We start from the raw sequence: 111,718 nt of genomic DNA, 5'->3' as shown, positions 1-111,718 counted from the left end.
CTGCTCGGCGGCACGCCCGCCTGGGGCCTGGTGGCCGCCGTCCTCGGCAACAAGACCAACCGCACGCGGTTCACCGAGCGCTTCTGGTGGGGCCGCCTGCCCGAGGACGAGACCGCGGCCCGCACCGCCGACGGGCTCCCGCCGCTGCGCGGCATGAACGCCGTCCTCGGCGACTGGGTCCCCCCGAGCACGCCCAGGCCCACCCGCAGCCCGCGCGACCGTCGCGCAACAACCCCCACGGGCAGGGCAGTTGCCGCCTCCGCCCCGAGCACCGCAGCCACGTCCGCCCCGAACACCGCAGCCACGTCCGCCGCCCCCGCCGGCCCCGCCCGGCCCGTCCCGTCCTGGACCGAGGCCGTCGCCGCCTTCACGTCCGCCCAGGCCGAGGTCGAACGCCTGCGCACCGAACGCGCCCGCCTCGCCGCCGCCCTCGCCGACACCCGGGCGGACCGGGCCCGTTCCCGCCTCGACGCCCTGCGTGCCGCCGTCACCCGGGCCGACAGCCGCACGGCCGCCGCCGAAGCCCGCGCCGACACCGCCACCAGGGCCTTCGACGCCGCCGCGAGCGTCACCCGCACCGCCGAAGCCGCCCACGAGGCGGCGAACCGGCGCGTCCCACAGGCCCGCGAAGCCCTCGCCGACGCCAGGGCGGAGCTGGCCGCCGCCCGCGAACGCGCCGACCGGCACCGCAGGCAGGTCGACGCCCTCACCGCCCTCCATGATGAACCGCCCGCCGGCCAGCCGGGGCTGCGCGCGGGGCTGCGCCGCATGCTCAGGAGCGGCGCCGAACGCCAGGCCGCCGAGCAGCACCGCGACCGCAGCCAGGCCGAACTCCTCGCCCTGCTCGTCCAGCAGCGCACCGCCCTGGAGGACGCCTACGACCACATCGCCCGCTGCTCGCGCGCCGAGGACCTCGCCTCCGCCGACCTGCACACCCGCGCCACCGGCGCCGTCACCGAGGCCGCCGAGGCCGCCGCCCGCGCCCGCACGCACGAACGGGCCGCGCTCACCGAGGAGTCCGCCGCCCACGAAGCCCTCCAACGGGCCCGGCAGGACGCCCGGGCCGCGCGCCAGGAACTGGAGGGCGCCACCGCCGGACTCGACGCCGCCCACCGCACCCTGCGCACCGCTGCCGCCACCCTCCCCTCCCTGCCCCTCGACTGGCTCCACCTCGACGACCAGGAACAGGAACTCGGCGCCCCCTGGGCCGACGAAGCCTGGAGCACCGCCCGCAGTGACCTGTTCCTGCGTGCCCTCGACCTGCACCGCGCCTTCGTCGCCAACACGGCCAAGCGGATCCGCAGCAACCTCCAGGTGCTCGTGGAACTCATGGCCGGGAACAGCGGCCCCGTCCCCGACGAGCAGGTCCTGCACGCCTGGCAGACCCTCTTCCTCCTCGTCCCCGTCGTCTCGACCACCTTCTCCTCCATCGGCAGCATGTTCGCCCGGCTCGGCCGCGGCTCCCTCGGCTGGGTCCTCGTCGACGAAGCCGGACAGGCCACCCCGCAGGCCGCCGTCGGCGCCCTGTGGCGGGCCCGCCGCGCCGTCCTCGTCGGCGACCCCCTCCAGCTCGAACCCGTCGTCACCATGCCGAGCGCCCTTCAGCGCCGGCTCCTGCTCGCCCACGGCGTCGACGAGGAGTGGCTCCCCTCCGCCACCTCCGCCCAGGCCGTCGCCGACCGGGTCAACCGCTACGGCACCTACCTGCCCGCCCCCACCGGCGCCGAGGAGGACACCGTCTGGGTCGGCTCACCGCTGCGCGTCCACCGCCGCTGCGAGGACCCCATGTTCACCGTCAGCAACGACGTCGCGTACGGCGGCCTCATGGTCCACGGCACCCACCCGCAGCCCTTCCCCGACCCCGAGCACGACGGCCTGCTCCCCAGCCGCTGGCTCGACACCCCCGACCCCGACCGCCCCGCCGACGCCCCCTGGGGCGAACGCGACCGCCGCGCCCTCACCTTCCTCCTGCGCCGGCTCGACCACCACGACGTCGACGTCGAACGCCTGCGCATCATCGCCCCCTTCCGCGCCCTCGTCCGGGAGGCCTGCGACACCTGCCGCACCCTTCCCGGCTGGACCGCCGAACTCCTGGAGGAACGCTGCGCCACCGTCCACAAGGCGCAGGGCAAGGAGGCCGACGTCGTCATCCTTCTCCTCGGCGCCGGCCGCCCCGGCGCCCGCACCTGGGCCGCCGGCACCCCCCACCTCCTCAACGTCGCCGCCAGCCGCGCCAAACGCCGGCTCTACGTCGTCGGCGACCGCGCCCTGTGGGCCCCGCTGCCCCACTTCGACGTCCTGGCCGCCGAACTCCCCACCTACGACCACCGCGAGGACCGCACCACCTGGCCCCTCGACACCCCCGAACCGCCACGACTCCCCGCGTAGTACTCCCGTCGTGGATCGTGGCCTGATGCTGCTCTTGCGCCCCGTCGCCCGCAGCGCGATCGAGATCAGTTGACCTGGCCGGCGGGCCGTACGACGAGGTGGTTGACGTCCACGCCTTCGGGTTGATTGACGGCGAACAGGATCGTCTCGGCGACCTGCTCGGCGGTCAGTGTCGGCGCCGCCGCGGGTGATCCGCCGCGTTCGTCCCAGAACGGGGTGTCCACAACCCCTGGGGCGACAAGAGTGACGCCGACGCGGTCCTTGGCCACCAGGAGTCGGACGTTCTCGGCCAGGGCGTGCGCGGCCCACTTGGTGACGGAGTACAGGTTGCCGGGCGTGTTCCTGGTGCCCGCGACCGAACCGACGATCACGATCCGGCCCTTGGACTTTCTCAGGTGTGGCAGTGTCTCGCGTACCAGCAGAGCCGGGCCGAGGATGTTGGTGAGAATCATGGCGCGCATGGCCGCAGGGTCGTGGTCCTCCAGCGTGCCGGGCAGCGAGAACCCGGCGTTCGCGATCACCGTGTCCAATCGGCCCCACGAGCGCGTGACTTGATGCACGGCAGCGGTGACATGGCTCTCGTCGCCGGCGTCACCGGTGATGGTCAGCAGCCGCTCGCCCGCTCCGGCGGAGGTGGCGAACGCGGCCAGGCGATCGGCATCGCGGCCGGTGATCGCCACGCGGTGGCCTTGCTTGAGCAGGACACGGGCAGTGGCCGCACCGATCCCGCTCGAACCGCCGGTGATCAACGTGACGGGTTCCATGGCACGGGCTCCTCGGTGATGGCGGTATCGGCGATGCGCCGGGCTCCAGGTGTCGATGAACACCGAGTCGGCGCACGCAGGCCGCCCGATGATCACGATGTTGTGACGCAACACGAAGATCGGGCGGCCTGCGCCGCAAGTGTAGATCCCGGGCGATGGAAACGGCATTCGCTGAGTTCGCCGCCAGCCAGGCGCCGGTCTTCCCCCCAGTGACCTGCGGCAGAACGAACTGCTGTACCTGCGTGGGCTGCTGATGCCGCAGGTCGAAGACAACCGCTGGCCGATCGCGGAGGCAGTGGGGCAGGTTCGGCCCAAGCCCTGGCGCCCGCACCACCTGTCGGAGCGCGCGGGGGTGTGTGTGGGACGAGGATGAGGCCACGGACGCCACACCCGGCACGAAGCGGCGGGGCCCGCCGGCGAGCTTGCGCGGCAACGCCCCGGCGACACCCCGGCCGACCGGGGCGGGCGGGCCGGTCGGCCCGGATGTCGCGCCCGGAGCGCGTGTGACGTTCGCGATTCGTAAGGCCCGGTGTCCTGGTTCCGGCGCGGTCCGTTCCTACAGTGGCCGGAAGGTTGTTCCCGAGAAGAGAGGTGGACCGCGATGACGGCCGACCAGAACGTCCTGCCGAGCGCCGAGGTGGGTGTGATCGGTGGCTCCGGCCTCTACGAGCTGCTGGACGACGTGACCGAGGTGCGGGTGGACACCCCGTACGGCGAGCCGAGCGACGCGCTGTTCGTGGGTGAGGTGGCCGGCCGCCGGGTCGCCTTCGTGCCGCGGCACGGGCGTGGCCACCGGCTCCCGCCGCACCGGATCAACTACCGCGCGAACCTGTGGGCGTTGCACTCCCTGGGCGTGCGGCAGGTGCTGGCACCCTGCGCGGTCGGCGGGCTGCGCCCGGAGTACGGGCCGGGCACCCTGCTGGTGCCCGACCAGTTCGTCGACCGGACCTCCGGACGCCCGCAGACCTTCTACGACGGCCTGCCGCTGCCGGACGGCACGGTGCCGGAGGTGGTGCACGTGTCGACGGCCGACCCGTACTGCCCGCAGGGGCGGCGCGTGGCGATGGAGGCCGCCCGGGAGGCGGCCTGGGAGCCGGTCGACGGCGGCACGCTGGTGGTGATCGAGGGCCCGCGCTTCTCCACTCGCGCCGAGTCCCGCTGGTTCACCGCCAACGGCTGGTCGGTGGTCGGCATGACCGGGCACCCGGAGGCCGTCCTGGCCCGTGAACTCGGGCTCTGCTACACCTCGATGGCCCTGGTCACCGACCTCGACGCGGGCGTCGAGAGCGGTGAGGGCGTCACCCACGGCGAGGTGCTGAAGGAGTTCGCCCGCAACGTCGACCGGCTGCGCACGGTGCTGTTCAAGGCGCTGGAGCGGCTGCCCCTCGTGCGCGGGTGCGCCTGCCTGCACGCCCTGGACGGCCTCACGACCGGTCTTCCCGGGGTGCCCGGCGCCTGACGGCACGACCCCGGCGCCTGACTGAACGATCCCGGCGCCGCCACCGCCCGACGAGCGCGACCAGCAGCGCGAGGACGGCGGTGGCGGTCAGCACCAGCAGCCAGTTGCGGAGGTAGGGCAGCGGCAGGACGGTCGGGTTGCCGTTGTCGTCGCCCGCGCGCAGGACGGCCGGCAGGCCGACGGCGGTGACGGCCGCCGCGACGACCAGCCAGCCGCGCAGCACCGGCCCGCGCACCAGGAACGCGCCCAGCAGGCACAGCAGCGGCGCCCACAGTCCGTCGTGGATCACGAGCCCTCCGACCGCCCAGACCAGGACGTCCAGCGGGTCGGTGATGTACGGGTCGCCGAGCAGCCCGGACAGGCCGTAGCCGATCAGGGCCGCGCCGGCCGCCAGCAGCAGACCGCGGATCACGACGGTCATGCGATCACCTCGATCCGGGTGACCCACTTGGTCTGCAGGACGCCGGGCCGGTTCGGCGCGATGATCCGCGCCGGGAACCCGTGATCCGCCGTCAGCACCTCACCGTTGACGCGCAGGGCGAGCAGACTGAGCGGATCGTCGACGTACTGCGCGGGCATCTCCATCACCCGGTAGGGGCCTTCGGTCTCCAGCGAGGTGATCCGGGCGGAGGAGCCGGCCGGGGCTCCGGCACGCAGCAGCAGGTCGGAGACCCGGACCCCGCCCCACCGGGCGGTGGCGCTCCAGCCCTCCACGCACGCGATGGGCAACTCCACCTCGTACTGGGTGAGTTCACCGAGCTCGGTGAGGGTGAGCTCGTACGGCCGCGGCCCGTCCACCCGCAGCCGCCAGTCGGCGGGCACCGTGATCGTGCCGGCCTGGGCGGCGGTGCGGTTCACCGGAAGGCCCTGGGGGCCGATGTCGGGACGGCGCGGGGCCAGCAGGTCCAGGGCCCGCAGCCAGGGCACGCTCTGTCCGGCCGTGACGAGGGTGACGGTGCCGACGGCGGCGGTGGTCGCCGCGAGGAACGCGCGGCGCTGCGCCAGGGCCGGAGCGGCCCGGCGCCACCAGTGCGCGGCGATGAGCGGCGCCTTGACGGACAGGTGGACCAGCAGTCCGCCGGTCGCCAGCCAGCCGAGCCAGAAGTGGGTCTGCCGGAACGGGAACGGCCACGGGTACCACTGCAGGGTGTTCAGCAGACCGGTGAACAGCTCCAGCAGGACGGCCGCGACGAGGACGGCGATGCCGATCCGCTCCAGGGCGTGCAGCACGCTGCGCGCCGGCGGCCACTCGAAGAGCTGCGGATAGACCGCCCAGAGTTTCGCGCCGACCAGGGGGATCGCGGCCAGACCGCTGATCACGTGCAGGCCCTGGGTGACCCGGTAGCCGTTCACCGGCCGTGCGGGCAGGTGCGGGGCGAGCCAGCCGGGCGGGTCCTGGAGCAGGTGGCTGGTGAGGCCGGTCAGGAAGCAGAGCAGGACGGCCAGGCCCAGCCAGCGGCCGACGACGACCACGGTCCGCGGCTCGTGCAACGGTGAGGTGAACGCACCCTCGCGCATCGGCCCGCGCCGCAGGAACGCCGGGGGAGCGGGCAGCGACGGGTCGTAGCGGCGGCGGCGACTGACGGGAGCGCCGGAGTCGGCGGGATCGGTTTCCACCCGTCCATCGAAGCGCCCCGGAGCGTTCCTGCGGTGCTCCGACGTGCTTACCGATTTCGAACGGCGGCCTCGCCGCCCCGGGTGCGGGGGCCGGCCGGTGGGAGGGTGGGCGACGTGATCTCCCGGACCGTCCTGCGCTGTCTCCTCGCCCTCGCCGCCCTGGTCGCCGCCCTGGCGCTGACCGTCGCCCACGGCGGCGTCCTCCCGCTCGCCTGCTGGTACTTCCTCGACACCGCCCTCTTCGCCGTCGCGGTGCTGTTGCTGCGCAGGGTGCCCCGGGGGCAGGTCGTGCCGCTGGTCCTGGCCGGTGGCGTCGCCGTGGCCGCCGTCGGTCTGCTGGCGCCGCCGCGGACCAGTGACGACGCCTACCGCTACGTCTGGGACGGCCGGGTCCAGGCGGCCGGGATCTCGCCCTACGCCCGGACCCCGGACGATCCGGCGCTGGCGGGGCTGCGCGATCCCGGGCTCTTCCCGGTGGGGGACGGGTGCGCCGGCTGGGACGAGCGGCGCACCCGGGCCGGGGACTGCACCCGCATCAACCGGCCGGCCGTGCACACCATCTATCCGCCGGTCGCGCAGGCCTGGTTCCTCGCCGTGCACCCGTTCGGCGGCAGGGTCCGCGCGGTGCAGGCCGGCGGTGCGGTGCTGGCGGTGGCGGTCACCGGACTCCTGCTGGTGACGGGACGGGAGGCGTGGCGCGCTGCGCTGTGGGGGTGGTTCCCCGGCGTGACGGTGTGGGCCGTCAACGACGCGCACGTCGACACGCTCGGCGCACTGCTGACGGTCGCCGCGCTGGGCTGCGCGGTACGGGGACGGTCCCAGCGGGAGCGGGCGGTACGGGCGCGGGAGGCGCGGGGGCGGGAGGCGCGGGGGTGGTCCGAGTGGGGGCGGGCGGTCCGTGCGGGCGTCCTGCTGGGCGGCGCGGTCGCGACCAAACTGCTGCCGGCCCTGGCCCTGCCCGGAGCCGTGTCGGGCCTGCTGTCCCGGCGTCCGACCCGCGCCGACGTGCTGCTGCTCGGCTCCGCCCTCGGCACCTTCGCCCTCTCCTACCTCCCGTACGTCGTGGCCTCGGGCACCTCGGTCCTGGGCTACCTGCCGGGCTACCTGCGGGAGGAGGGCTACGAGCAGGGGCACATCGACCGGTTCGGACTGCTGCGGCTGGTGCTGCCCGACCGCCTCCTGCCGTGGGCGGCGGCGCTGGTGCTCGCGGCGGTGGTGGTACGGGTGCTCCGTCGGGGCGACCGGGACCGGCCGTGGGCCGGGGCGCTCCTGGTGACGGGCACGGCACTGCTGCTGGTCGCGCCCGCCTACCCGTGGTACGGGCTGCTGGTGGTCGCGCTGGTCGCCCTCGACGGTCGCTGGGAGTGGCTGGTCGTCCCGGCCGCCGGGCAGGCGCTCTACCTGACGGGGGGTCAGGTGGCGCAGCAGCTGGCCTACGGCACGGCGCTGTGCGTCGTCCTCCTGGTCCCGCTGCTTCGGCAGCGTCGTGCGGGGCGGGTGGCCGTGGTGGCGTTCGGCGAGAAGTGACGGAAGTCTGACGTCCCGGTGTCGGCCCTGGTCGCGCCGGCCCCCGGCTGGTCGAATCGGCGGCGTGAGCGAACAGATCGGCGTGAGTGAACAGATCGAGGAGAGCCGGGGGACACCGGTCGGCCGTCGGGTGGTGCTGGGCCTGCTCGGGCTCGGCGCGGCGGGAGTCGTGGCCGGCCCGTACCTCCAGCGCGCCCAGGACACCGTGGCGGGCAAGGACCCGACGGGTCTCACCGGCCTGCTGCCGGGAGGAGGCGGCTTCCGGTACTACTCGGTGGCGTCCTCGGTGCCGGCCCGGGGCCCCGACACCTACACCCTGACGGTGGACGGGCTGGTGGAGCGTCCCGGCCACTACCGCCTGGCGGACCTGCAGGCGATGCCGCAGCGCCGGATCGTGCGGGACGTGCAGTGCGTGACGGGCTGGCGGGTGCCGTCCACCCCGTTCGAGGGCGTGCCGCTGGCCCACCTGCTCGATGCCGCCGGCGTCACCGCGGGCGCCCGGGCGCTGCGGTTCAGCTGCTTCGACGGCGAGTACACCGAGAGCCTCACGCTGGAGCAGGCCCGGCGGGACGACGTGGTGGTCGCGCTCAAGCTTCAGGACGCGCCGATCTCCCACGCCCACGGCGGTCCGGTCCGCCTGTACGTCGCGCCGATGTACTTCTACAAGTCGGCCAAGTGGCTGTCCGGGATCACCGTCACCGACACGGTGGAGCCGGGCTACTGGGAGCGGAACGGCTACGACATCGACGCCTGGGTCGGCCGGTCGAACGGACGTGACGATGCACCGACCGCCTGACCTCCTGCTCCGCTTCACCCGCGCCGAGCGCTGGGTGCACCGCGCCACCGCCGTGCTGGCGCTGGCGTGCCTGGCCACCGCCGCCTGCCTCTACCTGGCGCCGTTGGCCGAACTGGTCGGGCGGCGAAGGCTCGTCGTCACCGCGCACGTGTGGTGCGGACTGGCGTTGCCGGTACCGCTGCTGCTCGGGCTCGGCTTCCGGGCGGTACGCGCGGACGTGTCGAGGCTGAGCCGTTTCGGCCCTGCGGACCGGGCGTGGCTGTGGGCGGTACGGGCGCGCGCGTTCCGCCGCCCGGCGGGGAAGTTCAACGCCGGGCAGAAGCTGTACGCCCAGTGGACGCTCGGCACGATGCTGGTGTTGCTCGGTACGGGTCTGCTGATGTGGCTCACCCACCTGGCGCCGACGTCCTGGCGGACCGGTGCGACCTTCGTCCACGACTGGCTCGCCGCAGCCGTCGCCGTGGTGTCCGCCGGGCACATCCGGATGGCGCTCCGGGATCCCGAGGCCAGGCGGGGGATGCGGACGGGGTGGGTCGACCGGCGATGGGCCGAGCGCGAGCACCCGCACTGGGCGCCCGCACCGGCCGCGGACCCGGCACCGGCACCGGCCGCGGACCGGGGGCACACGGTCCGCGGCGGTCCCCCGCCCCGCCCGTGAGCCGCTGAGGACGTGCTGTCGGCCGTACCGCGCCGGTACGGCCGACAGCCTCAGCGGGCCGGCGCGGCGCACCTGCGCAGGGCGAGGAAGCGCCGGCCGTGGGAGGTCCAGCGTTCCGACTCGACGAGTCCGGCGCTGCGGGCGCGCGCCACGGCGGCCTCGGCACCGAGGCGCGCCCAGGCGAAGGGCGGCCCGAGCCGCCCGTCCGGGCCCTCGACCCGGACGGTGACCCGCTCGTCGACCTCCCGCGGCTCGACCTCCACCAGCAGCAGTCCGTCCGGCGCGATCAGTTCGGCGGCCCGCCGCAGCAGGGCCTCGGGGTTCCCGCCGATGCCGAGATTGCCGTCGGCCAGCAGGGCCGCACCCCAGCGGCCCTCGGCCGGAAGCCGGTCGAACACCGACCGGCACAACGCTGCGCCGCCGAGGCCCAGGGTGTGGGCGACGGCCGCCGGTGTGACGTCGACACCGAGTGCCGGGACACCCAGGGCGAGGAGCGCGGCGACCAGCCGGCCCGGCCCGCAGCCGAGGTCGACGACCGGTGCGGACAGGTGGAAGCAGCGCAGCAACAGGCTGTGGTCGCCGCCGGTGGCGGGCGCGCACCAGCGCTCGATGTCGAGCGGGATCCGGCGGCCGTCGTCGCCTCGCAGCCACAGCGGACCGCGTCCGGTGCGGACGGCTTCGGTGAACGGGTCGTCGATCCATGCCGTCGCGGTGCCGCTCAACCTGCCACCTCGGGGGCCGCCCGGAACGAGCGCAGGCGGGCGGCGAAGCGGCTCCGCGGCGCCTGGGAGGCGACCAGCAGGGCGTCCTCGACGGTGTCCACGTCGGTGGCTTCGGGCAGCCGGTGCACCGTGAGGCCGGCCGTCCCCAGCCGGTCGAGGAGCGTCGACCCGGTGTCCGGGGTCGACATCGGCACCCCCAGGAGGAGCCGGCGGGCGAGGTCCTCGGTCGGCCGGGCCAGACCGAGGGCCCAGAAGCCGCCGTCGGACGCGGGGCCGTACCAGGCGTCCGTGCCCGCCCGGCCCGTCGGCGAGAGCGGCTCGGCCAAGGTGGCCGCGCTCAGCTGCGGGGTGTCCATGCCGACGAGCAGCGCGGGCGCGTCCGGGGCCAGCCGGGCAGCGTGGCCGAAGGCCGCCACCAGCCGTGCGTCCAGCCCGCCGCCGCTCTGCGGGAGTACCTGCCACCCCGGCGGCAGCCAGCGGCCCGGTTCGCCGTCCAGGACGAGCAGGCGCCGCCCGGCGGGGACGGTGGCCAGTGTGTGCAGCGTGTCGGAGAGCGCGGCCTCGGCCAGCGCGGCCGCCTGCTCGGGCGTGCACGCCGGGGTGAGCCGGGTCTTCACCCGGCCCGGCACGGGGGACTTGGCGATGACCAGCAGGGTGGGCGGCGGGGCGGCGAGGACGGCCCGCATGTCCCGGATCGCCTGCCGGGTGCCGCGCAGCGTGCCGGTGACCTTCGACCGGCCGGCGCGCGGCAGGTAGTCGACGGACGTCTCGGTGATCCGCATCCCGGCGGCCGAGGCGGCGAGCACCATCTCCAGCGGGTACCCGGAGCGGCGGTCGCCCAGCCCCAGTGCGAGCAGGCGTTCCCGCCGGGCGGCCCGCATCGGTCCCAGGTCGTGCAGGGGGGCGCCGGTGCGTGCCCGCAGGCGGCCGGCCAGCACGGTGTTGGCGAGTCGGGCGTGGACGGGCCAGGCGCTCAGGGTCGCCGGCCGGCGGCGGCCGAGGACCAGGTCCGCCGTGTCGTCGGCCACCGGAGCGGTGACCCGGGGCAGTTGGGCGGGATCGAGGGAGCCGTCGCAGTCCAGGAAGCAGACCAGCTCGGCGGTGGCGGCGAGGAGCCCGGCGTGGCAGGCGGCGCCGAATCCGCGCCGGGACTCCTCGACCACGGTCGCCCCGAGTGATCGGGCGAGTTCGGCCGAGCCGTCCCGGGAGCCGTTGTCCACGACGATCGCCCGCCAGCCCGGCGGGATCCGTCCGAGCACCCAGGGCAGGGCCGCGGCCTCGTCGAGGCAGGGCAGGACGACGTCGACACCGGACGGTCGAGGGGGAGTGGAGGTCACGCCGGTCACGCTAAGGGCGGGCCCGCCCCGCGCGGGGGTGCCGCAGCCTTACGGAAGTCGAACGTCGCGCCGACGGCCCACCGGGGGACCGGCGGGGGCCCGCGCCGGAGCGCGCACCGGTCCCCGGATCTTACGGAGGTCGAACGGGGAGCCGCGACGGCGTCCGCACCGGTGCGGGGGCCCCTATCCTCGGCGGGGTGAACGAGCCCTCCGCCACCACCGGCCCGCCGGCCGGCGCCCGCATCCTGGTGATCGACGACGACCCGACCGTGGCCGAGGTCGTCGCCGGCTACCTCGCCCGAGCCGGCCACCACGTCGACCGTGCCGCGGACGGCCCGCAGGGGCTCGCCCTCGCCCGCGCCCACCGCCCCGACCTCGTGGTCCTGGACCTGATGCTCCCGGGCATCGACGGCCTGGAGGTGCTGCGGCGGTTGCGCGACCGGGACACCGGTGCGGAGCTGCCCGTCGTGATGCTCACTGCCAGGGGCGACGAGGCCGACCGCATCCTCGGTCTGGAGCTGGGCGCCGACGACTACGTCACCAAGCCGTTCAGCCCGCGCGAACTCGTCCTGCGGGTCCAGTCGGTGCTGCGGCGCTCGCGCGCGGCGGCACCGGCGCCCGGCACCTCGGCCGGGCCCGTCCGCTCCGGGGACATCACCCTCCACGGGCCGGCCCGCCGCGCTCACCGAGCCGGAAAAGAACTCTCGCTGACAGCAAGGGAGTTCGACCTGCTGGCCTTCCTGCTGCGGCATCCGGGGACGGTGTTCTCCCGGCAGGAGCTGATGGCACGCGTCTGGGGCTGGGACTTCGGCGACCTCTCCACCGTCACCGTCCACGTCCGGCGCCTGCGCGAGAAGATCGAGGACGACCCCGCCGCTCCCCGGATGATCTGCACGGTGTGGGGCGTCGGCTACCGCTACGACCCGGCGCAAGGCGTCGAGGAGGACCGCTCGTGAAGGACCTGCTGCTGATCGCGCTGTTCGCCGCCCTCGGCGCCGGCGGCGCGGGCCTGTTCGGCTGGCCCGCCGTCCGGCTCCTGCGCCGACGCTCGATGGCGCTCTCCCTGTTCTGCGTCGCCGTCGTCACCGTGCTCGCGGTCACCTCCGGGACGTTCGCCGTCGCGCAGGCCATGTTCCTCTCCGACCACGACCTCGGCGTCGTCATCACGGTGCTCGTCATGGCCGCGGTCGTGTCGCTGTGCACCGCCGCGCTGCTGGGGCGGCAGGTGGTCGCCGGCAGCCGGGCGCTGACCGCGGCCGCCCGGACCGTCGGCAGTGACACCGGCTTCACCGCGCCCGCCCACCCACTGGGCCGCGAACTGGCCCAGCTCAGCGAGGAACTCGCGGCCACCAGCGCCCGGCTCGCCGAGTCCCGGGCCCGCGAACAGGCCCTCGAACAGTCCCGACGGGAGCTGGTCGCCTGGATCTCCCACGACCTGCGCACCCCGCTGGCCGGGCTGCGGGCCATGGCCGAGGCGCTGGAGGACGGTGTCGCCGAGGAGCCCGAGCGCTACCTCCAGCGGATCCGCACCGAGGTCGAGCGGCTCACCGGCATGGTGGACGACCTGTTCGAACTCTCCCGCATCCAGGCCGGCACGCTCTCCCTCTCGCTCACCCGGGTTTCCGCCTACGACCTGGTCGACGACGCCCTGGCCGGCGCCCACGCGCTGGCCCGGCAGCGCGGCGTCCGGCTCGAAGGCCGACAGGTGGAGCCGGAACCGGTCGAGGTCGACAGCCGCGAGATCACCCGGGTGCTGGGCAACCTCCTGGTCAACGCGATCCGCTCGACCCCCCAGGACGGCGTGGTCGCCGTGTCCGCGCGGCGGGAGGCGGACGAAGTGGTGCTCTCGGTCACCGACGGCTGCGGCGGCATCTCCGCCCAGGACCTGCCCCGGGTCTTCGAGACCGGCTGGCGCGGAACCGCGGCCCGCACGCCCAGGCCGGCCGACCTGGGCGAGCCGGCCGGCCGGCCCGAGGCCGGCGGCAGCGGTGCCGGCCTGGGCCTGGCCATCGTCCGCGGCATCGTCGAGGCCCACGCCGGGCGCGCCCGCGTCCACAACGTCGCCGGCGGCTGCTGCTTCGAGATCGCCCTGCCGTCCGCCCGGAGCTGAGCTCAGACCCGCAGCGGTGCGGCGGCGAACTCCACCATGCCGCGGTCGAACGGCACGCACGGCAGCCAGCCCAGCTCGGCGCGCAGCCGGGTCGAGTCGGCGGTGACGTGTCGCACGTCGCCGAGCCGGTACTCGCCGGTCACCACCGGTGCCGGGCCGCCGTACGCCGTGGCCAGCGCGGCCGCCATCCCGCCGACGGTGCGTACCTCGCCGCTGCCCACGTTGTACGCCCGGGCGCTGCCCGGCGGCCGGTCGCCCACGGCCGCCAGGGCCGCGAGGTTGGCGGCGGCGACGTCCTCGACGTGGACGAAGTCCCGGCGCTGGCCACCGTCCTCGAAGACCCGGGGCGCCTCGCCCCGGGCGAGGGCCGACCGGAACAGCGATGCCACCCCCGCGTACGGGGTGTCGCGCGGCATGCCGGGGCCGTACACGTTGTGGTAGCGCAGCGTCAGTACGGTTCCGCCGCAGGCCCGTGCCCAGGCTGCGGCCAGGTGTTCCTGGGCGAGCTTGGTCACCGCGTAGACGTTGCGCGGGTCGACGGGTGCGCTCTCGGCGACCAGGCCCGGATGCAGGGGAGCACGGCAGACCGGGCAGGGCGGCTCGAACCGTCCGGCGTCGAGATCGGCGGGCCGCCTCGGGCCCGGTGCCACCTCGCCGTGCTGCGCGCACCGGTAGCGCCCTTCTCCGTAGACCACCATGGACCCGGCCAGGACCAGCCGTCGGACGCCGGTCCGCGCCATCGCGGCCAGCAGTACCGCGGTGCCGAGGTCGTTGCAGCCGACGTACTGCGGCGCGTCGTCCAGGTCCAGTCCCAGGCCGACCATCGCCGCCTGGTGGCAGACCGCGTCCACCCCGGCGAGCGCCTCCTCGACAGCCGCCGCGTCCCGGACGTCCCCGTGGAGGAAGTCGGCACCCGGGGGCAGCGCGGGTGCCTTCCCGGCCGGATGGACCGCGGGCAGCAGGGCGTCCAGGACCCGCACCTCGTGCCCGGCCGCGACCAGGGCACGTACCACGGACACGCCGATGAAACCGGCACCGCCGGTGACCAGGATTCTCATGCCGCCGACGCTAGCGGCCGATCGGAGCCGCGGGCCCTCGACACCGGGCGGTGTCACGGATCGGTAAGACGCGAGCGCCGCCCGGGGTCGTGACCGTGCCGTCCGCACGGGGCGGATTCCCCGGCTGTCGTCAGCCGATGGCGGTGAGCGTGGCGCGGGCGAGCGGGGCCTGGAGCGGGTTGAAGGCGGGGTCGGTGGTGAGGGCTTCGGTGAGGTGGGTGCGGGCGTCGTCGGTGTGGCCGAGGGCGCGTTCGATCTCGCCGAGGTGGTAGCGGAAGAGGGCGTTGTGCCAGCCGTGGGCCTGGGCCTGCCGGGCGAGGGCGAGGGCTTCGGAGTCCGCGCCGGTCCGGTGCAGGGCCCAGGCGAGGGCGTCGGCGACGAGGGCGTTCTGCCGGCGGGCCCATTCGGCGCGCAGCAGGCGGACGGCTTCGGCCGGGTTGCCGTGGTCGGCCTGGTACTGGCCGAGGGTGAGGTCGTCGACCACGCCGTTGGCGGCCGCGAGCTGCTGTTCGGCGGTCAGCAGCCGGTACTGGTCGCGGGCCTGCTCGGGGTGGCCGAGGGATTCGTGGAACTCGCCGAGTTCGAGCAGGTACTGGGGGAGCGGGACGCGGGCGATGGCGGTGGTGTAGTCGCGCACGGCGTCGTCGCTCCGGCCGAGGGCGGCTTCGGCGCGGGCCCGGCCGGCGAGGGCGGGGGTGTAGCCGGGGTCGGTGCGCAGGGCCTGCTGGTAGCCGGTGAGGGCGTCCTGGGTGCGGCCGGAGTTCCGGTCGAGTTCGGCGATCTGGTACTGGCAGAAGGCCTTGTCGGCGGGGTCGTAGGCGCCGTCGAGGGCCTGCCGGAGCGCGGCGCGGGCGTCGTCGGTGCGGCCGTGCTGTTCGAGGTCGTAGGCGGCACGGGTGAAGGAGGCGGTGCCGGGGCGGCGGTCCAGGAGTTGCTGGACGGCCTCGGTGGCGCCCGCGTCGTCGCCGAGCTGGGTGCGGGCGTCGGTGAGCACGGCGTAGGCGGGCCAGTGGGCCGGCGAGGCGGCGACGGCCTGTTCGGCGAAGTCGCGGGCCTGGTCGAAGAGGTGGCGGGCGTTGGCGAGGGCGCCGAGGCCGGTGAGGGCGTCGGCGTTCGCCCGCGGTGCCAGGGCGAGGGAGCGGTGCAGGGCCTCGTCCGCCTTGGGGTAGTACGACGGGTCGGCGGTGAGGCGGGCCTGTTCGACGTACTCGGCGCCCAGGCGTGCCCACAGCGCCGCGTCCTCGGGCACCTGCCGCAGCCGCTCCTGGTCTGCGGTGATCGTGCGCGTCAGCGAGCCGTCGGGGCCGGACCGGCTGCCCGGGGGCGGGGCGGTGTCCGCCGAGAGGCGGTGGACGCCGGGTCCGGTGCGGTCGAGTGCCCCGATCGCGGCCAGGCCGCCGCACAGCGCGATGGTGGTGAGCAGCAGGGGCAGGCGGCGCATGGGGGTCCTTCGGCGGTGCGGTGCGATGTGTGGGTGCGGTGCGGTGCGGTGCGGTGCGGTGGGTGCGGGCCGGGTGGGTGGCCGGCGGCGGTGCCGTCGGCCACCCACCCGGCGGGGAAGGTCAGTTGGGCTGGTTGACGGCCTTGTCGTACGGCAGCGCGAGGTAGGGGAAGGTGGTGCCGAACGGCTTGTCGGCGGTGTTGACCTTGTCGCCGGCGGCGAGCGCGGGGATGAGGTGGCCCGGGGTGGCGCCCTCCATCACCTGGAGGGCGATGTCGACGACGTCGTCGGTGAGGCGGCGGCCGTTGGGGAAGCCCTGGAGATCACCGTCGAGGACGCCGAGCCGGTCGGGGTTCGGGGTGACCGGGGTGGACATGTTGAGGCGGAGTTCCTCGGCGGGGACGAACTTCTTCGGGTCGATGTCCCGGTTCATCAGCTGCGAGTTCAGGTCCACCTGGAAGGGGCCGCCGGTGGCCTTGGCGATGCCGGTGAGGAAGATCTCCTGGAGGTCGGTGCGCGGGGTGGCCGGGGCCGGGAGGCCGTAGATCGCCTGGATCAGCTGCGGCAACTCGGGGTTCAGGACCTTGTCGACCACGGCGGGCTGGTTGTGGTCCTCGGACGGCGGGAGGGAGTTGAAGGCGTCCTTGAGGCCGGCGGGCAGGACGACCTCGTTGACGAGCGGGTTGCCGAGGCGGGAGACCTGGACGAACTTGCCGGCCGGCTCGGCCTTGCCGGGGCTGAGCTTCAGGGTCTGCTTCTCGGTGCTGGACCAGACACCGATGACGGGGTTGCGGGTCGCGTCGCCCTTGTAGGCGAGGCGGCTCTTGGGTACCTGGATGGACAGGGAGTTGACGTTGTACCCGGCGAGGGTGTTCTGGCCGACCTCGGAGAGGTTGCCGCCGTAGAGCAGGTCGAAGACCCGCAGGTCGAGGAAGAACGGGTCGGCGGCCTGGGTGGCCACGGTCTGTCCTCCACCCGGCAGTTGCACGGTGGCCTGCCGGCGCAGCCCGGCGTAGTCGGGCATGGAGGCGCGGCCGGTGTCGGACGGGGCGGCGGTGCCGTGCTCGACCAGGGTGACCGGGTCGCAGCCGGGGCGCAGTTCCTGGAGCGTGTAGTACTGGCGGAACAGCAGGGTGGGGTCGGTGAGGTTCTTCACGACGCCGTTGTTGTAGAGGAAGGTGTTGGTGCCGCGCCGGTCCTCGGTGTGGAAGGTCCAGCGGTAGGTGAGGTCGGGCTTGCCGGTGCCCTGGGAGTCGATGTTGATGTCGTAGTGCGCGCCGTCGGCCCAGGGGTAGAAGTTGGGGCCGCCGTTGGGCTCCTGGAACGGCAGCCAGTTGGCGACCAGGGTGACGGTGTCCTGGTTGTCGGGGCTGGTGAAGGCGTAGACGTCGGTGTTGTCGACCTGCGGGTCGGCCGCGATCAGCGGCGCCTCGCGGTGGCTGGAGGCGTTGCCGGTACCGGCGCCGGATCCGAGGATCGCGGTGCCGGCGAGCGCGAGGCTCATGCTGGTGAGGATCGCGGCGGTACGGGCGGTCGGGCTTCTGCGGGCAGGTCGGCGCGTGACGTTCATGCGGGTGGGGTTCTCGCTTCCGTGACGGGCGGGTGTTCCGCTCCGGGCCGGGGGCGGCGGAGCGGGGATCCGGCTGGGCAGCCGCACTCGGCACTGTGGACCGGATCCCGTCACGGCTTCGCGAGCGGTGCGGGCGTGGTTGGGTCGCCTCACTCCCATGGGCCAGCGACGTCACCCGCCCGGGTGCACACCACTCGTTTTTCGTCCGCGTCGACGTCCCTGACGCGGCCTCAGCCTTCGTTCGTAGCGGCCAGGGGCGCGGCGACCGGGGCCGGCACGCCCCATTTCTGCTCGATCCGGGCGAACCTCCACACCGCGAGCGCGATCACCCAGGTGGCGAAGAACAGGCCGACGATCACGAAGCCGACCGTGTTGAGGTCCAGCCCGGACACCCAGTCCCAGAAGGCACCGTGCAGGTCGAGCTTGTCGGCGAGCAGGCCCAGCAGTTCGACTGTGCCGATGATGAGCGCGACGGCGACCGACAGCCCAGTGATGGTCAGGTTGTAGTAGATCTTGCGGACCGGCTTGGAGAACGCCCAGCCGTAGGCGAAGTTCATGAACGACCCGTCGATGGTGTCCAACAGGCACATCCCGGCGGCGAACAGCACCGGCAGGCACAGGATCGCGTACCACGGCAGACCCGACGCGGCCCCGGAACCGGCCAGCACCAGCAGGGCGATCTCGGTCGCGGTGTCGAACCCGAGGCCGAAGAGCATGCCCAGCGGGTACATCTGCCACGGCTTGCCGACCGACCGGGTCACCCGGCCCAGCACCCGGTTCAGCAGGCCTCGTCTGTCCAGCTGCTCCTCCAGCGCGCTCTCGTCCAGGTGCCCGGAGCGCATCTGCCGGAACACCTTCCAGATGCCGACCAGGACGACGAGGTTGACGATCGCGATCAGGTACAGGAACGAGCCGGACACCGCCGTGCCGATCAGGCCGGTGACCCGGTGGAGGCCGGAACCGTCGTCCTGGAGGGGGCCGGCGAGCGACTTCACGCCGAAGGAGAGCAGGACGGCGAGGGCGAACACGATGGACGAGTGCCCGAGGGAGAACCAGAATCCGACGGAGAGCGGCCGCTTGTGCTGCTCCATGAGCTTGCGGGTGGTGTTGTCGATCGCGGCGATGTGGTCGGCGTCGAAGGCGTGCCGCATGCCGAGGGTGTAGGCGGTGACGCCGATTCCGACACCGAAGCTCTTCTCCCCGACGGTGTGGTGCTCGGGCGCGACGACGGCGACCAGCGTGACCCAGCCGATCACGTGCAGCGCGACGACGAAGGCCCCCATCCCGGCCAGACGCCGCCACTCCTGACGGGTGATCGACGCCACGGCGGCCGAGCGGAGGGATCTCGGCGGGTCCTGGGAGGGGGAGACGGATGAGGAGGCCATGAGTGTCCTTCCTGCATCTGCATCTGCATCTGCTGCACTGCAGTCGGTGCGCTGAGCTCGTAGGAGCACTATGGAGGCAACAAGGAGTCCTGTCACGGGGCGCGCCGGGGGTGCGAGGAGGTGCACACCGGCGCCTTGCCGCAGGTCCGCCGGGCTGCGGCCATCCGTTCGATGCGTGGGAACGGGTGTCCGGAGGTGATGCCCCGGCGGAGTGATGCCGTCGCCCGGGCCGGAGTGGTGCCAATCCCGAGCCACCCCCGGGCCCGGATGGTGTGCGTCGGGCAATCGCGCCCGCATCCCCTTCCTGCCGGGCCGGGCTTCGCCGCGGCGGCCGGCCCCGTCCCCGGAGGCCCAGCGTGGCGGTTCCCCGATTCCTCGCCCGGGCAGGTGTGGCCGTGTCGGGCACGCTGTTCCTGCTCGGCGTCGCCGTAGCCGCCGCCGACGCCCATCCACTGGGGAACTTCTCCCTCAACCACTACCTCGGCTTCATCGTCCACCCCGACAGCCTGGAGGTCCTCGCCGTCACCGACGCCGCCGAGATCCCGACCCTCCAGGAACAGCCGAGGATCGACCGCAACGGCGACGGCACCGTCGACGACGCCGAACGCACCGCCTGGGCCACCGAGCAGTGCGCCCGGACCGCACAAGGCCTCCAGGTGACGACCGACCGGGCGGCCGCGGCCCTGACCTGGCGAACGGACTCCGCGCGGTTCCGGTACGAGGACGGATCGGCGGGCCTGCGCACCAGCCGCCTGGAGTGCGTCCTCCGGGCCGACCTGCACCTCCCGGCCGACGGCACCACGGTGCGGGTCACCAGCGGGAGCGACCCGAGCCGGGTCGGATGGAACGAGATCACCGCCCGCGGCGACGGGACCACGCTCGATCGCACCGACGTTCCGGCCCAGTCGGTCTCCAAGGAACTGCGGGACTACCCCCGCGGCCTGCTCGACAGCCCCAGTGGCGTCACCCGCGCCCAGTTCCACGCCCGTCCCGGCGACGACGCGGCACCCGCCCGCGAGGCGAGCGTGACGGCGGACGGCTCCGGGCCCACGGCCTGGCTCGCCGGCCTCGACGCCCGCCTCACCGAACTCGGCGCCACCCGGCGGCTCACCGTCCCCCTCGGCCTGCTGGCCGTCCTCCTGTCGATCGTGTTGGGCGCCGGACACGCGCTGCTGCCCGGACACGGCAAGACCGTGATGGCGGCCTACCTCGCGGGCCGTCGCGGCAGCACCCGCGATGCCGTCACCGTCGGTGCCACCGTCACCGTCACCCACACCGCCGGCGTCCTCGTCGTCGGCCTGTGCCTGACGGCGTTCTCCTCGCTGGCCGGCGACGTCCTGCTCGGCTGGCTGGGCGTCCTCAGCGGCGCCCTGGTCGCCGTCGTCGGCGCCGGCCTGCTGCGGGACGCGGTCCGGCGCGCCCGAAGTGCCCGAGCGCACGAGCACCTCCCGCACTCCCACGGGGGCCCGGGCAGCGAACCCCTCAGGGAACTCGCGCACGTGTCCGCGGTACCCGCACCGAACGGTCACCACGACCATCCGCACTCCCACGACCATCCGCACTCCCACGACCACGCACACGACCACACCCACCCCGACCACCCGCACCCTCATCGGCACGAACACCACCACGGGCACCACGGTCACCGGCACGGCTTGTTCGGAGGCGGCCACCATCACCACCACGACTCCGCGGCCCCCGGCCGCCGCCGCCTCATCGGCCTCGGGATTGCCGGCGGCCTGGTCCCCAGCCCCTCGGCCCTGGTGGTCCTGCTGGGCGCCGTCGCCCTCGGCCGGACCCTCTTCGGCGCGGCCCTGGTGGTCGCCTACGGCCTGGGCATGGCGGCCACCCTCACCGCCGTCGGCCTGCTCCTGGTCCGCCTCGGCGACCGGCTCGCGGGCACGGCGGAAGGCCCCGTCGTCGGCCGACTACGTCGAATCGCCCCCTACAGCGCCCTGCTGACCGCCCTGCTGATCCTGATCGTGGGGCTGGGACTGGTCGTCCGAAGCCTCCCCTCGACCCTGTGAACACCAGCCCCACCGGAGGCCGATCACCATGACCACCCGCCGCGCGCACCTGCTGTGCCTGGTCCTCCTCACCGCTCCGCTGCTGGCGGCCTGCGGCGACGAGCCGGGCGGCAGCTTCGACGCCCAGCCCGGCACGCCGTCCCCGTCCTGCATCCTGCACCAGAGCCAGGAGCCGGGCACCGACTACACCGGCGGGGAGAAGTCCGATCCGCGAGCGGTGCTGGAGATGATGCGCTTCTACACGGCCAACGGGACCAAGAGGTACTGCGACGGCAAGCCGCCGAGCGACACCGACCGCCGCTGGACCGACCTGTACGCCGGCCTCGGCGGCGACCCGAGCCGCGTGGCGCAGCCGAAGTAGGAGACGACGCGCCCGTCCCTCAGCCCGCGGCCCCGAGTTCGGTCAACGCGGCGCGGGCGGCCGGGGCGTGCAACGGGTGGAACGCCGGGTTGATCGCCAGCGCGGTCTCCAGCTCGGCGCGCGCCCGGCCGAGCTGCCCGAGCCCCTGCAGGATCACGGCACGGTGGTAGTGGAAGAGGGCGTTGCGCATCCCCAGGGCCAGGGCCTCGTCGGACTGCGCCAGCGCCTCCTGGTCGCGGCCGCCGGCGTGCAGCGCCCAGGCGTAGGCGTCGTGCATCTCCAGGAACGGCCTTGTGGTCAGGCCGTGTTCGGCGATGGCGAGGGCTTCGGCGGGGTCGCCGTGGTCGGCCTCGAACAGCGCCGCGTCGGTGTCGAGGGCGACGCCGTTGTCGGTGAACAGCCGCTGCTCGGCGCGGAACACCTGGTACTGCTGCTGCGCCTCGGCCGTGCGGCCCAGGGACTGGAGCAGTTCGCCGAGTTCGAGCACGTACTCGGGCTGGGGGACCAGCGTGACGGCCCGCCGGAGGTCCGCGACGGCGGAGGCGGTGTCACCGAGGGCAGCTTCGGCCTTGGCCCTGGCCTCCAGGAGCGAGGCGGTGCCGGGCGCGGTGCGCAGGCCCGCGTCGGCGTGGGTGAGCGCGGTCTTCGGGTCGCCGTTGTCGAGGGCGAGCTGGCTGAGGTGGTAGCGGGCGAAGGCTCGGTCGGCAGGGGTGTTGGCGTCGTCGAGTGCCCGCGTCATGGCGGCGGTGGCCGCCGTCGGGTCGCCGCGCAGCTCCCACGTGTAGGAGGCACGGGCCAGCGACGGGGTGCCCGGCTTGAGGTCGACCATGCGCTGCACCGCGTCGAACGACTCCGGGTACCGGCCGAGCTGGGTGTAGGCGTCGGCGAGGGTCCCGTAGAGGGTGGAGCTGTCCGGGTTCACGGTGATCGCCCGCTGCGACCAGTCGAGGGCCGCGGTGAAGTCGTGCCGGGCGGCGTCGAGGGCGGCCATGCCGGCCATGGCGGTGAAGTTCTCGGCCGGGTCCGTCTCCAGCGACCGGGTGAGGACGGCTTCCGCCTTCGGGTAGTAGGACGGGTCAGCGGTGATCTTGGCCTGCTGGACGTAGGCCAGGCCGAGGGACGCCATGGCGAGGGCGTCCGAGGGGACCGTCCTCAGGTGCTCCTGCAGGCCCCGGATGTCCGCGTCCAGGCCGGTGCCGGTCGCGTCCCGGCCGGTGCCCGCCTGCTCGGAGGCGGCTCGGGTGCCGTCGCCCTGAGGGGCCGGCCCGAGGCCGCCGGCGAGGAACAGCCCCACGCCGAGGGCGGTGGCTACGGCGGCCGGCAGCAGACGGCGGCGTCGGTTCACGGCGGACTCCAGGTGGAAGCGGGTCGGTGCGGCTGTTCGGTCAGGCGGCCGGGGTGTCGGTGCGGGCCGGTGAGGCGAAGACCACCAGGTTGGAGAGGTACTCCCGGCTGGCCCGGTCGTAGGCGCCCCCGCAGGTGATGAGCCGCAGACTCGGGTCCGCAGTGGACCCGAACACCGTGTCGTCGGGGAACTCGTCCTTGGCGTAGCTGCGCAGGGCCTGGACGGTGAAGAGACCGGTGGTGCCGTCGGCCGCGTCCACGGCGACGGTGTCGCCCGGGCGTAGGGCGGACAGGTCGCTGAACACGGCCGGTCCGGTGAGGGAGTCGACATGGCCGACGATCACCGCGGTACCCGGGTCCCCGGGGGCGGGCCCCTGGCTCCACCAGCCGGCGACCGCAGGGTCGCCCGGTGTGCCGAGGTGTCCGTCGCCCTGGACCTGAAGGTCGGTGAGCGGGCTGTCCACCCCGATCCGGGGTATCCGTATCCGCACCGGCGGTATCTGACGGCTCGTGGGTGCCGGGCCCGCGATGCCGTGGCGCGTCGTGTCGGACGGCTGCCCGGGGATGTCGCCGATGTCCTGGACCGCAGCCGGTCCCGGGCTTCCCGATCCGGTGGCGAGGCTCACCGTGCCGGCGCCGGTCAGGGCGAGGCCGAGAGCCAGCGTGGCCACGGCGGTGCTCCGGCTGAGACGGCTGCGCGCGTGCCCGGGCCGTCGGCCCCTCGCGAGGAGGGGTCGACGGCCGCGGCTGAACGGAGGTGTCACCGCTGGGCGCTGTGCCGTCGGCGCAGCATGAAGACGGCGGCCGCGGTGAGCAGGACCCCGCCGCCCAGCGCACTGGCGCCGGCGATCGGGAAGCCGCCCAGGGACAGGCCGCCGAGGCCGGCGGCGACGCCGCCGCCGGGGTTGCCGGAGGTGGCCTGGTTGACGGCGGCGGTGTTCGGCAGCGCGACGTAGGGGAAAGCCGTGCCGAAGGCGTGGTCGTTGGCGTTCACGCCGTCACCGGCGGCCAGGGCGGGCACGATCGTTCCGGTCTGTGCCGCGCCCTCCAGGGCCTGGAGTTCGATGTCGACGACGTCGTCGGCGAGGCGGCGGCCGTTGGGGAAACCGGCCAGGTCCTTGGCGAGGACACCGAGGCGGTTGGGGGACGCCGCCGGCGGGACGGACATGTTGAGACGCAGTTCCTCGCTGGGCAGGAACGCGTCCTTGCTCACGTCGGCGTTGAGGAGCTGGGAGTTGAGGTCGGCCTGGATGGGACCGCCGGAGTTCTTCGAGATCCCGGTGAGGAAGATCTCCACCAGGTCGTTGCGCGGGGTGGCGGGCGCCGGGATGCCGTAGACGCTCTGGATGAGCTTCGGCACGATCGGGTCCTTGACCTTGTCGACCACCGGGGTGACGGTGGCGTCCTTCTCGGGGCTCAGCGCGTTGAAGGCGTCCTTGTACTTGATCGGGACCACGACCTCGTTGACCAGCGGGTTGCCGAGCCGGGAGACCTGCCGGAAGCCCTCGCCGCCCTTGTCGTCCTTCGTGCCCTCGCCGCCCTTGTCACCGCTGCCGACGACCGTCGCGCCCCTGCGGTCGGTGGTGGACCACACGCCGATCACGGGGTTGCGGGTCGGGTCGCCCTTCAGCGCGAGGTCCTTCTTGGGAACCTGGATGGCGATGGTGTTGACGTTGTAGCCGCTCAGGGTGTCGTGCCCGGACTCCTTGAGGTTCCCGCCGTAGAGCAGGTCGAAGACCCGCAGGTCGAGGAAGAACGGGTCATCAGCCTGCCCGGCGTAGGTCTGCCCGCCGCCGGGCAGGTCGAACGTCGCCTGCTTGCGCAGCGACGCGTAGTCGGGCATCGAGGCCTGGCCCGTGTTCGACGGTGCAGCGACCGCGTCCTTGAGGAGGGTCTTCGTGGACCCGTCCGCACGGGTCTCCGTGAGGGTGTAGGTCTGGCGGAAGTTCAGCGTCTGGTCGTCCAGGTTGTTCACGACACCCGTGTTGTAGAGGAACTGGTTCGCGTCGTCGCGGTAGTGGTTGCTGAACGTCCAGGTGTAGGTGGTGTCGGCCTTGCCGTCACCATCGGCGTCGATCTTGATGTTGTAGCGCGCGTCGTCCGCGAACGCGTAGAAGTTCGGCCCGCCGTTGGGCTCCTCGAAGGGGATCCAGTTCGCGATCAGTGTGACGGTGTCCGGCTTGTCGGGACTGACGAAGGCGTACACGTCGGTGTTGTCCGCGCGGGGATCACCCGCGATCAGCGGCGCCTCACGGTGGCTGGAGGCGGAACTGACACCGGGCGCGAGACCGGCGAGGGCACCGGCGGCGGCGAGGGCGAGCGCGCCCATCCCGGCCAGCGGCCGTTCGGCGCGGCGCGCGAGGGAGGGCCGGCGGGGCGAATGGGGAGGCTGCATGGTCCGTCTTTCGAGAGGATGGTCCGGACGGTTGATGTGCCGCGCCTGACCGGCACACCGGTCTCGCGGACGTCGAGTGACGCCGCTTCCGGGTGCGGCGAGCTCCGTGGCGCCGTCACCATGACCGGGCGCGACGCGCGTGCGTGGCCGACGCCGGGCATCCCGCGGCCGGACGGTGGCGCGAACGTCCACTGCCGGACGGAAGGTGGTGAGCCCTTCATAAAGTCATCACATACCGGGTTGCCGTGCCTACCGCATTGCGCCGTTCGGGAGTCGGGGCAGCCTGCGGTCCTCCCGGCCGAGGCGATCAGGTACGGGGCGGCAGCCCGGTGGTGAGGTCCGCTCGGCACGCCGGTCTGCTCGGCGCGCCGGCCAGGTCGGCGACGGACCGGTGGACCCCTTCCTCGTCGCGGACCCCGGCGGCCGCCTCCCGCGCCGCGACCGGCTGCCCGGCACGGTGCTCGCTGCGCAGCCCGGAAAGAGGCAGCCCCGACACGCAGAAGTGCCCCGCCCCACCGGCTGGTGGGGCGGGGCACCGTCGGTGCCTCAGCTGCTGGTGGTCAGCAGACGGTTGGCGAGGGCGTCGGCGAGGCGGTAGGCCTCGTCGGCGGAGAGGGTGCGGCAGATGGCGTCCGCCAGTTCCTCGACGTCGTGCCAGTCGACGGCGTCGAGTCCCTCCTGGGAGGTGGTGTCGGCCGGCTTCTCGCGCTGTTCCGGCATCGCGAGCGGCTCGGAATTTTCCGCGGAAAATCGGTCGGTGCTCGCAGCGGCTTCCGCGCTCGCACGCGGAGCCTGCGGGGCGGGTGCCGGACGGGGCGCCGCGGGCGCCACCGGCTCCGCCGCCGGGGGTGTCACGGACGGCGTCGCCTCCGCGGCCGGCTGGGTGGCCGGTGCGGGGGTGACCACCGGCTGCGGAGCCGGAGCCGGAGCCGGCTCGTTGGCGGCCGGGGCCGGGGCCGGGGCCGGGGCCGGGGCCGGGGCAGCGGCGGGAGCGGCCTTGACCGGATCCTTGGCCGAGGCCTTCGCCTGCAGCCTGGCCGCCCGCTTCGCGGCGACGGCGTCGGCGTCGGCCTGGAGCAGGTGGTCCAGTTCCGCGGTCTGTTCGGCGAGGGACATCTCGTCGATGCCCTTCACCGATCCGAGCCGGCGGGCGACGTTGATGGAGATGCCCTCGTCGCCGCGTGCCTTGGCCCGCACCTGGCGCTGGAGTTCCGGGTGGAGCTTCAGCAGGTTCTTGCGGTGCGAGATCCAGCTCTGGGACCAGCCCTCGGCCTCGGCTGCCTCCTTGGCGGTGGGGTACTGCGCCACGATGAGCAGGACCGCGTTGGCTTCTTCGATGGGGTCGAAGTCCTTGCGGGCCATGTTCTCGTCGAGCGCGGCCCGCAGCAGGGTCGCCTTGGACTCCGCGACCGTGTCGTCGACGACGACGAGCAGTTGCTCCCGCCCGTACAGTGCGGCGGCGGCGCGGCGGCGGTTGCCGTTGACGATGATGACGTCCTGCGGTCCCGCGTCGAGGGTCTGCCGGTCCTCGGGCCACAGCCGGAGGTAGGCGGCGGGGGTGACGGCGAGGCAGCTCTGGAGCTGGCGGTCCTTGATGCTCGCCAGGTCGGAGAGGTCGCCGAGTTCGTCGCGGGGGTTGCGCGGGTTGGGGAGGCAGTTGGCGGTGGGGACCCACCGGGCCGGGGTGTCAGTCGCGGTGGCGCCGGTGTTGGCGCTGTCCACGCCCGGGGCGTCGACGACCGGGTCGGCGGCCATCGACGCGAACGAGACGCGACGGCCGGCCATCAGCGGCCCCCGTAACCGAGTTCGAGGGACAGGCGGAAGAAGTCCTCACGGGCCCGGTAGGCGGTGCCGCTCTCCTTGTACTGGGTGACGACGGTGCCTTCGGCGACCGCCCGCGAGTGGATCTTGTAGCGGCGCAGGACGGTCTTGGCGCGGGGCCAGCCCTTCGCCGCGATGTACGCCTCGGTGTCCTCCAGGTCGGCGCGGCCGTCCCGGGGGTCCCAGTTGTTGATGACGATCCGGAAGGGGATGTCCATCGGTTCGATGACCTTCTGGATGGTCCGGGCCGTCGGGTCGAAGCACAGCGGCTCGGTGATCATCGGGACCAGGACGTCATCTGCTATTTCCAGGGCCCGGCGCAGGATCTCCTCGTCGGCGAGGGTGCCCGGGGTGTCGATGAAGATGTGCTCGTACTCGTCCTTCTCGCCGAGGACGTCGAACGTGCAGGCCGCGAGGTTGACCGTGGTGGTGGTCTTGCCCACGCCGCCCTTCTGGTTGGCGATGACGTGGATCTTCGCGCCGGTGTTCTTGAGGTTGATCAGCTGTTCGGCATGGTCGTGCGCCGCCATGAAGTCGAAGGGCAGGTTGTCGCCCACTCTCTCCGCCCAGACGACGGCGGACCCCTGGGGGTCGGTGGACACGACAAGCACGGATGGCTTCATGATGTTCCGTTCTCTCCGTGGGCTTCCCGGGCGGACTGCCCGGTACTGCGGACGCCCGCCGCTCGAAGTCGTGAACGGCGAACAGGAACAGCATCCCAGAAGATCAACTTGGATCGTGACGCGACCCGCCTGTGTTCGCGCACAATGATCGGATCCGGGACCTGATTGCTCACCGGAAACCGCTGGTCCCGCGGTGGGGAAGGCGGTCCGCCGACGGCGATCCGCGGCCCGTGGACCACCGGGGCGGAGGGGGGAGGGAACGGGAATCGGGCACGGCGCCGCCGTATCGCGCACTCCGGAATTCCGGCGGAAGCGGCGTTCCGGCATTCCTGACGGATCGACGGATCGACGGATCGGTTGATCGACCGAACCACGAATCGGCGGGTCCACGAATCGACCGATCGGAAACCGGCGGATGCCGGCGGAACCCGTCGGAATTCCCCCGATTCACGCGGCCGCGTCGGACCGCCGGGTGCCGCCGCGCCGCTGCCCACCGCGAACGGGCCCTCGGACGTCCCGATCACGACCGCGCGTCGCGCGTCGTCGTGCCCCTGTGCCACCCGGCCCCCGGCTGTCTGTCCCGCCTGCTCTGTCCGCCCGCGGGCCTGCTCGGCCCAACGGCTGTTCCCAGGAGGGGAGTCGAGAATCTGACGATGCGTCAGACCTCGATCCGCGCACGGCCGACGGGAGATAAGCGGGAGACACGGAGGAGATGCGCCCTCTACGGTGCGAACATGTCACTGATCAGGAAGTTCCAGGTCACGTTCGATTGCGCGGAGCCCGTGCGCGTCGCCCGCTTCTGGTGCGAGGTACTGGGGTACGTCATGGCGCCGCCGTCGACGGAGTTCGCCACGTGGGAGGAGTACGACCTCTCCCAGCCGCCGGAGAAGCGGGGGTCGTGGTGCGCGTGCAGCGATCCCTCGGGGGTGGGACCGCGCCTGTACTTCCAGCGCGTTCCCGAAGGCAAGACCGTCAAGAACCGGGTCCACCTCGACGTGCGGGTCGGCACCGGGCTCGTGGGCGAGGAACGCCTCGCCACGCTCGAAGCCGAGGCCGAGCGACTGCTCGCGTTCGGCGCGGTGCGCGTGGAGGTGCTGTACGACGGCACCGACTCGTGCATCGTGATGCAGGACGTCGAGGGCAACGAGTTCTGCGTCGACTGAGCGGGCGGCTCGCCGGCGGTCAGCGCGGGAGCGCCCACTCCGGCCTCCACGTGCCGGGGGCGTCGTGGCCGGTGACCGTGGCGGCGAAGTGGGCGCGGAGGGTGGCCAGCGCGGGGTGGGGGTTGTCGCGGTGCCACAGGAGGGAGTGCGGGTAGACGGGGGTCGGGTCGGTGACCGGGATGCGGCGCAGGCCGTGGCCGGCGGGCCACACCAGGCGGGTCTGCTCGCTCATGAAGGTGGCCAGGGCCGGGGTGTCGGCGATGGTGTCGAGGAGCGCGTCGGAGCCGAAGTTGGGGCCGGTCGCCTCGATGGTGAGGCCGTACGCGGCGACGAGGTCGTCGTAGTAGGCGCCCCATTCGGTGCCGGGGACGATGCCGGGCATCCAGATCCGGTGGCCGACGAGGTCGGCGACGGTCACCGACCTGGCGCCGGCCAGCGCGTGGGCGGGGCCGGTGAGGAGCTGGAGCGGTTCGTCGAGGACCCGGACGGACGCGATGTCCTCGGGCAGGGGCCGGCCGGGCGCGGCGACGGCCCGGAAGGACGCGTCGACCGTGCCGGACCGGATGGCGGCGACGGCCGTCTCGATCTCGAACAGCATCAGCACGTCGAGGTCGACGTCCGGGTGCGCGCGGTGGAAATCGCGCATCAGGCCGGACACCGCGCCGCGTGAGTTGATCACGTCGACGCGCAGCGCGCGGTGGCCGGCGCGCACGGAGGCGACCGCGCGTTCCGCGACGCGCAGCAGTTCGCGCGCGTGCGGCAGGAAGGCCTGCCCGTCGATGGTGAGCTCGGCTCCGCGCGGGGTGCGGGTGAACAGCCGGACGCCGAGGTCGCGCTCCAGCGCGGCGACGCGTTTGGAGACGGCCTGCTGGGTGACGGCGAGGTCGACGGCGGCCTTCTGGAACTGGCCGGCTTCCGCGATTGCGGCGAAGGTGCGCACTGCTTCGAGGTCCACGCCGACCCACCCTAGTGGACAACCACTGGTTGTGTGAGGTGGGCGAGATGGTTGTTTGACCTGCCATTGTGCCGCCCGATTAGCTCTTACCGGTCAACTTCGCTTTGTTCGGTTGGGACGTCGAGGGAGCAATCACATGCTGGGCAGGAGGCGGCTGGGCCGGCAGTTCGGCTGGCTGTGGGCGGCGTACGCGGTGAGCGCGTACGGGTCGGGGCTGGGATTCGGGGCCCTGCCGATGATCGCCGTGCTGGTGCTGCACGCCGGCCCGGCGGAGGTGTCCGTGCTGTCCGCGGTGGGGCCCGCGGTGGGCGCGCTGATCGCCGTGCCGCTGGCGCCGTGGGTGGAGTTCCGGCGAAAACGGCCGGTGATGATCGCGACGGACCTGACCCGGTTCGCAGCCATGGCGACGATCCCGGTCGCCTACGCCTTCGGGTGGCTCGGCTTCGGCCAGCTGCTCGTGGTCTCGATCGTGGTCGCCGCGGCCAAGATCGCGTTCGGCGCGGCCAGCGGTGCCCACCTCAAGGCCCTCGTCCGGCCGGAGGACCTGCTGGTGGCCAACGCGCGCTTCGAGTCGACGAACTGGAGCTCCATCGCGGTCGGGCCACCGCTGGGCGGGGCGGCGATCGGTCTGTTCGGGCCGGTCACCACCGTGCTGGCCGACGCGCTCAGCTACCTGCTCTCCGCGCTCGGCATCGCCGCGATCGGCGGCCGGGAGGAGACGCCGCGGCCGGCCGGGGACGACCGGCTCCGGGCGGGCGCCCTGCTCGACGGCTGGCGGCACATCCTGGGAGACCCCGGCCTGCGGGCCCTCTACCTCAACAACGTGCTCGTCTCCGGCCTGATCATGGCCACCGAGCCGGTCCTCGCGGTGCTCCTGCTCCGCCAACTCGACTTCGCGCCTTGGCAGTACGGCCTTGCCTTCGCCGCGCCCTGCCTCGGCGGACTCGTCGGCTCGCGGCTCGCCCGCCGGGTCGTGGCCCGGTACGGCCGGGACCGGGTCTTCCGGACCGTCGGCACCCTGCGCGCCGTCTGGCTGATCGGCCTGGCCTTCGTCCGCCCCGGCATCGTCGGCCTCGTCACCGTGATCGCCGTCGAGCTGGCGATCATCGTCAACATGAGCCTGTACACCCCGGTGCTCGCCACCTACCGCCTCGAACGCACCCCCGGGCACCTCGTCGCCCGCACCCTGTCGGCCTGGTCGATCGGCCAGCAGACGGCCATCGCCGTCCTCACCGCGCTCGGCGGACTGCTCGCCGACGCCACCGGGCCGCGCACCGCCCTGGCGGCCGCGGGACTGCTCATCCTGGCCACCCCGCTGCTGCTGCCCCGGCGCGACCAGGTGGCGCGGCAGGAGCCGGAACCGGCCGGCAGCCACGCGTGACGCACGTCGGGGCCCCGCGCTCCGACGGACCGGTATCAAACCCAGCGGGCACCGATCCCACCGAGCACCACCCGTCAAGGAGGACACCCACGTGAGCACGACCCCCGCACTCGACCCCGCGCACACAGCCCTGCTCGTCCTGGACTGCCATCCCGCGGTCCTCGCGGCCCTGCCCGGGGACGGCGCCCGCGAGGCTCTGCTCGACCGCGTGGAGGAAGCGGTCGCCGCCGTACGTGCCGCCGGCGGCACCGTCGCCCACGTGCGGGTCGGCTTCACCGAGGACGACTGGGCGGCCGTCCCGGACGCCAACACGTCCTTCGGTCCGGTGGCGCGGTACCGCGCCCTGCATCACGAGGACCCCGCCACGGCCGTCCACGAGCGCCTGGCCCCCCGGGCCGGCGACATCGTTGTGCGCAAGACGCGCTTCGGCGGCCTGTCCACGACCGACCTCGACCGGCGGCTGCGCGAGCGCGGCATCACCACGCTGGTCGTGGCCGGCGTCAGTACCGGCGGCGCCGTCCTGTCCACCGTCGTCGACGCCGCGGACCGCGACTACCGGCTCCACGTCCTGTCCGACGGGGTGGCCGACCCGGACCCGGAGGTCCACGATCTCCTGCTCCGCCGGGTCCTGCCCTCCCGGGCCGGCATCCTCGACACCGCGGAACTGCGCGCGCTGCTCCGCGCCACCTGACCCACGACCCGCGCCCCGGGCCGCCCGCGCCGGGCACGCCGCTGGCCACCCGCTCCGCCGGGACGAGTCGGGCCCTGCCTGGTCCCGCAGGCAGGGCCCGTACCGGCGTGCCCGCGGGGGCAGTCGCGGGGACGCCGGGGCCGGAGGCAGGCCGGTCGGATCCTGCTGTACGCCTCGGTGAGGAAGTGGCGCATGATCTGCTCGATCTCGTCGAAGGTCGACTGGTCGGCGATCAGCGGCGGGGCGAACCGGACGACCGGGTCGCCGCGGTCGTCGGCGCGGCAGTAGAGCCCGTTGCCGAACAGCGCCTTGGACAGGTAGCCGTAGAGCACGCGCTCGCACTGCTCGTCGGTGAACGTGGTCTTCGCGGCCTTGTCGGTGACCGGCTCGACGCCGTAGAAGTAGCCGTTGCCGCGGACGTCGCCGACGATCGGCAGTTCGCGCAGCTCGTCCAGCGTCTTGAGGAAGTTGCCCTCGTTGACCAGCACGTGCTGGTTGATGCCCTCGCGCTCGAAGATGTCGAGGTTGGCCGGCGCGACGGCGGCGGAGACCGGGTGGCCGCCGAAGGTGTAGCCGTGCGGGAAGACGGCGTCGCCCTTGTGGAACGGCTCGGCGATGCGGTCCGAGATGATCGTGGCGCCGATCGGGGAGTAGCCGGACGACATGCCCACCGCCCTGGCTGCCCGTTCTGCCCGGAATCACCCGGCTGCTGCTCCGGCGGCTCGCCGCGCGGCGGGGCGTCGAGGTGCGCCATGAAGCGTGCCGGCCGCAGGACCCGGACAGCCTGGAGGTGTGGACGGTGAACGCGCTGCACGGCATCCGCCCGGTCACCGCCTGGCAGGACCGGGCGATGACGCCGGTCGCCCCCGACCGGGCCGCGCGCCGGCAGGCGGCGCTGCTCCGCGCGGCGACGCCCCGGGAGCAGCAGGATGGGTCGGACCAGCAGGGCGAGTGAAGTCGGCCGGGCGGTGATCCTGCTGACCGTCACCTCGGACGGGCGGGACGTCGTGACCGGCATGCGGACCGTCGTACGCCTGCCGTGAACCCGGACGACCTCCCCCCGATGCCCCCCGGGCCGCCCAGCGACAAGGACAAGACGCTGAACACCCACCACTCCTGGCGTGACCTGCCCGCCGCCCAGCAACCCGACTGGCCCGACCGCGCCGCCCTGCACGACGTCCTCGCCGAACTCGCGGGCTTCCCGCCGCTCGTGTTCTCCGGCGAGTGCGACCAGCTGCGCGCCCGGCTGGCCGCGGTCGCCCGTGGCGAGGCGTTTCTGCTCCAGGGCGGCGACTGCGCCGAGACCTTCGACGGCGTCTCCGCGGGGCAGATCGAGAACAAGCTGAAGACGTTGCTGCAGATGTCCGTCGTCCTGACCTACGCCGGATCCGTGCCGGTGGTCAAGATCGGCCGGATGGCCGGGCAGTACGCCAAGCCGCGGTCCCGCGACACCGAGGTGCGGGACGGCGTCGAACTGCCCGTCTACCGCGGCGACGCCGTCAACGCGCCGGAGTTCACCGCCCGCGCCCGCACCCCCGACCCGGACCGGCTCAGACGGACGTACCACGCCTCCGCCGCCACGCTGAACCTGATCCGCGCGTTCACCACCGGCGGCTACGCCGACCTGCACCGGGTGCACGCCTGGAACCGCGACTTCGTGGCGGGCTCCCCGGCCGGCGAGCGCTACCGGGACCTCGCCCACCGGATCGACTCCGCGCTGACCTTCATGCGGGCCTGCGGGATCGACCCGGCCGCCCTCAGGACCACCGAGTTCTACGCCGGCCACGAGGCCCTGCTGCTGGACTACGAGACCGCGCTGACCCGGACCGACTCGCGCAGCGGCGACCTCTACGACGTCTCCGGGCACATGGTCTGGATCGGCGAGCGCACCCGCCGGCCCGACGGCGCCCACGTCGAGTTCGCCGCCCGGATCCGCAACCCGGTCGCGGTCAAGCTCGGCCCGGACGCCACCCCGGACGACGCGCTCGCCCTGGTCGACCGCCTGGACCCGGACCACGAACCCGGCCGGCTCACCCTCATCACCCGGATGGGCGCGGACAAGGTCCGCGACCTGCTGCCGCCGCTGGTGGAGAAGGTCACAGCCTCGGGCGCGCCCGTGGTCTGGGCCTGCGACCCGATGCACGGCAACACCTTCTCCTCCGGGAGCGGCTACAAGACCCGCGCCTTCGACGACATCGCGGACGAGGTCAGGGGCTTCTTCGAGGTGCACCGCGCACTGGGCACCCACCCCGGCGGCCTCCACGTCGAGCTGACCGGCTGCGACGTCACCGAGTGCGTCGGCGGCGCCACCGCCATCAGCGATGCCGACCTCGCCCTGCGCTACGAGTCCGCCTGCGACCCCCGGCTCAACCGGAGCCAGTCCCTCGACCTGGCGTTCCTGGTCGCGGAACTGCAGGTCCGGGCACGGGAGCAGGAGCAGGAACGGGAGCGGGAGCAGACAGGGGCGACGGCGCAGGCGCGGCCACCGGCACACCCGGGGCCCGTCGGCCGGTGAACTCCGGGCGAGCGACGCCGCGGTGGTACGCGCGGCGCCGCGGACGCAGGCCCCCGGGAGGGAAGCGGAGCAGACCCGCCCCCGCCCCCGCCCCGGGGCCGTCGCCGCTCAGCGGTCCGCGATGCCCAGCGCCGTGCGGACCTCGCCGGCCAGCCGCGCGTCCAGGGAGCCCGTGGTCATCCGGTTCTTGACGAGCGCGAAGGAGAACCGGTGCGCCGGGTCGGCGAACGCCGTGCTGCCGCCCGACCCGCTGTGGCCGAAGCCGCCCGCCGGCCGCACCGGCGTGGTGCCGTCCCCGACCAGGAAGCCGTAGCCCATCGTCCACGGGATGCCCAGCGTCCGGTCCACGCCGCTCACCCGGCCCGTGGTCGCCTCCCGCAGGGTCGGCGCCGAGAGCAGCCGCACCCCCGCCGGCTCACCGCCGCCCGCCAGCGCCGCGTACAGCCGGGAGAGCGCACGCGCGGTCAGCACACCGTTGGCCGGCAGCGGCGTGCGCCGGAAGTCGGCACGGTTGGCCAGCCCGGCGACCGGGAACACGGCGCGCGGCGCGGCGACGAGGAACGGCGCCCCGGCCGGGATCGCCTCCAGCCGCGCCGCCCACCCGCCGTCGTCGCAGACGGCCACCCGCGACTGCAGGCGCTCCGGGGCGTGGAACAACAGGTCGTCGGCGATCCCGAGCGGCCCCGCCAGCTCCTCGCGCAGCAACTCGTCACAGCCCCGGCCGGTGGCCCGGCGCAGGATCTCGGCCACCAGCACCCCGAACGTCCAGGCGTGGTAGCCGACCGCGCTGCCCGGCTCCCACAACGGCGCCTGACCGGCCAGCCAGGCGGCCGTCGCCGGAAGGTCCAGCAGCCGTTCGGGCGTCACGTCCGCCGGCAGCTGCGGCAGCCCGGCCGAATGGGAGAGCACCTGGCCCAGCGTGACCCGCTCCTTGCCGGCCGCGCCGAACTCCGGCCAGTACCGGGCCACCGGCTCCCCGTACGCCAGCACCCCCCGGTCCACCAGCACCGCCACCAGGGCCGCCGCCACCCCCTTCCCCGTCGACCAGGCGGGCACCAGCGTGTCCGGCCCCATCGGCCGGCCCCCGGCCTCGTCGGCCGCGCCCGCCCAGGCGTCCACCACCAGCTCGCCGTCCAGCCACGCGGCCACCTGCACCCCGAGCTCCGCACCGGACCCGGTGACCTCGCCCAGGATCTCCTCGACCCGCCGCTGCGCCGCGTTGTCCGGCGCCGTTCCGCTCCCCATTGCTCCCTCGTCCCCCTTCGTCCGTTGCCGGACCCCGTGGAGAACGGGGCCCGCTCACGGACTCCAACTCGGCCGACCACCGGAACGATCCCGCCCCGCAGCCGCAGCCGGTGGGCAGGTGGGCGCGTGGCGGGCCGGCAGCCGCAAGCTGATGACGGCGTTCGCCGAACGCGCCCTGCGTGACGTACCGGCCGGCAGCCCGCTCGCCGGGATCCACCTGCACGCGCTGCGTGAGCGCACCCGGCGCTTCGGCCTCTCGGCGCTTCCGTCCTCGCGCGCGGCCGAGGACCGGCTGGAAAGCGTCGCCCGGTCGTCGGACCTCGTCCCCGACGACGACCGGCGTGTGCAGCGACTGCGGCACCTGCCGGCCCGATACCTGCTCAAGGCGCGGAGGTACGACACCGCGCTGGAGCAGGTCCGCCGCATCGGCCCCTGGCGCGGCGCGGAGCCGTGGACGACGGAGGACGACCCCGTCGCCACCTTCGACGGCCGCGAAGGCGTCCAGGAACGCGCGGGGCGGGATCGCCCGGCCGGTGAGATAGGACGTGACCTCGTCCGTGGAGCGGCCGGTGGCGTCGGCGAGTTGCTCCACTGTGACACCGCCCGGGCCCCCGGCTCCGCCACCGGCCGCGCCCGCACCGCCGGCGCCGAGCGCGACCTCCAGGACCTGGCCGACCCCGCCCAACTCCCCGTCGGCGGGCGGCGTCGGGACGGGCCGGACCAGCCCCGCGAGCGCCCGCTCGCGCCGCAGCCAGTCCCACAGCTCCGCCGTCTCCCGCACCTCGTCGCCGCCGATGACCCTGATCCGCGCGTCCACCGCACCTACGCCACCTCGCGTCCCGGGCACCCGCCGGGGCTCAGCGGGATGATGGCAGGAAGCCGCCGGCCGCGGGGGCAACTTGCCTTCGTTGTTGCAGATTTGTCAGTTTTCTACAGGTCGGCCCCGTTGCGTCCGGGGTGGCCGTACCCGGGGCGGACGTACCTGGTGCCGCCGGGCCCGGGGCGGACGGTGTCGGGGTCCGTACCGTCCGCCCGGGGTCGTCCGCCCCGGGGCGTCGCGGCTGTCGGACCGCTACGGCGCGATGGCGTAGCAGAAGAACCCTTCCTGCCGGGAGACGCTCGCCCCGGTGCCGTTGTCGGTCACGGTCACCTTCACCGCGGCCGCCAGGTTCGTCCGGCACGGCCCGTAGGCGCCCGGGGCGGTGAGGCCGGAGTAGAAGCCCGCGTTGCCGACCGCAGTCCAGGAGTAGCTGTAGTTGCCGCTGCCGCCGGCCGCGTAGGCGTCACAGGACCAGACGCTGTTGCCGGAGTCGCAGACCACGGTGACGCTCGGCGCGGTCGTGGCATGGGCGGTGGCGGCATGGGCGGGGGCGGCGAGCCCGAGGGTGGCGAGTGCGAGCAGCGGAGCCGTGAGGGCGCCCAGGCGCCTGGTCGGGGACTGGGACACGGACCGGTTCATCGGAACCTCCTGCGTCGGGGTGTGCGGGGGCCGTTCGGGCTGTACGGGTGGTTCGGGCCGTACGAGTCGTTCGGGCCTTATGAGTCGTGCCGATCGTGCGTGCTGTGCGTGCCGTTCGTGCTGTGCGGGAACGACTGTGCAGCGCGCAAAGGATCTTCACAACCCTCGCGACGGAGGAGGACGGACGGGTTACGCCGAGGTCATTACGCGCGGAGTAGTGCCGAATCAGTAGTTCGGGTCATGCCTGTGCAGGTTCTCAAGTCCGGTGTCATTTTCTCAGCCGCAATGTCATCTGAGCGGCCGATCGGACACGGGATTGAGAACCGCTGCTGTCCTGTCGCATCGCAGCTGGCGGATTCTCACTCGGTTTCATCCGTGTTGTCGGATTCTCACTGCGTCGCGCCCTGAGCGGCGGGTTTTGCTTCGTTCGGGGTTTGATCTCGCTTCGCCGGTCTGGTTCTCACTGCACCTGTCACGGTCGCTTCGACGCGTGTACGTGAGGGCCGGGGGTGTTGATGGACCTGGGGTTGGTCGATGTCGAGTGGGCCGATGCTGACGGCGGCGGCCTGCGGCGGTCCGTTCTGGAGGAGGTTGCCCGGGTTGCCTTCGAGTCCGCGAGTCCGGTGCGGCGCTTTGCGTCGTACCGCGGACAGCGGCGTTTCCCAGGCTGGTACTGGACGGCGACCACGGCGTCACTGGTGGGGTTCGAGTCCTACCGGATTCCGCAGAAGCCAGATGCACTGAGAATCTCGAGCCGAGTGTTCTCACTCGACCTGGCAACACCGCAGCTCGGTGCAAGATCCACAGACAAGCTCAACGCGACAGGACACGCGTTACCGACCACCGGCTGACAGCGACGCGGCGGTCTCCGGACAACGTGTCTGGAGACCGCCGTGTCGGGACCCACCGGGTCGGCGGCAGTGCGGTGGTCAGTCGTCGGCGCTGATCTTGATCGAGTCCAGGTGCAGCTTCGCGGTGTCACCGGTGAGGTCGCCGTTCACACCGATGGTGATCGTGTCCGACAGGTTGAAGGTGTGGGTGGACTGGGGGGCCAGCTTGAGCGTGATCTCGAACGTCCCGCTGTCGGTCTGGGTGTTCTCGGCCGAGGCCTCGATCTCCTGCCAGGGGTTCAGCACCACATTGACGTCACTGCCGTTGACCGAGGCAGGTGAGGTCAGGCTCACCTTCAGGTACTTCTCCATCGTCACCGGACTGCCGTTGTCCTGGACGATGTTCGAGATCACGATACTGCCGTAGTACTGGGTGGCGTTGGGCGAGACCACAGCCTGGAACGTGACTCCCACGGGGTTCCTCCATTGAGCGATCGTGGGCCTGCGGCCCTGGCGCGGGAAGCGAGTTCCCGTGCCAGGGGTCTCCCCTGCGAGACGCACCCCCACGCCCGCCCAGGCGGCACCGCAGATCGCGGAGGCCGTCAAGAGTTAGAGGTCGCGCAAATAGGGGGTTGTTCACGGTCGGCGGCGGAGGCGTGTGTCCCAACGGTGGGTGGTCCAGGCTCGGCAGATCAGACTGCGGACGGTGATGATCGTGTCGGCGAGGTCGAAGAAGGCCTCGATGACGGCGGTCCGGCGTTCGTAGCAGCGGGCGAGGCGGTGAAAGGCGTTCTGCCAGGCGTGGGTGCGCTCGATGTGCCATCGCCGGGTGGCCTGGACCGGCGCCCTGGTCCCCTTGCGCGCGATCCGGCCACGCAGGTTCCGCTCGTCGAGCACGGCCCGGGAGGCAGCCGAGTCGTATCCGGCGTCCAGGTGGACAGTGATCACGTCGGGTAGTGGCCCAAGTTCGCCCAGTAGATCGAGCGTTGGGGCCAGGAGGGGAGAATCGTGGCGATTCGCGCCAGCGAGGATCCGCCCGAGCGGGATGCCGTAGCCGTCGGACATGCCAGAGCGTTTCATGCCCTGCTTGCCGCGGTCGACCGGTGAGCGTCCGGCCGCCTCACCGCCGCCGGGCGCCTTGGTGATGGCACCATCTACGGCGACCTGGTCCAATACGAGGCCGACGACGCGGTCGTAGGCTTCGAGCGCGATCTGCTTCAGCCGGACGAAGAGCCCCAGTTCCATCCACTCGTCACGGCGGTTGCGGATCGTGGTGGCCGAGCAGGTGGAGTCGGCGATCGCCTCGTAGGAACAGCCGAACCGGAGGACCTGGAGCAACTTGTCGAACATGATCCGGTCGCTGATCCGGCGCCGGTGGCAGCCCATCGGATGGGCTGGATCGAACTGTGGCCGCGGCGGCAGCAGGGCGGCGAATTGGTCCCACAGCGGCTCAATCAGCCATGAAGGCAGCACAGGCACAAGTCTCCCCGGTGATCACAGAGCATCGCGACTTCATGATCTCGGCACCTGCGCCCGTCCTGTCCGGGCCTGTCCTGCGAATCCCGTGAGCGACCGTGCAGGGTGCTCGGGCCGGGACGCGTCGTCCGCGCGACCGTACAATCTGCGTGGGCTGACGGGGAGGGGTTGCGTGTTCAGGTCGCGAGAACGCACTGCGGAGCTGACGGAGTGGCAGGGCGGTGGCGAGGTCAGGGGCGTGGTGCTGCTCCTGCCCGGCGGATTCGTTCGCAGTCGGCTCAAGCCGTTGAAGCTCGTCGAGCAGGGGTTGCAGGAGCTGGCGGCCGAGCTCACCGAGCAGGGGCGCTCCGACGGGATCGCCGTCCACCTGCTCCACTACCGTTACGCGGGCTGGAACGGGGCGGCCGCTGACACCGCTGCGGACACCCGCTGGGCGCTGGCGGAACTCGCAAGCCGGTATGGCGATGTACCGGTCGTGCTGATTGGCAACTCGCTTGGCGGGCGCGCAGCGTTCTGGGAGGCCGGCCACCCAGCGGTTGTGGGGGTGGTCGGCATCGCTCCCTGGCTGCCGTACGGCGACCCGGTGGAGCACTTGGTCGGCCGCCGGGTGCTGATCATCCACGGTGACCGGGACCGCAGCGAAGCGAGCGCTGCTAAGTCGCTCGACTACGCCCGGCGGGCTCTGGCGGTCGTCCCGGACCTGGCCCGGTACGAAGTGCCTCGCGGCAGTCACTACTTGGTGAAGCAGGCTGATGCTGTCCGCGCGCTCACCACTGCCTTCGTGCTGGCCATCCTCGGTACGGAGCCGTCGCCGCTCGCCATCGGCGAGTTGTCCGCCTCGCTGCCGCCTCGGGGTTAGCAGGCGAGCCCGCCTGTCGCCTATTTGCGCGACCTCTAATGCTGCAACCGCATCTGGGGGATCTGTACCCGGGGTGGCCGCTGTACAGCCAGAACGTGCCGAGGCGGTTGAGGTAGAGCTCGTCAGGTATGGCGTGGCCGAGAGCGACGTCACGTGGAGTGGCAGGCTGCCGCTTCGTGCAAACTGGCCGGGATTGGACTTATCTCCCCTGGGCGAAGCCCCGACGATGGCGGAAGTCTTCGAACAGGGGGAACTGATGAGGCGTCCGGCAAGGGCTGGGGCCGCAGTCTGTCTACTGCTTGCCCTGACGGCCTGCCAGTCAGGGGCGGCGTCCGGTAAGGCCCAGGGCACCGACGCCGAGTTGGCGTGCGCGGCCGTGAGTCGGCTGCCGGAAAAGCTGCCGGGCACCGATGGCGGGCAGGCCTTCGACATCGTGGTGGCGCGCCTCGTCGGCGCCGAGGAACTGGCCAGGGCGGCTGCTCTGGCGGACGCCAAGTTCCAGCCGCTCGCCGATGCCCTGCGGGAGGCGCAGCAGCTGCTCTCCGTGACCTCCGACCCCCAACAGGCCGAACCCGCAGTCAAGAAGGCCCGGACGTACTGCTGACGGACGAGCGCCACTGCCGTCGGTGTGCCTGCCTGTCGGGGCGTCGCCGGCGCGGGATCACCGCAGCCCGGCCCGTACAGGCCGCGGCGGGGGCCACACCGTTCGGTGCGGGCCCCGCCTGGATCGCCTTGGTGTGTCAGAGGGCGGTGCCGCCGGTGTAGTGGCCTCGGCGTTTGTAGTGGGATCGGCGGGCTCGGGCCTGGCTTCGTCGTCGGAAGCGTGACCAGCGCAGATGGTGCACCATCGCGGGGCTCCGACCTGCCAAAACGATGCGCGATAGGGGCATGGAACCCGGCTATCCCCTCGAACCACGAGTCGACCTGCTCAACCGTCAGCTCATCGGCACACAGATACACCAACGAGCCCCACACGACATCCGTCACGCAGATGCGGTTGCAGGATTAAGCGACTGCGTTGCTCGGGCGGGCCTCTGCGGGTCCGGGCTTGGGCACAGGCGCTCGTTCCGTGGCTGCGGAATTGATCACCAGCGCGAGACAGGAACGGCGGGTAGTCCGACGCGACCCCGGGGGTGGCCGGCCGCCCGGCGGTGGTGCCGGACGGCCGGTGCGTGGATCCGATCGCTGATGTGACCCCGATCGGGAGCGGCAGGTCAGGAGTTGTCGACCTTGATAGAGGAAGCGACGTCGTTGAAGTCGTCACCGACATAGGCCGTGTCGCTGGTGAACGCCTTGCTGGCGCCCTGGAGGCCGGTGTCGGCATAGAGGGTGACCGTCCAGCCGCTGGGCACCTTGACCGAGCTGATGGAGTCGTTGCCGACAGCACCCGGCTTGGTGAGGTCGTAGGTACCCGCCTGGAGCGTCATGCTGGCACCCGAGAAGTTGCGGTCGGCGTAGATGGCGGGCTGGCCGGCAGGCTTCGGCGTCGGGTCGTCTCCATGGCTGGGGTAGGAGTTGTAGTGGTACTGCTGGCTGTAGCCGAAGTCGTCGTCCGACATGGCGCGGGGTCCTCTCACATAGGGATGTCCGATCGGTGGACGGCTCATCGCCCGAGCGCATCGCGGCCACCGGCACGCTGCTCAACGACATGCCGACGCGAAGGCAACCACGAGCACGAATCCGTCCTGGCAGGACACCAACAAGCGAATCATCATCTACGGGCGGAAACCTGGAGTTGATCAAAGCCAAGCTCTCCGCCACCGGACTCCCCTACCGCATGGTTGGAGCAGCTGAAGGGCGCCGGCACCTGGGACGACCCGGCCAGGCAGATATCGTTCTTGGGCTGGCAGGTCCGGCGGGTGGGTATCCCGCTCTTCCTCCTCACCAACGATCCGGACACCGGGCCCATCGTGGACGCGGCCGCGCAGGCCGCCGAGGCGCTGCACATCATGCTGGGCGTGATCGGCACACTCGAAGAGGCGGACCCGACCGTCGACTTCGTCACCGTCATCAACCAGGTTGGGATGCTGAAGGCGGGCCGGGAGCTACTGGTAACCGCCCTCGACAACACCGACACCGCGCTGGACACGTTCAAGTAGGCCGGCCGGTAGCCGTCCGAGCCCCGGCTGCCCGGCCGGGGGGCTGCCATCTGCTCGTGGTCGATCATGAGACGGTGTTCCCGTCCTGGGCGGTACCGCGCTGGTCGGCAGGGTCTGCCCGGCGGAGACGCCGACATTGCCCGCCTGTCCCGCTGAAGTCCGCCCACATTGACTTTTATCTGGACGATTTGCGTGCGTGAGAGTGGCTGGGTCAGTGTTGGCGCCTCTCGCGCTCGTCAACAAGGGCGTCGCCGAACGGGGTGAAGCCCATGCTCGCTCCGAACATGTCGTCACCGCTCCGGAAGGCGAGCAGACGTGCTGAGGGGGCGTCTCCCGCCTCGCCGAAGTGGAAAACAGCGAGCGGTGCGGTCCGATCGCCGGATCCGTAGCCGACGGTCTTGGCCGAATGCGGATCTTGGTCGCCAAAGGTCGCGGAGGGACGACCATAGACCTGCAGAACGTCGTCGAATGTGCGGTCGGTCTCCGCCCAGCCTTCGGCTGTCTCGACGAGGCTCGTGTAGTCGTGAGTCGGCAAGGCTCGATCGAGACGGAGCCAGCCGCGGTTGTGGGCTGCGGCGCCGTACTCTGCGGCCACCACGTGTATCTCCGGCTGGGGAAAGCAGTAGCGCAGCAATGCTGCCATGTCCAACCGCGCGTTGTCGTCCACGATCCACCGCGTGCCGTCGGGCCGGGGCTCGTCCTCGGCGAGGGCATCGAGGAGGAGCGGCAAGCACGCGAGCCCGCCGTGCGCGTCGGGGCACCGCACGGCGGCGTTGAACTCGTCGAGCACGCGGACGCGTTCCGCCTTGGTGAGTGGGGTCCGGCGGCGAACTGTGTGGGGGATGCTCCGAAGGGACAGCATGCGGACCACCTTGAGCCGTTGCCGTCTGGCTGTCCACCCCGTTCTTCAATCCGTGAAGGCCCGGGTCGGTTCAGCGGTGGTCGCCAGGGGCGGGTTCGGGACTCTCGCCGAGGTCCGCGAGGAGGCTCCGGATGCGGTCGGCGATGGCGTTGTGACGTTCGACCTCGCGGGGCCAGCCGCGTTCGATGGCGTCCTGGGCGAGCTGCTGCTCTCGGGAGAGTCGGGTTCGCAGGCGTGGTGCGTACTCGCTGGTGGTGAGGAACTTCGAGCAGCGGAGGTAGAGGTCGCACTCGCAGGGTCCTTCGGCGGGTGCCCGCAGGCAGTGGCCCAGTTCGAGTTCGGTCTTGAAGAAGTTGGTCTTGAGCCAGTTCAGAGTGTCCTTGCCGATTCGGCTGCTGAGCAGCTCCTCAGCGGCGGGGCCCGCGATCCGGCCGCCGGCGGCGATGACCTTCTCGTACTGGTCCTTCAGGACGGGGTCGCTGATGTGGGAGTAGGTGGCCGACATCTGCGCGTTGCGGTGGCCGAGGATCGCCATGATGGTCTGGATCTGGGCGCCGCCCTCGGCGAGCTGGGTGCCGACGGTATGCCGGAACCGGTGGGCGGTCACCGTGGGGTTGCCGTCGCCGTCGACCAGCCCGGCCTTGCGGCAGGCGATCTCCAGGGAGTCGGTGAACAGGAACTGTCGGCCCATCGGCTTGCCCCGGCGCACGAACACGTAGCGGACCGGCCGCTGGGCCCACGCGTCGTGGCGGGCTGCGGCATTGCCGGCCTTGGCCGTCTCGATCAGGCTTCGCAGAGCGTCGGCGGCATCCACCGGACGCGGCAGCCGCCGCGGTTGCTTGACCGTCACCGTGCGGCGCATCGGCTGCTGACGGCTCGCGCGGCCCATGAACGGCTGGCGCCGGTCCGGCACACGGGCGAGCGCCGGGTCAAGACGCATCTGCATCGGCGAGTCGCCGTCGTACTCCTCGGCGACCACCGCCCAGTCGTAGAAGCTGGAAACAGCGGCCAGGATCCGGTTCACCGTCGCCGGCACCAGCAGACTGCCCGGCGCCTCCGGGCCGCCGACGACCACCGTCAGGCCCAGCCGCTGGGCGGGTCGACGCGACGGTTCCCGCCGCAGGAACGCCAGCAGCCGCAAGGCGTCCGGGCCGCGGAACTCCCGCCAGTCCATCCCCTCGGCGGCGAGGAAGGTGAACAGACGCCGCAGGTCGTAGCCGTACGCGCAGATCGTGTGCGGCGAGAACCCCCGGTCGACCAGGTGATCGAGGAACCGGCAGGCAGCCGCGACCGGCTGGCCGTCTCCGTCGACCAAGCGCACCCGCCGCACGACTCCGCCATCGCGTTCCTTGACCACCCGCACCACGGCCTCCCGAGCACGCACCCGGATGGCCCAACGACACCACCGCCTCCGCCGCCGCGGCACCGGCGAAAGCGTCACTCGAAGGTGTCCAGATAAGGAGATCCACGGCCGCTACGGCTTTCGCGCTGCCCGCCGAGGTGGTCGGTGGACGGCAGCGGCCCACCCGCAAGCCCTCCGAGGTTGAGGTGCTCTTCTAGGAAACCGCGCCCGGCTCGCCGGCCGTCTTCCGGTCGGCGAGCCGGTATCGGACCTTCTCGTGGGACAGGCCCGCCTTCCAGCCGATCTGCCGCAGCCCCTATCTCGCGTCGCCCCTGCCGTCGGCGGCTGATGCTGGATCCCCGGGCAGCAGTGACCGCAGAGCACGGCACATCGAACTCCCTGGCTCTACCCCAGCTTCCGGTCCACCCTCGGCGGCAGCGGTACACCTCGCCCGCCCGTCGAGCACCCTCGACCGCATGCCAAGGAAGCACCGCAGCCGCGAGGATCTGCCACGTAGCCGAGAATTCGGAGCCGTGCCATCCGGTTGAGAATCGGCCGAAGCCGCAGGTCACTCGGTCACTCGCATGACATCGAGGCTGAGAGCCTACGGCCCGAGCGGTGTCAGTCCCGGCGCAGGTCCAGCATGGCGAACACCTTGTCGTAGCGGCGTTCCCTGACGGCCACGTAGTCCGGCAGTCGCCCGTACTCGGTGAAGCCCAGCGAGAAGTACAGGTGCAGCGCGTCGGCGTTGTCGCCGCGGGCGTCCAGGGTGAGCACCTCGATGCCCGCGGCCCTGGCGTCCGCGATCAGCGCGGTGCTCAGGGCCCGACCGATGCCGTGGCCCTGGGCGGCGGAGGCGACGGCGAGCTTCTCCAGGTCCGCGTGGGGGCGGTGGGTGGGGCGTCGGTGGCGCAGCCAGTAGCCGAACCCGGCCGGGCGTCCGTCCAGGTACGCGGCCCGCAGGGCGCCGTCGCCCGACCGGGCCCGGTCCAGGACCTGCTCGACCAGCACGGCGACCTCGTCGGCCGAGGGCGGCTCCAGCCAGCCCAGTGCCGCGCCCGCCTCCACCAGTTCGGCCAGGATCCGGTGCGCGGCCGCCGCGAAGTCCTCGGCGCCCCCGGGCAGTTCGGCCACCGCCGCGGCGTCGAGGAGGACGAGGGCTCCGGATGTCGGTGCTTCTTTCGTGTTCAGGCCCATGGCGGGCAGCCTAGAGGCCCTGTCCGCTGCGACCGGGGCGCCTTCTGCGGGCGGCCCGAGGGGCGCGTCTGGTTCGCCGCCGCGGGCGGTTCGATCCGGTGGCCGGGCGGGGGAGGGGAGTTCGGGGCCGAGCGGCTTCGGCCCCCGCGGGCGTCGGGGCGGTCGGCGCGCGTGGTGCGGTCGGCAGCATCGCGGGGGGCGCGGTCGCTCCACCTCGTGGGCGGGCCGGTTCGGGATCCAGCGGGGTGTTGTGACCGAATCAGGCCTGCGGTGTACAGCATTTCGTCATCGGTTCCGTGATGTCGACGGTCGTGTTGTGGGGATCGGTCCACAGCACCGGGACGGGGATCGCCGGGGGTGACCGCCGGTTCGGCGGCACCAGCTTCTCGCCCTGCTCGTCGGCACCGTGGAATTGCCGGCGGCGGTTTCCCGCCGAAAGGTTCGTGTGATGACAGTCATGTCCTCGGCGGCGCGGTGTCTCGGACTGGCCATGCTGGTCATGGGATTGACCACGCCGGTCGCGGCGACGCCCGCGCCGCCCGACCTGGGGCGCGCAGGCCGGTGGCTCACGGACGACCAGGGCAGATCGGGCAGACCCAGCAGTTGTTGGCCCGGTACGGAATCCACAGTCGCGTCGATTCCCACCAGGACGCGTTCAACGAATCGGTGGGCGCGAGTTGGACTCGTCACCGGCCCCGGGGAGGAGACCGTCCAGGTGAGCGTCACGCGACGGTGAGCGGATCCCGGGGCCGACCGCGGCCCCGCACGCGCTCCCCGCGCTGAGGGGAGGCGGCCCGGAGCGGCGCACCCCGGGCGGCTTCCCTGCGGCCGGGGCGGGACGTGCGCGGGGAGCGGCGGCGGCCCGGGCGGGTGGGGTGCGGCGGACTTCCGGACGTGGTGTCAGGCCTGTGCCGTGGGCCGGACGACGATCTCGCTGACGTCGATGCCCTCGGGCTGGTCGATGGCGTAGCCGATCGCGGCGGCCACGGCGGAGGGCGGCATGGCGATCTCCTCGCGCTGCCGGGCGAGCGCCGCCGCCACGTCGGGGCCGACTCCCTTGCCGACGCCCTCGGTGTCGGTGAAGCCGGGTGAGACGAGGGTGACGCGCAGGTCGGGGCCCGCTTCCTGCCGCAGACCCTCGGTCAGGACCTTCACGGCCGTCTTGGTCGCCGCGTAGACGGCCTGGGGGGACTTGACGACGTAGGCGGCGGTGGAGGCGATGGTGACGAAGTGGCCGGAGCGTTGCTCCCGGAAGACGGGCAGTGCGGCCGCGATCCCGTTCAGCAGGCCGGTGACGTGGGTGGCGACCATGGCGTCCCAGTCGTCCTGGCGCAGCTCGTCGAACGGGGAGACGGCCATGGTGCCGGCGTTGGAGACCAGCACGTCGAGCCGTCCGTACCGGTCGAGCGCGGTGTCCGTCAGGCGCCGCAGGTCCTCGCGACGCGTCACGTCGACGACGGCGCCGACGGCGCTGCCGCCCCGTGCGGCGATCTCGGTGACCACCGCGTCCAGCCGCTCCCGGCGGCGGGCGCCGAGCACGAGGTGCGCTCCCTTCGCGGCGAGGTGGAGGGCCGTCGCCGCTCCGATGCCGCTGCTGGCGCCGGTGATCGCCACGACCTTGCCTTCGATTCCCGACACGGGCCACTTCCTTTCCCGGGGTGGATGGCCGCAGGCGGCCACGATGTAAGTGGGGAGTCCTCCGCTTACCTCTCCGAAGAGTAAGTGGGGAACTCCCCGCTTGGCAATCGACCCGCCATCGGTCGGAAAATCGGCCGACAGCGCCGACAGCGCCGACAGCGCCGACAGCGCCGACAGCGCCGACAGCGCCGACAGCGCCGACAGCGCCGACCGCCGACCGCCGACAGACCGGACAGGAAGGGACGACACGTGACCGACGGCAGCACCCAGCGCCCGCTGCGCGCCGACGCACAGCGCAACCGGGAGAAGATCCTCGCGGCCGCGGTGCGCGTGTACACCGAGGAAGGCCTCGACGCCCGCCTGGAGCACATCGCGAAAGCGGCGGGCGTCGGCAGCGCCACCCTCTACCGCAACTTCCCCACCCGGGAGGCCCTCATCGAGGCGGTCTACCGCAACGAGGTGGCCCAGCTGTGCGCGGCAGTCCCCGGACTGCTCGCCGCGAAGCCGCCCTACGAGGCCCTGCACGCCTGGACCCGGCTCTTCCTCGACTACGTCGCCGCCAAATCCGGGATGGCCGACGTGCTGCGCGCCGTCACCGCGGCGGGCAACAACCCGCACGGCGACAGCCGGGACATGATCCGGCGGGCCCTCGCCGAGCTGATGGACGCCTGCGCGGCCGTCGGCGCGATCCGCACCGACATCAGCCCCGCCGACATGGGCGCCGCCCTCGAAGGCATCGCCGTCACCTCGGCCAGACCCGACCAGCGGGAGCGGGCCGAACGCCTCCTGGACCTCACCCTGGACGGACTGACGGCCCGTCCGTGAGCCCCGGCTCCGCCCGGCCGCCGGTGGAGCGTCGACCCGGTGGCCGGGCTCTGAGCAGTGGCGGGACGGGCCCGGACGGCGAACCAGGCGGGGGGAGGGACGCCGTCCGGGCGGCTCGTTGCCCACCCGGCCCTCTTCTCACCCCGATCCGGCAGGCCAAACACCCGGGTTCGGCGGAAGCCCGCGCGACCCGGCGCCGAGTTCGGCGAAGCCTGCGCCGCACGGCGGGGTCGCGGGCCGGGCATGAAGTCCCGGAGCGGGGGCACACGGTGGGCGTCCGAGTCGGACCGAAGACCGAACGAGGGGAGAACGTCGTGACGATCCTGTGGGCCGTGATCGCGGGTCTGGTGGTGGGTCTGCTGGCGAAGCTCGTCCTGCCGGGCCGTCAGCCGGTACCGCTGTGGCTGACCGTCCTCGTCGGCGCCGCCGGTGCGGTGCTCGGCAACGCCGCGGCCTCCTACCTGGGTGTGCGTCACACCGCGGGCATCGACTGGATCCGGCACGCGCTGCAGGTCGGCGTGGCGGCGGTGCTGATCGCACTGGTCTCGCCCGGTTACGCCCGCCGGCACCGCTGAACCGCCGACCGGAGAACCGTCCGATGGAGGCCCTCACCCGGCGGTGAGGGCCTCCACGGCGTTCGCGCCGGGCGGCCGTCACGGCTCGACGGGGGAGCGGTGACGCGCGCACCGGTTGTGCGCCGGCCGGGCCGCGACGGTCGGCGGAGAACGGCGAACCCGCCGTCGGGGCAGGCGGGTCGACGGTCGGCTGCCGCTCCCGTCGGCGGCGTTGCCGTTGGCGGCGCGGCCGGTGACGGCGTTGCCGGTGGCGGTGCGGGCGCCGCGGCCAGGGGAGCGCCGCCGGAGGTCCCGCGGGGCGCCGGGGACGCACGGGGCGGCAGGTGACACCGTGACGGTCGGTGTGCGACGCTGCAGTTCGCGCGCCATCGCGCGCGGGGGAGCCGGGGGTTCGCATGAGCGGTGGGTCGCCGTCGCGTACGCGCGGGCGGGTCGGTCGGCCGGTGGGAGTGCTGCTGGTCGTCGTCGGCCTGCTGCTCGCTGCCGCGGCGCTGCGGCCCGGGGGCGGACTCCTGGGCACGGCGGCTGCCGGGCCGGTGACCGGCACCGGGGTCGTGGTGCTGATCGGTCTCGGCTGGGCGGTGCTGGTCGGCCGGTTCGCGGTGCGCTTCCGCGAGGAGGTCCGCCACCTCGACGGGCCGACGCCCCGGGCCGAGCGCCTGCGGGAGGCGGCGATGCTCCTGCTGCCGGCGGCCGCCGTCGCGGTGCCGTTCCTGCTGCTGGTCCTGCGCAGCCGGGTCTCCGGACCGCCCGACCTGCCGCACCCGAATCGTCCGCCGGTCACCCTCGCCCCCGAGACCGTCCCGCCGGCTCCGCCACCGGTGCCGACCGTGGCCGAGGCGCCCGGCGTGCTGCTCGCGGCGCTGATCGCCCTGGCGGCAGCGGCGCTGGTCGTGTTCGTCGTCGTCCTCGTGCTCCGGCTGCGCCGGCGGGCCCGGTTCCTGGAGGTGCCCGAGGTGCTGCCCGCCCCCGCGCCCGCGAGCGCCGAGGCCGCCCTCGCCGAGGCCGTCGACTCCGGTCGCCGGGCCCTCAGGGGAGCGGACGCCCGGGCGGCGGTGATCGCCTGCTACGCGGCGATGGAGGACTCGCTGGCCGCCTCCGGCCTGCCCCGGCACGCCTGGGAGAGCCCGACGGAGCTGCTGCGCCGCGCGCTGTCGGACGGCCGGATCGACGCCACCGGGGCCCGGGAACTCACCGCGCTGTTCCGGGAGGCCCGGTACTCGACCCACCCGATGGACGACGGCCACGTGCGCCGGGCCCGTACGGCCCTGGACGCCATCGCCGCCCGGCTCGCGGACGCGGCACCCCGGGAGGGCGCCGCACCCCGGGAGGGCACCGCACCCCCGGCGGACGCCGCGGCGGAGACGGGGGGAGGACGCCGGTGAGCAGCGCGACACCGCGACACCACGGGCCGGTGGACGGCTCCGACGGGTCGGCGGACAGGTCCGCGGACGGGACGGAGCGGGAGTTCGCCCGGCCGGGGTCGGTGCGGCACAGCCTGATCGAGCTGGCCGTGCCCGCCGTCCTCGCCGAGGTGCTGTTCGGCCTGGTCGGCGGGTGGCCCGGGGCGGGGGCCGGCATCGTCCTGCTGACGGCCACCGGTCTGCTCGTCGCCCGCCGGGTGGCCGGGGCGGGAACCGGTGCCCGCACCCTGCGCAGCCGGGCGCGGCAGATGGAGGCGTACGAACCGGGCCTCGGCGACTGGCGCTGGACGGTCCGCCAGGGCCTCGACCCTGGCGGCGACGCCGCGCCGCTGCGCTTCCGCCTCCAACGGCTGTACACGGTGCGGCTGGCGGAGGTCCACGGCGTGGACCTGTCGGTCGACCGTGACCGGGCTGCCGACCTGCTCGGGCCCCGACTGTGGCCGTGGATCGACCCGTTGGCGCCGGCCCCGGCCGGGGCCTTCCCGGCGGCGGTCCTGAGCGAACTCGTCGACCGGCTCGACTCGCTCTGACCCTCCGGACCCGGGGGCCGGCGCCTCCGGAGCCCGGGTCCGCCACGCCTCCCACCACCGACCGCATCGTTTCCGCAGGAGCGTCATGTCCGACCTTTCCACCAGCGTCCACGACTCCGCCCGGCCCGCGGTCGGCCCGGCCGACTCGGCCGCGTCGGCAGACCCTGCCGTCCCGGGTGCGCCGGAGGCCGTCTCCGCGACCCCGCCGCTGACCTTGCCGCCGCTGACGCCGCAGCAGGCCGGCGAGCGGGCCCGCGCGGTGATCACGGAGATCGAACGGGCCGTGGTCGGCAAGCCCGAGGCACTGCGCCTGGTCATGCTCGGCGCCCTCGCCGGCGGACACGTCCTGATCGAGGACCTGCCCGGGCTCGGGAAGACCCTGCTCGCCCGCTCGTTCGCGACCACCCTCGGCCTGGACTTCCGCCGGATCCAGTTCACCCCCGACCTACTGCCCTCGGACGTCACCGGCGCGCCCTTCTACGACCGCAACACCGGCGAGATGGTGTTCCGGCCCGGCCCGCTGTTCACCCAACTGCTGCTGGCCGACGAGATCAACCGGACCCCGCCCAAGACCCAGGCCGCCCTCCTGGAGGCGATGGCCGAGAGCCAGGTCTCCGTCGACGGCGCCACCCGCCGCCTGCCGGACCCCTTCCTCGTCATCGCCACCGCCAACCCGATCGAGTACGAGGGCACCTACGCCCTGCCCGAGGCCCAGCTCGACCGCTTCCTGCTGCGCGTGCGCATGGGCTACCTCCCCACCGCCACGGAGGCGGCGATGCTGCGCGCCAGGATCGACCGGGCGGCCCCAGAGCCGGTGCTGCGGACCGTGGCCGGGCCCGCGGAACTGCTCGCCATGCGGGCCGCGGTGGAACGGGTCGAGGTCGACGACGACCTGGTCGAGTACGTCATCGCCCTCGTCGACGCCACCCGCAACGACCAGCAGATCCAGGTCGGCGCCTCGCCGCGCGGTGGCCTGGCGCTGATCCAACTGGCCCGCGCCCACGCCATGCTGGAGGGTCGCGACTACCTGACCCCGGAGGACGTCAAGGCGCTCGCCGGGCCGGCCCTGGCCCACCGCATCACGCTCAAGCCGGAACTGTGGGTGCGCCGGATCGAGGCGGACGACGTGCTGGCGCGGCTGATCGCCTCCGTCCCCGCGCCGCGGACGCTGCCCCGCGCGGAGGCGCTGTGAACCGCACCCCGGACGCCGGCCCGTCCCCCGCGCAGGCCCCGTCCGGCGACGGCACGGACCGGCTCGCCCGCCGCGCCCGGGCCCTGGCCGTCGCCCGCAGCGTCCGCGCCACCGCCGCGGGCCTGCCCGACAGCCCGCCGTCACCGCACTGGCGGCCCGCCGAGCAGACCCTGCGCCTGCTCACCGTGGCCACCGTCGCGGCCCTCGCCGCCCTGGCCACCGGACACGCCTGGCTGCTCGCCCCGGCCGCCTTCGCGGCCGTCCTGCTCGCCCTGGCGGCCCCCGCGGGCAGCCGCCCCACCCGGCTGTCCGCCGAGAGCACCGCCCGGCCGCAGCGCTGCTTCGAGGGCGAGCCCGTCACCGTCCACGTCACCGTGCACCACGACGGCCGGACCGGCCCGCCCGAGCCCGCCGTGGCACTCGGCCCCGGCCTCGCCCTGGACGCGCTGACCGTCACCCCGACCGGTGTCGACCTCGTCCTGCGCGCCAACAGCTGGGGCCGCCGGCACCTGGGCGTCGTCGACCTCGACGTGCCGGACGTCCGCGGCCTGGCCCGTCGCACCGTTCGCGCCGACCTCGGCACCGTCGACGTCTTCCCCGTCCCCGACGCCGCCCGGCTCACCCCGATCCCGGTCCGCCTGCCCGAACGGATCGGCGAGCACACCACCGCGCACGAGGGCACCGGCATCGAGGTCATCGGCGTCCGCCCGCACGTGCCCGGCGAACGGCAGCGGCGGATCCACTGGCCGTCCACGACCCGCCGCGACGCCGTCCAGATCAACCAGTTCGCCGCCGAACGCGCCGCCGACGCCGTCGTCCTGCTCGACACGCTCGCCGACTACCTCGACGCCGCCACCGGACGGCGCAGCCTGGACGAGACCCTGCGCGCCGCCACCGGCCTCACCCGCGCCTACCTGCGCCGGCACGACCGGATCGGCCTCCTCGCGGTCGGCGGGCGCCTGCGCCTGCTCACCGCCTCCACCGGGGAACGGCAGCTCTACCGCATGGTGGAGAGCGTGCTGGAGGTCCGTCAGGACCGGCCCGCGCGCGGCCCCCTCCCGCCCCTGCCGCTCGCCGCCCTGCCCGGTCACGCCCTCGTCTACGCGTTCACCCCGCTTGCCGACCAGCGCGTCCTCGACGTGCTCGGCCGGGTCCGCGAACGCGGCAACCCGCTCGTCGTGGTGGAGATCCCGGTCGGCGAACCGGCGGCCCGCCCCGGCGACGGGACCGACGTCCTCGCGCTGCGCCTGTGGCGCGCGGAACGCGAGGCGATGCGCGCCACCCTGCGCGGCCGGGGCGTCCCCGTGGTCCGCCACACGCCCGGGGAGACCCTGGACCTCGCGCTCGCGCCGCTGCTGCGCCGCCGGATCACGGGAGCCGCCGGATGACCGCCACCGAGCAGGGACCACCGGACCGCACGTTCGTCGCCCCGGACCGCACGCTCACTGCCCCGGACCGCACGCTGGTCGCCCAGGACCGCGCACCCGGCGAACCTGATCGCGGGCTCGCCGCCCCGGCCCGCCGCCTCCGCACGGCCCGCCCCACCGGCTGGGGCCCGCGCCTCGAACGCGCCGCCCTGCGCGGCACCGGTACCGCCCTCGCCCTCGCCGCGGCGGGCACCGGAGCCGGGACGCTCACCGACCGGTTCGGGCCTGTCTGCCTGCTGCCGGTCGCGGTCGGCGCCCTCTGGGCCGCCGTTCCCGCACCGGACGGCCCGGTCTCGCCGACCTGGCTGAGGCACCTGTCCGCGGCCCGCACCACCCTCCTTGCCGCAGGATCCGTCCTGCTCGCCGCCCTCGGCGGGCCGCCCTGGTGGCGGGCGCTCGCGGTGACCGTCCTGCTCGCGGCGTACCTGCTGCTGCTCGACGCACTCGGCCCCCGGCGCCCGAGCATCCGCCCCGCCGCCGCGGGTGCCGCGCTCACGGCCGCGCTGCTGGTCCTGCTGCCGGCCTTCGCCGCCACCGGGGCGGGCGAGTGGTCCCGCCCCCTCGCCGTGCTGGGCCTGGTCGCGGCCGCCGTCGGCGTGGGCCTGGCGCTGCGCCCGGAGGGGACGCCGCCGGACCCGGTGGACGAGCGGTCGGACGGCGCCGGCCCGGCCCGGGCCGGCGGGCCCGCCGACGGGCGTCGGGCCCGTCGCCGGCACTGACCGGGGCCGAGGCCTGCTCCCACCCGGGCGCCGTCGGACGGACGGCGCCCCGTCGCCGGTCCGGTGCCGGTTCTACGCACGCCCGGTCGCCCGGCCGGTCCCCGTCGCCGGGCCGGTGGGCGCGCCCGTCGTGGGCCTGCCGTGGGCCCGTCGTACACACCTGCACCTCCCGCTCGCCCACCGCGACCGGCGAGGCCTCCCGCTCGCCCACCACGACCGGCGAGGCCCACCGGCCGACCTCCTGCCGGGCCGCGGCAACCCGACGGTCGCGCGGAGCCCGCAGCGGATCCTCACCGGCTGGACGGCCGTCGGCGGTGACGGCGTGCTGGGCGAGGAGTACGTCCGGAGGCGGCGTCTTCGCCGTGGAGCCGGACGAGGAGGGGATCCGGTCCGGCGACCTCCGGACGGCGTGCCCGCTCCGCCGGGCCCGCCGTTCCGTGCCCCCGCCAACGTCAAGGACCTTTCCCCGGTGTGTGGTTGGGGTGTGCGTATTCCCGGCCGGCGGGGTCGCCCGGCGCGTAGCATCGGAGCCCGCCTCCGGGGCGGGGCCGTGCGCGGGGAGCGCGCGGCGGGGAGCGGTCGGCAGGCGGAGGAGAGGGGGCGCGGATGACGGAGCGTGACGTCCGCCGGAGCGTGGTGCGGAACGGGCTGGTGGCGCTGGCCGTCTGGTGGCTGTGGATGCCGCTGGTCGCGGTCGTGGTGTGGCTGGTCAAGCACCTCGTGTTCGGCGGCTTCGGGCAGCAGGACCAGAGCTACGTGCTGTTGCTCCAGCAGGAGTTGTTCCCGCACGGCGGTGTCCTGGACGCGACGCCGCTGTTCTGGATCTGGGCCGCGGTCGGGCTGTGCGGCACGGTGGGTGCGGTGGTGTACGTCGCGGGGGAGTCCGGGGCCGGGTTCGGCGGCCGGTGGGTGCGCCTGGCGCTGGTGGTGACGGTGCTGGCGGTGGTCGGCTCGCTGGTGCGGGTGGGCACCGGGCTGTGGGACGACGACAAGGACGCGGGCCGTTTCTACGCGGCGGCGACCGTGCTCGACGTCCCGGAGGGCGGTGCGGGTACGCCGCGTTCGGTGCTGCCGGTGACCGAGCACACCCGCCCGGGGGACGGCGTCCGCTGCGACCTGGTGGGCACCGCGGACGTGCCGGCCTGCGTGAAGACCGCGCCGATGCCGGACTTCGACTTCGAGGCGCGCACCGCCTCCTACGCGGCGGCGACCAAGGCCCTCACCGACAGCGCCGGCCTGACCTCCGGTGTCCACCTGATGGGGCACAGCCTGCACTACCTGCCCGACGCCTCGCAGGGCGGCGGGGTGTGGACGGCCGTCCTGGACGGTTCCGGCGAGCAGCCGATGGAGGGCGTCGCCGTCTGGGACGGCCGCTCGAACTCGGTGGCCACCTGCGCGTTCCGCGGCGACCACGCGTTCGGCCGGGCCTTCGCCGGCTCGGGGGCGGTCAGCCTGCGCAACCTGCTCGCCGAGCGGTTCCCCGAACTGGTCTACAGCGACCAGGACATCTGGGGCTACTGCGACGGCGCCGACCCCCGCACCGCCCGGCCGGTGGTGGTGGTCTCGGTGGCGCGGCAGATCGGCTGGCGGCAGCGCACCGTGCTGGAACCGGCCGGGGTGCTGGTCCTGCGCGGCTCGCCCGACGGCCGGCCGGCCGTCACGTACCGGGCGGAGGTCGCCCCGGGTGAACTGCCCGGCGCCGTGTACCCGGCCTCGGTCGTCCGGGACCAGATCCACGAGGTGCAGTGGCTCGGCGGGCGCGGCGCCAAGGACGACCGCGGCTTCGGCTACGACCACACCTCGGCGGCGACCAACGCCGGCAACCCGGGCGAGTTCCTGCTCCGCTCGAAGGCCGACGGCCACCTCTACTACGTGACGCCGCTGGTACCGCGGGAGAGCTCCTCGCAACTGGTGGTCGGGTACGCCGTGCTGCAGGCCGACCGGGCCGGCGGCGGCCTCAACGAACTGCACGTGTACGTGCGCGGCGACGACGCCCCGTCGGTGAACCTGGACGTGCTGGCCAGCCGGATGGTGTCGTACATGGCGCAACAGACCTCGATCACCATCAGCGCCGGGCAGGGCGGCGCGCTGCAGGAACTCGTCCCGTTCGGCCGGGACATGTGGCGCGGCTTCGTGGACTTCAACGGGCAGACCCAGGACTACATCGACCTGTCGGGCGATGCCACGGTGACGCCCAACCTGGTGTCGCTGAACGGCAGCATCACCCCGCCCGGCGGCGGCCAGCCGGCACCGGCACCGGCACCGGCATCGACCGCGACCCCGGCCCCGGCACCCGGTGCGTCGGCCCCGACGGGCGGGTGCGGTGGTGATCCGGGGCAGCTGACGACCGGGCAGCTCGCGGCCTGCGTCGCGGAGCTGTCCAGGCAACTGCAGGGGCGCGTCCAGGATCCGGCGCCCGCCCGGCCGTGACGGCGCCTGCCCAGCCCTGACGGCCGCCGCTGACGGCGACCGACCGCCGCGGGGACGTACCCCGGGGCGGTCGGCGCCCCCGGCCGGGCGGAGGAGGTGAAGGATCTGCGAGCAGGGGCTCCCGCGGCGCCGTCCGGCGGTAGATTTCGCTGCCATCGTGGGACTCCGCCGGAACGACCGCCGCCCGGCAGCGGTCCCCGGGGAGAGTGAGGACACCGTGCCCGGTCCACCCTTTCGGCCCGTCGGCCCCGCGCGCCGCCCCGAACTCCTCCAGGCCCTGCGCACCGGGCCGTTCGACCTCGCGCTGCGTACGGCGATCCGCGACAGCGGGCTGAGTCTGGAGGGGATCCAGCGCCGTCTCGACCGCCGCGGTGTCCAGGTCAGCGTCTCCAGCCTGAGCTACTGGCAGCGCGGTCGCAGCAGACCCGAACGGCCCGACTCGCTGGCGGCGGTGCGGGTGCTGGAGGAGGTGTTGGGCCTGCACCGGGACGAACTGGTCGTCCTGCTCGGCCCGCGCCGCCCGCGCGGACGCTGGGTGGAACACGTCCCCGGTTCGCTCGACTACGCCAGCACCTTCGGTGATCCGGCGGTGGAGGGTGTCCTGGCCGACCTCGACCCGCGCACCAACGCCCGGATGGAGACCCTGCACACCCGGGTCGACGTGCACATCGGCGCGCGGCGGGAGGAGCGCCGGGTGGACGTCGTGCAGGTGGTCCGCGCCCTGGCCGCGGGCGCCGACCGGCTGATCCTGCTCACCCAGGCCAAGCCCGAGATGTCCGCCGGCGCCGACCTCGGTCTCTCCGGCCTGGTCGGCTGCCGACTCGGGCGGCGCCGGGTGGACCGCGAACGCGGCCTGGCCGCAGCGGAGTTGCTCCTCGATCTGGTGCTCGGGCCGGGGCAGTGCACGGTCGTCGAGTACAGCTACGCCTATCCCTCGGAGCAGGTCGCCACCCGTTACCAGCGCATGGTGCGCTTCCCCGGGAAGAACCTGGTCCTGCGGGCGCGCTTCGACCCGGCGGACCTCCCGGCCGGGTGTGCCGCGCTCTGGCGCCCGCAGCACGACGCGCCGCCGTCCAGTGACGAGCAGCTGAGGGTCTCCCCGGCCGGCCACGCCTGTGCCGTGTTCCCGGACGTCACCCCCGGTATCTACGGGCTGTCCTGGGAGTGGAACGAGGACCTCGCGCCGGTGCCCCCGCGGGCCGGCTGACCACCCCGGCCGGGAGCGCCCTTCGGCGGGCCGCCGCTCGTGCCGACGGCCCGCCGAAGACTGTTGACGATCCGTCAGGTGTGTCGACGGATGGTGTCAGCGGACGACGGCCGGTGCCAGGGCGGCGCGCACCAGCAGGGCGGGCGCCCCGGAGCCGTCGGCCGGGACGCTCCACACGTCGGTGCCGTCGTCGCTCGGCAGCGCGTACGCGAGGGTCCGCCCGTCCAGCCACAGCGCCTGGTCGTCGACGTCGCGCTGCTCGGCGGTCGCGCTCTCCGCCATGGTCCGCAGGTCCAGCACGTACAGCCGCCAGGGCGCGTCGTCGGGCAGGCCGGGCACGCGCTTCTTGTACGCGATCCGGGTGCCGTCGGGGGACAGCGAGGGGCACTCGACGTTGCCGTGCACGGTGGTGAGCGTGCGGCGGGTGACGTCGCCGGCGGCCAGGTAGGTGCGGCCGCCGGTGGCCACGGTGGCGTAGAACCGTTCGTCGTCGGCGAAGGTCACGCCCCAGACGTTGACGTCCGGGGAGCGGTAGGGCGCGCCGTCGAGGGTGACGGCGTCGTCCTCCAGGTTCTCCTGGAGCGTCCAGGTGCGGGTGTCCAGGACGGAGGTGCGGGTGGAGAAGGAGCCGCCGGCGTAGGAGTCCCCGCTGAGGAAGACCGTCCACGCCACCAGGTGTCCCGAGGGCGACACCCGGGCCCGGGTCGGGATCCCGGCCAGGTCGTAGTGCCGCACCTCGTGCAGGGCCGCGTCCAGGACCACGGCGCGGTAGCCGTCCTGGACCGGCCCGTGCACCGCCTGCAGGCAGATCCCGGTGCCCGCCGCCGCGTGGAAGCGCAGACAGGTGGGGGCGGACGCCGCGGTGCGGGTGTCGTCAGGCTGCCCGAGCGGGACGGAGGCCAGCTCGTCGCGGTCGGGGCCCCAGGTCATGCTGCGGAACACCAGGCGGGGGCCGTCCGGCTGGGCGCCGAGCGTCACCGTCCCGGCCCGCACCGGCGGCCCGTCCGCCCGGGCGCCGCGGGCCTGCCCGGCGGCGTGCAGCACCGCCAGCGTGCCGGTCGCCGCGAGCAGCGCGACCGCCGCGAGCAGGACGAGGATCCTGCGTCCGCCGCTCACGCGGCCTCCTCCCCGCGCGCCGGGCCCGGCCGCAGCACGCACGCCGCCACGGCCACCGCCCCGGCCAGCGCGGCCGTCATCGCCGCCAGTGCCGTGCCGTCCCCCCACCGCGCCCACAGCACCCCCACCGCCAGCGAGCAGCCGAAGCGGCCGGCGGCCTGGCCCGTGCCCACCAGCGCCAGGCCGGCCCCCTGCCGCGCCGCGGGCACGACGGCGGCCGTGGCGGCCGCGAGCATCCCGTCGGTCGCCGCGTAGAACACGCCGTGCAGGGTGAGGACGACCGCGGCGACCGGCAGCCCGCCGGCCGGGCGCAGCAGCAGGACGGCGTACCCGGACAGCAGGGCCAGGTGCCCCAGGACGAACACCCGCCGCCGGCCGTACCGGTCACCGGCCGTGCCCAGCGGGACCGCGAGCAGCAGGTACACCGCGGCCGTGCCGAGCGGCAGCAGCGGGAACCAGCCCGCCGGCAGGCCCAGGCGCCGCTGGGCGAACAGGTAGACGAAGGAGTCGCTGAGGGTGGCGAGTCCGAGCAGGGCCGCGCACAGGCAGACCCGGCGCAGGCCGGGCAGGTGCAGCAGCCGGGCGACGGGCCGTCCGGCCGGCCGCGGGAGCACGCCGCCGACCGTGCCACCGGGGCGGGCGGGCACGCACAGGACGAGGACCAGGACGCCGAGCGCCGCGACGCAGGCGCTGACCGTGAAGACCGCGTGGTAGCCGCCCGGGGCGGCGCGCAGGATCAGGAAGGCCAGCAACGGTCCGGCCAGCGCCCCGGCGGTGTCCATCGCCCGGTGCACGCCGAACGCGCGGGCGCGGCGCTCGGGCGGGGTGGACAGGGAGATCAGCGCGTCGCGCGGGGCGGTGCGCAGCCCCTTGCCGGCCCGGTCCACGGCGAGGACCAGGCCGAGCACCGGTGTGGTGCGGGCGAACAGCAGTGCCGGTTTGCACAGCGCCGAGAGCCCGTACCCGGCGGCCGCGACGGCCTTGTGCCGCCCGTGGCCATGGGTGCCGTGGCCGTCGGTGTCGTGCCCCTGGCCGTGGGCGCCGTGGTCGTCGGTGCCGTACCCGCCGGGCCGGTGGCCGGGCCGGTCGGCGAGCAGCCCGCCGAGCAGCCGGACCACGACGGTCGCGCCGTTGTACACGCCGTCCAGGACGCCGAACCCCAGGGGGGACACGGCCATGGTGGTGACCAGGTAGAGCGGGAGCACGGCGGTGACCATCTCGGAGGAGATGTCCGTGACGAGGCTGACGGTCCCGAGCGCCAGCACGGTGGTGGCGATCCGAGCGGGCCGCCCCGGCCGTCGGGCCGGGGCGGCGTCGGACGCCGGGGTGTGACGGCTGTCCGCGAGGTACACGGTCAGTTCCAGACGCCGGTGATGTCGGTGGCCGAGGCGGACTTGCCGGCGTGCGCGCCGGTGCCGGCCAGGTCCTCCAGGGTGTGCAGCAGGTCGTAGTGGTTGTACGAGGTGCTGCTGGTGGCACCCGCCCTGGCGGGCTGCCCGTAGATCAGGGTGGGGATGTGGTTGCCGCTGTTGCGGTCGTCCTCGTCGTAGGTGACGACCAGCAGGCTGTTGTGGCTCCTGGCCCAGGAGGCGTAGCCGCCCAGCTTGTTCTTCAGCCAGGAGTCCCCGGTGCCCACCGAGCAGTTGTGCATGTCGCTGCAGAGGTCGGGGATGACGAAGGAGACCTTGGGCAGCTTGCCGTAGTCCGAGGGGAACTGCGCGAAGGTGTGCGCGGTGGACCCGGGGACGTTGCCGAAGCCCACCCAGGGGGCGTGCTTGCGGGCGTAGTTGCCGCTGCTGCAGGTGGTGGACCCCTGGCTGGGCAGGGCTTCGCTGTAGCTGCCCCAGCTCTTTCCGGCCGCGCTCAGCTCGGTCGCCAGGTTGGGCGCCTTGCTGAAGCCGGGGGAGTAGCAGGAGTCGTCGGTGATTCCCTGGGTGCTGCCGGAGAACACCGCGAAGTAGTTCGGCTGGCTGGGGTGGGTGATCCCGTACGAGGCCTTGAGCAGGGCGCCTCCGGTGGCGAGCGAGTTGAGGAAGGGGGCGTCGGAGCTGCCGATGATCTGCCCGTAGGCGTGGTTCTCCAGCATCACCACGACGATGTGGTCGGGCGCGGGGAGGGTGGCGGCGGCCGAGGCGGTGGTACCGGCCGTGAGCGCGGCGGCCGCGGTCGCGCCGGCCACCGCCGCGGCCAGGACGAGCGTGGTGCGGGAACGGGCTGTGGGGAAGGGCATGCCTGTCTCCGGGGAGGGGGTGGGGGTCGGGGGTGTGGTGCGGACGGCGGACGCACCGGGTGCGGCGCGCCGGGCCGTCGGCAGGGGTCGACCGTCCCGCAGCACCGATGGGGCGTCAACACCCCTGAGTTGCGGGTGAGTTCCTGCTGTCAAGCGGCCGTCAACTGTGTGGATGCCGCAGGCCTGCGGTGACGGGCCGACGGCCGGATCGCGGTCCCGCAGCGGCGGCCAATTCTGTGGATTCCCCAGTGCGGCTGCTCCGTCCCGGGGCCTTCGGGGCACTCGACTGGCGAATCCACAGAATTGCCCGCCCCGCGGGCCGGGGCGCACCCCGCGCCGCAGCTCAGCGACCCTGCGGACGGCCCTCGGGAGGCTGGTCCGAACCGTCAACCATCAGGAATTCCAAAGGCGTTGACCACCTCTGCGGTGCCGGACGACACTCTCGTCCCATCACGGCCCGCCCCCCTCGGGGCCGGCCCCTCCCCCCTCCCGAGGAGCCCCCTCATGCCCCGTCGCGCCACGGCACGCACCCGCCCCCGTTCCTACGCCCGCTCCCTCGCCGCCGCCTGCGCACTGCTGCTCTGCGTACCGCCGGCCGCCGCGGCGGCCGGCGGCTCCACCCCTGCGGACGCCTCCGCAGCCTCCACCCCCGCGAGGACGCCCGCCGCCTCCCGCGCCGGCATCACCTCCGGCAACTGGTCCGGCTACGCGGCCACCGGCTCGACCCACCACTCCGTCAGCGCGACCTGGACCCAGCCCCGGATCACCTGCGCAGCCGTCGGCGCGGTGTCCGTCTGGGTCGGCCTCGACGGCCAGGGCACCAGCACCGTCGAACAGACCGGCACCCAGGCGGAGTGCACCGCCGTCAACGCCGCGCCCCGCTACTTCGCCTGGTGGGAGAACTACCCGGACCCGGAGTCCCCCTACCGCGACGCCGTGCGGCCGGGCGACACCATGACCGCCTCCGTCACCTACGACCGCGCGCACGACGACTACACCGCCCGGCTCACCGACGAAACCCTCGGCTGGACCGAGACCGAGTCCTTCCCCCGCTACGGCGGCGCCACCAACGGCAGCGCCGAAGTGATCGCCGAAGCCCCCAACCGCAACGGCTCCCGCCAGCCGCTGGCGAACTTCGGCAGCGTCACCTTCACCCACGCTGCCGTCGACGGCCGCACCCTGGCCGCCGCCTCGGCGGCCACCGTGACCATGGCCCGCAACGGCGTCACCGAGGCCGTGCCCGGCCCGCTGTCCGGCGGCGGCGACTCCTTCACCGACACCTGGAAGCACTCCTGATCCCCGCGGCCCCGCCCAACCGACCAGTGAGGAACCGACGATGACCCCCCACCACCGGACCCCGCGCCACCGCACCCCCACCGACCGCCACCCGCGCCACCGCACCCCCCGCCGGGCTCTGTGGTCCGCCGCCGCCCTGGCCCTGACCACCCTCGCCACCTCCCCCGTCGCCCACGCCGTGCCGTCCGCCGCCACCCACCGGCCCTGGCACCAGCTGTGCGCCGCCCCCACCGAGACCACCGCAGGCTGCGACGTCCTGGAAGCCGACACCCCCACCGGACCGGCCGTCGCCAAGGGATCGGCCGCCCCCGCCGGTTACGGGCCCGCCGACCTCCGGTCCGCCTACCGCCTGCCCTCCGACGGAGGCTCCGGCCAGACCATCGCCGTCATCGACGCCTACGACGACCCCGACGCCGAGAGCGACCTCGCCACCTACCGCCAGCAGTACGGCCTGCCCGCCTGCAGCACCGACAACGGCTGCTTCCGCAAGGTCGACTCCGACGGTCGGACCAGCCCGCTGCCCTCCCCCGCGAGCGTCAACCAGGGCGCCGAGGACTCCCTCGACCTCGACCTGGTCTCCGCCACCGCCCCGAACGCGAAGATCATCCTGGTCGAGGCGAACAGCGCGAAGATCTCCGACATCGGCGCCGCCGTCAACCGGGCCGTCGCCCTCGGCGCGAAGTTCGTTTCCAACAGCTACATCTTCAAGGAATCCGCCGACGACCCCACCTACGACAAGGACTACTACGACCACCCCGGCGTCGCCATGGTCGCCGGCAGCGGAGACTGGGACTACTCCTGGGGCGTCGGCTACCCCTCCAGCTCCCCCTACGCCACCTCCGTCGGCGGCACCTCCCTCGTCCGGGCCGGCAACAGCCGCGGCTGGAGCGAGAGTGCCTGGAACACGAAACCCGGCGAGGGCACCGGCTCCGGCTGCTCCGCCTACGAGGCCAAACCCGCGTGGCAGAAGGACACCGGCTGCCACCACCGGATGGCCACCGACGTCTCCGCCGCCGCCGACCCCGGCCACGGCCTGGCCGTCTACGACAGCTACCAGCGGAACGGCTGGAGCACCTTCGGCGGCACCAGCGCCGCCACCCCGATCGTCACCGGCGTCTACGCCGACGCGGGCACCCCCGGCGCCGGCTCGAACCCCGCCTCCTTCCCCTACGCCCACCCCGGCGCGCTCAACGACGTCACCACCGGCACCAACGGATCCTGCAGCCCGGCCTACTTCTGCACCGCCGGCCCCGGCTACGACGGCCCCACCGGTCTCGGCACCCCCGCCGGCACCGACGCCTTCCGCGGCTGACGCGCGCGGCCGGCCCGACCCGGCTTTCCGCCGCTCGACGAGCCCTCCGCCCCCGTCGCCGCTTTCCCCGCGGCGGGGGCGGGAGCGCCCGTCGGAGGGAATCCGAAAAAATCTCACCCGTGTCGCTCCACCGTGTCGATCCGCGGCCGCGCCGTTCGACCTGGGACTGAGAGGGTCGAGGAACGACCCCCCGGACAAGGAGACCGACCATGGCGAAGTACATGCTGATCATGCGGGGCACGGACGCGTCCGTCGCGAAGATGATGGAGACGCCCTTCGAGGACATGCTCGAAACGGTGGGCCGCTTCAACGAGGAGCTGATCCGGGCGGGCGTGCTCGTCGCCGCCGAGGGGCTGGACGACCCGTCGCAGGGCGTCGTGGTCGACTTCGGCGGGGAGACCCCGGTGGTCACCGACGGGCCGTACGGTGAGACGAAGGAACTGTTCGGCGGCTTCTACCTGATCGACGTCGCCACCAAGGAGGAGGCCGTCGAGTGGGCCAAGCGGCTCCCGGCGGTCCCCGGCTCGAAGTGCGAGGTCCGCCGGGTGCCCGGCATCGAGGAGTTCCCGCAGGACAACGAGTGGATCATCAAGGAGCGGGCGTGGCGCGAGCGGACCGGCCAGCTGTGACGTCCGGGGCCGCCGACGGCCCGCCGGTCGCCGAGCCGGCGCGGCGGGCTGTCGAGGCCGTCTGGCGGATCGAGTCCGCACGGATCGTCGGCGCGCTGGCCCGCTACACCGGGGACTTCGCGCTCGCCGAGGACGTCGCCCAGGAGGCGCTGGCGGAAGCCCTCGTCGCCTGGTCGCGCGACGGCGAGCCGGCCAGCCCGGTGGGCTGGCTGCTGGCGACCGCCCGGCGGCGGGCCATCGACGCCTTCCGCCGCAAGGCGGCCCTCGACGAGCGGTACGCCGTGCTCGCCGGGCCGCTCGCCGACGGCGAACTCAGCTCGGGCGCGGCCGCCGCGCCCGAGCGGCCCGACGACCCGCCCTACGACCCCGACCGGGTCGACGACGACGTCCTCGCGCTGGTGTTCACCGCCTGCCACCCGGTGGTCCCGGCCGAGGCCCGGGTGGCCCTCACCCTGCGCGTCGTGGGCGGCCTGTCCAGTGAGGAGATCGCCCGCGCCTTCCTGGTGCCCACCCCGACCGTCCAGGCCCGGATCACCCGGGCGAAGAAGACCATCGCCGCCGTCCGCGTCCCGTTCGAACTGCCGCCGCCCGAGGACCGGCGCGCGCGGCTCGGCGCCGTCCTGAGCGTCCTGTACGTGATCTTCACGGAGGGCTCGACGGCGACGGCCGGCGACGACCTGCTGCGCCCCGACCTGGCCTACGAGGCCGTCCGGCTGGCCCGGACCCTGGCCGCCCTGCTGCCCGCCGAGCCGGAGGTGCACGGCCAGCTCGCGCTGTTCGAACTCACCGCCGCGCGCTTTCCCGCCCGCACCGGACCCGACGGCGAGCCGGTGCTCCTGGAAGACCAGGACCGCCGCCGGTGGGACCGCTCGGCGACCCGCCGCGGCCTGGCCGCGCTCGGCCGGGCCGCCACCCTCGGGCGAGGCCTCGGACCGTTCGGACTGCAGGCCGCCATCGCCGCCTGCCACGCCACCGCACCCTCGGTGCGGGAGACCGACTGGGAACGCGTCGTGCTCCTCTACGAGGCGCTCGGCCGGGTGGCGCCGTCACCCGTCGTCGACCTCAACCGGGCCGTGGCCGTCGCCATGGCGGACGGGCCGGGGGAGGCGCTGACCGTGGTCGACGACCTGGCCGCCTCCGGCCGCCTCTCCGGGTCGCACCTGCTCCCGACCGTGCGCGGTGAACTGCTGACCCGCCTCGGCCGCACCACCGAGGCCCGGGCCGAACTGGAACTCGCCGCCCGCCTGTGCCGCAACACCCGCGAACGGTCGGTGCTGCTGCGCAAGGCGGCCGCCCTGGAGTGAGGGCTGCACGGTCCGGCCGGCCGGGTCAGTCCGGCTGCCCCGTGTGCCAGGACAGCTCGATCTCCAGCTCCATCTTGCCGTCCCCCAGCTCGACCTCGATCTCGGTCTCCAGCTCGTCCGGGATCCGCAGGGTCAGCTTCCCGGGCCCGAGCTCCAGCTCGGCCTGGCCCCCGCGCCTGAGCGCCGCCGCCAGCGCTTCGAGCTGGTCGGCGGCCTCGGCGCGCGACAGCGTGCGCTTCTGCTCGAACTCGAGGTCCTTCACGGCTGCCTCCCGGGCCGACGCGAACAGCGGGTACGGCCCATTCTCACGCTGCTCCCCGCCATCGGCCCGGTGACCGCCGTCGGCCCGGCGACCGACCTGCGGGGCAGTGCAGCTAGCGGTACCAGTCCCCGCGCTCGCGCAGGGCCCGCTCCAGGTACTGCCGCAGGTTCCCGGTCGCCATGAACCGGCTGTCCGTCTCGTGGTCCCAGACGAAGACCTCGTCGCGCGCGGGCGTGCGGACGAAGGCGAACTGGTCGGAGGCGTTGTCCCCGAAGAACATCAACGGCTCGAATGGCATGTAGAGGCTCGCGAAGTCCGGGGCGTTGCGGAACTCGGCGTTGTCCCTCGCGATGCGCCGGGCGCTCCAGACCACGTCCAGACCTTCGTGGGACAGCCCGTCGCACTCGCGCAGCAGGGCCGCGAGGTCCGCCGGCAGGGGTTGGCCCAGGACCTCCGCGACCGCGTGCAGGGAGGCTTCGTCGGCCGGGGCACCGAGTTCGGCGATCGGTGCCACCTCAAGGATCAGTTCGCGCCACATGGGGTGAGTGTGCCAAACCCCGGTGTGAGCCCCAACCCGGACGGGGCCACCGGGTACGCCACGGCCCCGCCCGTCACGCGTCCGGTGACGCCTGCTGACGGTCGTAGTCCTCCTGGGCGGCGAGGAGTTGCTCCCCGTGCCGGCCGAACCACTGGATGAGTTCGGTCAGCGGCCCGGCCAGGCCGACGCCGAGTTCGGTGAGGCTGTAGGTGACCTGGGGCGGGTTGGTGGGTGCGACGTCGCGGGCGACGAGCCCGGACCGGGCCAGTGCCTTGAGGTTCTGCGACAGCATCTTCTGGCTGATGCCGCCGACGCGTTGGTGCAGCTGGGCGAAGCGGTGCGGGCCGGCGATGAGGGCCGAGATGATCAGTGTCGCCCAGCGGCTCGTCGTCTGGTCCATGATCGGCCTGAGCGCGCACTTGTTGTCGAAGGTGTCGTGGGCCAGGAGCCGGGCGGCCGTCGCGACCTGCGCTGTTTCCGTCATGAAAGGAGCTTACAAAAAAGTAGGTACTTCCTGTCAGTAATGAGCTTTCCTACGGTGATCTCCACGGAACCAACGTTCGAGGAGCCACTGTGAGCAGCAGCAACGCACGTACGGCGATCGTCACGGGCGCATCGAAGGGCCTGGGCGCGGGGATCGCCAAGGCGCTGGCCCGGACCGGCGCGGCCGTCGTGGTGAACTACCGGGACGATCAGGAGGGCGCCGAACGGGTCGTCGCGGGCATCACCGCCGACGGCGGCCGGGCCGTCGCGGTCCGGGCGGACGTGGGCCGCGGCGACGACGTGCGCCGACTGTTCGACCGGGCGCGCGAGGCGTACGGACCGGTCGACGTGCTCGTCAACAACGCGGCCGTCGTCGCCTTCGCGCCGCTGTCGGGCATCACCGAGGAGGAGTTCCAGCGGGAGATGACCACGAACCTGCTGGGCACGATCCTCACCACGCAGGCCCTGGCCGCACAGGACGACATCGGCGCCGCGTCGATCATCAACGTCTCGACGGCGGGCACGCTCACCCACCCGCCGTACGCCTCGCTCTACGTCGCCTCCAAGAGCGCGGTCAACGCGTTCACCATCGTCGCCGCCAAGGAACTGGGCCCGCGCGGCATCCGGGTCAACGCGATCATGCCCGGCCCCTCGGACACCGAGGGCACCAGGGCCCTGGGGTTCCGCGGCTCGGCCCAGGAGGCGGAGGCGATCGCCGGCACCCCGCTGGGCCGAACCGGCACGCCGGACGACTACGGCCCGCTGGTGGCCTTCCTGGCTTCCGACGACGCGCGCTGGATCACCGGGGACGTCATCCTCGCGTCCGGCGGCATGCGCTGACGCCCCGCCCGTCCGGCCACGGGCTCCGCCCGCCCGGCCCGCAGGCCGGGCGAGCGGGACCGGACCTCGGCGAACGCCCGCCTGCTGCGCCGGGCCCTCGCCCTCTACCCGGCCTCCTACGACGCCGCCGCGCTGGCCGAACTCGCCGACCACGCCGAACACCGCGTCCGCACCTCGACCCCGCTCGCCGGGTTACGCGAGGTCGCCGACGTGGCCGGGCACGGCGCCCGGGGCCGCTTCGGCCTGGTCTCCCACCGGCCGACGGGCCGGGCCCTGGCCACCGCGGCCCCGCTCGCCGCAGTGTTGGCCGGCACGTACGCGGCCGTGCACCTCTGGTGGGCCGTCACGATGGTCACCGACCCTTCCTTCCAGGTGTTCCGGGCCCCCGGGGCGCAGCGGTTCGGCCCCCTGGCCGCGGCGGCGGCGCTGCTCGCCCCGGCGGCACTGATGACGCTCGCGGTCCTGCTCGGCCGCTGGACGGCGGCGCGGACCCTGGCCGTGGTCACCGTCGTGACGGCGCCCCTGATCCACCTCCTCGCCCGCCCCGACCTGCTCGGCACGGTGGCGGACGCCACCGTCTTCTACGGCATCGGCACCCGCGACTCGGCGGTCCTCGTGCTCAACGCCCTTGTCCTGCTGATCGCCCCGCCCGACCGCACGACGCGACCGGGCCCCGCCGTACCGTGGGTCCTCGCCGTCGCGATCACGGCTGCGGGCGTCGTCCTCGACCTGACCGACGGCTTCGGGAAGGTGGTCGAATGGACAACCGGCTCATCCCACGTCGCGAAGAAGACGAAGGCCTGGCCGGCCACCCGTCCCCGCTTCGACATCCACCACACCCCCAAACACGCCGGCCGGCTCAACCAAGTCGGGCTGTTCTTCTCCGCCCTGACCCGACGTCTACGACGCCGCGGCCGGTTCGCCTCCCGCGACGAACCGGCCGCGGCCATCGACACCTTCGTCCTGGCCTGCGACGAACACGACGCCAAGCCCTACCGCTGGACCTTCGACGGCGGCCCACTCAAAGCCGCATGAACCCCCGAAGCATCAACGCGGTGCTGCACTAGGACTGGAAGAGTACTTCCGGATTGTTCGGCGAGGGGCCGTCCAGCAGCGGACTGTGGATCCCCTTCAGCGTCCGGTCGAAGAACGCCGTCACGTACTCGCGGGTGATCACCACCCCGCGTTCCGGGGAGAGGGGCCCCGCCGGGAACCCGGCCTGCTCCTGAAGCACGTCCAGGTCGGAGAAGCTGAAGTGGTCGGCGCCGGCGACCGTCAGCCACTTCTTGTAGCCGCCGAGGGCGGCCCAGGCCTGCCCCCACGTGGTGTCGTGGCCGCCGACCGGGTGGTTGTCGGCCGTACCCAGCATGAGGAGCGGCCGGTTGATCTGGCCGGGCATCGGGACCGGGTGGAAGCTGCCGTCCATGTTCACTCCGGCCCGTACTCGCGGGTCGGCGATCATCGTGGCGGCCGCCGCCGCTCCGCCGAGGGAGTGTCCGGCCATGCCGATCTCGTGCTTGTCGATGAGGTGTGCCAGGCGCCACGCGGTGTTGCCGTGCGTCAACTGGTCGATCACGAAGGACACGTCCCGCCCGCGGCTGACAGCTTCGGCGTCGAAGTCGATCGTTTCCGGGTGGTCGCAGATCGCGCACGGCGGCGTCTGGCCGTTCGCCAGCGTCTCGCCGCTGTCCTCGTAGGTGTGGCCGACGAGCGCGACGACGTAGCCGTGACTGGCCAGGTCGGTCGCGAGCGAGGTGAGCATCATGCGCGGGTTCTCGGACGCGGCTGAGAGGAGCACCAGCGGATGCTTGCCGCGTTGCGGCCGCGCGCCGTCGAAGGCGTGAGTGGTGACGCTGGAGAGGGTCTGCGGGGTGACGCCGGTGCTCGCCGGCAACTTCCGGCGCTCGGTGATTCCGGTTGCCTCGGCGACGGTCATGTAAGGGGCCGGGGTCCCGGTCCCGGGGACGGCGGGGTAGACCATCGTGACGGTCAGTTGGCGGGGGCCGGACGACGGCACCCACGGGTCGAGGCGGCTCGTGTCGGTGAGGTGGATGATCTCCTCGCCGGCGGCGTAGGGGCCGGTCGGCGCGGGGAGCGTGCCGTGGAAGGTCCGCGTGGGCGCGGTGGCCGCGGCCGGTGCGGTGTCGAACGCGTGCGTGGCCACCGGTGTGGCCGACGGTGTGGTCGTGGCGGCGAACCCGGTGCCGGTTCCGGTGACGAGGGCGGCGAGCGCCAGAGCCGCGACAGCGCTGATACGGCGATTGCGTTTCATGGGATCGACGCTAGGTTCCGCAGCTTCGTGTCGAATCGGCCCATGGATGCAAACGTTCTGGTGTCGTTCGTAGCCCCCGCGAGGTACCGGAGTAATCCGCCGGGAGTATGTCGGCGGCGCAGGGTTCCCTTCGTCGGCATCGTTGAGCGCCACCTTCGTCTTGGCCTACGACGAACACGACGCCAAGCCCTACCGCTGGACCTACGACGGCAGCCCACTCAAAGCCGCATGAACCCCCGAAGGGTCAACCTGGACCCGGCCGCCGAAGAAGACCTGCACCTCGCGGATCAGGCCGTCCCGCACCGTGACCGCCTCGACGTTGCGGTACCGGCCGCCGGCGGTGAGTTCGTACTCGTAGTGGACGAAGACGAGTTCACCGTCTTCACCGTGTGCACCGTCTTCGTCGCCGGCGGGCGTGACGTGCAGCAGCCGCTGCTCCCGGAAGCGGTCGGCGGTGGGGAAGCAGCGCCGGAAGAACGCGGCCCTGTCGATGTGGTCGTCCTGCGGGCTGGTGAACGTGAAGTCGTCGGCGTACAGGGGCAGGGCGGCGTCGACGTCCTGCCACCGGTAGCAGCGGAACGCCTCCTCGACGACGCTCGCGGGGCTGCCGTGCATGCGGATCTCCCTGGGTTCGGCCGGAACAGGAGGGGACAGGCGGGGTACCCGGACGGACGGACGGGCGGGCGGGCGGACGGACGGACGCGGCGTGCCCGCGTCAGGCGTGCGCGGCGGCCCGGTCGGACTCGCTGCGCAGGACGCAGAACTCGTTGCCCTCGGGGTCGGCGAGGACTGCCCAGCCCGTACCGTCGGGGTTGCGGTGATCGCCGACGAGGGTGGCCCCGAGGCCCAGCAGGCGCTCCACCTCGTGGTCGCGCGAGGTGTCGGGGCGCAGGCACAGGTGGACCCGGTTCTTGATCGTCTTGGGCTCGGGCACCTGGTGGAAGTACAGCACCGGGCCTTCCGCCAGCAGGACCTGGGTCTCCTCCGAGCCCGGTCCGTCCTCTGTCTCCACCGGGCGGCCGGTCACCCTGCTCCAGAACCGGGCCAACTCGTAGGCATTTGTGCAGTCGATCGCCACGTTCTGCAATACCGAGACCATGCGCGCGAGTCTTCCCGATCTTCGCGCCCAACGCCACAGGGTTGCGGACGTGGGCGCTCGCACGCTTGGACGTTCCTGCGCCCGGGTCCTCCCGCACCCGGGTGCGGGGAAGGCTCAGGGGCGGGGTGTCCAGCCGGGTGGGACGAGGCCGCTGTCGGCGAGGATCCGCTCGACGCTCGCGTCCAGGCTGCTGTCCGGGCCGATGACGTGTTCCAGGCCATCGGGAAGGAGGTCGTGCGGCCGGTACCAGCCGGCCATGTCCTGCGGGGAGACCTCGGCGGCCCACGGGCGGGTGGCGTGCCGGCGCACCGTCTCGTCGAAGTCGACGTCGAGGTAGTACAGATGACTGCGCCCCCGGTGGTCGGCGACGAGCCGGGTCAGCATCGGCCCGTAGTGCCCGGTGTGGAGGATTCCCTCGACCACGACGTGGAAGCCGTGGTCCAGGGCGTGCCGTGCCACCACGTCGATCAGCCCGACGTTGGCGCCGCCGGGCACGTCCCGCTCGCGCAGCACGGTGCGGCGCAGCACGTCCTGGGCGACGACGGCGATGCCCCGCCCGTAGGCGGTGCGCAGTCGTGCGGCGATGCTCGACTTTCCGGCGCCGCTCGGGCCCCGCACCACGATCACCACGGTCTCCGCACTTCCCGTCATGCCGGGACCGTGCCCCCGCCGCGCCCCCGCCACACCGGCACGGCGGCGGTGACGGTCCGGCGGTGACGGCGACCACGGTCCGCCACCACCGGGCCTACGGCCTGAGCTGGACCGCCAGCGCCATCGTGTAGCCGACCAGCAGGCCGAACAGGCAGACCGCCGTCACGTACCGCGGCGTGAACGGCAGTCCGGCCAGGGACGGGTAGAGCAGAACGGCCGCGCCCGCCGCGAGGTCGGCCACGTACAGGCCGCCCGGCGGGGTGATGCCGGTGCTGCGGGCGGCCCAGCCGGTGGCGATCAGGAAGCCGGTGAGCAGGGTGAATCCGGAGAGCAGTCCGGAGCCGATACTGGCGAGCGTGGCGTGCGGTTCGGGCGGCGGCTGACCCTCGGGCGGGCGCGGGCGGAGCCGGTGCGCCACGGCGAGGGAAGCGGCGGCGAGGGTCGCGGCGGCGACGGCGGCGATCAGCGGTCCGGGGTTCAACGGCGGCTCCTGACGGGCGCACGGTGGTGGCCGACGACGGCGGCGAGCGCGGCCGGCAGCAGAACGGTGAGGACGACGACGGTGGCCCAGACGGACGGCGCGACGGCCGGCACCACGGGTCCGGCCGGCCCGACGGGCGGCGGCGCGGCGACCGCGGAGGTGGTGGTGGTCGCGTCGGCGACCGGGAGGGGCGCGGGTGGCGGCGCGGCGGGCGTTCGGGGGTCGGCGGGTGGGGAGGTGACGGCGCCGGGCGCGGGGCGTGTGACGGTGCGTGTCGTGCCGGGCGTCGTGGTGGGCAAGGCACGCGGCGTCGTCGGCCGTGCCACCTCGTGGCCCGGCGTCGGCGCGGGTGCGGGTGTGGGTGCGGGCAGGGGTGCCGCCGTGGTCGGCGCCGGGTGCGACGGCGCCGGTGCGGGCGGCGTGGGCGAAGGCGTGTGCGGAGGCGTTGGCGGGTCCGTTGCCGGGGGCGAGGGGATGGGACAGTCGGTCGGCAGCGGCGGCCAGGGCGGCCAAGTCGGTGGGTGCGGCGGATGGACGTGCGGAGGCCGGGGCGGTACGGGGAGCGGGGCCACCGGAATCGGGACCAGCGGGAACGGTGTCGGCGGGTGCGGCGGGTACGGACTCACGGCATGGTCCATCCCCCGATGATCCGGCCGCCGGTGCGGTGGTCACCGCGCGGTGCGCCTCAAACCCCCGTCCCCGGTGAAGAGTTGGTCCCGACGATGGAACGCACACGTCCCACCGGTCCGTGTGTTCGACCCGGCCGCACGCCTGCGTCCGTCCGCGCCGACCGTCAAGTCATCACCGGTGGAGGGAGGTTCGGCACCACTCCTCGGCGAGCGGTTGGCACAGCGTGGACGGCGACAGCGCCCCGTACACCACCAGCTCGTCGCTGCCGCCGGCGGCGAAGTCGAGGGTCAGCGTCGCCCCCGGGTCGAGCATGTCGGTCAGTCGCCAACGGCCCTCGCCCGTCGACCAGTCGTACCCCGCCCCGGCCCCGGCCGTGGAGCGGAACCCGCCGTCGGCCCGCAGGACGAGGGTCTCCCCGGCCGGGCCGTCCCAGGTGCCGACGACGGCCCGGTCGGCCGGCCCGTCGGACGTCCACGGCTGCTCGGCCGCGTAGCCGGTGACACCCCACACCGACCCCACAGCGGCCAGGCACACCCCGGCCGACGCGGCGCACCCCCGCAGCCACCGGGCCCGGCCGACGGCCCGCACGACGAACAGGACGGCGACGGCCAGGACTTGCAGCGGCCACAGCAGCGCCAGCACCATCCCGAGGTCGCACCAGGCCAGCCAGGCCAGCCGCGACCGCTCGCCGACGTCGCGCCGCACCTGCGCCCCGCACAGGCCGACGATCCCCGCCCCGGCCGCCCAGACCGCTGTGACCTGCAGGTATCGCCCGAAGCCGTCGGTGTCGGTCGGGTCCGGTCCGTTCCACGACAACAGCGCCCACAACAGGGCCCCCAGCACGATCACGGCGACCCCGACAGCGGCGAACGCCGTCAAGAGGAAGCGCGGTGAGGCCAGCGCCGCCGCCACCCCGGCCGTCTCGGGCCCGTCCGTCCCGGCCGTCTCGTCCGTTCTCGCCCCGGTCCCGCTGTCCATGCGCCCCCCGCCATCGCGATGATCGGCCAGACGATATCCACCCGCGACCCGTCATGGAGCGGACCGTCATGTTCCGGTACAGAACTGCGACAAGCCGGAGGGGCGTCGTTCCCGCCCGCCCCGAACGTCTCGCGCAGTCATGGACGGGCGCCGAACCGTGGGGCCGCGTCATGCTCCGCGCTCGCTGACGATGCCCACACGACCGATGACGATCAGTTGGTATCGGAATCAGATTGACGCATGATCGCGGAATCAAGCGGGGGCTGGTTCCGAAACAACGGGGGTACCGTGGCAGATGAGGACGCCGGTACGGACGATGGCCCGACGATGCCCCTTGCGCAGGCGGAGCAGAAGACCGATGCCTACTTCGCCGATGTCTTCGCGGCGCTTCCGCAGCCGGTGACCGCGGTCGCCGACCGGGACAGCGGGGGTATGTGCGTCAAGGGCGACGCCCCTTCGGAGGAGGACGGCCGGATCATGGTCGTCACCTCCGACTTCCTGCGGGGCATCCCGGCCGACCGGCACGGCGCGGTCTTCGACGCTTTCCGCGCGCACATGCTCAAGGCCGGGTTCGAGGTCACCAGCAGCAGCTCCGACGCCGTCTTCTTCAAGAACCCGAAGGACGGTTTCACCGCCTCCATCGACGACGGTGGTGACTGGACCACCACATTGACCATCGGATTCGTCTCCCCCTGCGTGTGGCCCAACGGCACCGAATCACCCGCGGGTTGAGCCGGGGGAGGGCTCGCCGCGCGTGCCGCGTGAGGGGAGCGGAGGGGAGCGGAGGGGAACGGATGGCGAACGGAGGGGTAGCGGGCGGCATGTGAGCGGCGAATCGGGATAGACGAGCGGGCGGAAACCGTCCGCTCGCTCGGAAGGAACCTCTCGTGTCCGACACAACCCGTCTGCCCGGAGCGTTCGAGCACCACTGGTCCTGGCAGGTGGAGGGGGCCTGCCGCACCGTCGACAGCAGTGTCTTCTTCCACCCGACCAACGAGCGCGGGGCCGCCGCGAAGCACCGTGAGCAGATGGCGAAGTCGGTGTGCGCCCGCTGCCCGGTCCTGGCGCAGTGCCGGCAGTACGCGATCGACGTTCGCGAGCCCTACGGGGTGTGGGGCGGGCTGACGGAGGACGAGCGCCGGGTGCTGCTCGCGCGCCGGCGGCGGCGCCATTCCCGCGCGTTCGCCTGACGGCGGGACCGCGAGGGTGGGGCCCGTCGGCCTCAGTCGGTGTAGCGGGCCGTGCGGTAGCCGCCGCGAGCGGTGCGGTCCACCTCCTCGGCGCCCCAGCTGTGGGGGACGGCCAGCCGCCAGCGGGTCCGCAGCGCCGCGTGTTCCTGGGGGTTCCGGGTCACGTACCACTGACCCATGCGGCACCACGCCAGCGGCTCGTCGGTCTCCGTGGCGACGGCCCGCACCAGTAGGGCCGCCTGCCGGGCGACCTGGCCCTCCAGCGCGGCCTGCTCCTCGGCGGCGTCCTGCGCCTCCAGGTACTGGTTCATCCGGTAGGTGGCCTGGTCGCCGTGCTGGAACATGGCGTGATCGGAGTCGGCCGCCATGTGCAGCCTGCCGTTCTGCAGGACTGTCGCGCCGCTGCGCACCACCTCCTCGCGGGATTTCCCGGCGATCCCGGCGTTGAGGCGGTCGAGCAGCTTGGCCTTCTCGGGGGTGGCTTCCGGGATCTGGCCGCCGTTGGTGCCGCCCTGCGCGGAGTACACCTCGTGCAGGTCGTAGTCGCCGGTGTAGAGGTACTGCTTCCACTTCGGGTAGGCCTTCAGCCGGGCCATCGCCGGGCCGCCGTCGCCGACGCCCACGGTGAGCGGTACGTACTGTTCGCGGTGGTCGCCGGTCTCGACGATCCCCTCAGCCAGGAGCTCCGGCGGCGGGTTGTCGACCCGGACACCGATCAGGCCCTGCGCGTCCCAGTGGCCGACGAAGCCGTCGAGGTCCTGCGCCTGCAGCCAGTGCAGGATGTGCTCGGGGTCGCCCGCTGCCTGCCCGGGTCCGGTGCCGTACTTCTTCCGGACCGAGGAGGGCTTGACGGACTTTTCCAGGATGGTGTGCGGCTTGGCCTTGGCGCCTTCCGCGATGCGCCGGATCGAGTGCTCCCCGGTCTCGCGGACGGCGATGGTGTACTTGTGTTTCCGGCACACCGCCGAGATCGCCGCCCAGTGGCCCTCCCAGACGACGCTCCGCAGGGCGGCGGCCCGGGCGCCGGGCCTGACGGCCTCCCCGTCGAAGGTGGCGGCCTCGCAGACCTTCAGCACGTTGGTCGCGTCCACCTGCTGCCGGACCCTGCGTTTCCCGGGCCCCTCGCCCGTGACGCGCTGCAGGGCCGGCACCGCCCGGCCGTCGTCCCGTTCGGCGCCGCCCCGCTGCTCCGCGAGTTCCCGCGCCGTCGCCGCGTTGCCGGCGCGCTGCAGGGATGCCACCGCCTGCGGCGCGCCGGGCCCGGTGGCGGGCCGTCGCGCCGGGCCCGTGGTGCGGTGCGGACGCCCGGCCTTCTCCGGCTGCTGCCTCGCCTGCATGCTGAAACCCCCTCGGTCCCTTCGTCTCCCTTTATAACGGGGTAACTGCCGTACGTGGAGGGCAGTTCCGGACGTGCCGACGACGCCCGACGTGTCCGGGTGCGGCCCGGGCGGCCCGCCCCGCCGGTGAGCTGGGGAAACCGCCCGCGCGACCACTGAACCGGACGGGCGCGAACTCCGGGTGTCGGTCCGAGTGGTCCGGGTGGTGTGGGCGCCGGGGCCGTCCGGTGCTGCCCGCTGTCCTCCGCCTGGCTGCCCGCGCGGACAGGCGCGCGGACAGCTGGGCGGTGGCACGGTGAACAGAAGCGTGCACGTTTCGCGTTCAACTACACGACAGTGTCAAGGGACGGCAGGCGAGCGGCTCGCGTCCGGGGCCGGGCAGATGGGTGAGGTGGACTCCGATGGTGACCACGGCGGTGGACGGCGACGGCGAGAGACTGGCGGCCACGGCGGACGGTGGGGGAGGGCCCGGCCAGGACGACGAGGCGGCGGCACGTCGGCTGATCGCGGCCTGGCTGGCGGGGGACGCCGAACCGGCGGCCGACCCCGCCACGGGCCCGTCCGGCACCTCGGCGCAGCCCGCACGGGCGCTCCCGCCCGGCTGGACCGTACCCCGGGCCGGGGCCCGTGAGGTCGTCACCACGGCCCGGCGGCTGGCCCTGCACGGGGTGTCGGGGCGGGCCCGGCCGGTGCCGGGCACCGACGAGCTGGTGCTGGCCCGTGTCCTGGTGGTCGACGAGCACCCCTCGGCCCCGACCTGGACCGAGCGCGAGCGTGTCGAGCTGGCCGGATGGGTAGCCGTCCTGGTGCGACGCTTCGGTGAGGACGGCGTCCAGCGGCTCACCGCCGCACTCACGGGCCGCCCCTGAGGATCCGTCCGGCGGAGTGCGCGCGGACGCCGTCGGACCCTGTCGGCTCCGATGCGGATCGGGGCGGGCCCGGCCCGGCCGTCGGGCGGACGTCGCCGGTGGCCGGGACGTTGTTCCCGTCAGGGCGAGGACCCGGGGCCACGGCGGCCGGGCCGGCGCCACCGGCCCGGCGGGGTCCGGTCGAGGACGACGACGCCGACCGGTGTCCGGCTGTTCACCTTGTCCGTCCTCCCGGCAGTCGCCTCCCGCCAGCCGCCGCCCGTCACCGCGCCCCTGCGGCCCTGGACCCCGCGACCGTGCCGGCCACCGGCCGTCGCGGTGACGGGTTCGAGCTCGGCGACCGACTCGTCGGGGGAAGCAGGTGACCCGGAAGATCGGTTCGAGGAGTTCGGACATCAGCGGGCGGCGCGCGTCACCGCCCGCATCGTGCGCCTCGGTGGCACGACGTCACGTGACCCGGTTCACAGGGAACTCCGGGAGGCGAGCGGACAGGGGTGGGCATGGAACTGTCACAACGCGCGCGATTGCGCGCCGGGGACCAGGACGCGCTCGGCGAACTCTTCGACGAGCACGCCCCGGCCGTGTACGGCTACGCGCTGCGCACCCTGGGCGACTGGGCGGCCGCCGAGGACGTGGTGTCGCTGACCTTCCTGGAGGCCTGGCGGCTGCGCGGGAAGCTCCACGAAGGCGACGACGATCTGCGGCCCTGGGTGTTCGGGATCGCCACCAACGTGCTGCGCAACACCGCGCGGGCGGCCCGGCGGCACCGGGCGGCGATCTCGCGCCTCGCCGAGCGGGAGCCCGTACCGGACTTCGCCGACGAGCTGGTCTCCCGGATCGACGACGGCGCCCAACTCGCCGCGGTGCGCCGCGCCCTGCCCGGCCTGCGCCGGTCCGAGCGCGAGGTGTTCCGGCTGTGCGTGTGGGTGGGGCTCGACTACGCGTCGGCCGCGCAGGCCCTCGGGGTGCCGGTCGGCACTGTCCGCTCCCGCCTCTCCCGGGCCCGGGCCCGGCTGCGCTCGCTCGCGGAGGACGAACTGACGGAGGGCCGGGAACCGGCTCCCGCCGTCGGACAGGTACGGGGTGGCGGCTTCGGTGCCGCCCGGTCGATGCAGGAGGACATCCGATGAACAACCCGCACGAGACGCTCTCCGCCGACCGCCGACGTCTTCTGAGGGAGCACCTGATGCGTGAGATCGCCATGGACGCGAAGGCACCGAGGCCGCAGAGGAGGCTGGTCTGGCTGGTCGCCGCCCCGCTGGCGGTAGGCGCGCTGGCGGCCGTCACCCTGGTCGTCCCCGGCGGGCACCACGGTGCCACCGCCCCGGCGGCCCCGGCGTCCTCGGCGGCGACGCCGACGCCGGCGACGGGCACACCCCTGCCGGAGCCGACCGATCCCGCCGGGCTGCTCAGCCGGGCCGCGAAGGCCGTCGCGAGCCGTCCGGCCCCCGCGGCCGGGAACGCGCAGTTCGTGTACTCGCGGGAGATCCAGGACGGCGCCCGCCAGCCCGTGCACGAGCGCTCGTCGTGGCTCTCGGTCGACGGCAGGTCGGAGGGCCTGATCGTGGACCCGACCATGGGCGACGGACGCACAACCTGGCACGCCGCCCTGTCGGACCGGCCCGGGGCCCATCGGTCGGCCGGCTTCGACGTCCCGACCTACGAGTTCGTCTCCCGGCTGCCCACGGACCCGCAGCAGCTCCTGCGGCAGCTGCTCGCCGCCGACCGCTCCGACTCGGTGGCGGGAATGCAGATGACGCCGAAGCTGCGCAACCAGATCGCCTTCGGGGACATCCAGATGATCTTCCAGAACGTCTCGGCGCCACCGGCCGTCGCAGGCGCGCTCATGCAGGCGGCCGCGAAGATCCCCGGCACCTCCGTGGTCGCGGACGAGGCCGACGCGAACGGCCGACACGGCGTCGCGGTGGTCGGCACCAACGGCACCATGCGGGTGTCCCTGATCTTCGACAAGGACACCGGCGCGTTCCTCGGCCTGCGCGAGGTGCTGCTCGCCGACCTCCCGCCCGCCGGCCCGGACGGCCTCCCGCCCACCGGTGCCCCGTCCCCGGGCGCCGGCAACGGCAAGGGATACGACTACGCCACGGCCGTCCTCGCCTCGGGCATTGCCGACCACGCGGGCGACAGCCCCAAGGGCTGAACCCCGCACGGCACGGTCGGTACGTTCGACGTGGGAAGACGCCGTGGTGACCCGGATCGGGCGCCACGGCGTTCCGCCGCAGCGACGTCATGTGGGTTGCGCCGTTCGCGAGCCTTCCGCTAGCGTCGGCGACGTCTGCCATCGACACGGAAGGAGTGGCGAGAAGCCGAACGATCTGCGAAGGACCGCGATCGACACGTCCGTTGAGGACTGATCGACGGTCGAGAGGGCCGATGAAGGCCGGAGTCGGGCACAGGATCCGACCACCCCATCTCCGCTGCCGTAGCAAGCAGCGTTCTTCAGCGAGTTCGTTACGCGTGCTCCCACTTCGGGCGATGCGCCGCACCGCGGCGCCGCTCCTCGATGACAAGGCTTCCCCATGTCCTCCCGCTCCTCCGAGCCTGCCGTCGGTGCATCCGCCGCACCCGCCTCGCCGGCCAGGACCAACGTGGTCGTGCTGACCCTGATGGTCGCGGTCTTCCTCTCCCTGCTCGACACCCAGATCGTCGCCACGGTGCTGCCCCGCGTGGTCGGCGACCTCGGCGGACTCGACCGGTTCGCCTGGGTCACCACCGGTTACCTCATCGGTGGCAGCGCCGCCGTGCCCGTGTACGGCAAGCTCGGCGATCTCTTCGGACGCAAACGCGTCCTCATGGCATCGATGGCCGTGTTCCTGCTCGGATCCGCCCTGTGTGGACTGGCACAGACGATGGGTCAGCTCATCGCCTTCCGCGCCCTCCAGGGCATCGGCAGCGGCGGCCTGTTCATCTGCGTGCTCGCGGTCATCGGCGAGATGTTCCCGCCACGTGAAGGCGCCCGGTACTACGGCTGGTTCTCCGTCACCTTCGGAGCCGCTTCGCTGACCGGCCCCGCCCTCGGCGGCATCCTCACCGAACTCGCCGACTGGCGTTGGGTGTTCTTCGTCAACCTGCCCGTCGGCGCGATCGTCCTGCTGGTCCTCTCCTCGGCTCTGGACCTGCCCGCCCGCCGCCGGCAGGCACACCTCGACTACGGCGGAGTGATCCTCCTCGTCCTGGCGATCGTCGGCCTCAACCTCTTCACCGGCTGGGCCGGCGTCGACCGTGCCTGGACCTCCCCGGTCACCGTCGGCCTCGGCGCCGGAACGGTCATCGCCACGGCGCTCTTCATCCTGTCGCAGCGCCGCGCCACCGACCCGGTGATCCCGCTGCGGCTGTTCGCCGACCGGACCTTCGCCACCGTCGTCGTCATCGGCTTCGTCTCCGGCTTCGTCGGCCTCGGACTGATCAACTACCTGGTGCTGTGGCTGCAGACGGTCCTCACCCTCGACGTCCGGGAATCCGGCTTCGCCCTCACCGCGATGATGCTCGCCGTGGTCCTGGCCTCCTACGTCAGCACCAGGGTCATCGGCCGCACCGGCTCGTACCGCTGGTTCCCGGTGCTCAGCATGGCCGTCTTCGCCGTCACCGCGGTGCTGTTCTCCACGGCCGGGCCCTCGACCCCTCCGCTGCTCGCCGTCGTCTACCTGCTGCTGTTCGGTGCCGCCGGCGGCCTCAACTCGCAGGCCCTCACCCTCGCCGCCCGCAACACCGCCGGCGTGCGGGACATCGGTGCCGTCCAGGGCACCGCGACCCTCGTGCGCCAGCTCGGCACCGCGCTCGGTGTCTCGTTCTTCGCCGCCGTCACGACCGGCCGGCTCGGCAGCGGACTCGACCGCCTCGACAGGTCCGGTGTGCACATCGACCGGGACGACTCCCTGTCGCCCCGGTTCGTCGGCACGCTGTCCGCCCCGCTGCGGCTCGAACTCGCCGGCGTCTACGCGGACTCACTGCGCGTCGTCTTCCATGCGGTCGTCCCGATCGCCCTGATCGGACTCGTGGCCTCGCTGTTCCTCAAGGACATCAGACTCGCCGGCCGACCCGCGCCGACCGAGCCGACGGTGCCGGAAGGGTCCCCGGCCGCCGACTCCGGCTCGCCCGCCCGCAGCACCTCCTGACGCACCTCCTGACCACCGCCGGGCGCACCTCCTGACACGCCACTCGACGAGTGGCCTCCCCGTCCGGTGCCCACCGTGCGGCACACCCCTGACAAGGAGAACACGCATGATCCTCATCACTGGCGCCACCGGCAACGTCGGCAGCGCACTCACCGCCCGGCTCGCCGCCGACGGCGTGCCGGTGCGGGCCATGACCCGGTCGCCCGGGAAGGCGACCTTCCCCACCGGCGTCGAGGTCGTCGCCGGGGACTTCGACAAGCCGGAGACCCTGCCTGCGGCGCTCGCGGGCGTCGACCGGGTCTTCGTCGTCCCGCCGGGTTACGGCCCCGAAGGCCCGGTCCAGGAGGCCGCCCTCGTCGCCGCCTCCCGCGAGGCCGGAGTGCGGCACCTGGTCAAGCTCTCCACCAGCGGCGTCGGCTTCCGCGCCACCGACCCGCTCACCTCCGGCCACCGTGCCGGCGAGCAGGTCATCCGGGAGTCCGGCCTCGGCTGGACGGTCCTGCGCCCCGGCACCTTCATGGTCTACCTCCACGGCTACGCCGACACCATCGCCAAGGAGCGGACCATGTACGTGACCGAGGGCGACCCGGTCTCCGCCATGATCCACCCGCGCGACATCGCCGCGGTCGCGGCCGAGGTGCTCACCGGCTCCGGCCACGAGGGCCGGGCCTACACCCTGACCGGCGGTGAGGCGCTCAGCCCGCAGCGGCAGGGCGAGATCATCGGCCAGGTACTCGGCCAGGAGGTCACCGTCGTCGAGCGCACCGCCGCCGAGACCCAGGCGGAGTTCGACCGCCTCGGCTGGGGCGGCCCGCGCCTCGCGGCCCTGCTCGAACTCAAGCGGCAGTCCGCTGCCTGGGACTGGCACGTCTCCGACTCCGTCGAGCGGATCACCGGCACGGCGCCGTTGCCCCTGCGCACCTGGGTCGACGAGAACATCCACATCTTCGGCTGAGCCGATCCGCACACGGCACGGGGCTGGTGCGGCCGGGACGGCCCGGCCGCACCAGCCCCGTGCCGAGGGAGGACGACGTGTTCCCCCGGGTGGATCAGAGGGAGCGGAGGTGGGACTCGGCGGAGTCGAGAGAGTAGAAGCGTCTGATCCTCCACCAATAACGGATCGGCCACGAACGCTCGTGGTCGAACGGCATCCCGGTGGTGTCGTGCGGACACCACCCAGTTCCGGAAGGAACGTGCGCATCCGTACCGCTGCTGCGGGGGCCGTCGCCGTCGTGCAGCTCGCCGTCGGCTCAACGGCGCGCTCCAGCACGTCGAAGGGGGCCGCGGCCGCGCCGAGCAGCGCGGCCCCGCCTTCCTGTCCGTTCGAAGCGATCGTCCTGCACCGTACTTCCGCGGCGCTCCGCACGCTTCTACCGTTGCTTCATGCAGCGAGTTCTGATGGACCGTTCGAACCCGGACGTGCTCGACCTGGTTCTCGCGGAGCGGGGCGGCTCGCTCCGGTACGCTCTCACGGCTTCGCTCCAAGCGGGGATCGCGGCGCCGGTGTTGTTCCTGTTCAGCGTTTTGTTCTCCCTCCCCCTCTATGTCGTCATGCTGTTCGCCGGCACCGGGTGGGGCCCGGTGTGGGTGGCGGCCGGGATCCTCGGTGGGGCGGGCGCGGTCGTCGGGTGGGTGCTGCTGGTCCGTGCGATCTTCCGTCACGTGCACCGGCTTCGCTTCTCGCCCTCCACCGGGCCGGCCACGGTCGTCCTCGTCCGGGGTGCCCGGGCAGGCCGGCCGATGCCGATCACCGAGGTGCGTCGGATCCTGATCGACCACTCCATCGAGGAGCCGTACGACGGCGACCCGCGTCCGAGGTCCGTCACCGTCACGGTGACCGTGGTGCTGGGGCGCGGCGAACTCCCCCAGCAGTCCCTGCCGCAGGACACCGACGCCACGGCACTCCACCGCGAGCTGTACGAGGCCCTCTCCCCGACCGTGACGGTGGACCTGCACGTCCGCCACCAGCAGCGCCCCGAGCCGCCGCCCCCGCCCCCGGTCTCGAAGCGGTCGGCGGACGACGGTTGGTGGAGCGTGATCGGGCACGGCGGTTCGACCGGCGGGGGCGGCTGCTGAGCCTGCGAGGTCGTCGGGGACGTCCGGGACGTCCGGGACGTCCGGGACGTCCGGGAATCGAACGTACAATCGCCGGACGACTGGGCACGGGAGGGTGCGGTGGGACACTTCGAGGGCTTCGACGTCACCGGGTTCTGGGACGATTCCGCCTACGCGCTCGGGGCGTACGTGGAGGAGGCGCCGCCCTCGCGGGAGTCGGTCGAGGCGTTGGAGGTCGAGCTCGGCGGGTACCGTCTGCCGGACTCCTACGTCGCGCTGATGACCGCGCACAACGGCGGCACTCCGACCCGCACCTGCTTCCCCCTGGCCGAGCCGAACTCCTTGGCCGAGGATTACGTCGAGATCACCGGCATCCGGGGCATCGGGCGGGTGCGGCCGCAGTCGCTCGGGGGCAAGTTCGGCAGCCTGTTCTGGATCGACATGTGGGGGTACCCCGACATCGGTGTCTACTTCGCCGACACCCCGTCGGCGGGCCACGACATGCTCGCTCTCGACTACCGCGCGTGCGGCCGGCACGGTGAGCCGACGGTGGTGCACGTCGACCAGGAGAACGACTTCGCGATCACCCTGCTCGCCGAGAACTTCGAGGCGTTCGTCACGGGCCTGGTCGACGAGTCCGTCTACGACACCTCGGAGCAGGACCGGCTTGCCGCGCTGGCAACGGTGCGCGACGGCAGCTTCTCCCCGGTCCTGCTGCGGGCGTTCCGCGAGGTCGCGGACGTGTTGCCCGACGCGGACCGGCGGCTGCGGGCACTCGCCGAGGCGGTCGTGCACGACAAGGGGCACTTCTCCCTGCACGCCGACCCGCGCTCGATGCTCATGTACGACTACCTGTTCTGGCTGTTCACCGGCTTCAACCGGGTCGACTCCCTTGCCCGGTACCTCGGGTTGCCCCCGAAGGACGAGCGGTCCTACGCGCGGCCGAGGTTCCCGCTCATGATCGCCGGCTTCGGCCCCGCGGCCGAGCCGTACGGCTTCCGCACCGGCGGGTACGCCTCCGCCTTCCTCGAAGAGTGGTGGAACTCCCGTACCGCCTCGGGCCGTCTCGTCGGGACCGGCGACGACGGCTACCGCTTCACGGACGCCGCGGTCGCCGCACTGCTCCACGAACTGGCCGTCGTGGCCGGGGAGGACGGGTAGCCGTACCGGCCAGGGCGACGGGGTATCCCGCTGGCCGCCGGCTCCCGGGCCGCCGCAGCGGTGTGCGGGCCGGGAGCCGCCCCGTTGAACGGACGTGGTGCGTGCCGGGTTCAGTCCGGGGCGGGGCCGGTCGAACCCGGGAGGGGGTGCCGTCCGTGCTACGGGGTGAGGCCGGGCGGCAGCCGGCCCGAGGACGGATGCGGGAGGACAGCGATGGCCTGGTACCAGGGGCCGAGCCGGATCACGGTGACGGCGGTGGAGGGGCGGTTCTCGCAGCGGGCGGTGGTGACGGTCCGGGGCGCGGCGCCGGTGGAGCTTGCCGGGGAGGTCGGCGCCGTCCACCTCGTCGACGCGGAGAGCTGGCAGCTGGACCTGGAGCACCGCCACTTGGGCGACTGGTGCCCCAACATCCGTGCGGTGCAGGGTCGTTGGCAGGAGATCCGGGGTGTGCTGACGCAGGTCGTGTACAGTCGCAACCGTGATATGGCGGGCGATCGTCAGGACCGCAACCTGGTGCTGCGGATCGAGCGGGTCGTGCCGGGCGGCGACGAGTCCCCGACCGTGACCCGTGCCCCCGCCGTGCGTCGGACCACCGCCGCGCACCACGTCCCGGCGGTCTCCGCGGGCTCGGCCGCGCCGCGTACCTCGGCCGGTGGGCCGGGCGGTACGACGGCGCCGGGCGTGCGGACGAGCGGCTCGGGCGTCCGGGTCACCGGTTCGGGCGGTCCGGCCGGGACCACCACCTCGACCACGTCCTGGAGCGGCTGACCGGACCGGTCGGCGGGGTCGGCGGGGTCGGCGGGGTCGGGGGCAGGGTACGGGCCGGGTCTGCACCGGTTCCATCCGGCCCTGTTCGTCGGCGAGTTCCGGGGCTCGTTCCCGGTGCTCGCGCGCCGGCCCGTCGTCCCGGGTGCGGCCGGGTTCCGGCGCCCGGTGGACCTGCGTCGCGGTCTGCGTGCGCGGCTCCCGTGTCCTGTTCGTCGCCCGCCTCCCGGTCGCACCTGATCGGGCGGGTGACGGGCGTCCTGGGCGGGTTTCGGTCACCTTGCGCGCCGGGCTGGACTTCATGGACAGGTGTCCAGCTATTCTGGACACCTGTCCATGAAGTCTGGAGCCGATGATGCGCGTGACCGCCGATGTCCTGGTCGCCCTGGTGGCCGTCCTGCACGGCTACTTCCTGGTGCTGGAGATGTTCCTGTGGGAGCGCAGGCCGGGGCGGGAGCTGTCCGGCTTCGACGCCGCCCTCGCCCGCACCACCGCACCGCTCGCCGCCAACCAGGGCCTCTACAACGGCTTCCTCGCCGCCGGGCTCGTCTGGGGCCTGGCCGCCGGGGGCTCGACCGGCCACCAGGCACAGCTCTTCTTCCTGGTCTGCGTGGTCGTGGCCGGCCTGTACGGCGGTGCCACCGCGAACCGCCGCATCCTGGCGGCCCAGGCGCTGCCCGGCGCGCTCGCGCTCGGCGCCGTCCTGCTCGCCGGATGAGCGCCGCCCAGGACCCCCGGGCCGCCCAGGACCCCCGGGCCGAGCGCACCCGGGCCGCGCTGCGCCGGGCGCTGCTGGAGGAGTGCGCCGAACGCCCGCTGGCCGAGGTCAACGTCGCCGCGCTGGTGCGCCGGGCGGGGGTCGGCCGGGCCACCTTCTACGTGCACTACGCCGACCTGGAGGCGCTGGCGGTGGACGCCTGCGCGGACGTGGTCCGTGCGGCCGTGGACGCGCTGCACGCCTGGCGCGGGGTGCCCGATCCTGCGGTCCCGCCGCCCGCGCTGACCGGGTTCTTCGCCGAACTGGCCCCGCATGCAGCCCTCTACCGTGCCCTGCTGGCGCCGGGCGGTGGCGGCCCGCTGGGCCTGGTGCTCACCCGGGACCTGCGCGAGCGCAGCCGCACCGAGCGGGCCCTGGCCGGCGCGCCGGAGCCCGATCTGGTGGCTGCCGCCGTGGCGGGCACCTTCACCGGGGTGCTCGCGGACTGGCTGCACGGCCGGATCGAGGCGGCTCCGGAGCGGATCGCGCACCAGGTCTGGCGGCTGCTGATCTCGCTCCACCGCACGCCGCAGCTCTGAGTGTCGGTCGGCCGCCCCGGTTGCCCCGGCGACCCCGGCGGCCGTGGGCGGGGCACGGCCGGCGAGCGGCCAGGGCCGCAGCGGCCAGGGCCGCTGCGGCGGAGGCGGGCGCTATTGGGAAACTTTCCTAACGAAAATCGTTGACCGGGGAGCCCGCCGCCCCCGATCCTGTGAGACACCCGTCGCGGACCGGCCGCCGCCGTCCGCGCGGGCGTTCGCGCCTCCCTGACCTGCCGTCACCGTCCCGCTGGATCGACGAAAGTGAGTTGGCATGCGCAAGACCACCGGAGTCCGCCCGACCGTCGGAGTCCGTCTCACCGCCCCGCTGCTGGCCGCCGCCCTCGGGCCCGCCGCGCTCCTGCTGGCCCCCGTGGACTCCGCGACGGCGGCGCCCGCCGCGGCGGCCGTGCCCGGGATGGCCGCCGCGCCGTACGAGTACCTCGGCTGGGGCAACCCGCAGAAGCCGACCGACGTGATGAAGGCGGCCGGGGTCACGTGGTTCACCCTGGCGTTCGTCCTGTCCGACGGTGGCTGCAATCCGGCGTGGGACGGCAGCCGGGCGCTGTCCGGCGGTTCCGACGAGGCCGCGATCAAGTCGATCCGGGCGGCCGGCGGGGACGTCGTGGTCTCGGTCGGGGGGTGGAGCGGGAACAAGCTCGGCGAGAAGTGTTCCAGCGCGGGCGCGCTGGCCGGTGCGTACCAGAAGGTGATCGACGCCTACAAGCTGAAGGCGCTCGACATCGACATCGAGAACACCGAGTTCGGCAACGCGACGGTCCGTCAGCGGGTGGTCGACGCGCTGAAGATCGTCAAGACGAAGAACCCCGGCATCGTCACCTACGTCACCCTGGGCACCACGCCCACCGGCCCGGACGCCAACGGCAAGGACCTCATCAAGCGGGGCGCGGCCGCGGGCCTGTCGAACGACGGCTGGGTGATCATGCCCTTCGACTTCGGCGGCCACAGCGGCAGCATGGGCCAGGCGACGGTCAGCGCGCTGGACGGGCTGAAGGCGGCGGTCAAGAGCGCGTACGGCTACACCGACGACGCGGCGTACCGGCACATCGGCGTCTCCTCGATGAACGGGAAGACCGACGAGGCGGGGGAGACCGTCACCACCGGCGACTTCCGTACCATCCTCGGGTACGCGAAGCAGCACCACCTCGCCCGCTTCGCCTTCTGGTCCGTCAACCGGGACCGCGCCTGCGGCTCCGGTACGGACGCCGACGCCTGCAGCGGAGTCGCGCAGACCCCGTACGAGTTCACCAGGATCGTCGTCCAGTACCGGGGCTGAGGCGCGGCGCCGGCCTCAGGTCTCCTGACGGTCGATCTGGTGCTCCCGGACCAGCCAGAGCGCGAGGACGGCGCCCACCAGGCTGACCAGCCCGCCGAGCAGCAGCACCAGGTTGAGGCCGTCCAGGAAACCGGCCCGGGCGGCGGCCACGGCCACCGCCCGGGCCGGTTCGGGCAGCGCGGCGACCGCCTGCGGGAGGCTGCCGTCGGAGGCGGCCTCGATCAGCTCGCGCGGGCGGGCGCCCTCGGCGATCGGGGTGCCCGCCGCGACCTCGCGGACCGTGTGGGAGCCCCGGGCGACGAAGATCGCCCCCCAGACGGCGATGCCGACCGCGATGCCGACCTGCCGGAAGGTGTCGTTGATGCCCGCCGCCATGCCGCTCTTCTCCTTGGGCACCACGCTCACCGCGACGTCGGCGATCACCGGGTTGATCAGGCCGATGCCCGCGCCGCCGACCAGGAACCCCGCCAGCAGGCCGGTCCAGGTGTCGTCGGGCCGGATGCCGCCCATCAGCAGCATGCCCGCGCCGACGGCGATGAGGCCGACGAAGAGCATCAGCCGGGCCGGCGCCCGGGAGAGCATGATCCCGGCGACCGGTGCGACGAAGAAGCTGAGCACCGTGATCGGCAGGTAGCGCACACCCGCCGCGAACGGGGAGAGCCCGAGGTAGTTCTGCAGGTACAGCGTCAGGTAGAGGAAGAGCGCGAACAGGGAGCTGGACACCGCGAACGCGGCCAGCTGCACGCCGGTGAACGCGTGCCGGCGGAACAGCCCGAGCGGCAGCATCGGCTCCGGCACGCGGCGTTCGACCAGTACGAAGACGGTCAGGAGGGCGGCCGCGCCGATGAACAGCCCCACGATCAGCGGGCTGCCCCAGCCCTCGGTGTTGCCCCGCACCAGGGCGAGGACGAGCAGGAACAGTCCGGTGCTGAAGGCCGCGACCCCGGCCCAGTCGATCCGGGTGGCGTTCGGGTCGCGGCTCTCCGCCAGCTTGAGGTAGGTGACGACCAGGGCGGCGGCCCCGATCGGCACGTTGAGGTAGAAGATCCACTCCCAGCCGAGCGAGTCCGTGAGCGCCCCGCCGATCAGCGGTCCGACGGCGACGGCCATCCCGATCGTCGCCCCGTAGACGCCCATCGCGGTGCCGCGCTCGCGGCCGGGCGGGAACTCCTGCGCGACCAGGGCGAGCGAGACCGCGAACATCACCGCGCCGCCCACCCCCTGCACCGCGCGGGAGACGTTGAGGAAGACCGGGTTCGGCGCCAGCGCGCAGAGCAGCGAGGCGAAGGAGAAGATCACCAGCCCCGCCGCGAAGGCCCTGCGCCGCCCGAGCCGGTCGGCCAGCGAACCGGCGGTCAGGACCAGGGCGGCCAGCGAGAGGGCGTAGGCGTCGAACACCCACTGCAGGTCGGTGAAGCTCGCGCCCAGGTCCCTGCGGATGGACGGCAGGGCGACGTTGACCACCGTGATGTCGAGAAGCAGCATGAACGTCGCGACCGACACGGCGATCAGCGTCCACCACTTGCGTTGCACGGCTGCCGGTCTCCTTCGACGGGGGATACGGGGGCACGCCGACCGCGGGTCGGCGGCGGCGTGGCGTCGACCGTATGCGCGGCTGCGGCCCGGATCCGGGCCGACACGACCGGGCGCGCCCCCGGAGGCCCCGTCCGGTCGAGACCTCCGGCATCCGGGGTGCCGGTTCCGGCAGGAGTTCCGCGGGAGTTCCGCGCTCTCTTGACGAGTTAAGTAACGTTCCTTAACTTGATCCCGGCGACCTCCCCGCGACCTCCCCGACCTCCCTCCTGCTCCGCCCCGACCTCCCCCTGCTCCGCTCCCTGCTCCATCCCCCGCTCCGTCCCCCACCTCTGGAGCCACCCGTGGACTCAGGCCTCACCCGGAGAATCGGCCTCTTCCAGGCCACCGCGATCAACATGAGCCAGATGTGCGGCATCGGGCCGTTCGTCACGATCCCGCTGATGGTCGCCGCCTTCGGCGGCCCGCAGGCCGTCATCGGCTGGCTGGCCGGCGCGCTGCTCGCCCTCGTCGACGGCCTGGTCTGGGCCGAACTGGGCGCCTCGCTGCCCGGCGCCGGCGGCACCTACGTCTACCTGCGCGAAGCCTTCCAGTACCGCACCGGGCGGCTGATGCCGTTCCTGTTCGTCTGGACGGCGATGCTCTTCATCCCGCTGATCATGTCGACCGGCGTGCAGGGCCTGGTGCAGTACCTCGCCTACCTGTGGCCGGGCATGACGACCGTCCAGGGCGACGTCGTCGGCGTCGCCGTGCTCGCCCTCGTCCTGGTGCTGCTGTGGCGCACGGTCGAGGACATCGGCGCGATCACCGTCGTGATGTGGGTCGTGATGATCGTCTCCGTCGGCGCGGTGATCCTGGCCTCCTTCACCGGCTTCCACCCCTCGCTGGCCTTCACCTGGCCCGCCCACGCCGTCGAACTCACCCACGGCGCGTTCTGGACCGGCTTCGCCGCCGGTCTGACCATCGGCATCTACGACTACCTGGGCTACAACACCGCCTCGTACCTCGGCGCCGAGATCAGGAACCCGGGCCGGGTCATGCCGCGGGCGATCATCCACTCGATCACCGCCATCATGGCCGTCTACCTGCTGATGCAGGTCGGCGTCCTCGGCGTGATCGACTGGCGGGACATGCTGGACCCGGACAACGTGGCCTCGAAGTCCGTCGCCTCCGCGGTGCTGGAGAGGACCTGGGGCAGGGGCGCCGCCGACACCGTGACGGTGCTCATCCTGGTCACCGCCTTCGCCTCCGTCCTCGCGGGCCTGCTCGGCGGCTCCCGGGTGCCGTACGACGCCGCCCGCGACGGGATGTTCTTCCGCTCCTTCGGCAGACTGCACCCCCGGCACGGCTTCCCCGTGCTCGGCCTGGTCGCCATGGTCGCGATCACCGCCGCCGGCTTCCTGTTCGCGCGGCACATCGGCGACACCTCCGCGCACCCGCCGCTGAGCATCCTGATCGCCCTGCTGACCAGCGTCATGGTGATCGTCCAGGCGCTCGCGCAGATCGCCGCCGTCACGGTGCTCCGCAAACGCCAGCCGCACCTCGCCCGCCCGTACAAGATGGTGCTCTACCCGCTGCCGAGCATCGTCGCCGCCATCGGCTGGCTGGTCATCTACGGCTACGCGGACAAGGCCAACGAGGGCGTCCACCCGATCGAGTGGTCGCTGGCCTGGGTCGCCCTCGGCGGCCTCGTCTTCCTCGTCTGGTCGAGGGCCGAGGGCGCCTGGCCGTTCGGGCCGAAGGAGATCCGCGAGGAGTACCTGGAGGCCCAGCAGGCCCGGGAGGCCGACGCCCTCGCCGGCGCCTGAAGGCCTCCCGGGAGTCGACTCGCTCTCCTCGCCGGGTACTTCCCCCACGTGGCGAAGGCAGGACAACCAACTCGTCCGGGGCGTCGAGGCGCTGACGCCCGGACCGGGTGCGGACGGCGCGCCCCGCACCGCCCGGGCGCGGCCCCGGACCGGGTGCGGGGCGGGGCCCTGCGGGCGGGTGAGCCTGTACGGGTACTTCGTCGCGCGGCTCGGGCCGGGCGGCATGTCGTGGCCGGATGCGGCGGTCCCGGCCCCCATGATGGCCGCGTCCGCCGCCGACCGTCGTCCAGGAGACCTCGCATGCCCCGACGGGCCACCTTCCCCCGCCGTTCCGCCCTCGCAGCCGCCGCCGCGGCAGCCGTCCTGACCTCGGTCACGGCGTGCGGATCGGATCCCTCCACCCCCACCGCCGCCTCCACCTCCCCGGGGAGCAGCGCGTCGATCGCGTGCAACGGATCGGGCCAGCTCCTCGGCGCCGGTTCGACGGCGCAGGCGAACGCGATCGACCTCTGGAAGAACACCTTCGGCGCCGCCTGCCCGGGCATCATGGTCAACTACAGCGGAGGCGGCTCGGGCGCCGGCGTGCAGCAGTTCAACGAGGGCAAGGTGGCCTTCGCCGGGTCCGACGCCGCCCTGAAGCCGGCCGAGGTCGACGCCTCGAAGCAGGTGTGCCCCGGAGGCCAGGGCATCGACCTGCCGATGGTGGCCGGCCTCGTCTCGATCGTCTTCAACGTGCCCGGCGTGGACAAGCTCGTCCTCGACGGGCCGACCATCGCCAAGATCTTCGACGCGCAGATCACCAAGTGGAACGACCCGGCGATCACCGCGCTCAACCCCGGCGTCACACTGCCCGACACCCCGATCCAGGCCTTCCACCGCTCCGACGACTCCGGCACGACCGCGAACCTGACGGCCTACCTCGCCGCCGCGTCGAACGGCGCCTGGCCGTACCCGCCGAGCAAGACCTGGGCGGCCAATGGCGGCCAGTCGGCCAACGGCAGCGCCGGCGTCTCGGCGCAGGTCAAGCAGGTCGAGAACTCCATCGGCTACGTGGAGCTGTCCTACGCCCAGACCAACAACCTGAAGAGCGCGGCGGTCAACACCGGCGCCTCCCAGCCGGTCGACGCCACCGCCGCCAACGCGGCCACCACCTTCGCCAAGGCCCAGTTCGCCGGGACGGGCAGCGACCTGGCTCTGAACCTGGACTACGCGACCAAGGACGAGGGCGCGTACCCGATCGTCCTGGTCACCTACGAGATCGTCTGCGACAAGGGCAACAAGGCCGCCAGCCTGCCCGCCCTGAAGTCCTTCCTGACCTACACGTCCAGCGACGCCGCCCAGCAGGCGATCAGCGCGACGGGGTACGTCCCGCTGCCTGCGGAGATCACCAGCAAGGTCAAGTCGGCCGTCTCCCAGCTCTCCTGACCCCCGCCGCCCCGCACCGCCGCCCGAACTGCTGTCCCGCACCGCCCCCGCACCGCCCCGGCACCGCCCGGGGCGGTGCCGCACGTCCGGGCCGACGGGCAGCCGGCGGGCTCGGGCGACGGCGACGAGGACACTGCGTGACCGAGGCCAACCGCGCCCTCCCCGCGCCTCCCCGTGGGTGCCCGCGGGTGACGGCTCGACCTCCGGGAACACCCGGGAGCGACCTACCATGAGAGGCGAGGTCTGCTCGATCCCCGCACCCGCCCACGGCGACACGGCAGGGAGGCCCGCATGGAGTCCGGGAACGGATTCGGTCCGGTGGACGGCGCACGCTATCCGCCGATCTCCGAACACGGCCTGATCGGCGACCTGCGCACCGCCGCGCTGGTCGGGACCGACGGCACCATCGACTGGTACTGCTGCCCGCGCTTCGACGCACCGAGCGTGTTCGCGTCCATCCTCGACGCCGACAAGGGCGGATCGTTCGAGCTGACCGCCGAGGTGCCGACCCGTACCCGCCAGTTCTACTTCCCCGACACCAACGTGCTGATCACGCGGTTCTACGCCGCCGACGGCGTCGCGGAGATCCAGGACTTCATGCCGGTCGTCGACGAGTCGCGCGAGGCGTCCAGGCACCGGCTGATCCGGCGGGTCTTGTGCGTCCGCGGCGTCCTCCCGTTCAGGGCGCGGATAGCCCCCCGCTTCGCCTACGGGACCGAACCGCACACCGTCCGCAAGCACGCGAACGGGGCGGTCTTCGAATCCCCGTCGCTCTCCCTGGCACTGACCTCCACCGCGCCGCTCGACAGCGACGGCACGGACGTGTGGTCGCACGTCAAACTCCTCGAAGGCGAGTCCGTGGTGTTCGCCCTCGACCGGATCACCGACGACGTCCACCCGAGAGGCTGCCCGCGCGCCGAGGCGCAGGCACAGGCCGAGGCGACCATCCGGTTCTGGCGCCAGTGGCTGGGCCGCTCCCGCTACCGCGGCCGGTGGCGGGAGATGGTGCACCGCTCCGCACTGGTGCTGAAACTGCTCACCTACGCGCCGACCGGGGCGATCGTGGCCGCGCCGACGACCAGCCTCCCCGAGCGCGTCGGCGGGGAGCGCAACTGGGACTACCGGTACGTATGGGTCCGCGACGCCGCCTTCTGCGTCTACGCCATGCTGCGCCTGGGCTTCACCTCGGAGGCCGAGGCCTTCATGAACTTCGTCTCCGAGCGGGGGATCATGCGCGGCGGGGGCACGACCGGACCGCTGCAGATCATGTACGGCATCGACGGCCGCACCGACCTGCCCGAACGCGAGCTGTCCCACTTCGAGGGCTACCTGGGGTCCGCCCCCGTACGGGTGGGGAACGCGGCCACCGACCAGCTCCAGCTGGACATCTACGGGGCGCTGATCGACTCCGTGTACCTGTACGACAAGTGGGGGCAGCCCATCAGCAGTGCCCACTGGGACGAGGTCGGCGCCGTGGTGGACTGGCTCTGCGACCACTGGGACCAGCCCGACGAGGGCGTCTGGGAGACCCGGGGCGGCCGGAAGGACTTCGTCTACTCGCGACTGATGTGCTGGGTGGCGATCGAACGTGCCGTCCGGATCGCCAACCGCCGCGGACTGCCGGCCGACCTCGCGCGCTGGCAGCGGAGCCGGGACGCGATCTACCGGCAGATCATGCGGCAGGGCTGGTCGGCCGAGCGCGGGGCCTTCGTCCAAGGGCTCGGCGACGACGTGCTCGACGCGTCCGTGCTGATGATGCCGATGGCCAAGTTCGTCTCGCCCACCGACCCCAAGTGGCTCTCGACCCTGGACGCGCTCACCGCGGACCTGGTCTCCGACTCGCTCGTCTACCGCTACGACCCGGAGGCCAGCCCGGACGGTCTGCACGGCACCGAGGGCACGTTCTCGATCTGCTCCTTCTGGTACGTCGAGGCGCTCACCCGCGCCGGACGCCTGGAGGAGGCCCGGCTGGCCTTCGAGAAGATGCTCACCTACGGCAACCACCTCGGCCTCTACGCCGAGGAGATCGGCCGGACCGGCGAACAACTCGGCAACTTCCCGCAGGCGTTCACCCACCTCTCGCTGATCAGCGCTGCCTTCAACCTCGACCGGGCCCTCGGTTGAGCCGGCGCCCGCGGTTGAGCCCGCGCCCTCGGCTGAGCCAGTGCCCCGGCGCTCCGGCCGTGGCCCCGCCGCCGGCCCGGCCGGACTCCGCCCGCACGCTCCTCGTGATCGCGAACGGGAGGAACCGGACCCGTAGGCCGAATGCTCCTGCTGGGAAGGCTTGTTGACGATCCGTCAGTCGGAAGCGGGCCGGTCCTCCAGGTGTGCGGCGAACTCGTTCACCCGGACCTCGGCGATGCGTTCGTAGCGGGCCAGGCGGTCGCCGTCGGAGGGTGCGGCGCCGAAGGCCACTTCGGCGAAGCCGAGCCGGCCGATGGCCTGCGGCACGTCGGGGTCCCCGGGGGCCAGCAGCCGGACCGGGTCGCCGATGGCCAGGGTGTACGGGGGGACGAAGAACTCGTCCGGGAGCACCGTCCGGGCGTGGACGAGCCCCGCGACGGCGACGACCGTGCCGGCGCCCACCCGGGCCTCCTGCCGCGCGCCTGCGGGTGGTGAGGCGGCCCACCACCCGCAGGCGACGGTGGGTCAGGTGACGGTCAGGACGATCTTGCCGGTGGTGCGGCCCTGTTCGCCGAGTTCGTGGGCCTTCGCGGCCTGCTCCAGCGGGAGGACCGTCTCCACCACGGGCCTCAGCGCGCCGCGCTCGGCGAGGGCCGCGATCTCGCGCAGGCCGAGGTGGTCAGGCTCGACCAGGACCCACACGGCGCGCACCCCGTCCGGGGCGGCGGGCAGGTCGTCCGGCCCGGGCAGGGTGACGAGGCGGCCGCCGGGCCGGAGCACGTCCAGGGAGCGCTTCGCGGTCTCGCCGCCGAGCCCGTCGAGCACGACGTCGACGTCGGACAAGACGTCCTCGAAGCGCACCGTCCGGTAGTCGACGACCTCGTCCGCGCCCAGCTCGCGCAGCAGGTCGTGCTTCCCGGCGCTGGCGGTGCCGATGACGTACGCGCCGCGGGCCTTGGCGATCTGGACGGCGAAGTGGCCGACCCCGCCGGCTGCCGCGTGCACCAGCACCCGCTCCCCGGGGCGGACGTCCGCGGTGTCCACCAGGGCCTGCCAGGCGGTCAGCGCGGCCAGCGGCAGTGCCGCGGCCTCCACGTGGGTGAGGGCGGCCGGCTTGCGGGCGAGGTGGCGGGCCGGCGCCACCGCGTACTCGGCGTAGGCACCCGCCTGGCGCGGGAACAGCGGCATTCCGAAGACCTCGTCGCCGGGGCGGAACAGGCCCACGCCCGGCCCGACGGCCTCGACGGTGCCGGACACGTCCCAGCCGACCGCCGGCACGTCGCCCCACTCGATGAGGGCGCCGCCGGCCCGGGTCTTCCAGTCCACCGGGTTCACGCCGGCGGCGTGCACCCGCACCAGGACCTCGCCCAGCCCCGGTTCGGGGCGCTCGACCTCCCGCTCGACCAGGTTCTCGGGTCCGCCCCACTGCTCCACGACCACCGCGCGCATGCTGTCCTGCCTCGTTCTTCGTTGCTCTCCGTGTGCCGCCGGGCTCTGGCGACGCGGTCCACGATCCGGCACCCCGGTCCGCCGTGGTGTTGGCCGTCCGGCCACTATGTGCCAGGATCTGGCCATGGGCATCGTGACGGCGGAGGGGCAGCAGGCGGCGGCGAAGGCGACGGTGAAGGCGCAGGTGAGGGCCGCGGCGGAGGCGGGAAGCGCGGACGGCCGGCGGCAGCCGGCGGGAGCGCCGCCCCGGCGCCACCGGATCGCGGTGCTCGCCCTGCCCGGTGTCCCGCCCTTCGAGCTCGGGATCCCCTCCCGGGTCTTCGGCAGCGCGCTGGACGCCGAGGGCCGCCCGCTCTACGAGGTCGTCGTCTGCACCGCCGACGGCGCGCCCGTCCTCAGCGACGCCGGCTTCACCGTGCAGCCGGCCGCCGGGCCCGAGGCGATGGCCGCGGCGGACACCGTGATCGTCCCGCCCACGCACGCCATGCCCGACCTGGCCCGCGGCGGCCCGCTGCCCCCCGAGGTCGGCGCCGCCATCGCCGGCATCCGGCCCGGCACCCGCCTGGTGTCCATCTGCTCCGGTTCCTACGTGCTTGCCGCGGCCGGGCTCCTCGACGGCCGGCCGGCCACCACGCACTGGAACCTGGCCCCGGAGTTCCGCAAGGCCTACCCGATGGTCAAGCTCGACGAGGAGGTCCTCTTCGTCGACGACGGGGACGTCCTCACCTCGGCCGGCGTGGCCGCCGGCGTCGACCTGTGCCTGCACGTGATCCGCCGCGACCACGGCGCCGCGGTCGCCAACCGGGCCGCCCGCATGTGCGTCGTACCGCCCTGGCGGGACGGCGGACAGGCCCAGTACATCGACCGCCCGGTCCCCGAACCCACCGTCGCCAGCACCACCGCCACCCGCGCCTGGGCCCTGGAACACCTCGGCGAGGACCTGCCCCTCACCCGGCTCGCCGAGCACGCCCGGATGAGCCTGCGCTCCTTCACCCGGCGCTTCCGCGACGAGGCCGGCATGACCCCGGTGCAGTGGCTCACCGCGCAACGCCTCGAACTGGCCAAGCAGTTGCTGGAGACCACTGACCTGTCGATCGACCTGGTCGCCCACCGGGCCGGCTTCGGCTCCGCGAACTCGCTACGGGCGCACATGCGGACGGCCTTCGGCGTATCCCCGGCCGCCTACCGCCGCACCTTCAGCCCGCACGAGGCCGCGCTCGGCTGAGCGTGCGGCATCGAAGCGGCGCGGGAGGTGCGTGATTCCCGGGCCGGCGCAGGCCCGGGAACCGCCCGCGCACGGGTCGCGGATGCTTCGCGATCGCCGGGTACGACAGCGCCCTGGCGACAGCCGTCACCAACGGCACGTCCTGACCGTTGCCGACCTGATGGGGCGTGGGGGCGTGGGCGTGGGGCGTGTCCGTGGAGCGGTCCGCGCCCGGCCCGCCCGCGCCCGACTCCGCTGCGGGGCAGTCGTCCGATTGCCCTGCGGCGGCGGCCCGTCAGGTGTCGGGCACCGGGCGGGCCGAAGGGTGTCAGGCGGGCCGGAGACCTTCCAGGACGGTCTCGACCAGGAGGGGGCTGCGCAGGGTCTCCTCGGGTCCGGCGCCGAGCAGGACCCGGTAGTAGACCGGCGCGTAGAGGACGTCGACCATCGTGCGGGTGGGCAGGTCGGAGCGGAGCTGTCCGGCGGCCACCGCCGCGTCGAGGCGGCGGACGCACCGCTCGATCCGCGGTTCGAGGAAGGTCGCGCGCATCGCGGCCGCGAGGGCGGGGTCGCTCTGGGACTCGGCGATGATGCCGCGGTAGAGCGTCCCGGTGGTGCCGGTGAGCATGGCGGCGACGGCGGTGAGCTGGGCGGTGAGGTCGGCGGTGATGTCCCCGGTGTCGGGGAAGTCCATGGAGTCGCCGATCCGGTCGTTGACGGCGTCCAGGGCGATCGCGCCCTTGGACGGCCACCAGCGGTAGATGGTCGGCTTGCCGACGCCCGCGGTCGCGGCGATGGCCTCGATGGTGGTCCTGCCGTATCCCTTGGCCCCGGCGACTTCGAAGACGGCGTCGAGGATGGCGCGGCGGGCTCGTTCGCTCCGGCGCTCGGGGTTCGGCTGCGGGGTCATGGCGGGAAGTCTAGCCTAGGCGTGACGTTACGTTTCGTTTTGACAAGGGGGTCGGGCCATCCTAGCCTCGTTGGCGTTACGAAACGTTTCGTAACGCCGCTCGGTGTTTCACGAGCCTCACCAAGGAGCCCGCCATGACCGCTGCCTCGTCCCCGTCCCCGTCCGGTTTTCCGTCTCCGTCCGCCTCCTCGTCCTCGGTTTCGTCCGCGTCCGCCGACCGCTACGTGCGGGGGCTGTCCCTCCTGCGCGAGGTCGCCGGCCCCGGAGGCCCGGCGGTGCTGGACGCCCTCGACGGCATCGCCCCGGACCTCGCCCGGCTGACCGTCGAGTTCGGCTACGGCGACGTGTACGCCCGGCCCGGCCTCACCGTCGCCCAGCGGCAGCTGATCAACGTCGCCGCCCTGACCGCGCTGGGCACCGCGGCGCCGCAGCTGCGCTTCCACATCGACGGTGCCCTCAACGTGGGCGTCGCGCCCGCCGAGATCGTGGAGACGGTCCTCCATGTGGCGGTCTACGCGGGATTCCCGGCGGCGCTCAACGGCATGGCCGTGGCCAAGGCCGCCTTCGCCGCTCGCCCGGAACTCGACTTCACTCCCGCGCGCAGCGGCGCCGACGCCGCGCAGACCCTGGGGGAGCGGCACGAGCGCGGTCTCGCGGTGTTCGACCGGGTCGACCGGGAGGCCGGGGAGCGCGTGGTCGCGTCGCTGGCGGACATAGCCCCCGTCCTGGCCGACCACATCGTCGACTTCGCCTTCGCCGACGTCTACGCCCGCCCCGCTCTCGACCTGAAGAGCCGCAAGCTGGCCACCGTGGCCGCCTGCACCGCGCTCGGCACGGCCCACCCGCAGCTGCGGGTCCACCTGCACGGGCTGCTCAACGTCGGCGGCACCCGGGAGGAGGCGATCGAGACGATCGTCCAGATGGCCGTCTACGCGGGCTTCCCGGCCGCGCTCAACGGGATCGCCGCGGCCCGCGAGGTGTTCGCCGAGCGTGACGCGACGGGCCGGGCGGGGGAGTAGGCGGACCGGCGAACCGTCAGCATCCTTGCGGCGGGAGCGCGTCGGCCCTTCTGTCCTCGCCCTCGGAGGCCATGGTGGTCCGCACGCGCTGGACGTAGCGGTGGATCAGGTGGCGCAGCACGTTGACGGTGGCGGCGACGTCCGGGGCGGGGACGCCGTCGAGTGCGCCGGCCAGTCCGATGATGTTGGCCTGTTTCAGCCGGTCGAGCACCGCCCTTCCCTCGGTGGTGAGTTCGACCTGGCGAGCCCGACGGTCCGTCGCGTCCTGGGTGCGTTCGACCAGCTCCTGGCCCTGTAGCCGGTCGATCTGGCGGGTGACGTGGGAGGGCTTGACCATCAGCCGGTCGGCGAGGTCGCCCACCCGGCTGCTGCCCTCGGCTTCGGCCAGTGCGCGCAGCAGGTAGACGTCGGAGCGGGCGGCGGTGATGCCGGCCCGGGTCATCTGGCGTTCGTGGTGTTGCGAACGTGTCAAAAGGTAGGCCAGTGTCGCCAGTACGGCCTCCAGCTCCGAGGCGGTGGTCCGTTCGTCTGCGGGGTCTTCGGCGTCCGGCATGGAGGAACTGTAGCGATCCGGTACGTGCGGCGGTGGTGGCGGAGCCCTCTGACCGGATTTCGGACAGATTCGTTCGCCGTCGGACTGGCTCTTTCGCCACAACGGAACGCGAGTTAGCGTGACGGTAAGTTAGTTGCTTAGGGCACGTAAATGGCCCGGCCCTGCCGCGCCGTTCGCCGTGCACCCGCTCCGCCGCGCACTCGCTCCGCCGCACCGCCGTGTCACTGCTCCGCCGTCCGACCAGCACGGCAGCACCGGCAACACCAGAAGCACCGAAGCACCGAAGCACCGCAGGCCTGTCCGTCCGGCCCCGCCCGCACTCCCGCTCCGAGAAGGGAGCCCCCCATGTCCACGGCCGCACCGAACACCCGCTTCGCCCACCCCGCCGCCCGCGGCGCCTGCCCCTTCGCCCCGCCCCCCGCGTACCAGCAGGCCCAGCAGCAGGAACCGATCAGCCGCGTCTCCCTGTGGGACGGTGCCCCCAGCTGGCTGGTCACCCGCCACGAGGACGTCAAGGCGGTCCTCTCCGACGCCCGGTTCAGCTCCGACTCCAGCCGCTCCGGCTTCCCCTTCATCAGCGCCGGCGCCCGGCAGCTGAACGCCGGTCAGCCCACCTTCATCCGGATGGACGACCCCGAGCACGCCCGCCTGCGCCGGATGCTCACCGGCGAATTCATGATCAAGAAGGTCGAGGCGATGCGCCCCGAGGTCCAGCGGATCGCGGACGACCTGCTCGACCGGATGACCACCGGGCGCACCGGCGCCGACCTGGTCCACGAGTTCGCCCTCCCGCTGCCCTCCCTGGTGATCTGCCTGCTGCTCGGAGTCCCCTACCAGGAGCACGACTTCTTCCAGGAGTGCAGCCGTATCCTGCTGCGCCGCGACGCCTCGCCCGAGGAGGTCGACACCGCCCGGGAGCGGCTGTCCGACTACCTGATCCAACTCACCGAGGCCAAGCGCGCCGAGCCCGACGACGGCATCCTCAGCCGCCTGATCGCCCGTGGCGAGCTCAGCACCGAAGAGATCGGCCTGATGGGCCGGCTGCTGCTGGTCGCGGGACACGAGACCACCGCGAACATGACCGCGCTGTCCGTCCTGGCCCTGCTGCGCAACCCCGACCAGCTCGACCACCTGCGCCGCCACCCGGAGTCCGTCCCCGGCGCCGTCGAGGAACTGCTCCGCTACCTGACCATCGTGCACTCCGGCCTGACCCGGGTCGCCACCGAGGACGTCGAGGTCGGCGGCGTACGCATCCGGGCGGGCGAAGGCGTCATCTGCATGATCAACACCGCCAACCGCGACGCCGGCGAGTTCCCCGACGGTGACGAACTCGACCTGACCCGCGACGCCCGCCGCCACCTCGCGTTCGGCTTCGGAGTCCACCAGTGCCTCGGCCAGCCGCTCGCCCGACTGGAGCTCCAGATCGCCCTCGACGCCATCCTGCGCAGGCTGCCCGGACTGCGCCTGGACGTTCCGTTCGAGGACGTCCGCTTCCGCGGCGAAATGCTCATCTACGGCGTCCACGAGCTGCCGATCGCCTGGTGAAGGCAGGCGCACCCGCGCCACCGCCACCCACCACCGTCACCCCACCAGGGCCCCGAGCGGCCCGCCCCCCGAAAGGAACGCGATGTTCGTCCACATCGACCAGGACAAGTGCTGCGGCGCCGGACACTGCGTCCTCGCCGCCCCCGAGGTCTTCGACCAGCGCGACGAGGACGGCATCGTCGTCCTGCTCGACGCCCGGCCGTCCGCCGAACTCCACCAGGCCGTCCAGGACGCCGCCGCCGTCTGCCCGGCCGCCGCGATCCGCCTGGAACTGGCGTGACCGCTCCGCGCCGGATCGCCGTCGTCGGAGCCGGCGCGGCCGGACTGCACACCGCCGAAGCCCTGCGCCGGGCCGGCTACGACGGGCGGCTCACCCTCGTCGGGGCCGAGGACGCGCCGCCGTACGACCGGCCGCCGCTGTCCAAGCACCTGCTTTCCGGCGAGTGGCAGCCCGACCGCCTCACCCTGCGCGACCCCCGGGCCCTGGACGAGCTGCGGCTCGACCTGCGCCTGGGGGTGCGGGCCCGGCACCTGGACCGCCGGGCCCGCACCGTCCATCTCGCCGACGGCCGGCAGGTGCCCTGCGACGCCGTCGTCATCACCACCGGGGTCCGCCCGCGCCGGCTGCCCGGCGCCGAAACCCCCCTGGCCGGCGCCCACGTGCTGCGCACCGTGGCCGACGCCCTCGCCCTGCGCGAGGACCTGCGCCCGGGGAGCCGACTGCTGGTGGTCGGCGGCGGACTGCTCGGCGCCGAGGCGGCGGCCACCGCCGTCGGGCTCGGCGCCGAGGTCACCTGGCTGGTCTCCACCGGCACCCCGCTGGCGGCGGTCCTCGGCACCGAGACCGCCGCCCTGCTGACCGGCCTGCACCGCCGGCACGGCGTACGGATCCACCGGGGCACGGCCACCCGGGTCCTCGGACGCAACGGCCGCGCCACCGGCGTCCGCCTCTCCGACGGCACCGACCTCGCGACCGACACCGTCCTGATGGCCATCGGCTCCCGGCCCGACACCGACTGGCTCGCCGACAGCGGCCTGCGTCTGGACGGCGGCGTGGTCTGCGACGTCCACTGCGCCGCCGGCCCCGGCGTCTGGGCCGCCGGTGACACCGCCAGCTGGCCCGACCCGCGCACCGGCTGCCACCGGCGCCTCGAACAGCGGACCAACGCCACCGAACAGGCCCTGCACGCCGCCCGGAACCTCCTCGCCGGCCCGGACGGGACCCGCCAGGCCTACGCACCGGTGCCGTACCTGTGGACCGACCAGTACGGGCTGCGGGTCCAGGCGTACGGCCACCCCGGAGCCGCCGACCGGTTCGAGGTGGTCGACGGCGACCCGCAGGAGCACCGGTTCGCCGCCGCCTGCGTGCGCGACGGACGGGTCACCGGCGCGGTCGGCATCGCCTCCGCCCGGGCCCTGCGCGGACTGCGCGCCCAGGTCGCGGCGCACAGCCCGTGGCAGTCCGAGGCGGCCTGACGGGGCCGGCCCCGTCAGGCCGCAGTGGACCGGTGGACCCCCGCCCGTGCGGGGGTCCGCCGGCCCAACAGTGGCTGGACTATCGTTAGTTGGCGGAAGCTACCGACATTCCTGTTCCGGCGTCCATGCTCCGGTCCGGGCCCCGGAGGAGGAGCGGCCCCCGAGGAGGAGCGGTCCCCGAGGAGGAGCGGCCCCGGCCACGATCGTCCGCCCACCGGGCGGCGAAGGGGCGCGACCGGCTCCGCCGCCGGCGCAGCGAGGACGCTGCACCGGGGCGGGAGCGGTGCTGACGGTCCGGGTCAGAAGGCGACGATGCCTTCGCCGCCGACGCCGCCGGGGACGGTCTGGGAACCGAGCGCGGTGAGGGAGCCGTCGTCGTTGATCGCGAACTCGTCGACGATGCCGTTGACCCCGGTCTGGGCGTAGAGGAAGCGCCCGTTGGAGGAGACCGCGGCGTCGACGGTGCCCGGGTCGGTGGGCGTGTTGCCCAGGACGGTGAGTCGGCGGCCGCGGTCGGCGGTGCGCAACCCGGTGAGGGTCGAGCTGCCCGCGTTGGACGCGTACAGCAGGTCGCGCACGCCGACGATCCAGCAGGTGGCCGACTGGCCGGTGGGCGCCTGCGCCACCTGGGAGGCCGAGCCGTCGCGGTGGATGACGAGGGTCGCGACGGCGTTGGTGCCGGCCTCGGCCAGGAACAGCCCGTGCGCGCCGTTGGGCACGAAGGCGAACGGCACGGCGCCGGGCAGGCTCGTGACCACGGGCGCGTCCGCGGGGGCGCCGGAGCGGTCGAGGTTGAACACCAGGAGGCTGCTGCCGTTCGCCTTGGTGGTGACGACGAGCTGGGAGCCCTCCCCGGTGAAGCCGACCTGCCCGGGGGTGTTGGTGAACTGGGGCGTGGCGTTCGGGTCGAGCCCCAGGCGGCGGTTCCAGCCGGACTCCGCACGGAGGCGTCCGGCGTGGACGGTGTAGCCCTGGATCGAGCCGCCGTCCAGGGCGTTGAGCACGTAGACGACGTCGTCGTGCACGGCGACGCTCACCGGGAAGCGGCCGCCGGAGTCGACCACCTGCCGCAGGGTGAGACGGTCGCCGTCCACGGAGAAGACGGTGACGGTGTCACTTCCGGCGTTCACCGCGTACAGCAGGGCGTGCCGGGGGTCGTAGGTGAGGGAGCCCTGGGAGGCGAGGTGGTCGGCGACGGAGCCGTCCAGCTGTCCGCCGAGGCCGTGGGTGTCGTAGGTGGCGGCCGGGGTCAGGCGTCCGTCGTCCGCCCGCCGGTAGGCGATGACCTGGTTGCCCGCCGGGTTGTCGTTCTGGACGAAGACGGCGTGGTGGCCGCCGTCGGGACGGCCCTGGCCGCCCCCGTGCGGCGCGGCGGATGCGGCGGGGGCGCCCAGGGCCGCGGTGGCCAGCGCGGTCGCGACGACGATACGAGTGAGCTTCTGCACGGCGATCTGCTTCCTTGAGGAACTGAGGTCATGACGAAGGCCCGTGGTCGTGCCACGGCTCCGGGTCGCACGGTATGTGACGATTTGTCATAACTCTCGGAAGCGCGGCGCTCCGTCGGACTGCTTCTGGGCGCCGCCGCGGTGCGGGCCGGGTCGGCCGGGTCAGCCGGGTCGGCCAGGTCGGCCGCGTCAGCCGCGTTGCACGGTGACCCGGTCCACGGCCGTGCCGTCCTCGGTGACGGACCGCACTTCCATCCGCGCGGGCGCGCCCCCGGAGGCGGGCGTCACGTCGACCGCCACCAGGCAGTAGCCGGTGTAACGGACCCTGGACCAGCCGACCTTGACGGTCTGCTCGTGGCCGCTCCGGTTGGAGACGACCATCGGCACCGGGGCGTCGTTCCTGGTCTCGTGCCCGAGGTAGGTGTCGGAGGCCGGGAACGTGTAGAGCCCGCCGCCACCGCCGCCCGCGACGACGTACGTGGTGCCGTCCTTCACCGGGTTGACGGTGTCCCCGGAGGCGACCTTGCGGGTGGCCTTGCCGGCGCGGATGGGGTCGGTCCGCTCGTAGACGTGGTTGTGGCCGCTGAGCACCAGGTCCACCTGGTACTTGTCGAACAGCGGGGCCCAGTCCTGCTGCGCGCCGAGTTCGGCCCCGTTGTCGTGGCAGGTGGAGTACGTGCACTGGTGCAGGTAGACGACGATGAAGTCGATGCCGGGGTCGGCCCGCAGTTCGGCGAGCCGGCTGTCCAGCCACTTCTTCTGCTTGCCCTTGGTGTAGTCGAGGTTTGCGGGGGTGTTGAAGCAGACGTCGTTGCCGTCGAGGCTGATCAGGCCGACGTTCTGGTAGCGCCAGGAGTAGATGCCGGTCGACTGGCTCCAGGCGTTGTCGGGCATCGTGAACCGGGCGCGGACGCCGCCGTAGCCGTCGGGCCCGTACCACGGCTCCATCTCGTGGTTGCCGACCGCCACCATCCACGGGGTCCGCGCGGCGACGGGGTCGTTCTGCACGAAGAAGGAGTCCCACAGGCGGGCGTCGTAGGCGTCGCCGGTCTTGCCGCTGCCTCCGCTGTTGGCGTACGACAGGTCGCCCATGTGGAGGTGGAATGCGGGGTCGAGGCCGGCGATCAGGTTGCCGGTGGCGGCGGCGTTGTACCCGATGCCCTGGTCGCCGAAGGCCGTGAAGGTGAACCCGGCGCCGCGCCCGGGGGCGGGCGCGGTGCGGAAGCTCGCCACGTCGCCGAGTCGGCCGCCCTGGCCCGCGGGGTCGAGGCCCTGGTGGCCGACGACGTAGTAGTAGGTGGTGTCCGGGATCAGCTGGTCCACCCGGGCGTGCAGGTAGTACTGGGTGACGGTGGTGGGCTTGATCAGGGGCTGGTCCTCGACCGGGTGCTGCCAGGCGAGTTTGCTGACCAGGGTGCGGACCTCGGCGGCGACCGGGGCGCCGAAGTCGCCGGGCCGGAGACCGATCCGGACGAAGGGGGCGGTCACCGCGTCCGGCACCTGCCAGGAGACGACGACCTGGCGGGACGGGTCGGCCCCGAAGGCGAGGTGACGGCCGAAGGGCCGCAGCGCGGACCCGGCGGTCCGGTCGCTCCGGGGCGTGGGGAGGGGCGGGGTGTCGAGGGCGGTGGGGCGCGGGGCGGCGGCCCGGGCGGTGCCGGGCAGCAGGAGGCCGCCGGCGAAGGCCGCTCCGCCCGCCGCGCCGACGCGCAGGAGGTCGCGTCGGGAGTGCCGTGGTGTCTCGGACATGACATTAAGTTAGGAAACTTCCCTAACCTTTGACAAGAGGGCGGACGACACCGAATTCAGCTCCACCGGCGGCCAGTTGGGCGACGCTGCCGCCACCGTCCCGGACCCCGATTCGTGCGGCGACCCCGACGAGTACGGGTCGGGCCTTCTCACGCCCGACCTCGCACTCGCCCGCCGGCCGCCCGGGAGCTACCGGCCGGCCGGCGGGGCGCTCGCCTCGGCGACGACCCGGATCTCGTGGACGGCGTTGCGGTCCCCGGCGAGCGGCTGGACGCGTCCGGCGGAGTCGGTGGCCCGGCAGCGGATGCGGTGCGGGCCCGGGGCCAGGTCGTACGGCAGGCGGAAGCGCTGCCAGGCCGGGTCCGGGCCGCGGCGGTCCAGTGCGGCGGGCTGCCAGCCGGCGTCGTCCACGGAGACCTCGACGGACGTCACCTCGGTCGAACTCCAGGCGTAGCCCGCCAGTTCGCAGGTGCCGGCCGGGACGGAGCTTCCGTCGCCCGGGGCGAGCAGCTTGCTGCTGACGTCCTTCTCGCGGACCGGCCGGGACTCGCTCTCGCCGGGCAGGACGCGGGTGTACAGGCGGGTGGTGAAGAGGTGGTCGGGGCGGTCGGCGGCCAGCACGATCCGGCTCAGCCACTTGACCGAGTTGGTGCCGAACATCAGGGGCGCCACCGCCCGCACCGGGTATCCGTGGTCGGGGCGCAGCGGCTCGCCGTTCATGCCGTGCGCGAGGACGACCTCGGCACCCGCCAGGTCGAGCGGCAGGTCCTTGAGGTAGCTCGTGCCGCTCTCCCCGCCGAAGTCGCCGGTGTCGGCGCCCTCCAGCCAGATGTGCCGGGCCTCCGGGAGCGGGCCGGCGAGTTCCAGGACGGCGGCGAGCGGGACGCCGGCCCACTCCACGTTGGTGACCGCACGGGTCGGCACGGTGGGGTGCAGCGGATTGCCGAAGCACTCGTGCACGGCGGTGAAGCGGGTCTGCGGCAGGCCCTGGAGCGTCGGGAAATCCAGCCGCAGCGGACGCTCCACCAGGCCTTCGACGGTGAGCGACCAGGTCGCGGTGTCGAGCCGAGGGTGCGGACCGAGGTGGTTGCGGACGAAGACCTCGTCGACGGGCGTGAGGAAGAGGTCGGGCGTCGGTGGGTCGGTCCTGATCATCGGTCATGTCCCCCGTGTCGTGAGCGCTGTTGCGTGCGGTCGACTGTACAAGGAGCAACTGACAGCCCGGCCGTGCCGAGGTGCCCGCACCCGACCGCGCCACGCGTTGGGCAACGTCCGGCCCTGAGTCGCTTCGGTCGCTCCGGTCGCTCCCGGCGTCAGGGACGGGTCAGGTCGGGCAGGCCCTGCCCGGCGACCTGCAGCGCGACCGCGATGTGGCTGTAGTCCGGGATGGACGACCCGGTGGCCTTCTCGTAGCGCACGGCGTCGGCGAGTCCGACCTTGCCGCCCGTCGCGAGGGACCTGTTCGTCGTCCACAGGAGGACGCGCAGGTCTTCGTTCTCCACGCCGAGGAGCGGTGCGGCGGGCACCGGCGGCACGCCGGTGCCGACCCGCCAGTCGGCCACCGCGGCCCAGAAACCGCTCACGGCGTCCCAACAGACCGTGCTGCGGGGTCCGAGCAGCGGGCGAACCTCCTCGGTGGACCGGAACGCGTCGAGGCCGTGCGACACGAGGTTCTGGAGGTTCTCCAGGAACGTGACGACGAACCTGTACTCGGACTCGTCCGCCAGCAGTTCCTCGACGACGGCCAGGACCTCGGCGGTCGCGCCGTGGTCCCGCCGGGCCACCCGGTAGGCGACCTGCCGGCAGACATCCAGGTCCTCGTCGGCGTCGACCGATCGGGCCCCGACACCCGCGAGGTCGAGGAGCCGCCGTGTCCGTCCGGCCGGTCGTCGTCTCCAGGAGATGCGCATCGTGGCCCTTTCCGCCCGCAGCGACGGCGATCATGGTCGCCCGTGGTCGGCCAGCATGCCACGGCATTCGGAGCGTCCCGGCGGCGGCCCCGGCCCTGAAGGGCGCCGGTCCTGAAGGGCGCCGGTCCTAGGGAGACCGGTTCCCGCTTCACCAGTCCCGGACGGCGATCAGCTCCTCCGCGTCCGCGTCCGTGAACCCGTAGGCCGACGCGACGAACCAGAACTCCTCGCCGATCCACTCACGCGCCACCGTCTCGATCTCGCTCCCGGCGGCCTCGAACTCCGCCTCCAGACCGTTGAACTCCTCCGTCGCGGCATGGGTGAGCGCATACAGGCCCCCGAGGTCCGACGGCTGCTCGGCCTCGATCCGCTCGCACAGCCGCAGCAGGACCGCCCTGCCCCGGTCGACGACGTGATCGGGGAAGTACGGGTCCTCGTACATCGGCCGCAGGAACGCGTGCCCTGCCACCCGCTGGTTCGTGATCGGCACGGTGCTTCCCCCTGCGTGGATGAGTGGATGACCCGATGCGCAGATCATGCACGGCACCACTGACACCGGGGTCGTGACCGCGTCCGACGCCGCCGCCCGGCCGGTGCGCCGGGAGGAGGTACCCCCGGCCCCGGGACCGCCCGTACGACCGGACGCCGAAGGCCGTCCGGCCCCGGCACACCCCGACCCGTCCAAACCCGTCCACTTCCGCGGGCGAAGCGATCGCGAATCCGGTGCCGTCAGGACTCGGACGGTCCCGGTCCGTCACTTTCTCGCAGCTCCTGACAACTGCCCGGCCACGGCGGAGCGGCCCCGACAGGATCGGCGCATGAGCGTGGCAGACATCGGCGCCGTCCTTCCCGCAGTGCTGGCCCTCCCCATCAGCGTCCTCGCGGCATGGTGGACCAGGCGCTCCGGCGACCGGGCGGCGGGCGCGACCCTGAGTGCGGCACACAGCCAGGCGAGCGCCGCCCTCGCAGCCGTTCACGTCCAGAAGCAGAACGAGCAGGAGCTCAGGCAGCAGACCGCGTTGGCGGACGCGTCGTCCGGCTTCCTCCGCGCGAGCGACGAACTGGTGGCGACGGTCCAACGGCTGTCCGACGTCGACCACGACCGGCGGAGCGCGCAACTCGCCGACCACGGCACGGCCGTGGAATCGGCCTTCGGACCGCTGGAGCTGCTGGCGTCCCCGGACCTCCTCTCCCGCGCCACGGGCCTGCTGCAGCACTGCCGGCGACTGGAGAAGCTGGCCCTCGACCGGGCGGTGCTGCGGTCGGCCGTGGCGGCGATGGAGGACGGCTGGTGCGACTCCGACGCCGAGGACTGCGACCACCCCGAGCACGGCGCGGCATGGGTTGCGTGGTGCTTCCTCGTGGAATGGCCGGACATGGAGGCCGAGAAGAGGCGCGAAGAACGGGGTCTGCTGGAGTTCTGCCTCCTGGAGAGCGAACGGATGTCGGAGGAGGACGCCGCCCGGGTGGTCGCCCTCGCGGACCGCTGCCCGAGCTCCTGGTCGGCGATGGTCGGAGGCCCTGTCCGCGACCCGCTGATGGAGCGCTTCACCTCCCTGCGCACGGAGTTCGTCGACGCCGCCCGGTCGGTGCGACCGCACCCGTCCGACGCGCCCGCCTGACCGGCAGCGCCCGCCGCTGTGCCCACCCCGCGCGCTTGCGGAGGCGCGATGCCGAGCGTGTCCCCGGCCGGCACGTCTTGACCGCCGCCGCCGTTGCCGCTGCGTGGGAGGTCGGATCCGTCGACTTCCCACCAGCGCGCCTCGCCTACAGCGCGGCCCGGTACGCCTCCAAGCGCTCGGCCAGCTCCTCCGGGTGGCCGAGCATCGGGAGGTGATCGCCCGGCATCTCGTCCGGCCGGAAGCCGAGCCGCTCCTCGACCTGCCGCCGCACGAACGCGGGCGGGAAGAACCGGTCGCCGGCGGCCAGCAGATACCGGGTCGGCACCTCCGGCCAGGCCTCCAGCGGCCACGGAGTTCCGAACGGGGTGGCGGACTGCGGCCGCTGGTGCTCCGTGAGGAGTTCCTCGGCCAGTGCGGCCGGGGTGTCGTGCAGGAACAGGGCGCGCTCGTCCTCCTCCGCGCCCTCCGCCACGCCCCTGGCACGGTCGGCTTCCCGCCGGTCCGCCCGGTAACCGGTGTTCTCCCACCACTCGCCCGGCGACTCCCCGGGAGCCGGCACCTGCGCCTGGAGCAGCACCAACAGGTCCACCGGCAGCCGGGCGCACACCAGCGGGCCCGTGAAGCCGCCGAACGAGTGCGCGACGACCACGAGCCCACCCGCCCGATCGCCGACCGCCGCCACCACCGCGTCCGCGTACTCGGAGAGCCCGGCCGCATCGTCGTCGCACGGCAGTTCCGGCGCGACCACCTCGTGACCCCGCTCGCGCAGCCCGCCCGCCAGCGGCCCCCAGTACCAGGCGTCGGCAGCCGCGCCATGGATCAGAACGTACGTCGCCACGGATCACTCCCGTTCGGAACGGATCACTGCTGCGCCGTACCCGAGCCTACCGACCGGTCCGCCCCCGAACCGCCGGGCAGCGCCGAATGCTCACCCCAACGGCCAGCCATCGAACGCCCGTTGGGGACGGTCCAGTGCCCCGAGAGGCCCGCACGGGCCGGAGCCCGCGGTTGTAGGATCCCTCGATGATCACTGACTGGGGGAGATCGGCGATGAGGAAGACCCGGGGGATCCTGGCCGTGGCCGCAGCTGTCGGCGTGCTCGCCACGGGCTGTGGATCCGACGGCGGCGACGGCAAGGGTGCGCCGCCGAAGGCCGACAAGGGCGCGCTGCCGAAGGCGGAGAAGCTCGCCGCTGACACCGGCGCACGGTACAAGGCGGTCGGCGTGCCGGCACTGGATGGCATGACGTGCGACAAGGGCAACGGAGGCTTCCACTTCGGCAGCGACCTGGACATGCTCGTCGCCGGTGACGACGGACTCCCGCAGGTCAAGCAGGACTCGGGTGACGACAAGGTCTCCTGCTTCGCCGCGACGCGCATCACCCTGAGCAAGGGCGGGATGCGGGTGACCGCGCCGAACCTCACCACCCGGACGACCTTGTACGAGCGGGTTGCGGACCCCGCCGCGTCACTGAGCGCGGTCTTCTCGCACACCATGGACCTGGAGAAGGGCTACGGCCGGACCCCCGTCGGGGAGCCCAAGTCCTTCAGCACCAAGGACGTGGTGGTGGAGTGCCAGCAGAACGTCAGCGACACCTTCCCCATGACGACCTGCTTCTGGGCGAACTACGGGGCGATCGGCGTCGTCGACTTCTTCCCGCCGGACGGCAGGCACCTACCGGTCGACGAAGCAGCCGCACAGGCGCACACGTTCGCCGTGGGCGCCCTCTCGGCCGCCGGCACGTCCTGACTCCTCGGAGGGCCGCGCGCAGGCGCACCGGGCGTGCGGGCGTACCGGGCGGCCGGGTCAACCGGAGTGGGGTGCCGGGTCGCCCTGTCGGCTGAATCGGACGGACTACCGCCCAACGGGCGGGCGCAGCGCGGACACTGGGCATTCCGGTGTGCCGCCGGTCCCGGCTGGTCCCCGGCCGGTCCCGGCCGACGTCCACGCCGGTCACGTTGGGAAGTCGCAGCAGGTCAGCGGTGTAGGCGCGGGCTGCGGCGAGGGGTGCCCGTGGCGGTTCGGGTTTCTGCGAGGTCCGGGACATGGGGACTCCTCGGTCCGGGCGGAGCGCGGTGCGGCCCTCGCACAAGACCGTCCCGGCCGTCAGAAGCGTTCGGTGGAATGTCCGTTGGTGGAAGTCCGTCGGTGGACGGCGGCCGGCGCCACGTCGGCCGGTGGAATCCCGGTCGGCGCCCGGCCTGCGCCCCCGTACGCACCCCTCACTGTGATTCCAGTCAGTCCTGCCCCGTGCGCACCCGCGCCTCCGCCGCGGTGCCGG

The 111,718-nt window shown here is 73.4% G+C and carries 105 protein-coding genes and 4 pseudogenes (1 of these 109 only partly in view); 57 read left to right on the top strand and 52 right to left on the bottom strand.

All coding sequences use genetic code 11. The annotated features are described in order from the left end of the window. Window positions 1-2,388: the 3' portion of an ATP-binding protein gene (locus AB0D10_RS16410; protein WP_360256362.1), read on the top strand. Its footprint begins 1,806 nt before the window's first position; the window shows 2,388 of its 4,194 coding nt (coding positions 1,807-4,194); its start codon lies off the left edge, out of view; its stop codon occupies window positions 2,386-2,388. Between the two features lie 65 nt (window positions 2,389-2,453). On the opposite strand, the gene AB0D10_RS16405 is transcribed toward AB0D10_RS16410, so the two are convergent. Continuing rightward, the gene (locus tag AB0D10_RS16405) at window positions 2,454-3,152 is read right to left on the bottom strand and encodes an SDR family oxidoreductase (protein WP_360256360.1); all 699 of its coding nucleotides are present in this window, start codon (window positions 3,150-3,152) and stop codon (window positions 2,454-2,456) included. 601 nt (window positions 3,153-3,753) lie between these two features. Between AB0D10_RS16405 and AB0D10_RS16400 the strand changes: the two genes are divergently transcribed. Next, window positions 3,754-4,611, top strand: coding sequence for an S-methyl-5'-thioadenosine phosphorylase (locus AB0D10_RS16400; RefSeq protein WP_360256358.1), 858 nt, complete (start codon window positions 3,754-3,756; stop codon window positions 4,609-4,611). On the opposite strand, the gene AB0D10_RS16395 is transcribed toward AB0D10_RS16400, so the two are convergent. Continuing rightward, complete coding sequence (locus AB0D10_RS16395) at window positions 4,577-5,032, bottom strand: hypothetical protein (RefSeq protein WP_360256356.1); 456 nt, start codon at window positions 5,030-5,032, stop codon at window positions 4,577-4,579. The genes AB0D10_RS16400 and AB0D10_RS16395 overlap by 35 nt on opposite strands. Beyond that, the gene (locus tag AB0D10_RS16390; RefSeq protein WP_360256413.1) at window positions 5,029-6,129 is read right to left on the bottom strand and encodes a molybdopterin-dependent oxidoreductase; all 1,101 of its coding nucleotides are present in this window, start codon (window positions 6,127-6,129) and stop codon (window positions 5,029-5,031) included. Before AB0D10_RS16390 ends, AB0D10_RS16395 begins: the two co-directional genes overlap by 4 nt. 213 nt (window positions 6,130-6,342) lie before the next feature. Here AB0D10_RS16390 and AB0D10_RS16385 point away from each other — a divergent pair, with 213 nt between their 5' ends. From AB0D10_RS16385 to AB0D10_RS16375, 3 genes are all read left to right on the top strand, one after another. Next, window positions 6,343-7,755, top strand: a complete 1,413-nt coding sequence (locus AB0D10_RS16385; RefSeq protein WP_360256353.1) for a hypothetical protein — start codon at window positions 6,343-6,345, stop codon at window positions 7,753-7,755. Window positions 7,756-7,819: 64 nt separating this feature from the next. Then, entirely contained in the window at window positions 7,820-8,551 is a 732-nt protein-coding gene (locus tag AB0D10_RS16380; RefSeq protein ID WP_360256351.1) for a molybdopterin-dependent oxidoreductase, read from the top strand. Beyond that, on the top strand, window positions 8,535-9,209 hold the full coding sequence (locus AB0D10_RS16375) for a cytochrome b/b6 domain-containing protein (protein WP_360256349.1): 675 nt from the start codon (window positions 8,535-8,537) through the stop codon (window positions 9,207-9,209). The genes AB0D10_RS16380 and AB0D10_RS16375 overlap by 17 nt, the downstream gene beginning before the upstream one ends. Window positions 9,210-9,259: 50 nt before the next feature. On the opposite strand, the gene AB0D10_RS16370 is transcribed toward AB0D10_RS16375, so the two are convergent. From AB0D10_RS16370 to AB0D10_RS16360, 3 genes and pseudogenes are all read right to left on the bottom strand, one after another. Further along, window positions 9,260-9,931, bottom strand: coding sequence for an SAM-dependent methyltransferase (locus AB0D10_RS16370; protein ID WP_360256348.1), 672 nt, complete (start codon window positions 9,929-9,931; stop codon window positions 9,260-9,262). Then, a complete protein-coding gene (locus AB0D10_RS16365; RefSeq protein ID WP_360256411.1) occupies window positions 9,928-10,617 on the bottom strand; it encodes a DUF2064 domain-containing protein in 690 nt (229 codons plus the stop codon). Before AB0D10_RS16365 ends, AB0D10_RS16370 begins: the two co-directional genes overlap by 4 nt. Further along, window positions 10,591-11,277: pseudogene (locus tag AB0D10_RS16360) on the bottom strand (glycosyltransferase family 2 protein); the annotation flags it as partial. The pseudogene AB0D10_RS16360 and the gene AB0D10_RS16365, both read right to left, overlap by 27 nt. 188 nt (window positions 11,278-11,465) lie before the next feature. Between AB0D10_RS16360 and AB0D10_RS16355 the strand changes: the two are divergent. Continuing rightward, entirely contained in the window at window positions 11,466-12,224 is a 759-nt protein-coding gene (locus tag AB0D10_RS16355; RefSeq protein ID WP_360256347.1) for a response regulator transcription factor, read from the top strand. Next, entirely contained in the window at window positions 12,221-13,378 is a 1,158-nt protein-coding gene (locus AB0D10_RS16350; RefSeq protein ID WP_360256344.1) for a HAMP domain-containing sensor histidine kinase, read from the top strand. Before AB0D10_RS16355 ends, AB0D10_RS16350 begins: the two co-directional genes overlap by 4 nt. Before the next feature lie 2 nt (window positions 13,379-13,380). Here the strand turns inward: AB0D10_RS16350 and AB0D10_RS16345 are convergent, their stop codons facing one another. The 4 genes from AB0D10_RS16345 to AB0D10_RS16330 all read right to left on the bottom strand — a co-directional run bounded on the left by AB0D10_RS16345 (window position 13,381) and on the right by AB0D10_RS16330 (window position 18,832). Continuing rightward, window positions 13,381-14,436, bottom strand: a complete 1,056-nt coding sequence (locus AB0D10_RS16345) for an NAD-dependent epimerase/dehydratase family protein (RefSeq protein ID WP_360256342.1) — start codon at window positions 14,434-14,436, stop codon at window positions 13,381-13,383. 130 nt (window positions 14,437-14,566) lie between these two features. After that, window positions 14,567-15,877 (bottom strand): tetratricopeptide repeat protein, encoded by a 1,311-nt coding sequence (locus tag AB0D10_RS16340; RefSeq protein ID WP_360256340.1) that lies wholly within the window; start codon window positions 15,875-15,877, stop codon window positions 14,567-14,569. 121 nt (window positions 15,878-15,998) lie between these two features. Further along, window positions 15,999-17,381, bottom strand: a complete 1,383-nt coding sequence (locus tag AB0D10_RS16335) for a DUF4331 domain-containing protein (RefSeq protein WP_360256338.1) — start codon at window positions 17,379-17,381, stop codon at window positions 15,999-16,001. A gap of 296 nt (window positions 17,382-17,677) precedes the next feature. Beyond that, complete coding sequence (locus tag AB0D10_RS16330) at window positions 17,678-18,832, bottom strand: HoxN/HupN/NixA family nickel/cobalt transporter (protein WP_360256335.1); 1,155 nt, start codon at window positions 18,830-18,832, stop codon at window positions 17,678-17,680. Between the two features lie 356 nt (window positions 18,833-19,188). Here AB0D10_RS16330 and AB0D10_RS16325 point away from each other — a divergent pair, with 356 nt between their 5' ends. Both AB0D10_RS16325 and AB0D10_RS16320 read left to right on the top strand, forming a co-directional pair. Then, window positions 19,189-20,859, top strand: coding sequence for a high frequency lysogenization protein HflD (locus AB0D10_RS16325; protein WP_360256332.1), 1,671 nt, complete (start codon window positions 19,189-19,191; stop codon window positions 20,857-20,859). A 28-nt stretch (window positions 20,860-20,887) separates the two neighbouring features. After that, entirely contained in the window at window positions 20,888-21,220 is a 333-nt protein-coding gene (locus AB0D10_RS16320) for a hypothetical protein (RefSeq protein WP_360256330.1), read from the top strand. Window positions 21,221-21,239: 19 nt separating this feature from the next. Here the strand turns inward: AB0D10_RS16320 and AB0D10_RS16315 are convergent, their stop codons facing one another. From AB0D10_RS16315 to AB0D10_RS16295, 5 genes are all read right to left on the bottom strand, one after another. After that, entirely contained in the window at window positions 21,240-22,565 is a 1,326-nt protein-coding gene (locus AB0D10_RS16315) for a tetratricopeptide repeat protein (RefSeq protein WP_360256328.1), read from the bottom strand. Between the two features lie 40 nt (window positions 22,566-22,605). Further along, window positions 22,606-23,235 carry a class F sortase gene (locus AB0D10_RS16310; RefSeq protein WP_360256326.1) on the bottom strand — a complete coding sequence of 210 codons (630 nt, stop codon included), beginning with the start codon at window positions 23,233-23,235 and terminating at the stop codon, window positions 22,606-22,608. An 89-nt stretch (window positions 23,236-23,324) separates the two neighbouring features. Continuing rightward, a complete protein-coding gene (locus AB0D10_RS16305) occupies window positions 23,325-24,959 on the bottom strand; it encodes a DUF4331 domain-containing protein (RefSeq protein WP_360256324.1) in 1,635 nt (544 codons plus the stop codon). A 546-nt stretch (window positions 24,960-25,505) separates the two neighbouring features. Then, a complete protein-coding gene (locus AB0D10_RS16300; RefSeq protein ID WP_360256321.1) occupies window positions 25,506-26,744 on the bottom strand; it encodes a ParB N-terminal domain-containing protein in 1,239 nt (412 codons plus the stop codon). After that, window positions 26,744-27,382 (bottom strand): ParA family protein, encoded by a 639-nt coding sequence (locus AB0D10_RS16295; protein ID WP_360256319.1) that lies wholly within the window; start codon window positions 27,380-27,382, stop codon window positions 26,744-26,746. The genes AB0D10_RS16300 and AB0D10_RS16295 overlap by 1 nt, the downstream gene beginning before the upstream one ends. Before the next feature lie 755 nt (window positions 27,383-28,137). On the opposite strand from AB0D10_RS16295, the gene AB0D10_RS16290 reads away from it, so the two are divergent. After that, a complete protein-coding gene (locus AB0D10_RS16290) occupies window positions 28,138-28,566 on the top strand; it encodes a VOC family protein (RefSeq protein ID WP_360256317.1) in 429 nt (142 codons plus the stop codon). 19 nt (window positions 28,567-28,585) lie between these two features. Here AB0D10_RS16290 and AB0D10_RS16285 read toward each other — a convergent pair whose 3' ends face one another. Further along, window positions 28,586-29,521: a LysR family transcriptional regulator gene (locus AB0D10_RS16285; RefSeq protein ID WP_360256315.1), complete on the bottom strand. Its 936-nt coding sequence runs from the start codon at window positions 29,519-29,521 to the stop codon at window positions 28,586-28,588. A 136-nt stretch (window positions 29,522-29,657) separates the two neighbouring features. Between AB0D10_RS16285 and AB0D10_RS16280 the strand changes: the two genes are divergently transcribed. Together AB0D10_RS16280 and AB0D10_RS16275 are read left to right on the top strand one after the other, a co-directional pair. Then, a complete protein-coding gene (locus AB0D10_RS16280; protein WP_360256313.1) occupies window positions 29,658-30,902 on the top strand; it encodes an MFS transporter in 1,245 nt (414 codons plus the stop codon). A 91-nt stretch (window positions 30,903-30,993) separates the two neighbouring features. Beyond that, window positions 30,994-31,593, top strand: a complete 600-nt coding sequence (locus AB0D10_RS16275) for a cysteine hydrolase (RefSeq protein ID WP_360256310.1) — start codon at window positions 30,994-30,996, stop codon at window positions 31,591-31,593. Window positions 31,594-31,751: 158 nt separating this feature from the next. On the opposite strand, the pseudogene AB0D10_RS16270 reads toward AB0D10_RS16275, so the two are convergent. Further along, window positions 31,752-32,261, bottom strand: a pseudogene (locus tag AB0D10_RS16270) (aminotransferase class III-fold pyridoxal phosphate-dependent enzyme); the annotation flags it as partial. Between the two features lie 11 nt (window positions 32,262-32,272). On the opposite strand from AB0D10_RS16270, the gene AB0D10_RS16265 reads away from it, so the two are divergent. Then, window positions 32,273-32,548 (top strand): aminotransferase class IV, encoded by a 276-nt coding sequence (locus AB0D10_RS16265; RefSeq protein ID WP_360256409.1) that lies wholly within the window; start codon window positions 32,273-32,275, stop codon window positions 32,546-32,548. A 108-nt stretch (window positions 32,549-32,656) separates the two neighbouring features. Beyond that, window positions 32,657-34,006 (top strand): annotated as a pseudogene (locus AB0D10_RS16260) (class II 3-deoxy-7-phosphoheptulonate synthase); the annotation flags it as partial. Window positions 34,007-34,216: 210 nt separating this feature from the next. On the opposite strand, the gene AB0D10_RS16255 reads toward AB0D10_RS16260, so the two are convergent. From AB0D10_RS16255 to AB0D10_RS16245, 3 genes and pseudogenes are all read right to left on the bottom strand, one after another. Beyond that, window positions 34,217-35,353, bottom strand: coding sequence for a serine hydrolase domain-containing protein (locus tag AB0D10_RS16255; protein WP_360256308.1), 1,137 nt, complete (start codon window positions 35,351-35,353; stop codon window positions 34,217-34,219). A gap of 475 nt (window positions 35,354-35,828) precedes the next feature. Beyond that, a pseudogene (locus AB0D10_RS16250) lies at window positions 35,829-36,134 on the bottom strand (helix-turn-helix domain-containing protein); the annotation flags it as partial. A gap of 291 nt (window positions 36,135-36,425) precedes the next feature. Next, complete coding sequence (locus tag AB0D10_RS16245) at window positions 36,426-36,812, bottom strand: hypothetical protein (RefSeq protein ID WP_360256306.1); 387 nt, start codon at window positions 36,810-36,812, stop codon at window positions 36,426-36,428. A gap of 509 nt (window positions 36,813-37,321) precedes the next feature. Here AB0D10_RS16245 and AB0D10_RS16240 point away from each other — a divergent pair. Further along, window positions 37,322-37,663: a hypothetical protein gene (locus AB0D10_RS16240; protein ID WP_360256304.1), complete on the top strand. Its 342-nt coding sequence runs from the start codon at window positions 37,322-37,324 to the stop codon at window positions 37,661-37,663. A 78-nt stretch (window positions 37,664-37,741) separates the two neighbouring features. Here AB0D10_RS16240 and AB0D10_RS16235 read toward each other — a convergent pair whose 3' ends face one another. Together AB0D10_RS16235 and AB0D10_RS16230 are read right to left on the bottom strand one after the other, a co-directional pair. Continuing rightward, window positions 37,742-38,116 (bottom strand): hypothetical protein, encoded by a 375-nt coding sequence (locus AB0D10_RS16235; protein WP_360256302.1) that lies wholly within the window; start codon window positions 38,114-38,116, stop codon window positions 37,742-37,744. 162 nt (window positions 38,117-38,278) lie between these two features. Continuing rightward, window positions 38,279-39,121: an IS5 family transposase gene (locus AB0D10_RS16230; RefSeq protein WP_360256300.1), complete on the bottom strand. Its 843-nt coding sequence runs from the start codon at window positions 39,119-39,121 to the stop codon at window positions 38,279-38,281. 235 nt (window positions 39,122-39,356) lie between these two features. Between AB0D10_RS16230 and AB0D10_RS16225 the strand changes: the two genes are divergently transcribed. Together AB0D10_RS16225 and AB0D10_RS16220 are read left to right on the top strand one after the other, a co-directional pair. Beyond that, a complete protein-coding gene (locus tag AB0D10_RS16225) occupies window positions 39,357-39,977 on the top strand; it encodes an alpha/beta hydrolase (protein ID WP_360256298.1) in 621 nt (206 codons plus the stop codon). Between the two features lie 376 nt (window positions 39,978-40,353). After that, window positions 40,354-40,581 carry a hypothetical protein gene (locus AB0D10_RS16220; protein ID WP_360256296.1) on the top strand — a complete coding sequence of 76 codons (228 nt, stop codon included), beginning with the start codon at window positions 40,354-40,356 and terminating at the stop codon, window positions 40,579-40,581. Between the two features lie 610 nt (window positions 40,582-41,191). On the opposite strand, the gene AB0D10_RS16215 is transcribed toward AB0D10_RS16220, so the two are convergent. Continuing rightward, a complete protein-coding gene (locus AB0D10_RS16215) occupies window positions 41,192-41,554 on the bottom strand; it encodes a peptidase inhibitor family I36 protein (protein ID WP_360256294.1) in 363 nt (120 codons plus the stop codon). Between the two features lie 204 nt (window positions 41,555-41,758). Between AB0D10_RS16215 and AB0D10_RS16210 the strand changes: the two genes are divergently transcribed. Continuing rightward, window positions 41,759-42,076 carry a DUF6245 family protein gene (locus AB0D10_RS16210; RefSeq protein ID WP_360256291.1) on the top strand — a complete coding sequence of 106 codons (318 nt, stop codon included), beginning with the start codon at window positions 41,759-41,761 and terminating at the stop codon, window positions 42,074-42,076. A gap of 211 nt (window positions 42,077-42,287) precedes the next feature. Here the strand turns inward: AB0D10_RS16210 and AB0D10_RS16205 are convergent, their stop codons facing one another. The 4 genes from AB0D10_RS16205 to AB0D10_RS16190 form a co-directional block, all read right to left on the bottom strand. After that, a complete protein-coding gene (locus AB0D10_RS16205) occupies window positions 42,288-42,866 on the bottom strand; it encodes a hypothetical protein (protein WP_360256288.1) in 579 nt (192 codons plus the stop codon). A gap of 142 nt (window positions 42,867-43,008) precedes the next feature. Further along, complete coding sequence (locus AB0D10_RS16200; RefSeq protein WP_360256286.1) at window positions 43,009-44,322, bottom strand: tyrosine-type recombinase/integrase; 1,314 nt, start codon at window positions 44,320-44,322, stop codon at window positions 43,009-43,011. Between the two features lie 579 nt (window positions 44,323-44,901). Next, complete coding sequence (locus AB0D10_RS16195; RefSeq protein WP_360256284.1) at window positions 44,902-45,477, bottom strand: N-acetyltransferase; 576 nt, start codon at window positions 45,475-45,477, stop codon at window positions 44,902-44,904. Between the two features lie 900 nt (window positions 45,478-46,377). Continuing rightward, window positions 46,378-47,115 carry an SDR family oxidoreductase gene (locus tag AB0D10_RS16190; RefSeq protein WP_360256282.1) on the bottom strand — a complete coding sequence of 246 codons (738 nt, stop codon included), beginning with the start codon at window positions 47,113-47,115 and terminating at the stop codon, window positions 46,378-46,380. Window positions 47,116-47,215: 100 nt separating this feature from the next. On the opposite strand from AB0D10_RS16190, the gene AB0D10_RS16185 reads away from it, so the two are divergent. From AB0D10_RS16185 to AB0D10_RS16140, 10 genes are all read left to right on the top strand, one after another. After that, complete coding sequence (locus tag AB0D10_RS16185; protein WP_360256280.1) at window positions 47,216-47,368, top strand: hypothetical protein; 153 nt, start codon at window positions 47,216-47,218, stop codon at window positions 47,366-47,368. Then, a complete protein-coding gene (locus AB0D10_RS16180) occupies window positions 47,365-47,940 on the top strand; it encodes a helix-turn-helix domain-containing protein (protein WP_360256278.1) in 576 nt (191 codons plus the stop codon). Before AB0D10_RS16185 ends, AB0D10_RS16180 begins: the two co-directional genes overlap by 4 nt. Before the next feature lie 314 nt (window positions 47,941-48,254). Continuing rightward, on the top strand, window positions 48,255-48,515 hold the full coding sequence (locus AB0D10_RS16175) for a GlsB/YeaQ/YmgE family stress response membrane protein (protein WP_360256276.1): 261 nt from the start codon (window positions 48,255-48,257) through the stop codon (window positions 48,513-48,515). Between the two features lie 443 nt (window positions 48,516-48,958). Beyond that, entirely contained in the window at window positions 48,959-49,900 is a 942-nt protein-coding gene (locus AB0D10_RS16170) for a DUF4129 domain-containing protein (RefSeq protein WP_360256274.1), read from the top strand. Further along, window positions 49,897-50,469 carry a hypothetical protein gene (locus AB0D10_RS16165; RefSeq protein WP_360256271.1) on the top strand — a complete coding sequence of 191 codons (573 nt, stop codon included), beginning with the start codon at window positions 49,897-49,899 and terminating at the stop codon, window positions 50,467-50,469. The genes AB0D10_RS16170 and AB0D10_RS16165 overlap by 4 nt, the downstream gene beginning before the upstream one ends. Window positions 50,470-50,554: 85 nt before the next feature. Next, window positions 50,555-51,661 (top strand): MoxR family ATPase, encoded by a 1,107-nt coding sequence (locus AB0D10_RS16160; protein WP_360256269.1) that lies wholly within the window; start codon window positions 50,555-50,557, stop codon window positions 51,659-51,661. Continuing rightward, entirely contained in the window at window positions 51,658-53,049 is a 1,392-nt protein-coding gene (locus AB0D10_RS16155) for a DUF58 domain-containing protein (RefSeq protein ID WP_360256267.1), read from the top strand. The genes AB0D10_RS16160 and AB0D10_RS16155 overlap by 4 nt, the downstream gene beginning before the upstream one ends. Beyond that, window positions 53,046-53,807, top strand: coding sequence for a hypothetical protein (locus AB0D10_RS16150; RefSeq protein ID WP_360256265.1), 762 nt, complete (start codon window positions 53,046-53,048; stop codon window positions 53,805-53,807). Before AB0D10_RS16155 ends, AB0D10_RS16150 begins: the two co-directional genes overlap by 4 nt. 606 nt (window positions 53,808-54,413) lie before the next feature. Next, a complete protein-coding gene (locus AB0D10_RS16145; RefSeq protein ID WP_360256263.1) occupies window positions 54,414-56,237 on the top strand; it encodes a hypothetical protein in 1,824 nt (607 codons plus the stop codon). A gap of 217 nt (window positions 56,238-56,454) precedes the next feature. Next, window positions 56,455-57,444: a helix-turn-helix transcriptional regulator gene (locus AB0D10_RS16140; RefSeq protein ID WP_360256261.1), complete on the top strand. Its 990-nt coding sequence runs from the start codon at window positions 56,455-56,457 to the stop codon at window positions 57,442-57,444. A gap of 96 nt (window positions 57,445-57,540) precedes the next feature. Here AB0D10_RS16140 and AB0D10_RS16135 read toward each other — a convergent pair whose 3' ends face one another. Genes AB0D10_RS16135 through AB0D10_RS16125 form a run of 3 tightly spaced genes read right to left on the bottom strand, consistent with a single transcriptional unit; the run spans window position 57,541 to window position 60,790 of the window. Next, a complete protein-coding gene (locus AB0D10_RS16135) occupies window positions 57,541-58,560 on the bottom strand; it encodes a TolB-like translocation protein (RefSeq protein WP_360256259.1) in 1,020 nt (339 codons plus the stop codon). Beyond that, window positions 58,557-59,912, bottom strand: a complete 1,356-nt coding sequence (locus AB0D10_RS16130) for an MFS transporter (protein WP_360256257.1) — start codon at window positions 59,910-59,912, stop codon at window positions 58,557-58,559. The genes AB0D10_RS16135 and AB0D10_RS16130 overlap by 4 nt, the downstream gene beginning before the upstream one ends. Window positions 59,913-59,914: 2 nt before the next feature. After that, the gene (locus AB0D10_RS16125) at window positions 59,915-60,790 is read right to left on the bottom strand and encodes an alkaline phosphatase family protein (RefSeq protein ID WP_360256255.1); all 876 of its coding nucleotides are present in this window, start codon (window positions 60,788-60,790) and stop codon (window positions 59,915-59,917) included. Between the two features lie 504 nt (window positions 60,791-61,294). On the opposite strand from AB0D10_RS16125, the gene AB0D10_RS16120 reads away from it, so the two are divergent. The 4 genes from AB0D10_RS16120 (at window position 61,295) to AB0D10_RS16105 (ending at window position 65,331) form a co-directional block, all read left to right on the top strand. Beyond that, window positions 61,295-62,086, top strand: a complete 792-nt coding sequence (locus AB0D10_RS16120; protein WP_360256252.1) for a G1 family glutamic endopeptidase — start codon at window positions 61,295-61,297, stop codon at window positions 62,084-62,086. A gap of 40 nt (window positions 62,087-62,126) precedes the next feature. Then, a complete protein-coding gene (locus AB0D10_RS16115) occupies window positions 62,127-63,398 on the top strand; it encodes a S53 family peptidase (protein WP_360256250.1) in 1,272 nt (423 codons plus the stop codon). 209 nt (window positions 63,399-63,607) lie between these two features. Then, window positions 63,608-64,027, top strand: coding sequence for a YciI family protein (locus AB0D10_RS16110; protein WP_360256248.1), 420 nt, complete (start codon window positions 63,608-63,610; stop codon window positions 64,025-64,027). Further along, window positions 64,000-65,331: a sigma-70 family RNA polymerase sigma factor gene (locus AB0D10_RS16105; protein ID WP_360256246.1), complete on the top strand. Its 1,332-nt coding sequence runs from the start codon at window positions 64,000-64,002 to the stop codon at window positions 65,329-65,331. The genes AB0D10_RS16110 and AB0D10_RS16105 overlap by 28 nt, the downstream gene beginning before the upstream one ends. 25 nt (window positions 65,332-65,356) lie before the next feature. Here the strand turns inward: AB0D10_RS16105 and AB0D10_RS16100 are convergent, their stop codons facing one another. The 3 genes from AB0D10_RS16100 to AB0D10_RS16090 form a co-directional block, all read right to left on the bottom strand. Next, on the bottom strand, window positions 65,357-65,593 hold the full coding sequence (locus AB0D10_RS16100; RefSeq protein ID WP_359965983.1) for an amphi-Trp domain-containing protein: 237 nt from the start codon (window positions 65,591-65,593) through the stop codon (window positions 65,357-65,359). A gap of 112 nt (window positions 65,594-65,705) precedes the next feature. Next, on the bottom strand, window positions 65,706-66,131 hold the full coding sequence (locus tag AB0D10_RS16095; RefSeq protein ID WP_360256244.1) for an SMI1/KNR4 family protein: 426 nt from the start codon (window positions 66,129-66,131) through the stop codon (window positions 65,706-65,708). Window positions 66,132-66,204: 73 nt separating this feature from the next. Next, window positions 66,205-66,615 (bottom strand): helix-turn-helix domain-containing protein, encoded by a 411-nt coding sequence (locus AB0D10_RS16090; RefSeq protein ID WP_360256241.1) that lies wholly within the window; start codon window positions 66,613-66,615, stop codon window positions 66,205-66,207. 89 nt (window positions 66,616-66,704) lie between these two features. Here AB0D10_RS16090 and AB0D10_RS16085 point away from each other — a divergent pair, with 89 nt between their 5' ends. Next, window positions 66,705-67,454, top strand: coding sequence for an SDR family oxidoreductase (locus AB0D10_RS16085; protein WP_360256239.1), 750 nt, complete (start codon window positions 66,705-66,707; stop codon window positions 67,452-67,454). A 210-nt stretch (window positions 67,455-67,664) separates the two neighbouring features. After that, window positions 67,665-68,489 carry a hypothetical protein gene (locus tag AB0D10_RS16080; protein WP_360256236.1) on the top strand — a complete coding sequence of 275 codons (825 nt, stop codon included), beginning with the start codon at window positions 67,665-67,667 and terminating at the stop codon, window positions 68,487-68,489. 28 nt (window positions 68,490-68,517) lie between these two features. Here the strand turns inward: AB0D10_RS16080 and AB0D10_RS16075 are convergent, their stop codons facing one another. From AB0D10_RS16075 to AB0D10_RS16045, 7 genes are all read right to left on the bottom strand, one after another. Beyond that, window positions 68,518-69,726, bottom strand: coding sequence for an alpha/beta hydrolase (locus AB0D10_RS16075; RefSeq protein ID WP_360256233.1), 1,209 nt, complete (start codon window positions 69,724-69,726; stop codon window positions 68,518-68,520). A 201-nt stretch (window positions 69,727-69,927) separates the two neighbouring features. Next, window positions 69,928-70,341, bottom strand: coding sequence for a nuclear transport factor 2 family protein (locus AB0D10_RS16070; protein WP_360256231.1), 414 nt, complete (start codon window positions 70,339-70,341; stop codon window positions 69,928-69,930). Window positions 70,342-70,441: 100 nt separating this feature from the next. Next, window positions 70,442-70,825: a VOC family protein gene (locus AB0D10_RS16065; protein WP_360256229.1), complete on the bottom strand. Its 384-nt coding sequence runs from the start codon at window positions 70,823-70,825 to the stop codon at window positions 70,442-70,444. A 114-nt stretch (window positions 70,826-70,939) separates the two neighbouring features. After that, window positions 70,940-71,476 carry an AAA family ATPase gene (locus tag AB0D10_RS16060; protein WP_360256227.1) on the bottom strand — a complete coding sequence of 179 codons (537 nt, stop codon included), beginning with the start codon at window positions 71,474-71,476 and terminating at the stop codon, window positions 70,940-70,942. Between the two features lie 94 nt (window positions 71,477-71,570). Beyond that, window positions 71,571-71,957, bottom strand: coding sequence for a hypothetical protein (locus AB0D10_RS16055; RefSeq protein ID WP_360256225.1), 387 nt, complete (start codon window positions 71,955-71,957; stop codon window positions 71,571-71,573). After that, on the bottom strand, window positions 71,954-72,256 hold the full coding sequence (locus AB0D10_RS16050) for a hypothetical protein (RefSeq protein ID WP_360256223.1): 303 nt from the start codon (window positions 72,254-72,256) through the stop codon (window positions 71,954-71,956). Before AB0D10_RS16050 ends, AB0D10_RS16055 begins: the two co-directional genes overlap by 4 nt. A 502-nt stretch (window positions 72,257-72,758) precedes the next feature. Next, window positions 72,759-73,565, bottom strand: a complete 807-nt coding sequence (locus tag AB0D10_RS16045; RefSeq protein WP_360256221.1) for a hypothetical protein — start codon at window positions 73,563-73,565, stop codon at window positions 72,759-72,761. 327 nt (window positions 73,566-73,892) lie between these two features. On the opposite strand from AB0D10_RS16045, the gene AB0D10_RS16040 reads away from it, so the two are divergent. Together AB0D10_RS16040 and AB0D10_RS16035 are read left to right on the top strand one after the other, a co-directional pair. Beyond that, window positions 73,893-74,297, top strand: coding sequence for a hypothetical protein (locus AB0D10_RS16040; RefSeq protein ID WP_360256219.1), 405 nt, complete (start codon window positions 73,893-73,895; stop codon window positions 74,295-74,297). A gap of 155 nt (window positions 74,298-74,452) precedes the next feature. After that, window positions 74,453-74,755: a WhiB family transcriptional regulator gene (locus tag AB0D10_RS16035; protein WP_360256216.1), complete on the top strand. Its 303-nt coding sequence runs from the start codon at window positions 74,453-74,455 to the stop codon at window positions 74,753-74,755. Between the two features lie 32 nt (window positions 74,756-74,787). On the opposite strand, the gene AB0D10_RS16030 is transcribed toward AB0D10_RS16035, so the two are convergent. Continuing rightward, window positions 74,788-76,092 (bottom strand): hypothetical protein, encoded by a 1,305-nt coding sequence (locus AB0D10_RS16030; protein ID WP_360256213.1) that lies wholly within the window; start codon window positions 76,090-76,092, stop codon window positions 74,788-74,790. A 401-nt stretch (window positions 76,093-76,493) separates the two neighbouring features. Here AB0D10_RS16030 and AB0D10_RS16025 point away from each other — a divergent pair, with 401 nt between their 5' ends. The 11 genes from AB0D10_RS16025 to AB0D10_RS15975 all read left to right on the top strand — a co-directional run bounded on the left by AB0D10_RS16025 (window position 76,494) and on the right by AB0D10_RS15975 (window position 87,665). Beyond that, window positions 76,494-76,961, top strand: coding sequence for a hypothetical protein (locus AB0D10_RS16025; RefSeq protein WP_360256210.1), 468 nt, complete (start codon window positions 76,494-76,496; stop codon window positions 76,959-76,961). Window positions 76,962-77,461: 500 nt separating this feature from the next. Further along, window positions 77,462-78,091, top strand: a complete 630-nt coding sequence (locus AB0D10_RS16020) for an RNA polymerase sigma factor (protein WP_360256208.1) — start codon at window positions 77,462-77,464, stop codon at window positions 78,089-78,091. Then, a complete protein-coding gene (locus AB0D10_RS16015; protein WP_360256206.1) occupies window positions 78,088-79,119 on the top strand; it encodes a CU044_5270 family protein in 1,032 nt (343 codons plus the stop codon). Before AB0D10_RS16020 ends, AB0D10_RS16015 begins: the two co-directional genes overlap by 4 nt. Window positions 79,120-79,498: 379 nt before the next feature. Further along, window positions 79,499-81,094 (top strand): MDR family MFS transporter, encoded by a 1,596-nt coding sequence (locus AB0D10_RS16010; RefSeq protein WP_360256203.1) that lies wholly within the window; start codon window positions 79,499-79,501, stop codon window positions 81,092-81,094. 106 nt (window positions 81,095-81,200) lie between these two features. After that, window positions 81,201-82,049 carry an SDR family oxidoreductase gene (locus AB0D10_RS16005; protein ID WP_360256200.1) on the top strand — a complete coding sequence of 283 codons (849 nt, stop codon included), beginning with the start codon at window positions 81,201-81,203 and terminating at the stop codon, window positions 82,047-82,049. Between the two features lie 428 nt (window positions 82,050-82,477). Beyond that, window positions 82,478-83,170, top strand: coding sequence for a hypothetical protein (locus tag AB0D10_RS16000; RefSeq protein ID WP_360256198.1), 693 nt, complete (start codon window positions 82,478-82,480; stop codon window positions 83,168-83,170). Between the two features lie 99 nt (window positions 83,171-83,269). Continuing rightward, window positions 83,270-84,310, top strand: coding sequence for an SMI1/KNR4 family protein (locus tag AB0D10_RS15995; RefSeq protein WP_360256196.1), 1,041 nt, complete (start codon window positions 83,270-83,272; stop codon window positions 84,308-84,310). 213 nt (window positions 84,311-84,523) lie between these two features. Continuing rightward, window positions 84,524-85,078, top strand: a complete 555-nt coding sequence (locus tag AB0D10_RS15990) for a hypothetical protein (protein ID WP_360256193.1) — start codon at window positions 84,524-84,526, stop codon at window positions 85,076-85,078. A 352-nt stretch (window positions 85,079-85,430) separates the two neighbouring features. Then, window positions 85,431-85,793 carry a DUF1304 domain-containing protein gene (locus AB0D10_RS15985; RefSeq protein WP_360256407.1) on the top strand — a complete coding sequence of 121 codons (363 nt, stop codon included), beginning with the start codon at window positions 85,431-85,433 and terminating at the stop codon, window positions 85,791-85,793. Next, window positions 85,790-86,371 (top strand): TetR family transcriptional regulator, encoded by a 582-nt coding sequence (locus AB0D10_RS15980; RefSeq protein ID WP_360256190.1) that lies wholly within the window; start codon window positions 85,790-85,792, stop codon window positions 86,369-86,371. The genes AB0D10_RS15985 and AB0D10_RS15980 overlap by 4 nt, the downstream gene beginning before the upstream one ends. A 271-nt stretch (window positions 86,372-86,642) precedes the next feature. Continuing rightward, on the top strand, window positions 86,643-87,665 hold the full coding sequence (locus AB0D10_RS15975) for a chitinase (RefSeq protein WP_360256188.1): 1,023 nt from the start codon (window positions 86,643-86,645) through the stop codon (window positions 87,663-87,665). A gap of 15 nt (window positions 87,666-87,680) precedes the next feature. Here AB0D10_RS15975 and AB0D10_RS15970 read toward each other — a convergent pair whose 3' ends face one another. Then, entirely contained in the window at window positions 87,681-89,198 is a 1,518-nt protein-coding gene (locus tag AB0D10_RS15970) for an MFS transporter (RefSeq protein ID WP_360256186.1), read from the bottom strand. A 398-nt stretch (window positions 89,199-89,596) separates the two neighbouring features. Here AB0D10_RS15970 and AB0D10_RS15965 point away from each other — a divergent pair, with 398 nt between their 5' ends. The 3 genes from AB0D10_RS15965 to AB0D10_RS15955 all read left to right on the top strand — a co-directional run bounded on the left by AB0D10_RS15965 (window position 89,597) and on the right by AB0D10_RS15955 (window position 94,555). After that, window positions 89,597-91,006 carry an APC family permease gene (locus AB0D10_RS15965; RefSeq protein ID WP_360256405.1) on the top strand — a complete coding sequence of 470 codons (1,410 nt, stop codon included), beginning with the start codon at window positions 89,597-89,599 and terminating at the stop codon, window positions 91,004-91,006. Between the two features lie 300 nt (window positions 91,007-91,306). Then, a complete protein-coding gene (gene pstS / locus AB0D10_RS15960; RefSeq protein ID WP_360256184.1) occupies window positions 91,307-92,431 on the top strand; it encodes a phosphate ABC transporter substrate-binding protein PstS in 1,125 nt (374 codons plus the stop codon). Between the two features lie 291 nt (window positions 92,432-92,722). After that, window positions 92,723-94,555 (top strand): glycoside hydrolase family 15 protein, encoded by a 1,833-nt coding sequence (locus AB0D10_RS15955; protein WP_360256181.1) that lies wholly within the window; start codon window positions 92,723-92,725, stop codon window positions 94,553-94,555. Window positions 94,556-94,729: 174 nt separating this feature from the next. Here the strand turns inward: AB0D10_RS15955 and AB0D10_RS15950 are convergent, their stop codons facing one another. Next, window positions 94,730-95,017, bottom strand: a complete 288-nt coding sequence (locus AB0D10_RS15950) for a hypothetical protein (protein WP_360256179.1) — start codon at window positions 95,015-95,017, stop codon at window positions 94,730-94,732. Between the two features lie 63 nt (window positions 95,018-95,080). Then, complete coding sequence (locus tag AB0D10_RS15945) at window positions 95,081-96,004, bottom strand: NADP-dependent oxidoreductase (RefSeq protein WP_360256177.1); 924 nt, start codon at window positions 96,002-96,004, stop codon at window positions 95,081-95,083. 124 nt (window positions 96,005-96,128) lie between these two features. Here AB0D10_RS15945 and AB0D10_RS15940 point away from each other — a divergent pair, with 124 nt between their 5' ends. Next, a complete protein-coding gene (locus AB0D10_RS15940; RefSeq protein ID WP_360256174.1) occupies window positions 96,129-97,229 on the top strand; it encodes a helix-turn-helix domain-containing protein in 1,101 nt (366 codons plus the stop codon). A 307-nt stretch (window positions 97,230-97,536) separates the two neighbouring features. On the opposite strand, the gene AB0D10_RS15935 is transcribed toward AB0D10_RS15940, so the two are convergent. After that, the gene (locus tag AB0D10_RS15935; protein ID WP_360256172.1) at window positions 97,537-98,118 is read right to left on the bottom strand and encodes a TetR/AcrR family transcriptional regulator; all 582 of its coding nucleotides are present in this window, start codon (window positions 98,116-98,118) and stop codon (window positions 97,537-97,539) included. A gap of 134 nt (window positions 98,119-98,252) precedes the next feature. On the opposite strand from AB0D10_RS15935, the gene AB0D10_RS15930 reads away from it, so the two are divergent. Next, window positions 98,253-99,137, top strand: a complete 885-nt coding sequence (locus tag AB0D10_RS15930; RefSeq protein ID WP_360256170.1) for a carboxymuconolactone decarboxylase family protein — start codon at window positions 98,253-98,255, stop codon at window positions 99,135-99,137. A 16-nt stretch (window positions 99,138-99,153) separates the two neighbouring features. On the opposite strand, the gene AB0D10_RS15925 is transcribed toward AB0D10_RS15930, so the two are convergent. Continuing rightward, complete coding sequence (locus tag AB0D10_RS15925; protein WP_360256168.1) at window positions 99,154-99,690, bottom strand: MarR family transcriptional regulator; 537 nt, start codon at window positions 99,688-99,690, stop codon at window positions 99,154-99,156. A gap of 345 nt (window positions 99,691-100,035) precedes the next feature. On the opposite strand from AB0D10_RS15925, the gene AB0D10_RS15920 reads away from it, so the two are divergent. From AB0D10_RS15920 to AB0D10_RS15910, 3 genes are all read left to right on the top strand, one after another. After that, window positions 100,036-101,235: a cytochrome P450 gene (locus AB0D10_RS15920; protein WP_360256166.1), complete on the top strand. Its 1,200-nt coding sequence runs from the start codon at window positions 100,036-100,038 to the stop codon at window positions 101,233-101,235. 82 nt (window positions 101,236-101,317) lie between these two features. Further along, window positions 101,318-101,515, top strand: coding sequence for a ferredoxin (locus AB0D10_RS15915; RefSeq protein WP_360256164.1), 198 nt, complete (start codon window positions 101,318-101,320; stop codon window positions 101,513-101,515). After that, window positions 101,512-102,711 carry an FAD-dependent oxidoreductase gene (locus AB0D10_RS15910; protein ID WP_360256161.1) on the top strand — a complete coding sequence of 400 codons (1,200 nt, stop codon included), beginning with the start codon at window positions 101,512-101,514 and terminating at the stop codon, window positions 102,709-102,711. The genes AB0D10_RS15915 and AB0D10_RS15910 overlap by 4 nt, the downstream gene beginning before the upstream one ends. A 299-nt stretch (window positions 102,712-103,010) precedes the next feature. Here AB0D10_RS15910 and AB0D10_RS15905 read toward each other — a convergent pair whose 3' ends face one another. The 5 genes from AB0D10_RS15905 to AB0D10_RS15885 form a co-directional block, all read right to left on the bottom strand. Continuing rightward, on the bottom strand, window positions 103,011-104,156 hold the full coding sequence (locus AB0D10_RS15905; protein WP_360256158.1) for a beta-propeller fold lactonase family protein: 1,146 nt from the start codon (window positions 104,154-104,156) through the stop codon (window positions 103,011-103,013). 189 nt (window positions 104,157-104,345) lie between these two features. Beyond that, a complete protein-coding gene (locus tag AB0D10_RS15900) occupies window positions 104,346-105,905 on the bottom strand; it encodes a metallophosphoesterase family protein (protein ID WP_360256156.1) in 1,560 nt (519 codons plus the stop codon). Window positions 105,906-106,094: 189 nt separating this feature from the next. After that, window positions 106,095-107,060 (bottom strand): molybdopterin-dependent oxidoreductase, encoded by a 966-nt coding sequence (locus AB0D10_RS15895; RefSeq protein ID WP_360256154.1) that lies wholly within the window; start codon window positions 107,058-107,060, stop codon window positions 106,095-106,097. 158 nt (window positions 107,061-107,218) lie between these two features. Next, the gene (locus AB0D10_RS15890; RefSeq protein ID WP_360256151.1) at window positions 107,219-107,815 is read right to left on the bottom strand and encodes a hypothetical protein; all 597 of its coding nucleotides are present in this window, start codon (window positions 107,813-107,815) and stop codon (window positions 107,219-107,221) included. Between the two features lie 148 nt (window positions 107,816-107,963). Continuing rightward, window positions 107,964-108,305 carry a DUF5713 family protein gene (locus tag AB0D10_RS15885; RefSeq protein WP_360256149.1) on the bottom strand — a complete coding sequence of 114 codons (342 nt, stop codon included), beginning with the start codon at window positions 108,303-108,305 and terminating at the stop codon, window positions 107,964-107,966. Between the two features lie 328 nt (window positions 108,306-108,633). Between AB0D10_RS15885 and AB0D10_RS15880 the strand changes: the two genes are divergently transcribed. Then, on the top strand, window positions 108,634-109,437 hold the full coding sequence (locus AB0D10_RS15880) for a hypothetical protein (protein WP_360256147.1): 804 nt from the start codon (window positions 108,634-108,636) through the stop codon (window positions 109,435-109,437). Between the two features lie 145 nt (window positions 109,438-109,582). Here AB0D10_RS15880 and AB0D10_RS15875 read toward each other — a convergent pair whose 3' ends face one another. Then, window positions 109,583-110,275: an alpha/beta hydrolase gene (locus tag AB0D10_RS15875; protein ID WP_360256145.1), complete on the bottom strand. Its 693-nt coding sequence runs from the start codon at window positions 110,273-110,275 to the stop codon at window positions 109,583-109,585. 212 nt (window positions 110,276-110,487) lie between these two features. Here AB0D10_RS15875 and AB0D10_RS15870 point away from each other — a divergent pair, with 212 nt between their 5' ends. Further along, complete coding sequence (locus tag AB0D10_RS15870) at window positions 110,488-111,186, top strand: hypothetical protein (protein WP_360256142.1); 699 nt, start codon at window positions 110,488-110,490, stop codon at window positions 111,184-111,186. Window positions 111,187-111,718 lie beyond the last annotated feature (532 nt).

Source organism: Kitasatospora sp. NPDC048545, assembly GCF_040651155.1.
GTDB lineage: Bacteria > Actinomycetota > Actinomycetes > Streptomycetales > Streptomycetaceae > Kitasatospora.
This window is presented reverse-complemented; position numbering and strand designations above follow the sequence as displayed.

What these genes read in the sequence shown, in the direction of transcription:
- AB0D10_RS16405 (WP_360256360.1), bottom strand. Translation starts at nt 3,152, where the DNA reads ATGGAACCCGTCACGTTGATCACCGGCGGTTCGAGCGGGATCGGTGCG.
- AB0D10_RS16400 (WP_360256358.1), top strand. Translation starts at nt 3,754, where the DNA reads ATGACGGCCGACCAGAACGTCCTGCCGAGCGCCGAGGTGGGTGTGATC.
- AB0D10_RS16395 (WP_360256356.1), bottom strand. Translation starts at nt 5,032, where the DNA reads ATGACCGTCGTGATCCGCGGTCTGCTGCTGGCGGCCGGCGCGGCCCTG.
- AB0D10_RS16390 (WP_360256413.1), bottom strand. Translation starts at nt 6,129, where the DNA reads ATGCGCGAGGGTGCGTTCACCTCACCGTTGCACGAGCCGCGGACCGTG.
- AB0D10_RS16375 (WP_360256349.1), top strand. Translation starts at nt 8,535, where the DNA reads ATGCACCGACCGCCTGACCTCCTGCTCCGCTTCACCCGCGCCGAGCGC.
- AB0D10_RS16365 (WP_360256411.1), bottom strand. Translation starts at nt 10,617, where the DNA reads ATGCGGGCCGTCCTCGCCGCCCCGCCGCCCACCCTGCTGGTCATCGCC.
- AB0D10_RS16345 (WP_360256342.1), bottom strand. Translation starts at nt 14,436, where the DNA reads ATGAGAATCCTGGTCACCGGCGGTGCCGGTTTCATCGGCGTGTCCGTG.
- AB0D10_RS16340 (WP_360256340.1), bottom strand. Translation starts at nt 15,877, where the DNA reads ATGCGCCGCCTGCCCCTGCTGCTCACCACCATCGCGCTGTGCGGCGGC.
- AB0D10_RS16335 (WP_360256338.1), bottom strand. Translation starts at nt 17,381, where the DNA reads ATGAGCCTCGCGCTCGCCGGCACCGCGATCCTCGGATCCGGCGCCGGT.
- AB0D10_RS16330 (WP_360256335.1), bottom strand. Translation starts at nt 18,832, where the DNA reads ATGGCCTCCTCATCCGTCTCCCCCTCCCAGGACCCGCCGAGATCCCTC.
- AB0D10_RS16320 (WP_360256330.1), top strand. Translation starts at nt 20,888, where the DNA reads ATGACCACCCGCCGCGCGCACCTGCTGTGCCTGGTCCTCCTCACCGCT.
- AB0D10_RS16305 (WP_360256324.1), bottom strand. Translation starts at nt 24,959, where the DNA reads ATGCAGCCTCCCCATTCGCCCCGCCGGCCCTCCCTCGCGCGCCGCGCC.
- AB0D10_RS16300 (WP_360256321.1), bottom strand. Translation starts at nt 26,744, where the DNA reads ATGGCCGGCCGTCGCGTCTCGTTCGCGTCGATGGCCGCCGACCCGGTC.
- AB0D10_RS16290 (WP_360256317.1), top strand. Translation starts at nt 28,138, where the DNA reads ATGTCACTGATCAGGAAGTTCCAGGTCACGTTCGATTGCGCGGAGCCC.
- AB0D10_RS16280 (WP_360256313.1), top strand. Translation starts at nt 29,658, where the DNA reads ATGCTGGGCAGGAGGCGGCTGGGCCGGCAGTTCGGCTGGCTGTGGGCG.
- AB0D10_RS16255 (WP_360256308.1), bottom strand. Translation starts at nt 35,353, where the DNA reads ATGGGGAGCGGAACGGCGCCGGACAACGCGGCGCAGCGGCGGGTCGAG.
- AB0D10_RS16245 (WP_360256306.1), bottom strand. Translation starts at nt 36,812, where the DNA reads ATGAACCGGTCCGTGTCCCAGTCCCCGACCAGGCGCCTGGGCGCCCTC.
- AB0D10_RS16195 (WP_360256284.1), bottom strand. Translation starts at nt 45,477, where the DNA reads ATGGGCCTGAACACGAAAGAAGCACCGACATCCGGAGCCCTCGTCCTC.
- AB0D10_RS16160 (WP_360256269.1), top strand. Translation starts at nt 50,555, where the DNA reads ATGTCCGACCTTTCCACCAGCGTCCACGACTCCGCCCGGCCCGCGGTC.
- AB0D10_RS16150 (WP_360256265.1), top strand. Translation starts at nt 53,046, where the DNA reads ATGACCGCCACCGAGCAGGGACCACCGGACCGCACGTTCGTCGCCCCG.
- AB0D10_RS16145 (WP_360256263.1), top strand. Translation starts at nt 54,414, where the DNA reads ATGACGGAGCGTGACGTCCGCCGGAGCGTGGTGCGGAACGGGCTGGTG.
- AB0D10_RS16125 (WP_360256255.1), bottom strand. Translation starts at nt 60,790, where the DNA reads ATGCCCTTCCCCACAGCCCGTTCCCGCACCACGCTCGTCCTGGCCGCG.
- AB0D10_RS16120 (WP_360256252.1), top strand. Translation starts at nt 61,295, where the DNA reads ATGCCCCGTCGCGCCACGGCACGCACCCGCCCCCGTTCCTACGCCCGC.
- AB0D10_RS16115 (WP_360256250.1), top strand. Translation starts at nt 62,127, where the DNA reads ATGACCCCCCACCACCGGACCCCGCGCCACCGCACCCCCACCGACCGC.
- AB0D10_RS16110 (WP_360256248.1), top strand. Translation starts at nt 63,608, where the DNA reads ATGGCGAAGTACATGCTGATCATGCGGGGCACGGACGCGTCCGTCGCG.
- AB0D10_RS16095 (WP_360256244.1), bottom strand. Translation starts at nt 66,131, where the DNA reads ATGTGGCGCGAACTGATCCTTGAGGTGGCACCGATCGCCGAACTCGGT.
- AB0D10_RS16090 (WP_360256241.1), bottom strand. Translation starts at nt 66,615, where the DNA reads ATGACGGAAACAGCGCAGGTCGCGACGGCCGCCCGGCTCCTGGCCCAC.
- AB0D10_RS16075 (WP_360256233.1), bottom strand. Translation starts at nt 69,726, where the DNA reads ATGAAACGCAATCGCCGTATCAGCGCTGTCGCGGCTCTGGCGCTCGCC.
- AB0D10_RS16070 (WP_360256231.1), bottom strand. Translation starts at nt 70,341, where the DNA reads ATGCACGGCAGCCCCGCGAGCGTCGTCGAGGAGGCGTTCCGCTGCTAC.
- AB0D10_RS16065 (WP_360256229.1), bottom strand. Translation starts at nt 70,825, where the DNA reads ATGGTCTCGGTATTGCAGAACGTGGCGATCGACTGCACAAATGCCTAC.
- AB0D10_RS16060 (WP_360256227.1), bottom strand. Translation starts at nt 71,476, where the DNA reads ATGACGGGAAGTGCGGAGACCGTGGTGATCGTGGTGCGGGGCCCGAGC.
- AB0D10_RS16045 (WP_360256221.1), bottom strand. Translation starts at nt 73,565, where the DNA reads ATGGACAGCGGGACCGGGGCGAGAACGGACGAGACGGCCGGGACGGAC.
- AB0D10_RS16040 (WP_360256219.1), top strand. Translation starts at nt 73,893, where the DNA reads ATGCCCCTTGCGCAGGCGGAGCAGAAGACCGATGCCTACTTCGCCGAT.
- AB0D10_RS16030 (WP_360256213.1), bottom strand. Translation starts at nt 76,092, where the DNA reads ATGCAGGCGAGGCAGCAGCCGGAGAAGGCCGGGCGTCCGCACCGCACC.
- AB0D10_RS16025 (WP_360256210.1), top strand. Translation starts at nt 76,494, where the DNA reads ATGGTGACCACGGCGGTGGACGGCGACGGCGAGAGACTGGCGGCCACG.
- AB0D10_RS16020 (WP_360256208.1), top strand. Translation starts at nt 77,462, where the DNA reads ATGGAACTGTCACAACGCGCGCGATTGCGCGCCGGGGACCAGGACGCG.
- AB0D10_RS16015 (WP_360256206.1), top strand. Translation starts at nt 78,088, where the DNA reads ATGAACAACCCGCACGAGACGCTCTCCGCCGACCGCCGACGTCTTCTG.
- AB0D10_RS16010 (WP_360256203.1), top strand. Translation starts at nt 79,499, where the DNA reads ATGTCCTCCCGCTCCTCCGAGCCTGCCGTCGGTGCATCCGCCGCACCC.
- AB0D10_RS16005 (WP_360256200.1), top strand. Translation starts at nt 81,201, where the DNA reads ATGATCCTCATCACTGGCGCCACCGGCAACGTCGGCAGCGCACTCACC.
- AB0D10_RS16000 (WP_360256198.1), top strand. Translation starts at nt 82,478, where the DNA reads ATGCAGCGAGTTCTGATGGACCGTTCGAACCCGGACGTGCTCGACCTG.
- AB0D10_RS15990 (WP_360256193.1), top strand. Translation starts at nt 84,524, where the DNA reads ATGGCCTGGTACCAGGGGCCGAGCCGGATCACGGTGACGGCGGTGGAG.
- AB0D10_RS15985 (WP_360256407.1), top strand. Translation starts at nt 85,431, where the DNA reads ATGCGCGTGACCGCCGATGTCCTGGTCGCCCTGGTGGCCGTCCTGCAC.
- AB0D10_RS15980 (WP_360256190.1), top strand. Translation starts at nt 85,790, where the DNA reads ATGAGCGCCGCCCAGGACCCCCGGGCCGCCCAGGACCCCCGGGCCGAG.
- AB0D10_RS15975 (WP_360256188.1), top strand. Translation starts at nt 86,643, where the DNA reads ATGCGCAAGACCACCGGAGTCCGCCCGACCGTCGGAGTCCGTCTCACC.
- AB0D10_RS15965 (WP_360256405.1), top strand. Translation starts at nt 89,597, where the DNA reads ATGAGCCAGATGTGCGGCATCGGGCCGTTCGTCACGATCCCGCTGATG.
- pstS (WP_360256184.1), top strand. Translation starts at nt 91,307, where the DNA reads ATGCCCCGACGGGCCACCTTCCCCCGCCGTTCCGCCCTCGCAGCCGCC.
- AB0D10_RS15955 (WP_360256181.1), top strand. Translation starts at nt 92,723, where the DNA reads ATGGAGTCCGGGAACGGATTCGGTCCGGTGGACGGCGCACGCTATCCG.
- AB0D10_RS15945 (WP_360256177.1), bottom strand. Translation starts at nt 96,004, where the DNA reads ATGCGCGCGGTGGTCGTGGAGCAGTGGGGCGGACCCGAGAACCTGGTC.
- AB0D10_RS15940 (WP_360256174.1), top strand. Translation starts at nt 96,129, where the DNA reads ATGGGCATCGTGACGGCGGAGGGGCAGCAGGCGGCGGCGAAGGCGACG.
- AB0D10_RS15935 (WP_360256172.1), bottom strand. Translation starts at nt 98,118, where the DNA reads ATGACCCCGCAGCCGAACCCCGAGCGCCGGAGCGAACGAGCCCGCCGC.
- AB0D10_RS15930 (WP_360256170.1), top strand. Translation starts at nt 98,253, where the DNA reads ATGACCGCTGCCTCGTCCCCGTCCCCGTCCGGTTTTCCGTCTCCGTCC.
- AB0D10_RS15925 (WP_360256168.1), bottom strand. Translation starts at nt 99,690, where the DNA reads ATGCCGGACGCCGAAGACCCCGCAGACGAACGGACCACCGCCTCGGAG.
- AB0D10_RS15920 (WP_360256166.1), top strand. Translation starts at nt 100,036, where the DNA reads ATGTCCACGGCCGCACCGAACACCCGCTTCGCCCACCCCGCCGCCCGC.
- AB0D10_RS15915 (WP_360256164.1), top strand. Translation starts at nt 101,318, where the DNA reads ATGTTCGTCCACATCGACCAGGACAAGTGCTGCGGCGCCGGACACTGC.
- AB0D10_RS15900 (WP_360256156.1), bottom strand. Translation starts at nt 105,905, where the DNA reads ATGTCCGAGACACCACGGCACTCCCGACGCGACCTCCTGCGCGTCGGC.
- AB0D10_RS15895 (WP_360256154.1), bottom strand. Translation starts at nt 107,060, where the DNA reads ATGATCAGGACCGACCCACCGACGCCCGACCTCTTCCTCACGCCCGTC.
- AB0D10_RS15890 (WP_360256151.1), bottom strand. Translation starts at nt 107,815, where the DNA reads ATGCGCATCTCCTGGAGACGACGACCGGCCGGACGGACACGGCGGCTC.
- AB0D10_RS15880 (WP_360256147.1), top strand. Translation starts at nt 108,634, where the DNA reads ATGAGCGTGGCAGACATCGGCGCCGTCCTTCCCGCAGTGCTGGCCCTC.
- AB0D10_RS15870 (WP_360256142.1), top strand. Translation starts at nt 110,488, where the DNA reads ATGAGGAAGACCCGGGGGATCCTGGCCGTGGCCGCAGCTGTCGGCGTG.